This window comes from Actinacidiphila oryziradicis (assembly GCF_005047355.1).
GTDB lineage: Bacteria > Actinomycetota > Actinomycetes > Streptomycetales > Streptomycetaceae > Actinacidiphila > Actinacidiphila oryziradicis.
Map to the genome: position 1 here is coordinate 1 of NZ_SUMC01000016.1, position 112580 is coordinate 112580.

At 69.9% G+C, this 112580-nt stretch carries 107 protein-coding genes, 2 pseudogenes and 1 riboswitch (1 of these 110 running past the window's edge); of the genes and pseudogenes, 57 read left to right on the forward strand and 52 right to left on the reverse strand.

Features of this window, described 5'->3' with window-relative positions:
• Window positions 1–90: 90 nt before the first annotated feature.
• The 10 genes from FCI23_RS18135 to FCI23_RS18180 all read right to left on the reverse strand — a co-directional run bounded on the left by FCI23_RS18135 (window position 91) and on the right by FCI23_RS18180 (window position 9478).
• Window positions 91–1116 carry an acetamidase/formamidase family protein gene (locus FCI23_RS18135; RefSeq protein ID WP_246143807.1) on the reverse strand — a complete coding sequence of 342 codons (1026 nt, stop codon included), beginning with the start codon at window positions 1114–1116 and terminating at the stop codon, window positions 91–93.
• 107 nt (window positions 1117–1223) lie between these two features.
• Window positions 1224–1625, reverse strand: a complete 402-nt coding sequence (locus FCI23_RS18140; protein WP_246143808.1) for a gamma-glutamylcyclotransferase — start codon at window positions 1623–1625, stop codon at window positions 1224–1226.
• A 34-nt stretch (window positions 1626–1659) separates the two neighbouring features.
• The gene (locus tag FCI23_RS18145) at window positions 1660–2310 is read right to left on the reverse strand and encodes a GntR family transcriptional regulator (RefSeq protein WP_136724944.1); all 651 of its coding nucleotides are present in this window, start codon (window positions 2308–2310) and stop codon (window positions 1660–1662) included.
• Complete coding sequence (locus FCI23_RS18150) at window positions 2307–3197, reverse strand: hypothetical protein (RefSeq protein ID WP_136724945.1); 891 nt, start codon at window positions 3195–3197, stop codon at window positions 2307–2309. Before FCI23_RS18150 ends, FCI23_RS18145 begins: the two co-directional genes overlap by 4 nt.
• Window positions 3198–3247: 50 nt before the next feature.
• Window positions 3248–4624: an allantoinase AllB gene (allB, locus tag FCI23_RS18155; protein ID WP_136724946.1), complete on the reverse strand. Its 1377-nt coding sequence runs from the start codon at window positions 4622–4624 to the stop codon at window positions 3248–3250.
• Between the two features lie 341 nt (window positions 4625–4965).
• Window positions 4966–6036 carry an ABC transporter substrate-binding protein gene (locus tag FCI23_RS18160; RefSeq protein WP_136724947.1) on the reverse strand — a complete coding sequence of 357 codons (1071 nt, stop codon included), beginning with the start codon at window positions 6034–6036 and terminating at the stop codon, window positions 4966–4968.
• Window positions 6037–6090: 54 nt separating this feature from the next.
• Window positions 6091–6912 (reverse strand): ABC transporter permease, encoded by an 822-nt coding sequence (locus tag FCI23_RS18165; protein WP_136724948.1) that lies wholly within the window; start codon window positions 6910–6912, stop codon window positions 6091–6093.
• Window positions 6909–7667, reverse strand: coding sequence for an ABC transporter permease (locus tag FCI23_RS18170; RefSeq protein WP_136724949.1), 759 nt, complete (start codon window positions 7665–7667; stop codon window positions 6909–6911). The genes FCI23_RS18165 and FCI23_RS18170 overlap by 4 nt, the downstream gene beginning before the upstream one ends.
• The gene (locus FCI23_RS18175; RefSeq protein ID WP_136724950.1) at window positions 7664–8494 is read right to left on the reverse strand and encodes an ABC transporter ATP-binding protein; all 831 of its coding nucleotides are present in this window, start codon (window positions 8492–8494) and stop codon (window positions 7664–7666) included. The genes FCI23_RS18170 and FCI23_RS18175 overlap by 4 nt, the downstream gene beginning before the upstream one ends.
• 534 nt (window positions 8495–9028) lie before the next feature.
• Window positions 9029–9478, reverse strand: a complete 450-nt coding sequence (locus FCI23_RS18180; RefSeq protein WP_136724951.1) for a hypothetical protein — start codon at window positions 9476–9478, stop codon at window positions 9029–9031.
• Window positions 9479–9787: 309 nt separating this feature from the next.
• Here FCI23_RS18180 and FCI23_RS18185 point away from each other — a divergent pair, with 309 nt between their 5' ends.
• Window positions 9788–10042, forward strand: a complete 255-nt coding sequence (locus FCI23_RS18185) for a hypothetical protein (protein WP_136724952.1) — start codon at window positions 9788–9790, stop codon at window positions 10040–10042.
• A 75-nt stretch (window positions 10043–10117) separates the two neighbouring features.
• Here FCI23_RS18185 and FCI23_RS18190 read toward each other — a convergent pair whose 3' ends face one another.
• Together FCI23_RS18190 and FCI23_RS18195 are read right to left on the reverse strand one after the other, a co-directional pair.
• Window positions 10118–10456 carry a hypothetical protein gene (locus FCI23_RS18190; RefSeq protein ID WP_136724953.1) on the reverse strand — a complete coding sequence of 113 codons (339 nt, stop codon included), beginning with the start codon at window positions 10454–10456 and terminating at the stop codon, window positions 10118–10120.
• Window positions 10457–10459: 3 nt separating this feature from the next.
• Window positions 10460–10870 carry a Fur family transcriptional regulator gene (locus FCI23_RS18195; protein ID WP_136724954.1) on the reverse strand — a complete coding sequence of 137 codons (411 nt, stop codon included), beginning with the start codon at window positions 10868–10870 and terminating at the stop codon, window positions 10460–10462.
• Between FCI23_RS18195 and FCI23_RS63785 the strand changes: the two genes are divergently transcribed.
• The 3 genes from FCI23_RS63785 to FCI23_RS18210 all read left to right on the forward strand — a co-directional run bounded on the left by FCI23_RS63785 (window position 10817) and on the right by FCI23_RS18210 (window position 14749).
• Window positions 10817–11254, forward strand: a complete 438-nt coding sequence (locus FCI23_RS63785) for a transcriptional repressor (RefSeq protein WP_407645988.1) — start codon at window positions 10817–10819, stop codon at window positions 11252–11254. The two genes, FCI23_RS18195 and FCI23_RS63785, sit on opposite strands and share 54 nt — an antisense overlap.
• A 33-nt stretch (window positions 11255–11287) precedes the next feature.
• The gene (gene katG, locus FCI23_RS18205; protein WP_136724955.1) at window positions 11288–13519 is read left to right on the forward strand and encodes a catalase/peroxidase HPI; all 2232 of its coding nucleotides are present in this window, start codon (window positions 11288–11290) and stop codon (window positions 13517–13519) included.
• A 93-nt stretch (window positions 13520–13612) separates the two neighbouring features.
• Window positions 13613–14749, forward strand: a complete 1137-nt coding sequence (locus FCI23_RS18210; protein WP_136724956.1) for a Fic family protein — start codon at window positions 13613–13615, stop codon at window positions 14747–14749.
• A 151-nt stretch (window positions 14750–14900) separates the two neighbouring features.
• Here FCI23_RS18210 and FCI23_RS18215 read toward each other — a convergent pair.
• Window positions 14901–15551, reverse strand: a pseudogene (locus FCI23_RS18215) (response regulator transcription factor); the annotation flags it as partial.
• On the reverse strand, window positions 15548–16789 hold the full coding sequence (locus tag FCI23_RS18220) for a sensor histidine kinase (protein WP_136724957.1): 1242 nt from the start codon (window positions 16787–16789) through the stop codon (window positions 15548–15550). The gene FCI23_RS18220 and the pseudogene FCI23_RS18215, both read right to left, overlap by 4 nt.
• Before the next feature lie 206 nt (window positions 16790–16995).
• On the opposite strand from FCI23_RS18220, the gene FCI23_RS18225 reads away from it, so the two are divergent.
• The 4 genes from FCI23_RS18225 to FCI23_RS18240 all read left to right on the forward strand — a co-directional run bounded on the left by FCI23_RS18225 (window position 16996) and on the right by FCI23_RS18240 (window position 20847).
• A complete protein-coding gene (locus FCI23_RS18225; protein WP_136724958.1) occupies window positions 16996–17973 on the forward strand; it encodes an ABC transporter ATP-binding protein in 978 nt (325 codons plus the stop codon).
• Window positions 17970–19514 (forward strand): ABC transporter permease subunit, encoded by a 1545-nt coding sequence (locus FCI23_RS18230; protein ID WP_136724959.1) that lies wholly within the window; start codon window positions 17970–17972, stop codon window positions 19512–19514. The genes FCI23_RS18225 and FCI23_RS18230 overlap by 4 nt, the downstream gene beginning before the upstream one ends.
• Entirely contained in the window at window positions 19511–20284 is a 774-nt protein-coding gene (locus FCI23_RS18235; protein ID WP_136724960.1) for an ABC-2 transporter permease, read from the forward strand. The genes FCI23_RS18230 and FCI23_RS18235 overlap by 4 nt, the downstream gene beginning before the upstream one ends.
• Before the next feature lie 74 nt (window positions 20285–20358).
• Window positions 20359–20847 carry a DHHA1 domain-containing protein gene (locus FCI23_RS18240; protein WP_169316846.1) on the forward strand — a complete coding sequence of 163 codons (489 nt, stop codon included), beginning with the start codon at window positions 20359–20361 and terminating at the stop codon, window positions 20845–20847.
• A 123-nt stretch (window positions 20848–20970) separates the two neighbouring features.
• On the opposite strand, the gene FCI23_RS18245 is transcribed toward FCI23_RS18240, so the two are convergent.
• Complete coding sequence (locus FCI23_RS18245; RefSeq protein ID WP_136724962.1) at window positions 20971–22140, reverse strand: hypothetical protein; 1170 nt, start codon at window positions 22138–22140, stop codon at window positions 20971–20973.
• Window positions 22141–22311: 171 nt separating this feature from the next.
• On the opposite strand from FCI23_RS18245, the gene FCI23_RS18250 reads away from it, so the two are divergent.
• Window positions 22312–22695 carry a winged helix-turn-helix transcriptional regulator gene (locus FCI23_RS18250; protein ID WP_136724963.1) on the forward strand — a complete coding sequence of 128 codons (384 nt, stop codon included), beginning with the start codon at window positions 22312–22314 and terminating at the stop codon, window positions 22693–22695.
• Here FCI23_RS18250 and FCI23_RS18255 read toward each other — a convergent pair.
• Window positions 22665–23237 carry a GNAT family N-acetyltransferase gene (locus FCI23_RS18255; protein ID WP_136724964.1) on the reverse strand — a complete coding sequence of 191 codons (573 nt, stop codon included), beginning with the start codon at window positions 23235–23237 and terminating at the stop codon, window positions 22665–22667. The two genes, FCI23_RS18250 and FCI23_RS18255, sit on opposite strands and share 31 nt — an antisense overlap.
• A 335-nt stretch (window positions 23238–23572) precedes the next feature.
• On the opposite strand from FCI23_RS18255, the gene FCI23_RS18260 reads away from it, so the two are divergent.
• The gene (locus FCI23_RS18260) at window positions 23573–24469 is read left to right on the forward strand and encodes a putative protein N(5)-glutamine methyltransferase (RefSeq protein ID WP_136724965.1); all 897 of its coding nucleotides are present in this window, start codon (window positions 23573–23575) and stop codon (window positions 24467–24469) included.
• Here the strand turns inward: FCI23_RS18260 and FCI23_RS18265 are convergent.
• The gene (locus FCI23_RS18265) at window positions 24432–25400 is read right to left on the reverse strand and encodes a pyridoxal-phosphate dependent enzyme (protein ID WP_136724966.1); all 969 of its coding nucleotides are present in this window, start codon (window positions 25398–25400) and stop codon (window positions 24432–24434) included. The genes FCI23_RS18260 and FCI23_RS18265 overlap by 38 nt on opposite strands.
• A 406-nt stretch (window positions 25401–25806) precedes the next feature.
• Here FCI23_RS18265 and FCI23_RS18270 point away from each other — a divergent pair, with 406 nt between their 5' ends.
• Window positions 25807–26811 (forward strand): acyltransferase family protein, encoded by a 1005-nt coding sequence (locus tag FCI23_RS18270; protein ID WP_246143809.1) that lies wholly within the window; start codon window positions 25807–25809, stop codon window positions 26809–26811.
• Window positions 26812–27214: 403 nt separating this feature from the next.
• Here FCI23_RS18270 and FCI23_RS18275 read toward each other — a convergent pair whose 3' ends face one another.
• The 4 genes from FCI23_RS18275 to FCI23_RS59780 form a co-directional block, all read right to left on the reverse strand.
• Window positions 27215–28024 carry a hypothetical protein gene (locus FCI23_RS18275; RefSeq protein ID WP_136724968.1) on the reverse strand — a complete coding sequence of 270 codons (810 nt, stop codon included), beginning with the start codon at window positions 28022–28024 and terminating at the stop codon, window positions 27215–27217.
• Window positions 28025–28091: 67 nt separating this feature from the next.
• Window positions 28092–28295 carry a DUF4331 family protein gene (locus tag FCI23_RS63790; RefSeq protein WP_211265391.1) on the reverse strand — a complete coding sequence of 68 codons (204 nt, stop codon included), beginning with the start codon at window positions 28293–28295 and terminating at the stop codon, window positions 28092–28094.
• Entirely contained in the window at window positions 28244–28570 is a 327-nt protein-coding gene (locus FCI23_RS63795; protein ID WP_136724970.1) for a hypothetical protein, read from the reverse strand. Before FCI23_RS63795 ends, FCI23_RS63790 begins: the two co-directional genes overlap by 52 nt.
• A gap of 416 nt (window positions 28571–28986) precedes the next feature.
• Entirely contained in the window at window positions 28987–29268 is a 282-nt protein-coding gene (locus tag FCI23_RS59780) for a hypothetical protein (protein ID WP_246143810.1), read from the reverse strand.
• A gap of 53 nt (window positions 29269–29321) precedes the next feature.
• Here FCI23_RS59780 and FCI23_RS59785 point away from each other — a divergent pair, with 53 nt between their 5' ends.
• Window positions 29322–29468: a cupin domain-containing protein gene (locus FCI23_RS59785; protein WP_246143811.1), complete on the forward strand. Its 147-nt coding sequence runs from the start codon at window positions 29322–29324 to the stop codon at window positions 29466–29468.
• A gap of 87 nt (window positions 29469–29555) precedes the next feature.
• Here the strand turns inward: FCI23_RS59785 and FCI23_RS18295 are convergent, their stop codons facing one another.
• Both FCI23_RS18295 and FCI23_RS18300 read right to left on the reverse strand, forming a co-directional pair.
• Window positions 29556–31439: an APC family permease gene (locus tag FCI23_RS18295; RefSeq protein ID WP_246143812.1), complete on the reverse strand. Its 1884-nt coding sequence runs from the start codon at window positions 31437–31439 to the stop codon at window positions 29556–29558.
• Window positions 31440–31773: 334 nt separating this feature from the next.
• Window positions 31774–32148, reverse strand: a complete 375-nt coding sequence (locus tag FCI23_RS18300) for an SAV_915 family protein (protein WP_136724972.1) — start codon at window positions 32146–32148, stop codon at window positions 31774–31776.
• Window positions 32149–32675: 527 nt separating this feature from the next.
• On the opposite strand from FCI23_RS18300, the gene FCI23_RS18305 reads away from it, so the two are divergent.
• Both FCI23_RS18305 and FCI23_RS18310 read left to right on the forward strand, forming a co-directional pair.
• Complete coding sequence (locus FCI23_RS18305; RefSeq protein ID WP_246143813.1) at window positions 32676–33431, forward strand: PepSY domain-containing protein; 756 nt, start codon at window positions 32676–32678, stop codon at window positions 33429–33431.
• A gap of 71 nt (window positions 33432–33502) precedes the next feature.
• Entirely contained in the window at window positions 33503–34246 is a 744-nt protein-coding gene (locus tag FCI23_RS18310) for a YcnI family copper-binding membrane protein (protein WP_136724973.1), read from the forward strand.
• A 395-nt stretch (window positions 34247–34641) separates the two neighbouring features.
• Here FCI23_RS18310 and FCI23_RS59795 read toward each other — a convergent pair whose 3' ends face one another.
• The 3 genes and pseudogenes from FCI23_RS59795 to FCI23_RS59805 all read right to left on the reverse strand — a co-directional run.
• The gene (locus FCI23_RS59795; RefSeq protein ID WP_246143824.1) at window positions 34642–34956 is read right to left on the reverse strand and encodes a hypothetical protein; all 315 of its coding nucleotides are present in this window, start codon (window positions 34954–34956) and stop codon (window positions 34642–34644) included.
• A gap of 59 nt (window positions 34957–35015) precedes the next feature.
• Window positions 35016–35483 carry a hypothetical protein gene (locus FCI23_RS59800; protein ID WP_246143825.1) on the reverse strand — a complete coding sequence of 156 codons (468 nt, stop codon included), beginning with the start codon at window positions 35481–35483 and terminating at the stop codon, window positions 35016–35018.
• Window positions 35484–35616: 133 nt separating this feature from the next.
• Window positions 35617–36300: pseudogene (locus FCI23_RS59805) on the reverse strand (ice-binding family protein); the annotation flags it as partial.
• Between the two features lie 403 nt (window positions 36301–36703).
• Here FCI23_RS59805 and FCI23_RS18320 point away from each other — a divergent pair.
• Together FCI23_RS18320 and FCI23_RS18325 are read left to right on the forward strand one after the other, a co-directional pair.
• The gene (locus FCI23_RS18320) at window positions 36704–37966 is read left to right on the forward strand and encodes a PP2C family protein-serine/threonine phosphatase (protein WP_246143814.1); all 1263 of its coding nucleotides are present in this window, start codon (window positions 36704–36706) and stop codon (window positions 37964–37966) included.
• A gap of 102 nt (window positions 37967–38068) precedes the next feature.
• Window positions 38069–38329 (forward strand): hypothetical protein, encoded by a 261-nt coding sequence (locus FCI23_RS18325; protein ID WP_136724976.1) that lies wholly within the window; start codon window positions 38069–38071, stop codon window positions 38327–38329.
• 39 nt (window positions 38330–38368) lie between these two features.
• Here the strand turns inward: FCI23_RS18325 and FCI23_RS18330 are convergent, their stop codons facing one another.
• The gene (locus FCI23_RS18330) at window positions 38369–40111 is read right to left on the reverse strand and encodes a purine-cytosine permease family protein (protein WP_211265386.1); all 1743 of its coding nucleotides are present in this window, start codon (window positions 40109–40111) and stop codon (window positions 38369–38371) included.
• Window positions 40112–40533: 422 nt separating this feature from the next.
• Here FCI23_RS18330 and FCI23_RS18335 point away from each other — a divergent pair, with 422 nt between their 5' ends.
• Entirely contained in the window at window positions 40534–40908 is a 375-nt protein-coding gene (locus tag FCI23_RS18335) for a hypothetical protein (RefSeq protein ID WP_136724977.1), read from the forward strand.
• A gap of 71 nt (window positions 40909–40979) precedes the next feature.
• Here FCI23_RS18335 and FCI23_RS18340 read toward each other — a convergent pair whose 3' ends face one another.
• Window positions 40980–43013, reverse strand: coding sequence for a phosphocholine-specific phospholipase C (locus FCI23_RS18340; protein WP_322973861.1), 2034 nt, complete (start codon window positions 43011–43013; stop codon window positions 40980–40982).
• A 107-nt stretch (window positions 43014–43120) separates the two neighbouring features.
• Here FCI23_RS18340 and FCI23_RS18345 point away from each other — a divergent pair, with 107 nt between their 5' ends.
• Window positions 43121–43747, forward strand: coding sequence for a precorrin-8X methylmutase (locus FCI23_RS18345; RefSeq protein ID WP_169316848.1), 627 nt, complete (start codon window positions 43121–43123; stop codon window positions 43745–43747).
• On the opposite strand, the gene FCI23_RS18350 is transcribed toward FCI23_RS18345, so the two are convergent.
• Entirely contained in the window at window positions 43719–44519 is an 801-nt protein-coding gene (locus FCI23_RS18350; RefSeq protein ID WP_136724980.1) for a cobalt-precorrin-6A reductase, read from the reverse strand. The genes FCI23_RS18345 and FCI23_RS18350 overlap by 29 nt on opposite strands.
• Window positions 44520–44548: 29 nt before the next feature.
• Here FCI23_RS18350 and FCI23_RS18355 point away from each other — a divergent pair, with 29 nt between their 5' ends.
• Window positions 44549–45679 carry a cobalt-precorrin-5B (C(1))-methyltransferase gene (locus FCI23_RS18355; protein WP_211265387.1) on the forward strand — a complete coding sequence of 377 codons (1131 nt, stop codon included), beginning with the start codon at window positions 44549–44551 and terminating at the stop codon, window positions 45677–45679.
• 353 nt (window positions 45680–46032) lie between these two features.
• Here FCI23_RS18355 and cbiE read toward each other — a convergent pair whose 3' ends face one another.
• Both cbiE and nicT read right to left on the reverse strand, forming a co-directional pair.
• Window positions 46033–47262, reverse strand: coding sequence for a precorrin-6y C5,15-methyltransferase (decarboxylating) subunit CbiE (gene cbiE / locus FCI23_RS18360; RefSeq protein WP_407645983.1), 1230 nt, complete (start codon window positions 47260–47262; stop codon window positions 46033–46035).
• A 46-nt stretch (window positions 47263–47308) separates the two neighbouring features.
• Entirely contained in the window at window positions 47309–48436 is a 1128-nt protein-coding gene (gene nicT, locus FCI23_RS18365; protein WP_136724983.1) for a Nickel transporter NicT, read from the reverse strand.
• Between the two features lie 28 nt (window positions 48437–48464).
• Window positions 48465–48666, reverse strand: a riboswitch (cobalamin riboswitch).
• Between the two features lie 81 nt (window positions 48667–48747).
• On the opposite strand from nicT, the gene FCI23_RS18370 reads away from it, so the two are divergent.
• The 4 genes from FCI23_RS18370 (at window position 48748) to FCI23_RS18385 (ending at window position 50807) form a co-directional block, all read left to right on the forward strand.
• The gene (locus tag FCI23_RS18370; RefSeq protein WP_136724984.1) at window positions 48748–49107 is read left to right on the forward strand and encodes an ArsR/SmtB family transcription factor; all 360 of its coding nucleotides are present in this window, start codon (window positions 48748–48750) and stop codon (window positions 49105–49107) included.
• A gap of 46 nt (window positions 49108–49153) precedes the next feature.
• Window positions 49154–49399, forward strand: a complete 246-nt coding sequence (locus FCI23_RS18375) for a DUF2277 domain-containing protein (protein WP_136724985.1) — start codon at window positions 49154–49156, stop codon at window positions 49397–49399.
• A gap of 23 nt (window positions 49400–49422) precedes the next feature.
• Window positions 49423–49902, forward strand: coding sequence for an OsmC family protein (locus FCI23_RS18380; RefSeq protein ID WP_136724986.1), 480 nt, complete (start codon window positions 49423–49425; stop codon window positions 49900–49902).
• Between the two features lie 134 nt (window positions 49903–50036).
• Complete coding sequence (locus tag FCI23_RS18385; protein WP_136724987.1) at window positions 50037–50807, forward strand: hypothetical protein; 771 nt, start codon at window positions 50037–50039, stop codon at window positions 50805–50807.
• Window positions 50808–50903: 96 nt separating this feature from the next.
• Here FCI23_RS18385 and FCI23_RS18390 read toward each other — a convergent pair whose 3' ends face one another.
• Complete coding sequence (locus tag FCI23_RS18390; RefSeq protein WP_136724988.1) at window positions 50904–51740, reverse strand: undecaprenyl-diphosphate phosphatase; 837 nt, start codon at window positions 51738–51740, stop codon at window positions 50904–50906.
• A 249-nt stretch (window positions 51741–51989) separates the two neighbouring features.
• Here FCI23_RS18390 and FCI23_RS18395 point away from each other — a divergent pair, with 249 nt between their 5' ends.
• Both FCI23_RS18395 and FCI23_RS18400 read left to right on the forward strand, forming a co-directional pair.
• Window positions 51990–53894, forward strand: a complete 1905-nt coding sequence (locus FCI23_RS18395) for a cellulase family glycosylhydrolase (protein WP_136724989.1) — start codon at window positions 51990–51992, stop codon at window positions 53892–53894.
• 120 nt (window positions 53895–54014) lie between these two features.
• Window positions 54015–54458, forward strand: a complete 444-nt coding sequence (locus FCI23_RS18400; RefSeq protein ID WP_136724990.1) for an SPW repeat protein — start codon at window positions 54015–54017, stop codon at window positions 54456–54458.
• Window positions 54459–54546: 88 nt separating this feature from the next.
• Here FCI23_RS18400 and FCI23_RS18405 read toward each other — a convergent pair whose 3' ends face one another.
• Window positions 54547–55290, reverse strand: coding sequence for a polysaccharide deacetylase family protein (locus FCI23_RS18405; protein ID WP_136724991.1), 744 nt, complete (start codon window positions 55288–55290; stop codon window positions 54547–54549).
• Window positions 55291–55431: 141 nt separating this feature from the next.
• Here FCI23_RS18405 and FCI23_RS18410 point away from each other — a divergent pair, with 141 nt between their 5' ends.
• Entirely contained in the window at window positions 55432–55821 is a 390-nt protein-coding gene (locus tag FCI23_RS18410) for a BlaI/MecI/CopY family transcriptional regulator (protein ID WP_136724992.1), read from the forward strand.
• Between the two features lie 4 nt (window positions 55822–55825).
• The gene (locus tag FCI23_RS18415) at window positions 55826–56839 is read left to right on the forward strand and encodes a M56 family metallopeptidase (protein ID WP_136724993.1); all 1014 of its coding nucleotides are present in this window, start codon (window positions 55826–55828) and stop codon (window positions 56837–56839) included.
• 47 nt (window positions 56840–56886) lie between these two features.
• Here the strand turns inward: FCI23_RS18415 and mmpA are convergent, their stop codons facing one another.
• A complete protein-coding gene (gene mmpA / locus FCI23_RS18420) occupies window positions 56887–57105 on the reverse strand; it encodes a morphogenic membrane protein MmpA (RefSeq protein WP_136724994.1) in 219 nt (72 codons plus the stop codon).
• Window positions 57106–57277: 172 nt separating this feature from the next.
• Here mmpA and FCI23_RS18425 point away from each other — a divergent pair, with 172 nt between their 5' ends.
• Both FCI23_RS18425 and FCI23_RS18430 read left to right on the forward strand, forming a co-directional pair.
• On the forward strand, window positions 57278–57472 hold the full coding sequence (locus FCI23_RS18425; protein ID WP_322973859.1) for a hypothetical protein: 195 nt from the start codon (window positions 57278–57280) through the stop codon (window positions 57470–57472).
• Window positions 57473–57839: 367 nt separating this feature from the next.
• On the forward strand, window positions 57840–58592 hold the full coding sequence (locus FCI23_RS18430; protein ID WP_136724995.1) for a phosphatase PAP2 family protein: 753 nt from the start codon (window positions 57840–57842) through the stop codon (window positions 58590–58592).
• A gap of 73 nt (window positions 58593–58665) precedes the next feature.
• Here the strand turns inward: FCI23_RS18430 and FCI23_RS18435 are convergent, their stop codons facing one another.
• Together FCI23_RS18435 and FCI23_RS18440 are read right to left on the reverse strand one after the other, a co-directional pair.
• A complete protein-coding gene (locus tag FCI23_RS18435; protein WP_136724996.1) occupies window positions 58666–59544 on the reverse strand; it encodes a Gfo/Idh/MocA family protein in 879 nt (292 codons plus the stop codon).
• A 4-nt stretch (window positions 59545–59548) separates the two neighbouring features.
• Entirely contained in the window at window positions 59549–59911 is a 363-nt protein-coding gene (locus FCI23_RS18440) for a 5-carboxymethyl-2-hydroxymuconate Delta-isomerase (RefSeq protein ID WP_136724997.1), read from the reverse strand.
• A 217-nt stretch (window positions 59912–60128) separates the two neighbouring features.
• Here FCI23_RS18440 and glnII point away from each other — a divergent pair, with 217 nt between their 5' ends.
• On the forward strand, window positions 60129–61148 hold the full coding sequence (glnII, locus tag FCI23_RS18445) for a glutamine synthetase (protein ID WP_136724998.1): 1020 nt from the start codon (window positions 60129–60131) through the stop codon (window positions 61146–61148).
• Window positions 61149–61241: 93 nt separating this feature from the next.
• On the opposite strand, the gene FCI23_RS18450 is transcribed toward glnII, so the two are convergent.
• On the reverse strand, window positions 61242–61448 hold the full coding sequence (locus FCI23_RS18450; protein ID WP_136724999.1) for a hypothetical protein: 207 nt from the start codon (window positions 61446–61448) through the stop codon (window positions 61242–61244).
• A 118-nt stretch (window positions 61449–61566) separates the two neighbouring features.
• Between FCI23_RS18450 and FCI23_RS18455 the strand changes: the two genes are divergently transcribed.
• Entirely contained in the window at window positions 61567–63531 is a 1965-nt protein-coding gene (locus FCI23_RS18455; RefSeq protein WP_136725000.1) for a hypothetical protein, read from the forward strand.
• Here the strand turns inward: FCI23_RS18455 and FCI23_RS18460 are convergent.
• The 3 genes from FCI23_RS18460 to FCI23_RS18470 all read right to left on the reverse strand — a co-directional run bounded on the left by FCI23_RS18460 (window position 63515) and on the right by FCI23_RS18470 (window position 65612).
• Window positions 63515–64033 (reverse strand): DUF6114 domain-containing protein, encoded by a 519-nt coding sequence (locus FCI23_RS18460; RefSeq protein WP_246143815.1) that lies wholly within the window; start codon window positions 64031–64033, stop codon window positions 63515–63517. The two genes, FCI23_RS18455 and FCI23_RS18460, sit on opposite strands and share 17 nt — an antisense overlap.
• A 2-nt stretch (window positions 64034–64035) precedes the next feature.
• Complete coding sequence (locus FCI23_RS18465; RefSeq protein ID WP_136725001.1) at window positions 64036–64677, reverse strand: DUF6230 family protein; 642 nt, start codon at window positions 64675–64677, stop codon at window positions 64036–64038.
• 179 nt (window positions 64678–64856) lie between these two features.
• The gene (locus tag FCI23_RS18470) at window positions 64857–65612 is read right to left on the reverse strand and encodes a TetR/AcrR family transcriptional regulator (RefSeq protein ID WP_136725002.1); all 756 of its coding nucleotides are present in this window, start codon (window positions 65610–65612) and stop codon (window positions 64857–64859) included.
• Between the two features lie 304 nt (window positions 65613–65916).
• Here FCI23_RS18470 and FCI23_RS18475 point away from each other — a divergent pair, with 304 nt between their 5' ends.
• The 4 genes from FCI23_RS18475 to FCI23_RS18490 all read left to right on the forward strand — a co-directional run bounded on the left by FCI23_RS18475 (window position 65917) and on the right by FCI23_RS18490 (window position 68965).
• Window positions 65917–66165 carry a hypothetical protein gene (locus tag FCI23_RS18475; protein ID WP_136725003.1) on the forward strand — a complete coding sequence of 83 codons (249 nt, stop codon included), beginning with the start codon at window positions 65917–65919 and terminating at the stop codon, window positions 66163–66165.
• 105 nt (window positions 66166–66270) lie between these two features.
• Entirely contained in the window at window positions 66271–66936 is a 666-nt protein-coding gene (locus FCI23_RS18480) for a Tat pathway signal sequence domain protein (protein ID WP_136725004.1), read from the forward strand.
• Window positions 66937–67096: 160 nt separating this feature from the next.
• Window positions 67097–67924 carry an SAM-dependent methyltransferase gene (locus FCI23_RS18485; protein WP_136725005.1) on the forward strand — a complete coding sequence of 276 codons (828 nt, stop codon included), beginning with the start codon at window positions 67097–67099 and terminating at the stop codon, window positions 67922–67924.
• 102 nt (window positions 67925–68026) lie between these two features.
• Entirely contained in the window at window positions 68027–68965 is a 939-nt protein-coding gene (locus FCI23_RS18490) for a helix-turn-helix domain-containing protein (protein WP_136725006.1), read from the forward strand.
• On the opposite strand, the gene pulA is transcribed toward FCI23_RS18490, so the two are convergent.
• Entirely contained in the window at window positions 68952–71672 is a 2721-nt protein-coding gene (pulA, locus tag FCI23_RS18495; protein ID WP_136725076.1) for a pullulanase-type alpha-1,6-glucosidase, read from the reverse strand. The two genes, FCI23_RS18490 and pulA, sit on opposite strands and share 14 nt — an antisense overlap.
• A gap of 443 nt (window positions 71673–72115) precedes the next feature.
• On the opposite strand from pulA, the gene FCI23_RS18500 reads away from it, so the two are divergent.
• From FCI23_RS18500 to FCI23_RS18525, 6 genes are all read left to right on the forward strand, one after another.
• The gene (locus tag FCI23_RS18500; RefSeq protein WP_136725007.1) at window positions 72116–73408 is read left to right on the forward strand and encodes an extracellular solute-binding protein; all 1293 of its coding nucleotides are present in this window, start codon (window positions 72116–72118) and stop codon (window positions 73406–73408) included.
• A 131-nt stretch (window positions 73409–73539) separates the two neighbouring features.
• Window positions 73540–74514: a carbohydrate ABC transporter permease gene (locus FCI23_RS18505; RefSeq protein ID WP_136725008.1), complete on the forward strand. Its 975-nt coding sequence runs from the start codon at window positions 73540–73542 to the stop codon at window positions 74512–74514.
• 12 nt (window positions 74515–74526) lie between these two features.
• A complete protein-coding gene (locus FCI23_RS18510) occupies window positions 74527–75441 on the forward strand; it encodes a sugar ABC transporter permease (protein ID WP_136725009.1) in 915 nt (304 codons plus the stop codon).
• 71 nt (window positions 75442–75512) lie between these two features.
• Entirely contained in the window at window positions 75513–77195 is a 1683-nt protein-coding gene (locus FCI23_RS18515; protein ID WP_136725010.1) for a glycoside hydrolase family 13 protein, read from the forward strand.
• Window positions 77196–77220: 25 nt separating this feature from the next.
• Window positions 77221–78267: a LacI family DNA-binding transcriptional regulator gene (locus FCI23_RS18520; protein ID WP_265737755.1), complete on the forward strand. Its 1047-nt coding sequence runs from the start codon at window positions 77221–77223 to the stop codon at window positions 78265–78267.
• 37 nt (window positions 78268–78304) lie between these two features.
• Entirely contained in the window at window positions 78305–79180 is an 876-nt protein-coding gene (locus FCI23_RS18525; RefSeq protein WP_136725012.1) for a phosphatase PAP2 family protein, read from the forward strand.
• Window positions 79181–79418: 238 nt separating this feature from the next.
• Here FCI23_RS18525 and FCI23_RS18530 read toward each other — a convergent pair whose 3' ends face one another.
• A complete protein-coding gene (locus FCI23_RS18530) occupies window positions 79419–82595 on the reverse strand; it encodes a bifunctional [glutamine synthetase] adenylyltransferase/[glutamine synthetase]-adenylyl-L-tyrosine phosphorylase (RefSeq protein ID WP_136725077.1) in 3177 nt (1058 codons plus the stop codon).
• Window positions 82596–82856: 261 nt separating this feature from the next.
• On the opposite strand from FCI23_RS18530, the gene FCI23_RS18535 reads away from it, so the two are divergent.
• The 3 genes from FCI23_RS18535 to FCI23_RS18545 all read left to right on the forward strand — a co-directional run bounded on the left by FCI23_RS18535 (window position 82857) and on the right by FCI23_RS18545 (window position 86229).
• Complete coding sequence (locus FCI23_RS18535) at window positions 82857–83744, forward strand: alkaline phosphatase family protein (RefSeq protein ID WP_136725013.1); 888 nt, start codon at window positions 82857–82859, stop codon at window positions 83742–83744.
• Between the two features lie 2 nt (window positions 83745–83746).
• Complete coding sequence (locus FCI23_RS18540; protein ID WP_136725014.1) at window positions 83747–85069, forward strand: MFS transporter; 1323 nt, start codon at window positions 83747–83749, stop codon at window positions 85067–85069.
• Window positions 85070–85197: 128 nt separating this feature from the next.
• A complete protein-coding gene (locus FCI23_RS18545; protein ID WP_136725015.1) occupies window positions 85198–86229 on the forward strand; it encodes a TolB-like translocation protein in 1032 nt (343 codons plus the stop codon).
• 28 nt (window positions 86230–86257) lie between these two features.
• On the opposite strand, the gene glnA is transcribed toward FCI23_RS18545, so the two are convergent.
• Entirely contained in the window at window positions 86258–87619 is a 1362-nt protein-coding gene (glnA, locus tag FCI23_RS18550) for a type I glutamate--ammonia ligase (RefSeq protein WP_136725016.1), read from the reverse strand.
• Between the two features lie 371 nt (window positions 87620–87990).
• Here glnA and FCI23_RS18555 point away from each other — a divergent pair, with 371 nt between their 5' ends.
• Window positions 87991–89472, forward strand: coding sequence for a multicopper oxidase family protein (locus FCI23_RS18555; RefSeq protein ID WP_136725017.1), 1482 nt, complete (start codon window positions 87991–87993; stop codon window positions 89470–89472).
• A gap of 89 nt (window positions 89473–89561) precedes the next feature.
• Window positions 89562–91325, forward strand: a complete 1764-nt coding sequence (locus FCI23_RS18560) for an NAD+ synthase (protein ID WP_136725018.1) — start codon at window positions 89562–89564, stop codon at window positions 91323–91325.
• A 184-nt stretch (window positions 91326–91509) separates the two neighbouring features.
• Here FCI23_RS18560 and FCI23_RS18565 read toward each other — a convergent pair whose 3' ends face one another.
• The 4 genes from FCI23_RS18565 to panB all read right to left on the reverse strand — a co-directional run bounded on the left by FCI23_RS18565 (window position 91510) and on the right by panB (window position 94473).
• On the reverse strand, window positions 91510–92214 hold the full coding sequence (locus FCI23_RS18565; protein ID WP_136725019.1) for an anti-sigma factor family protein: 705 nt from the start codon (window positions 92212–92214) through the stop codon (window positions 91510–91512).
• On the reverse strand, window positions 92211–92801 hold the full coding sequence (locus FCI23_RS18570; RefSeq protein WP_136725020.1) for a sigma-70 family RNA polymerase sigma factor: 591 nt from the start codon (window positions 92799–92801) through the stop codon (window positions 92211–92213). The genes FCI23_RS18565 and FCI23_RS18570 overlap by 4 nt, the downstream gene beginning before the upstream one ends.
• Window positions 92802–92842: 41 nt before the next feature.
• Window positions 92843–93376: a hypothetical protein gene (locus tag FCI23_RS18575; RefSeq protein ID WP_136725021.1), complete on the reverse strand. Its 534-nt coding sequence runs from the start codon at window positions 93374–93376 to the stop codon at window positions 92843–92845.
• A 182-nt stretch (window positions 93377–93558) separates the two neighbouring features.
• A complete protein-coding gene (gene panB / locus FCI23_RS18580; RefSeq protein WP_136725022.1) occupies window positions 93559–94473 on the reverse strand; it encodes a 3-methyl-2-oxobutanoate hydroxymethyltransferase in 915 nt (304 codons plus the stop codon).
• A gap of 159 nt (window positions 94474–94632) precedes the next feature.
• Between panB and FCI23_RS18585 the strand changes: the two genes are divergently transcribed.
• From FCI23_RS18585 to FCI23_RS18615, 7 genes are all read left to right on the forward strand, one after another.
• Window positions 94633–96234 carry an MFS transporter gene (locus FCI23_RS18585; protein ID WP_136725023.1) on the forward strand — a complete coding sequence of 534 codons (1602 nt, stop codon included), beginning with the start codon at window positions 94633–94635 and terminating at the stop codon, window positions 96232–96234.
• Window positions 96231–96866, forward strand: a complete 636-nt coding sequence (locus tag FCI23_RS18590; protein WP_136725024.1) for a TetR/AcrR family transcriptional regulator — start codon at window positions 96231–96233, stop codon at window positions 96864–96866. The genes FCI23_RS18585 and FCI23_RS18590 overlap by 4 nt, the downstream gene beginning before the upstream one ends.
• A gap of 221 nt (window positions 96867–97087) precedes the next feature.
• Window positions 97088–98005, forward strand: a complete 918-nt coding sequence (locus FCI23_RS18595) for an endonuclease/exonuclease/phosphatase family protein (RefSeq protein ID WP_407645990.1) — start codon at window positions 97088–97090, stop codon at window positions 98003–98005.
• Between the two features lie 154 nt (window positions 98006–98159).
• Entirely contained in the window at window positions 98160–99371 is a 1212-nt protein-coding gene (locus FCI23_RS18600) for an MFS transporter (RefSeq protein ID WP_136725026.1), read from the forward strand.
• 296 nt (window positions 99372–99667) lie between these two features.
• On the forward strand, window positions 99668–100654 hold the full coding sequence (locus tag FCI23_RS18605) for an ATP-binding cassette domain-containing protein (RefSeq protein WP_136725027.1): 987 nt from the start codon (window positions 99668–99670) through the stop codon (window positions 100652–100654).
• Window positions 100651–101469: an ABC transporter permease gene (locus FCI23_RS18610; RefSeq protein WP_136725028.1), complete on the forward strand. Its 819-nt coding sequence runs from the start codon at window positions 100651–100653 to the stop codon at window positions 101467–101469. The genes FCI23_RS18605 and FCI23_RS18610 overlap by 4 nt, the downstream gene beginning before the upstream one ends.
• 3 nt (window positions 101470–101472) lie before the next feature.
• On the forward strand, window positions 101473–102510 hold the full coding sequence (locus tag FCI23_RS18615) for a PHP domain-containing protein (protein WP_136725029.1): 1038 nt from the start codon (window positions 101473–101475) through the stop codon (window positions 102508–102510).
• Window positions 102511–102613: 103 nt separating this feature from the next.
• Here the strand turns inward: FCI23_RS18615 and ligD are convergent, their stop codons facing one another.
• Window positions 102614–103516, reverse strand: a complete 903-nt coding sequence (ligD, locus tag FCI23_RS18620) for a non-homologous end-joining DNA ligase (RefSeq protein ID WP_136725030.1) — start codon at window positions 103514–103516, stop codon at window positions 102614–102616.
• 133 nt (window positions 103517–103649) lie between these two features.
• Between ligD and ku the strand changes: the two genes are divergently transcribed.
• Window positions 103650–104561: a non-homologous end joining protein Ku gene (gene ku / locus FCI23_RS18625; protein ID WP_136725031.1), complete on the forward strand. Its 912-nt coding sequence runs from the start codon at window positions 103650–103652 to the stop codon at window positions 104559–104561.
• A 41-nt stretch (window positions 104562–104602) separates the two neighbouring features.
• Here the strand turns inward: ku and FCI23_RS18630 are convergent, their stop codons facing one another.
• Window positions 104603–107962 (reverse strand): AfsR/SARP family transcriptional regulator, encoded by a 3360-nt coding sequence (locus FCI23_RS18630; RefSeq protein WP_136725032.1) that lies wholly within the window; start codon window positions 107960–107962, stop codon window positions 104603–104605.
• A 55-nt stretch (window positions 107963–108017) separates the two neighbouring features.
• Window positions 108018–108953 (reverse strand): dihydrodipicolinate synthase family protein, encoded by a 936-nt coding sequence (locus FCI23_RS18635; RefSeq protein WP_136725033.1) that lies wholly within the window; start codon window positions 108951–108953, stop codon window positions 108018–108020.
• Window positions 108954–109182: 229 nt separating this feature from the next.
• On the opposite strand from FCI23_RS18635, the gene npdG reads away from it, so the two are divergent.
• Together npdG and FCI23_RS56470 are read left to right on the forward strand one after the other, a co-directional pair.
• Entirely contained in the window at window positions 109183–109911 is a 729-nt protein-coding gene (npdG, locus tag FCI23_RS18640; protein WP_136725034.1) for an NADPH-dependent F420 reductase, read from the forward strand.
• Between the two features lie 84 nt (window positions 109912–109995).
• Window positions 109996–110169, forward strand: a complete 174-nt coding sequence (locus FCI23_RS56470; RefSeq protein ID WP_169316849.1) for a hypothetical protein — start codon at window positions 109996–109998, stop codon at window positions 110167–110169.
• Here the strand turns inward: FCI23_RS56470 and FCI23_RS18645 are convergent.
• A complete protein-coding gene (locus FCI23_RS18645) occupies window positions 110133–110942 on the reverse strand; it encodes a site-2 protease family protein (protein WP_136725035.1) in 810 nt (269 codons plus the stop codon). The genes FCI23_RS56470 and FCI23_RS18645 overlap by 37 nt on opposite strands.
• Before the next feature lie 170 nt (window positions 110943–111112).
• Here FCI23_RS18645 and FCI23_RS18650 point away from each other — a divergent pair, with 170 nt between their 5' ends.
• On the forward strand, window positions 111113–112387 hold the full coding sequence (locus FCI23_RS18650) for an MFS transporter (protein WP_136725036.1): 1275 nt from the start codon (window positions 111113–111115) through the stop codon (window positions 112385–112387).
• 12 nt (window positions 112388–112399) lie between these two features.
• Here FCI23_RS18650 and FCI23_RS18655 read toward each other — a convergent pair whose 3' ends face one another.
• Window positions 112400–112580, reverse strand: partial view of a fic family toxin-antitoxin system, toxin component gene (locus tag FCI23_RS18655; protein ID WP_136725037.1) — the final stretch only. Its footprint extends 188 nt past the window's final position; the window shows 181 of its 369 coding nt (coding positions 189–369); the start codon falls outside the window, past its right edge; it ends in the stop codon at window positions 112400–112402.

Genomic DNA, 112580 nt, shown 5'->3' on the forward strand with positions numbered 1-112580 from the left:
GCCAGACCGCGCAATATGGACTCGCGTTCCTGCACGCACAGCGGGTTCCCTTGACTCAACTGCCGCAACCTCCGGTTCAGCGCAAAGTGATCATGATCTCACGATGCACTGACCAGTTGAGAGCGCCCTCTCCAGGCTCCAATCTCCGCGCATCCCGAAATCCCCTTTGCGGATCAGGCAGTGCACGCCTTTGACGATGTCGACGACCTGCGAGACGGAGAAGTCGCCCGCAGCGCTGAGATACAGATACGCCTCGTTCTCGGTCATGCCGGTCTGCTCTGCGAGAAAGCGGACCGAGAGCTCGGCGCATCGGCGCATCGCCTCGTTGAGGTCTTCGTGCATACCGAGGATGATCCAGTGATCTTCGGTTTCCGCTACCGGCCACGCCGCGCGCTGCCCGGACAGCAGGCCCGGACCGGGTTTTGCCACCGACAGCCGGACCGTGGCGCGGAGCGAACCCTCCAGCGCGGTGAGCGCGATTTCGCCATTGCCCTGCGCGAAATGCGGGTCCCCCATGAAGAAGCCGGCTCCCGAAATCTGTATGGGCAGGAACAGGGACGACCCGGCGACGATTTCACGCATGTCCATGTTGCCCCCGAAAGAGCCGGGAGGAATCGTGCTCAACGGGGTTTCGCCCGTCGGTGTCACCCCGCACAGTCCCATGAACGGGGACAGTTCGATCGATGCTCGGCCGGTGCGGTAGTCGAACACCGCGTGGGTCTCGTTGTCGGAGAGGCTGCAAAAACGACTGAAAACAACCGGTGTGGTCCCGTTGTCGTTCCGTGGCAGTCGTTCGGGGAGGCATCCTCGCTGATGCCTGCTCGAGATGATCCCGTACGGTACGCGGGGTCGCAGATCGAGGAAATCGACCCTCAGCCAGTCACCCGCCTCGGCGCCCCGGACCCGCACCGGCCCGTGCACGATGTGCGGGCCCTTGGCCGGAGATTCCCGTTTGAGGCCAGAGGCCGCGATCTCGACGGCTTCGTCGAGAATGGCGTGGCGGGTTATACCGAACCGGCCGAAGTAGGACACGGGGTCCCGCCCCTGATCCTCCATGAGCCCCTCTGAGGAGACGGTGTCGAAGGTGACAATGTCACCGTCGTCCACCTCGAGCACAGGCGGTGTCGCCGGGGTGGGCAGCGTGCCCCAGGAAATCGTGTCCGGAGTCGACGGCAGGTAGTGGTCCGCGATGCCCGGGCCGGTTCCCGCCGTCAGGATTCCCATCAAGGCCGCCCGGTGGCCAGCGAGGCAAGGTGGTCGCGCCAACCGCCCGCGGCGGTGATCTCGTAGACATCGTCGTGATCGCTGGGAATCTCGCGGCAGACCATGCTCAGCGCGCCCCGACCGTCCTCGAGCCTGATGACCGACAATTCGAGCTCCGCCGGCTCGCGCGGAAGGAGCTTCTCCCGGAGTTCGGTGTAGGAGATTTCGTAGATCTCTCCGGGAACGGACCAGCCGCCCCGAGACACCGACGCGAGCCCGGGGAAGGTGTTGTAGAAGGAGAAGAACCGGTACTCCGGCGCGGTGCGGACGGGTCCGAGGAATTGCGCGGAGGCGAGAGCATCGTTGAGTTCACCTCCGCTCATCGCCTGGCCATTGACGAACATAGTGACGGTATCTGGCATGGGGGGCTCCTTGTGCCTGGAATCTTTGCGTCGGTCAGTCGAGTGTGGCGTTGCCGAATCCGCGCAGCGCGTGGATTCGAACAGCGGTCGTCGCGCGCTTGAGGTCTCCGCTGGAGAGCTCGTCGAGCAGGGCGCGGTGTTGGGACGCAGGCTCGTGTCCTGGCTGCTGGACGTAGTCGTCAGTGGGATAGAGAAATGCCTGGCGCTCGAAAAAGGACGAAGTGACCCGGGAGAAGGCGGCACGGTTGATAGCCATGTGCAGATCGAGATGGGCCATCGAGAACTGGGAGCTGCCGATCCCGTGATCCCGCAGGGCCGTCTCCAGTGGCGTCAACAGCTCATACAGCGGCGTCCAGTTCACCCGGTCGGCTCTCTCGGTGAGCATCCTGGCCGCCACCTCGTCGAAGGCGCAGCGCAGCAGGTGCAGTTCGGCGCGGGCTTCCGCGTCGATTTCGACCACGATCAGCTGGCCGCGTCTGACTCGCAGCACCAGCCCTTCGCTGGTCAGAGATTGCAGCGCCTCGCGGATCGGGGTGCGGCTGACGCCCAGCTCTTCGGCGATCTGCTCCTCGACCAGCCGGATGCCTCCGCCGTACTCCCCGGTCGTGATCCGCTGCCGGAGATAGCGGTAGACCCTCTCGCGCGCGTGGGGTTCTCCGCCTGCCGTGGCGGTGAGGTCGGTCATGCTGTCGCCGCCTTGAGGAGAGCCGCCCGGCAGGCGTTGGTGACTCGTTGCATGAACGTGCCCGACATGACATTCATGCCTGCCTGCAGTGCCGTGGCCTGAAGCGATGAGGTCCGGTTGTTGAGGTCGAAAAAACCGTTGCCGGGCGCCGCCAGACCCTCGAAGGGGAATGCGAACTCTCCGGCTTCGGAGGCGTCCGTCTCGCCCCACGTCGTGGTGTTGATGATCAGCGAGGGCGGCGCGGAGCCGAACTCCCCGAGGAGGTCGGCCGGTGCCACACTGTCCGCCGCGAACCGGAAGGCCCATTCGGCCAGCGCAGCGGAGTTCCGGGCGCTGCCGGCCAGGCGAGCGTGCGGCCATGCCCGCCTGGCCGCCAGCGCGACGGAGTTCGAAGACCCACCGGACCCGAGGATGAGCACGCTCTCGGGGCTCCGGCCGCCCATGACAGTCTCCATGGCGGCCTGCGCCGCCCAGCAGTTGGTGTTGACACCCACCGAGCGCCCGCGGTCCCGCACGATCGTGTCGACGACGCCTGTCTCCGTGGCCGAGGCGGTCAGGGAGTCCATCCGCTCGGCGACGGCCTTCTTCCACGGGCTCAGCACCAGCGCGACTTCCCAGCCGGTGTTGTCGATCAACGTTTCGGGGTCGCCGAAGGGGATGGCCTGCCCCAGCTCGACGTGCTCCCTGGCGAGAGCGTCCAGGAGCAGCCGGCCTTTCAGCGCGTGTGCCGCGGTCGTGCCGATGCCCGCGATCACGGCCGGCGGCCGTACGGATCCTTCTTCCGGTGCTCGCAGGCCGGATTCCTCCTGGCACCGGTTCACGGCACGCCGTGTCGTCTGCGCGCCGCCGCTGGCACCGCTCAGCAGGCTCACCTGTGAAGTGGTCACGTTTCCCCTTTGTTCTCTCATCACTGAACAGGCGCTCCGTCGCACGGCTTTCATGCGCCGGCGGTCGCGAGCGGAACCCGTGCGGGACGAACCTGTCGGCCCGCCGGATTCCCGATTATCGCGCCCTTCTCGTAGATCAGTCCGCCGCGCAGATACGTGGCCACGACCGCCCCCGTCAGCGCCCAGCCCTCGTACGGGGTGACGTTGTGCTTGGAGTGCATCGAGGTGCCGTCCACGACCGCCTGGGTCGCGGGGTCGACCAGCACGAGATCGGCATCGAAGCCGGGCGCCACCTGGCCTTTGGCGGCCATCGACCATTTCCGGGCCGGCGTGTATGAGCACAGCCGGACGATGTCCTCAACGGTCAACCTGCCCTGTGCCGCGGCCGTGAGGAGCAGCGGCAGCATGGTCTCGACCCCGATGAACCCCCCGTATGCCTTCCACACGTCCTGTTCGGCCTGCTCGGCGGCGGTATGCGGCGCGTGGTCGGTGGCGATGACGTCGATGTCGCCCAGGCCGAGACCCGCCCAGAGGGCGTTGACGTCCGCCGCCGGCCGGATGGGAGGGTTGAGCTTGATGAGGTTCCCGTAGGTGTCGTAAGCGGTGTCGTCCAGGAGCAGGTGCCCGACGAGGACCTCAACGCTGACCCGATGCCCCTCGGCGCGCAGGTCGCGTACCCGCTGCAGGCCGTCGGCGGTGGACAGATGGTGGATATGCAGTTTGGCCTTCGCCTCGGTGGCCATGGTGATGATGCGGGTGACCGCTTCCACCTCGACGAACGCCGGCCGTCCTTCGAGGTGCGCGCGGGGGTCCGTACGACCGGATGACCGCAGGCGGTCGCCGAACATGCGCAGCAGATGATCGTTTTCGGCGTGTACTCCGACGACGAGACCGGCCGCGGCAGCGGCTTCCAGACCCCGGAAGATCGCGGCGTCGTTCGGGCAGCGGTTGTCCCCGGTGGTCTGCCCCATGAAGAGCTTGAACCCCATGGCGCCGAGCTCGGCCATCCCGGCGATCTCATCGGCGTTGTCGTGGTCGAGCATCCCGTACAGACCGAAGTCGACGTAGGCCTTCTCCTTCACCAGGTCAAGCTTCTGCCGGTAACGCTCAGCCGTGGCGACCGGAGGGGAGGTGTTCGGCATGTCGACCACGGTGGTGACCCCACCCGCGGCCGCGGCGCGGGTGCCGCTGGCGAAGTCCTCCTTCTCGGTCATGCCGGGTTCACGCAGATGCACATGGACGTCGACGAGCCCAGGCAGGACAAGCAGCCCGGTCGCGTCCACTGTCGGCAGGCCCTCGACGGCCAGATCCTCACCGACCGCAATGATTCGGCCGTCACGGATGGCGACGTCGTTCCGGCGGCGCCCGTCGTGCGAGACGACGGTTCCGCCGGTGAAGACGAGATCGGGCGTGGCGTTGTCAGACATGGAAGTACCCTTCGATCAACGGTCTGCGGAACTAGTGCCGCGACCGGCGATGTTTGCCGTCAAGGAGCGGCGTCCGGTGCGTGCGTGCGATCGCAAGGCGGCCGGAGGCCCTCGTAGCGGAGCTACTCGGGCCTTTGGCCAACGCAGCTCGACGTGGCAAACGGTGCCGGAAGGGGCACTAGGAGTGTGCTGAAGATCGATGCCGGCTCAGCGACGGCCACCGGTGCTGCAGCCGCAAGGCGGACGGATCCCCGGATAGCGGTGTCCATCTGCGGATTCGGCCAACGCAGCAGATGCGCGCGCTGGACGCCTGGAGCCCGGTATAGATCTTCAGTGCGCTCCTAGACGGCCAGGCTGGGGTTCTCTTTGTACAGCTCGCGGATGAGACTGAGGTCGAAGAGATTGCCGACGGTGAGTCTCATCCCGCCCGCGGCGATGGACTTGATGTTCTCGGCAGCCGCCTGGTCGGAGATACTCAGGATCTGTTGGTGCTTGGCGCCGTTGCGGATCAGTGCGTTCCCGGCCTTGCAGGAGTCGAGCGTCGCCTTGGGATCGAGCTTGAGGTCCTTCCCGTAATCGTTGACCGTGATGTCGGTGGCCAGTTGCGGGTTCGCCAGCACGTCCTGCCAGCCCCGGATCTCGGCCTTGAGGAATGCCTTGACCTTGTCCCGGTGCTTGTCGATGTTGTCCTGGGTGGTGATGTAGGTCTGACCGACCAGCGGGAACCCGACATCCGCCAGCAGCATGTTGGTGACGTCGAACCCCTTGTGCTGCAGATCGACCGCCTGGGCATTGATGAACCCGAGGTAGCCGTCGATCTCGCCCTTCGTTATGCCGATCGGGTCGCCCTGCACCGGGACGGTCTTGATGCGCGAGGTGTCGAGTTTGAGCGACGCGAGGAAGGACCGCCACACGGGCTCGCTCGACGACGCACATCCGATGGTCTTCCCATAGAGATCGTGCGGCGTCCTGATCGGCTTGGAGGTCATTGAAATGACAGATCCGGCGTAACGCTGGTACACCGCACCGATGATCTTCAAGGGGGCGCCCTGGACGACCGCCGCGCCGACGATCGGCACCTGCGACACCCCGGCGAAGGTCCGGCTGAGCACGTCCGACTCGATCGGCGGCGCGGTCGGCCCGCCCGCTATCAGTTGGTCGCCGCTGAACCCCGCGGCCTTGTAGTAGCCGTTCTTGTCCGCGAAGTAGCTTCCGGCAAACTCGGTGTTCTTGATCCAGGCCAGGCGCTGGGAAGCGATTCCGAAGCCGGTGGAACCCGTAGAGCCAGTGCCGGCGGAGCCGGTGCCGGATCCGCTCGAGCCGCAGGCGGCGAGACCCGGTGCCGCGAGGGCTAGGCCGCCGAGGGCGAGCCCCCGGACCAGGAACTGGCGTCGGTCGACCTGTGAAGTCATGGTTGTGCTCCATGTCTGACGAAAGAAACGGGTAGATGCCGGCCGGCGTGATCGTCAGCGGGCCGAGTACATACGTGATCTGACGACTGCTTCCGCGAGCGAGACAAACTGGTAGATCGCCACGCAGACAATGGTCAGCACGACCACCGACGACCAGAGGCGCCCGAACTGGAACTCGTTGGAGTCGCGCAGCATCTCACCCCCGAGCCCGGCGCTGGAGGCTAGCCACTCGGACAGCAGCGCGCCGACGATGGAAGTGGTCACCGTGATCCGGGCCGCGGTGAACCAGGTCGGAATGGCGTGCGGTAGCGCGACCTTGGTGAACGACGTCCATGTCGAGCCGCCGAACGCGTTGCATACGTCAAGGTCGGTTCTGGGGGCGGACCGGATCCCCTGCAGCATGGTCAGCAGCGCCGGGACGAACACGATCGCGGAGCCGATGACCGCTGTGCCGACCGATCCCCGTCCGAAGACAAGTACGAGGATCGGCGCGACCGTGACCATGGGGATGGCGTGAAGTGCCGTCATCGTTGGGGCGAACATCTGCTCGATGGTGTCCGAGAAGTAGAACAGCACGGATACGGCAGCGGCGAGTGTCAGCCCGAGCGCGAACCCGAGCGAGGCGTCGGTCAGGGTACGGGCGAGAAGGGCCCCGATGGCGGACCGGTTCGCCGCCGCACCCGGCGCCGTCACCAGGTAGTTCCACACGTCCACGGGCGATTTGGCGACGAGCGGGCTCACGTTCACCGTCCGCAGGAACACCGTCCAGACGATGACGATGGCGGCGACCGTGCCGAAGAGAGTGAGAGCGCTCCGCGCGGCGCGGCGGGCGAAGGCGCCGACGGCATTTCCCGGAGGTGTGATCGCGGTGCTCATACTGCCTCGTCCGGTATGCCTGCCGCCCACGGGGTGGCGATTCTCTCCACGGCGCTGACGGCGAGGAATCCGATCCCCGCGAGAAGACTCGACACGAGTGTGATGCCCCACGTGCGGACGACGTTGCTGGACTGCTGGGCGACAACGAGGGCCGCGCCCAGGCCGGTTTGCTGACCCATGAACTCGCCGATGACGGTGCCTAGGATCGCGGCCGGGACCGCGATCTTCATAGCGGTGAGGATGCTGGGCAGGGCAGCGAGCAATTGGACTTTGCGCAGCACCGCATACCGGCCGCCGCCGTACGCGCGGACGAGGTCCTCGCTGCTCCGGTCCGCCTGCCCAAGACCGTTGACGCTGCCGACAAGTGTGGGGAAGAAGACCGACACCGCAGCCATGACCGTGGAGGTCGCCGTCCCATTGAAGCACGCGGCCAGGATGGGCGCGATCGCGATCAGAGGGATACACGCGGACGCGATCCCGATCTGCAGGACCAGTTTCTCCAGCCAGGGGATCAGGACCACTGACGCGGCGCACGTGATGGCGACGAGGTTTCCCCACAGATAGCCGAGGGAGGCCGAGGTCAGCGTCACCGGGACATGGAGTCCGTAAAATGCCGCGCCGTCGGAGACCACACCCGCGACGACCTGCGCTGGCGGCGCTATCGCGGGGCCGAGGACACCCGTTGTTCCGACGATCTGCCACACGAGCAGGACGATGCACGTTCCAGCCACGCGGAGCAGGAGTTTCCGATTCATCGCGGCCCACCCGACTTCGCGTACGGCGAATCGTGCTGCCCGGCGTCTCCCTGGGCGGCGGAGTCGAAGAGAATCGAAGACAGGAGATCCACGTAGTGGTGGAATTCGCTGGAGCGCATCATCTCCGGCGTCCTCGGACGTGGCAGGTCGACGCCGACCACTCTCTCGACCCGTCCGGGCCTCGCGCTCATGACGACCACAGTGTCGGACAGGAAGACCGCCTCAGCGATGCCGTGGGTGACCATCAGCGTCGTAGCCGGCCGCTCGGTCCAGATCCGGAGTAGCTCCACGTTCAGGTTCTGCCGGGTCATGTCATCAAGTGCCCCGAAAGGCTCGTCCAGGAGCAGGATCCGAGGCTTGACCACCAAGGCCCGGGCGATCGCGACTCGCTGGCGCATGCCGCCGGACAGTTGACCCGGTCGCGCGTCTTCGAATCCGGTCAGACCCACGAGATCGATGAGCTCCTGGATCAGGCTCCCATCCCTCCGCAGCCCCGCGATCTCCATCGGCAAACCGATGTTGGAGCGCACCGATCGCCAGGGCAGCAGGGCACTGTCCTGGAAGGCGATGCCGAGATGATGACGCTTGCGCATGTCGGCCGGCGTCTCACCGTGTACCAGGGCCTGCCCGCCGGACTGCCGCTCCAGCCCCGCCAGGATGCGAAGGATGGTGCTCTTCCCGCACCCCGACGGCCCCAGGAGGGAGACGAACTCGCCTTCGGCGGAGTGAATGTCGACGCCGTCGAGGGCGGTCACCTCCCGGCGCCCCACGCGGAACTTCTTTGTCAGATTGCCGATCTGGATGCCCGGTGGTGTCGGTGAGACCATGCTTTCTCCTTGGTTGGATCCGAGCTTGCATCCAACTTTGGATCCAAGTTCGGATCCGACCCTAGGAGCAGTCTGTAACGGCAGGATTAAGTCCTGAGGCGTGTGGAAGTTACGTTCTGCTCACCTTGTTCGCTGCTGCGTTGCGCCGACAGGCCCCGCAGCGTGCTCACCAGCACGTACGCCAGGCCGCCGCCCGGGGCCCTGACCTTTTCTTCTCCGGGATGCTCCCGGGTTCTTCTCCGGGATGCCCCCGGGCGCTGAATGCGCCAGCCTGGGCAGCGATCTCGTGACTACAAGAAGAGAGGGCGAACGCTGGCGCGAAAGCCCGGCATCGGGATCTGTGGGGCTCGTCGAGGTCGTGGACGGTGGCTGGCTGCCCGGAGGCGTGAGGGGGTCGTTGTTCTCGGGCCCGGTGAAGTCGATGCCCGTCGCGGGCCGTACGGCCACAGGCGTCCCGACGGCGTGCCCGCCCGAAAGGTGAGGCGGCGCGCACCGCGCCCTGTACTTCCTGCCGTCGGCTCCGCCCGTGGCCGGTCAGGTTCCCGGCCGCTGCGGTTCGGAGTTCGCCAACGGGGTGTCGATCTCGGCCAGCGAACGGAAGAGGTCGGCGTCCAGGGGATAGTCCCAGGTGGCGAGCTCGATCCGGCGGCCGTCGCGCCAGGCGAAGGCCGTGTGCATGATGCGTGGGTCACCCCAGGCGAAGAGCTCCGTGACGACCGGCACGCCCTCGATGGTGAGGGTTTGCTCGGCCCGGTCGTGCAAGGCATCGAAGGTGGGTGCGTCCGGTCGGCGGCGCAGTATCAGGGACAGTGCGGAGCGCGGCACGGACGCGAGGGTGGACGGCGACGCGGGAAGGGGGCTGTTGCCGATGACCACGCTGGGGCGTGGCTGGCGGGGCAGGAGATACGCGTGGGCGAGGGTGACGACGACTGACGTGCCGAGACGGCCGTACGCAGTCCGCTGCCGAACCGCCTGATGCATCATCAATTTTCGTACTCCTGGCCAGGCGTGTAGCGGGATGCCGAGCACGGGGGTAGGACAATTGCTGTTCGTGGTACGGCGGTTGTGACATGGCGACGCCCTTTGTGATGGATCCGTCCCTGTCGGCGCGGCTGGGCCCCCTTCGGGGGCCGGCCGCTACCAGCTAACTATGAGTGAACCGTTTCACACGGCTTGCCTGCAACTCCGGTCCACGCCACGTCGTGGACGGGATCGTCCGCAACGCACTGATCGGACGGCAGTTGCCTCGTCGAGCCGCGCAGGCCCGGACTCGAGGTGAGCACGGTCCTCCCGATGACTTCCGTCCTGCGCAACGCACGTCATGCCGACGAAGTCCTCGGCCTGCAGCGCAACGCACAGCGCGCCGTGGAGGCCGGCTACATCACGGCTCCATCTGCGCAGAAGTGGCTGGACGAGCTCGCCCGCGGCTCTCCCGCCAAGCCGCCAAGGCGATTTGAGGCCAGCTCGTCCGGGCTGAAGAGCTGGAAGCCGCCCCCCGGTGGCGCGCTGATGGGACGCCACCGCTGGAGCGTTTCGAGATCACCGTGACATCCGACCGGCCGTCAATCACCTGGCCTGGCCGCTGACCCTCTGCGCGGTTCTCAGCGAACTCGGCGCGATCGGTCAGACGGGAAAGACCTTGACCTTGGAGTTGTCGGCGCCGCGCTCCAGGCTCGAGCGGTCCAGACACTTCCCGAGGAGCTTTTCCAGGTCGTCCGGGTCGGATGTGAGAATCCGGGCGGGCTTGTCGGAGGTGGTGATCGCCGTCGCGGTGACCACCGCGTCAATGGCGTATTTGTGACCGTGCAGACCTGCGGATTTGAGCAGGTCCGACGCCCGCCGGGCGAGGTCCTTGGTGAGCGGTTCCACGGTCAGCCGGGACAGCGGCAGGCGCTGGGTGAGTACGGTCGGCTGCTCCTCCCAGACCACACAGCGCGGCCCCTCCTCGGACAGGGCAAACATTGCTCAGGCGCAGGATGGGCACAGCCCGCGGTAGGTGACCTCGACCTCGGACACCGTGAAGCCGAACCGTTCCTCCGCCGGGAGGTCGGCCAGCGGATTGCCGGTCGGGTGGACATCGCGGACGGCGCCGCAGTTGGAGCACACCAAGTGCTGGTGCGGATGGTGTGCGTTGGGGTCGTAGCGCTTGGCGCGGCCGTCGGTGGAGACCTCTATGACCTCACCGAGGGAGACCAGCTCGCCCAGGGCGTTGTAGACGGTCGCCCGGGAGATCTCGGGCAGCCGCTGTGCCGCGCGGGCGTGCACCTCGTCGGCTGTGAGATGCACGTGGTCGCCGTCGAGGACCTCCGCAACGACACGCCGCTGGGAGGTCATCCGCCAGCCACGCCCTCGCAGTCGCTCCAGCAGGTCACTCATATCGGTTCACCTATTCAGGTTCGGTGGGATACCCGAAGTTTACGGGTGGACGTCCGGGTTCCGATTGGATATGGGTCTGGCGCGCTTCTTGACTTGGACTCTGTCCATCGTAGGATCAGTTCCGGCGATAGCCAAGGGACAGGAGGACTCCAGTACGGCAGGGCCCTCCACGCGCTCACCGAGACGGGACTCGTACGCCGCATCGAACTGGCCGGCAGCCAGGCCCGGTTCGAGGGACGCGTCGCGTCTTCGCCTGACGCCGACCGCGCGGTCGGCGAGGCCCCCTGCCTGACCGCGTCCGACGACCGCGGCTTCTCGACCGACGAGGCCGAGGTCATCTACTGGGGCCTGTGCCCCGGCTGTTCCACCGCCCGCAGTTCCTGAGCACCGTGATCCGCCTGGTCCGAAAGGATTCCCATGACTGAGAACCATGACGCAATCGTCGTAGACGCGAAGACGGAGGGCGGAGGTGGCTGCCCGGTCGCGCACGGGCGCGCCTCGCACCCGACTCAGGGCGGCGGAAACCGCCAGTGGTGGCCGGAGCGGCTCAACCTGAAGATCCTCGCCAAGAACCCCGCCGTGGCCAACCCCCTCGGCGAGGAGTTCGACTACGCCGAGGCGTTCAAGACCCTCGACCTCCCGGCCGTGAAGCAGGACATCGCGGAGGTGCTGACGACGTCGCAGGACTGGTGGCCCGCCGACTTCGGCCACTACGGCCCGTTCATGATCCGGATGGCCTGGCACAGCGCGGGCACCTACCGGATCAGCGACGGCCGCGGCGGCGGCGGGGCCGGCCAGCAGCGCTTCGCCCCCCTCAACAGCTGGCCGGACAACGGGAACCTCGACAAGGCCCGCCGCCTGCTGTGGCCGGTCAAGAAGAAGTACGGCCAGAGCCTCTCGTGGGCCGACCTCATGATCCTCACCGGCAACGTCGCTCTGGAGTCGATGGGCTTCGAGACCTTCGGCTTCGGCGGCGGCCGTGCGGACGTCTGGGAGCCCGACGAGGACGTCTACTGGGGTCCCGAGACCACCTGGCTCGGCGACGAGCGCTATACCGGCGACCGGGAGCTGGAGAACCCCCTCGGCGCGGTCCAGATGGGCCTCATCTACGTCAACCCGGAAGGCCCGAACGGCAACCCGGACCCGCTCGGCGCGGCCCGCGACATCCGTGAGACGTTCCGCCGGATGGCGATGAACGACGAGGAGACGGTCGCCCTGATCGCCGGCGGCCACACCTTCGGCAAGACCCACGGCGCGGGCCCGGCGGACAGCGTGGGCGCCGACCCCGAGGCCGCCCCGATCGAGGCGCAGGGCCTCGGCTGGAGCAACTCCTTCGGCACCGGCAAGGGCGGCGACGCGATCACCAGCGGTCTCGAGGGTATCTGGACGAACACCCCGATCACGTGGGACAACAGCTTCTTCGAGATCCTGTTCGGCTACGAGTGGGAGCTGTTCCAGAGCCCCGCCGGTGCGAACCAGTGGAAGCCGAAGGAGGGCGCCGGGGCGGGCACCGTCCCCGACGCCCACGACGCGTCGAAGAGCCACGCCCCGACGATGCTGACGACCGACCTCGCGCTCCGGTTCGACCCGGCCTACGAGCAGATCTCGCGACGCTTCCTGGAGAACCCCGACGAGTTCGCGGACGCCTTCGCCCGGGCGTGGTTCAAGCTGACCCACCGCGACATGGGCCCGGTCGTGCGCTACCTCGGCCCGGAGGTCCCGGCCGAGACGCTGCTGTGGCAGGACCCCCTCCCCGCGGTGACGCACGAGATCGTCGACGCCGAGGACATCGCCTCCCTCAAGGGCCAGATCCTGGCCTCGGGCCTGTCGGTGTCCCAACTCGTGTCTACCGCATGGGCGTCGGCCTCGTCCTTCCGCGGCAGCGACAAGCGCGGCGGCGCCAACGGTGCGCGCATCCGCCTCCAGCCGCAGAGCGGGTGGGAGGTCAACGACCCCGACCAGCTGGCGACGGTGCTGCGCACCCTGGAGGGGATCCAGGAGGCCTTCAACGCCGCCCAGACCGGGGGCAAAGCGGTCTCGCTCGCCGACCTGATCGTGCTCGCCGGTGGTGCCGCCGTCGAGCAGGCCGCCAAGGACGCCGGCTTCCACGTCGAGGTCCCTTTCACGCCGGGCCGCGCGGACGCGTCGCAGGAGCAGACCGACGTGGAGTCGTTCACCGCGCTCGAGCCGACCGCCGACGGGTTCCGCAACTACCTCGGGAAGGGCAACCGGCTGCCGGCCGAGTACCTGCTGACCGACCGGGCGAACCTCCTGACCCTGAGCGCCCCCGAGATGACGGCCCTCGTCGGTGGCCTTCGCGTCCTGGGCGCGAACTACCAGCAGTCCACGCTCGGCGTCTTCACCACGACTCCCGGGTCTCTGACCAACGACTTCTTCGTCAACCTGCTCGACCTGGGCACGACGTGGAAGGCGACGTCCGGGGACGCGAACACGTTCGAGGGTCGCGACGCCGCCACGGGCGAGGTCAAGTGGACCGGCAGCCGTGCCGACCTCGTCTTCGGGTCGAACTCCGAGCTGCGCGCGCTCGCGGAGGTCTACGCGAGCGATGACGCGAAGGAGAAGTTCGTGAACGACTTCGTCGCGGCGTGGGACAAGGTCATGAACCTCGACCGGTTCGACCTCGTCTGATCATGATGTCCAGGTCGGCCCGCGCCGGCCGACCTGGACGTCCTCAGCCCGAAGAAGCTTGACGTGATGATTATGTCATTCTATCGTTGACGCATGCTCTACCCCACCCCCTCCCTGAGTCCCGACGACGGGCGCGTACTCAGCGAGGTCGACCGCATGCGGGAAGCCCTGCGGCACCAGGTGCGCGCCACCCCCTCGAAGTGGACTACAGGCCTGCGGAAGTTCCTGACCGCCGACGCCGTCGCGGCCTCCAACTCCATTGAAGGCTTCAAGGTGGCGACGGTCGACGTCGAGGACCTCCTGGAGGGGGAACGCGACGTAGAAGTCTCCGAGGAGAACCGCGAGGAGACCCTTGCCTACCAGCAGATGATGACGTACATCCAGACACTCCACGACGTCGAGGACTTCAGCTACAGCAAGGGCCTCTTCAACGCACTGCACTGGATGCTCCAGGGGCACCGGCACAGCATCCGCAAACCAGCCGGGCAATGGCGCCGGGGCCCCGTGTATGTCACCGACGCCCGCGACCCCAGCATCGCCGCGTACACCGCGCCTGACGCCAAGGGCGTGCCCGCCCTGATGCAGGAGCTCGCCGACTGGCTCAATGCAGAAGACGGCACTCACCTGCTGGTACGAGCCGCCATGGCACACCTTCACCTCGTGTCCATCCATCCCTGGGCCGACGGCAACGGCAGGATGTCCCGCTCCCTGCAGACGCTCATGATCGCCCGTGAAGGTGTCCTCGCCCCGGAGTTCTCATCCGTCGAGGCATGGCTCGGACGTCCCGGCAACACCTGGGAGTACTACCGCCAACTCACCGACCGCGGCTCTGAGTACCTTCCTGACCAGGACGTCTCCAGCTGGATCCGCTTCAACCTCACCGCCTACCACCAGCAGGCCCAGACCGTCCAAGGCCGTCTCGACCGCTCCGGACGGGTGTGGGGTGCGCTCTCCGAGTTCGCGGACAGCACCGGACTGGACGAGCGGGCAGTGACCGCTCTGCACGACGTGGCCATGGCCGGTCGCGTCCGCCGCTCGCGCTACGAACACGCCGAAGGCCTGAGCCTGCAGCAGGCCCAACGCGACCTCCGCGACCTCGTCACCGCTCAGATCCTCGAACCAGTCGGCCGCACCCGGGCGCGCTACTACACCGCCGGCCCCCGCTTCCCCGAGCAGGCGCTGAACGTCGCACACACGCCCATGACTCTGACCGACCCATATTCCACCTGACCGAGGTCCGGATCGCACGCCCACGGCCGAAAACGAGTTGCCAAGGCCGCCGCTCCCTTCAGGGAGGCGGGGCCGATGGCTTTTTCGACTTGCTGGCCGTCTCGCCGCTGACCAGATCTTGAGATATCGGCGCCGTGGCGGATGGGTCGGCGATGCGGTATCCCACGGTGGGGGTGGTGGTGATGACGGGCGGGGCGCCGAGCTTGCGGCGTAGGCGGCCGATGGTGACGGTTACGGTGTTGGTGAAGGGGTCCGCGTGCTCGTCCCAGGCCTGTTCGAGCAGGTCTTCTGTGCTGACGAAGGCGGGGCTGGCCCGCAGAAGCGCTTCGAGGACGGCGAACTCCTTGACCGACAGGTCGAGGTGGCGGCCGTCGCGGGTGACCGTGCGCCGTAGCGGATCGAGCTCGATTCCTGCGGCACGCAGGGTGCGGGCCCGTGCTGAGGGCTGGCGGCGGGCGAGGGCGCGGATGCGCAGGACGAGTTCGGGGAAGTGGAACGGCTTGGCGAGGTAGTCGTCGGCTCCCAGGCTCAGCCCGCTGACGCGGTCACCCGGCGAGCCGGCCGCGGTCAGCATCAGGACCATGACCCGGTCGTCGCGTTCGGTGATCATCTGGCAGATGGTGTCGCCGTGGATTCCCGGCAGGTCGCGGTCGAGGACGACGACGTCGTACGCGTTGGTGTCGAGCTTGGCCACCGCCTCCAGCCCGTCGTACGCGGCGTCCACGGCCATGCCCTGGTCGCGCAGGCCCTCGACCACCACATCGGCGAGGGACCGCGCGTCCTCGACCACCAGTACTCTCATGCCGGAACCCCCGTCCCTGCGGTGTGGGCCGCCAAGGGCAGCGAGATGCGGACGCGCAGGCCGCCTTCGGCGCGGGCGTGCAGGTCAAGGGTGCCGCCGTGGGCCGCGGTGATGGCTGCGACGATCGAAAGCCCGAGCCCGGACCCGCCGACTGTGCGGGTCCGGTCCGCGCCGAGCCGCCGGAACGGCTGGGCCAGCCGCGCGACCTGCTGCTGGTCGAGAACCTGGCCGCCGGTCTCGACGACCAGCTGTGCTGTTGTGCTGTCGGCCCCGGTGGCTATGCGGATCCAGCCGCCCTCATGATTGTGGCCGATCGCGTTGTCGATGAGGTTGCCGACCACGCGGGACAGGAGCGGCTGGCTTCCCCGGACCCACACAGCGTCGTATTCGCCCACTTCGTGCACGGTCAGGTCCTTGGCTGCGATGTCGACCGTGCGGGCGGACAGAACCGCGGACACCAGCCGGGTGAGCGAGAGCGTGGTGTGGTCGGGGAGGATGCCGTGTTGCGTGCGGGCGAGCACGAGGAGGCCTTCCAGTAGCCGGTCGACCTGGTCGAGTTCGGTGCGTAGACGATCGGCCAGCGCGATCGTTTGGGGTGGTGCGGGCTCCGGCTTGGCCACTGCCACATCGAGTGACGCCCGCATGGTGGCCAGCGGGGTGCGTAGCTCGTGGGAGGCGTTGGCGACGAAGCGGCGCTGGGCGGCGAAGGCGCCCTCAAGCCGTTCCAGCAGTTCGTCGATGGTGTCGGCGAGGTCCTTCACCTCGTCGCGGGGGCCGGACACGGCCAGCCGCTCGTGCAGGTTGTCCGCGGAGATTCGCCGGGTGGCCGCCGTGATCGTCCGCAGCGGGCGCAGCACCCGGCCCGCGACGACCCAGCCCAGTACGACCGACACAGCCGCCATAACGCCAATGGCGACGGCCGATCCCAGCAGGAGCTGATGCGACTGTGCCGCGTCCGCCTGGGAGAGCTGGGCCTCCAACTGGCTTATGTGGGCTTGGGCCTGCTCCGGCGTGGGCTGCTGATGCGCGGCCGGTTGGCCAGGCACGACCCGGGTGACTCGCGTTGCCCCGGAGGCCACGATGCCGGCGATGGCCAGCAGTGCGGCGCCGGACAGCAGGAACAGCCCGCCGTAGAGGGCGGTGAAACGCACCCGCACGTGGTGACGCGCCAAGGCGAAACGGTCGGCGGGATCGGCGGGATCGGCGAGTCGGCGAGGGAGGTCCAGCTGAGTTCCCATCGGTCCTCTCCCTGAGTTCGGTGCCCGTGCGCTGCCTTGGGCCTCTTACAGTCCGGCCGGTGCTGCGGCCACGTACTCCGGCCCGGGTATCAGCATGCCCGGCTGTACCTAACAGCGGTATGACGGCCTTCGTTCGGCCCACGTTATGGCGTTCAGCCCATGGTTCGGGCAAGGCAACGTGCCGGACGAAAGGGCAGAGCTACGACATGAGCGGCGAAATCAGCGGTGGCGGCCTCCACAGCGGCCCCAAGGGGGAAGCGACGATCGAGGTCATCGGCCTGCGCAAGAGCTTCGGGTCGACCCAGGCGTTGGACGGGATGTCCTTCACCGTCAGGCCGGGGCAGGTGACCGGGTTCGTCGGTCCGAACGGCGCGGGGAAGTCCACGACGATGCGAGTGATCCTCGGCTTGGACGCGGTTGAGAAGGGTGAGGCGCTGATCGGTGGCCGGCCGTATCGGAGTTTGCGGTGTCCGCTGAGTCATATCGGGTCGCTGTTGGATGCGGCGGCGTTGCAGCCGACCCGGACCGGCCGTAATCACCTGCTGTGGCTGGCCCATTCGCAGGGCCTGCCGGCCCGGCGGGTGGATGAGGTCATCGAGCAGGTCGGTCTGGCCAAGGCGGCCCGGCGGAAGGCGGGCGGGTACTCCCTGGGCATGCGGCAACGGCTGGGGATCGCGACGGCGTTGCTTGGTGACCCGCCGGTGATCACGCTGGACGAGCCGTTCAACGGTATGGATCCAGAAGGCATCGTGTGGATGCGCGGCTTCCTGGCGTCGCTGGCCCAGCAGGGCCGCGCTGTGCTGGTGTCCAGCCATCTGATGAGCGAGTTGCAGGACACGGCGGACCACTTGGTGGTGGTCGGGCGCGGCAGGGTCATCGCGGACACCAGTGTGCGTGAGCTGCTGGCGGGCGTGTCCCGCGGCCGGGTGACTCTACGGACCTCCGTGCGGACGCAGGCGACGGAGGCGTTGGCGGAGGCAGGTGCCGCCGTGACCGCTACCGGGCCTGAAACGCTCAGCATTTCCGGGCTGGTCACGGAAAGGGTCGTGGAAATCCTCGGCAGGAACGCGTTGCCCTTCTCGGAGGTGTCGGCGCATCGCGCGTCGTTGGAGGAGGCTTACCTGGAACTCACCCGGGACGTGGTCGAGTACCGCGGCGCCGTGGCCGGGGAGGCAGCCCGATGACCTCCACGATCACGCCGTACCGGCCGGGTGCGAGGGTTGGGCGGGACGGCTTCCGGCAGTTGCTGCGGGCGGAGTGGACCAAGTTCAGGACGGTGCGCGGCTGGGTGCTGGGTATGGCCGCCGCTGCGTTGGCGATGGTGGTGTTCGGGCTGCTCGCCATAGCCGGTGGTGCTGCTCATGGTGGTGCTCCTCCGGTTCCGAGGGGGCCGGGCGGCGAGGCCGTGAACGACAGTTTCTTCTTCGTGCACCAGGTGTTGGAGGGAGACGGCAGCATCACCGTTCCCGTGTCCTCGTTGACCGACGTGACCGGGCTGGGGCCACAGGGACATGCGCCTGGCATCTCGCCGTGGGCGAAGGCCGGGCTCATTGTGAAGGAGGGTCTCGCGCAGGGATCGGCCTACGCGGCGGTTATGGTCACCGGTGCTCACGGGGTGCGGATGCAGTACGACTACACCCATGACGTGGCCGGCATCGCCGGCGCCGTCTCCACTCAGTCCCCACGCTGGCTACGCCTGGTCCGGTCCGGCGACATGATCACCGGTTATGACTCCGCCGACGGCATCAGCTGGGTCCGGGTCGGCACCGCCCGACTGGCTGGGCTGGCATCAACCGTGCAGGCCGGGTTGTTTGTCGCCTCCCCGGAGGCCATGTCGGGGAGCGGCGTTGGTGCGGGCACCAGCCCCGCCGTGGCCGCCGCGGGCTTCGGCCCCGTCGGCCTGCGGGGCCAGTGGCCGGGCGGCGGGTGGAAGGGTGAGCAGTTGGGGGGCGGGGGCACCTCCGGCAGTTACACGAACACGACAAATGGCGGGTTCAAGCGGTCCGGCGGCGGGTTCACCGTGACAGGGGCCGGCGACATCGCGCCGGTCGTGGGCGGACTGGCCTTGGGGCCCGGCTTCACGATCGAGAATTTCCTCGTGGGCGCGTTCGCCGGGTTGATCGTGGTGATCGTTGTGGGGACGGTCTTCATCACCGCCGAGTACCGGCGGGGGCTGATCCGTACCACCCTGGCCGCGAGCCCGCGGCGGGCCCGGGTGCTGGCGGCCAAGGCCATCGTGCTGGGATCTCTCGCCTTCGCCGGCGGGCTGATCGCCGCCGCTGCAGCGATCCCGCTCGGCGAGCGAAGAGCGCGCGCCATCGGGTTTCGCGTGATCCCGGTGACGTCGCTGACCGAACTGCGCGTGGTGGCCGGCACCGCGCTGCTGCTCGCCGTCGCCGGCGTCCTGGCCCTCGCCATCGGCGCCATACTGCGGCGCAGCGCGGCGGCGGTCGCCATCGTCGTCGCCGCCACCGTACTGCCCTATATTCTCGCGGTCTCCGGCATCCTGCCCGCGGGCCCGGCGGATTGGGTGCTGCGGGTCACCCCGGCCGCGGGTTTCGCCATCCAGCAGAGCCTGCCGCGCTACACACAGGTGATCAGCACCTACACGCCATCGTCTGGCTATTTTCCGCTGGCGCCATGGGCCGGGTTCGCCGTGTTGTGCGGTTACGCCGCGCTCGCCTTCGGTACGGCCGTCGTCCTGCTACGTCGGAGGGACTCTTGAGGAACACGGTGCACGCGGAGTGGACGAAGCTGCGCACCCTGGGGGGTATTGGCTGGCTGCTGCTGGCCACGATCGGGCTGACTGTGGCGCTGAGCGCCGGGACGGCCAAGGCCGTCATATGCAGGGAAGGCTGTACCCAGGACATCACCAAGCTCAGCCTTACCGGGATCGACATCGGTCAGGCGGTGGTCGCTGTTCTGGCGGTGCTGGTGATCAGTGGCGAGTACAGCACCGGCATGATCCGTACGACCTTCACAGCCATGCCATTGCGGACCACGGTCCTGACCGCCAAGGCGATCGTCCTCAGTGGCGTGGTGCTGATGGCCGGGGCTGTCGCCGTGCTCGGCTCTGTGCTGGCCGGTCGGCTCATTCTGCCCGGCAACGGGTTCACCGCGGCGCAGGGGTTCGCGCCGCTGTCTCTGGCCGATGGGCCGACATTGCGCGCTGCTGTGGGGTCGGTTCTTTACCTGGTCCTGATCGCCCTGCTCAGCCTGGGCGCCGCGACCGCCGTCCGGGACGCCGCGACTGCCATCGGCATCGTGCTCGGCCTGCTCTTCATCTTCCCGATCCTCGCGCACGTGGTCTCCGACCCGGACTGGCAAAAGCACCTGCAGCAGATCGCGCCGATGACCGCCGGACTGGCCGTCCAGTCCACCAACGGTCTGGACAGCCTGCCCATCGGCCCATGGGCCGGTCTCGGCGTCCTCACCGCTTGGGCCGCCGGGGCGCTCCTCGTCGGCTGGCTGCTGCTCCGCCTCCGCGACGCGTAAGTCGCCGCCTGCGCCTTTCCCCGCGATCAGCGTGTAATTGTGCGCGCCTCAGGCGCCGGCTTCGCATCCTCAGCGTGCGCGAGGACGAAGTGGATGCGGTGGATGCTCCGCGCCCGGACCTGGAACTGGAGTCGCTGACCACTGCCCAGCAGGAACTGGACCGCCTGCGGACGGAGGAACTCCGCGCGAAAACCGGGCAACTCAGCACCCATGCCCGTCAAGTCCCCGGCGGCGAAATCGTTGCCGAGCGGGTGACTGACGTCGAGCCGAACGACCTGCGCGCCCTGGCCACCGAAGTGGTCGACAGAATCGGCCCGTCCGGCATCGTCACCCTCGGCATCGAACGAAACGGCAAGGCCTTCCTGGTCGCCGCTGTCTCCCTAGACCTGCTCGACCACGGCATCGAGGCCCGCCAGGCCCTCGGCGCCGCCGCCCGCGCAGTCGGCGGCGGCGCCGGAGGCAGGGGAGCCATCGCCAGCGCCGGCGGACGCCACGGCGAGGCCCTCGATCAAGCTTTGGCTAATGCCGCTGAGGATGCCATCCGCTTGCTCGACCGGCGCTGATCACGGCAGGAGCGTCCGGGGCAGTCAAAGCGCCAGCACCCTGGCTGTCCCGGACGGGGGCCCGGCCCTCATAGGGTCAGACCACCGAACCCCAGGTCGTACGTCTTGCCGACGCGGCGGCACTCAGCCAAGCGTGAGCATGAGCCCACCGACGAGGACCCACAGGAAGACCATCCAGCAGAGAACGGCGCAGACAAGGCCGACCACGACGCGCTGCCAGACGCGCGGTCCGCTGTAGGGGGCGAGCACCCGTCCGGGTGCTCGCTCAGCGGTCATGCCCGGGGTCCAGTCGGCGCCGCGGTGGGTGTGCCAGAAACGGTGCAGCATCCCGACTCTGAGCCCGAAATCGTGATCCCAGAGCAGGAATCCAAGGCGGGGAGCGGCCAGAAACGTGCGCCGCCCGTGCAGATCGGTCACCACGACTCGACGCCCACCGCGGCGCGGTTCCACCGTGATCGTTCGCACCTCTGACCACGCGAGGGTCTGGTGACGCAGCCCGTCGATGCGCAGATGCCCAGGCGTCAGGGTCGCACCGCTGCGCAAACACAACTGGCCTGCGGTGAACAGCAGCAGGATCGCTGCAAGCGATCCCAGGGCACGGCTGGTTGCCGTGGCGTGGTCCGTGCCGGGCCCGCCCGTGAACCCGGCGGCCGTGGCCTCCATGGCCAGGAGGGTGATCAGCATCGCCACCGGCACTGCCTGGAGGGCGGTAGGACGCAGGCGTAGCCGGTCGGGCAGCGGCTCCGGTGCCCTCGTGGATCCCGCGGAATCGAGCGGCTCGTGGTCGACGCCGCCGTAGGTGAGCCACCAATCGCGGATCGCGGCGGCCTTCGCGTCGAACTGCCGGTCCCAGGCCAGGAACGCGGTGCTGGGTATCCGCAGCGGCGTTCGGCGCCCATCCGTCTCGTACAGGACGACACGACGAGCGCCGGCACCAAAACGCTCTGCCTCGACGGCGGCCACACGCGTCCACGGGATGTCGCGTCGCCGCAGGCGGTGCACCGCGGCTACCTGCGGGGTCAACGTGACGCCGGCCCACCAGCCCTGCATCCAGACACTGGGCACGATCAGCACGGGCAACACCCAGAACTCCACCCGCATCCAGAGCGGCGGCCCGGGGAAACCAGGCGAGCGGTTCCACAGGAACAAGTGCAGGTACATGAACGGCATGAAGAAAAGCAGGGGAACGGCCATCGCCAGTCGCTGTGGCCAGGTGGCACGGTAGCGAACCCGTGCCTCCCCCTCGGACGGCTGCCGCTGCTCGCTGGTGGTGGCTATCGGCCCCGCGTCCATGACTGTCCTTCACGATGCGCTCAGTGCGGAGGGCAATATAACTGGTCAGAGCCATCCTGTGCAAGGAACTGCAACGCAATGGCTCGGCTCCGGCTGTGACGTTCGGTTGACCGATGGTCCGGCTTCCGCGAGGAGGCAGTTTCAACTGCCTAAGTTCCCTGGAGGGAACCCATGACGACCTCGCCGAACGCCGACAACGGCGCCCTGCTGAGTGACGTGCTGGCTCGGATCGGCGACAAGTGGTCGGTGATCGTGATCTGCCGTCTCGACGGCCGGCCTCGACGGTTCAACGAGCTCCGCCGCCTGGCCGAGGGCATCACCCAGCGCATGCTCAGCGCCACCCTGCGCCGCCTCGAGCGCGACGGCCTCGTGCGGCGAACCGTCTATGCGACCGTCCCGCCACAGGTGGAGTACGCCCTCACCGAACGTGGCCGCAGCCTCCACATGATCCTCTACCAGCTGGTCGACTGGACCGACGACCACCTCTCCGGCATCCAGGCCTCGCGTGCCGCCTACGACGCGGCTCATGCCGCTCCTCCGGAGCCGCGCGAATAGGTAGGGCGCCGTCGATGGCCTTGCGGGCGAGTACTCGTCAAGTGCCACCTGATCTCTCCATCATGCCATTCGCCGGTGGGCGTGAGCCCGGCGGCGGTGGCTACGGCGGCGGATCCGTGGTGTTCCGGGTGGATGTGGGCGATGACGGTGTGTACGGGCTGCTGCCCGAGCCAGCCGACGAGTCCTCGGGCGGCCTCGGTGGCGATGCCCCGCCCCTGCCACGGGGTCCCGACCACCCAGGCGATCTCGGCGACGGGTCCAGGGGCCGAGGGACCGAAGGTTGCCTGGACGGTGCCCACCAGGCAGGCCTCATCGCGGAGCCGGATCACCCAGTTGCACCAGGAGACGGCGGGGGCGGGCGAACCCGCCACCAGGCGTTGGTAGCGGGAACGCAGGGCCTCTGGGGTCGCCGGGGCGCCGCCGGTGAAGGTGTGCAGGTCCGGGTCGGACAGCACCGCGGCCATCTCCTCGGCGTGTTCGACAAGCAGGGGCAGGAGATCCAGGCGCCCGGTGCCGATGGCCTTGGCGCCGATGATGTTCATACCGCCCCCTGACTACCGCCGGCCGGCGGAGAACAGGCTGACCGAACGGGAGGAACGGCGAGCGAACCCCGGTTGCCGGCCCGGACTTTGGCCGGGTCGCCGGCCGACACGCCAGACCTCCGGCAGGGATCTTTGGCTGCAGGCGTGAGGGCTCCCGTGATGTGTCTGGGCGCGGCGGCCCGGCTCAGGTAGTGTTGTGCGCGCAAGCAGTGAACGTATCAAGGAGGTGAGACCCATTACCGCTGTATCAGGTCGGGTGCTCCCATCCCACGGCCGTGCGGTCCATCCGGCATAGGTGACCGCGGGAGCGCCCATCGGCGTCCCGAAAGGCTCCCATGTCGGCTTCACCTTCGCTTCTCCCTCTCTCCGTCTCCGTCATCGTCACCAGGCTTCGGGCCGTCGGCTGTGTCTTCGCCGAGGACGAGACGCAGTTGCTCATCTCAGCGGCACGGACACCGGCCGAGCTCGCCGCCATGGTGGACCGGCGGGCAGCCGGCCTGCCCCTCGAACATGTCCTCGGCTGGGCAGAGTTCTACGGCCGGCGGATCGCCGTGGACCCCGGGGTATTCGTACCGCGCCGCCGCACCGAGTTCCTCGTCGACGAGGCCACCGCTCTCGCCACTGCCCTCACCCTCGACCGGCCACGATCTGTCGTGGTCGACCTGTGCTGCGGATCGGGCGCGTTGGGTGCGGCGCTGGTCGCGGCCCTGGGCCAGGGCGAGTTGTACGCCACCGACATCGACCCCGCCGCGGTGCGGTGCGCCCGCCGCAACGTCGCCGCCGCCGGTCAGGTGTACGAAGGTGACCTCTACGAGCCGCTGCCCGCCACTCTGCGCGGCCGCGTCGACGTCCTGCTGGCCAATGTGCCCTACGTACCCACCGAGGAGATCGAGCTGCTGCCCCCGGAAGCCCGCGTACACGAGCCCCGGGTCGCGCTCGACGGCGGCGCGGACGGGCTCGACGTCCTGCGGCGGGTGACCGCCGCGGCGCCTGTGTGGCTGGCGCCGGGCGGCCATCTGCTGTTCGAGACGAGCGAGCGCCAGGCCCCGCAGGCCGTCGAGGCGGTCGCCCGCAACGGGCTGATACCGCGGGTGGCCAGTTCCGACGAGATGTACGCCACCGTCGTTGTCGGGACCAGGCCTTCCGTCCGAGGCGGACCGGGACTCCAGGCCCCCCAGCCGGAGGGCCTGCTGCCTACTGGCCGAGGATTTCGTGGAGTCGGCTCAGGCTGACGTTGCCCCCGGAGATGACGACGCCGATCCGGGCCGGCAATGGATCCAGCCTGCCGGAGAGGAGCGCGGCGAGGGCCGCGGCGCCGCTCGGCTCGATGACCACTTTGAGCCGTTCGAACGCCAACGCCATCGCTGCCCGGATCTCGTCATCGCTGACCAGCACGACCTCGTCCACGAGGCGACGGTTGACGGAGAAGGTGAGCCGGCCGGGAGTGTCGGCCATGAGTCCGTCCGCGATCGTCCTGCCGACCGGTATCGAGACCCGGGCCCCCGCGGCCAGCGAGCGTTTGGTGTCGTCGGCGTCCTCCGGCTCGACGCCGACCATGCGGATGTCCGGGACGAGAGCCTTGGCCGCTGTGGAGCAGCCCGCCATCAGGCCGCCGCCGCCGATGGGGACGAGGAGCGCGTCCAGCGGGCCGGTCTCCTCAAGCAGTTCGAGCGCTATGGTGCCCTGTCCGGCGATCACGTGCGGGTGCTCGTAGGGCGGGATCAGGACCAGTCCGCGTTCGGCGGCGAGCTTGTTGCCGAGTGCGACCCGGTCGCCGGTGTAGCGGTCGTAGGTCACGATCTCCGCGCCGTAGTTCCTGGTGGCCGCCAGCTTGCTGTCGGGGGTGTCCTCGGGCATCAGGATGACAGCGGTGGTGCCGGCGATCCGGGCGGCCAGCGCGACTGCTTGGGCGTGGTTGCCCGACGAGTAGGCGGCCACGCCCTGCCGGAGCTGGTCGGGGCTGAGCTGTGAGACCGCGTTGTAGGCGCCCCGGAACTTGAACGCGCCGACGCGTTGGAAGTTCTCGGCCTTGAGAAACACCTCGGCGCCCACCAGGTTGTTGACCGTGGTGGAGGTCAGAACCGGTGTCCGGTGCGCGACACCGTGGATCCGCCGCTGTGCGGCCCGTACGTCGTCGATCGTCAAAACGTCCTCGCCGCTCACTGCCCGTCCCTCCGCTGGTCGTTGCCGACAGCCCGTGCCGGAGCTGATCGCTCCGCCGCGACGACAATATGCGAGCCGGGAGGCCAGGAGGCATGGCGGTCGGAGGATCAGGGGCGAGCGATTTCAGGGCGGGACCGCACCTCCGGTCCCCCGCTCTGCTGCGGCGGATGCTGTGACGTTGCCCACTGACCTGGATGAAACGTAAAAAACCGGTAACGCGCCCTCCCATGCATCATAAGGAAATCCCCCGGAAGGCGCCGCGATGACGGCGGTGACAGGGACAAACCAGACATCACAGATCCCCGCGCCCAGGAACGAGGCCATCGCATCGGTCCCCGTCCCGCCGTCCCCTCGGCCGGGAACCGCTCGGGTGCCCTCACTGCCCTCCCTCACAGGACTGCGATGGATGGCCGCGCTGCTGGTCTTCGGGCTGCATGTGCGCAACATCGGTTATTTCGGGGGCACGAGCGCCCGCATCATGACCTGGGGGTTCGGGGCCGGCGCCACCGGAGTGTCGTTCTTCTTCATACTCTCCGGCTTCGTCCTGATGTGGTCCGCGCGGCCGGGCGACCGCGTACTCGCCTTCTGGCGGCGGCGCATCGCCCGGATATACCCGGTCCACCTGGTCACCGCCGCGATCGCGCTGCTCATGTCATTCACCCTCGCCCATCTGGCGAAACCCACCCTCAACTCGGCACTGGCCAATGTGCTGCTGACGCACTCCTGGTGGCGTCCCTGGTGGCAGACGCTCGACCCCGTCAGCTGGTCGCTGGCCTGCGAGGCCTTCTTCTACGCCGTCTTTCCGCTGCTCGCCCTCCTGCTGCGCCACCTCAACGCCCGGGGCTCGACGGTGCTGGCCGGGGCATCGGTGCTGGCGGTACTGGTCCTGGCCTGGGTGGACGCGCACCATGTGCTGAGCCAACCGGTCGGCGCCCTTCCCCCGGCCCGCCTTCCCGAGTTCGTCCTCGGGGCCGCCGTAGCCCGCCTGGTGCTCCTGGACCGGTGGCGAGGACCCAACCGTGAGACCTCACTCGCCCTGGCGATCATCGGCTACTTCCTGGTCCCCCAGGTCCCCGACGGATACCCGACCACCGCCTGCACCATCATCGGCTTCGGGGCGCTCATCCCCGCGGCAGCCGTCGCCGACATGGGCGGTCTGCCCTCGCTGTGGCGGCACCCGCGGATGGTGCGACTGGGCGAACTCTCCTTCGCCTTCTACATGATCCACCTGCTGGTACTCCGCGCCGGCAACACCGTGCTCGGCAAGTCCCCCCACTTCGGCGTCGCGGGCGCACTGGCCGCCACCGCCGCCGCGTTCACCGTGGCGCTGGGCCTCGCCTGGATCCTGTACGAGCGCGTGGAGTGCCCTGCCCGGCGACTGCTGCTGCGCCGCCGCCTCCGTAAGGAGTGAGCGCCGCTGCCCGCATCGGCTACGAAGGGAAGTACAGGGGCAGCGCGCTGCGGAGTGCCAGCCCCGCTCCGACGAGGACCACGAGCGCGGCGGTGAGTACGGGAGTCCACCGTCTCAGCGGGCGCGCCCAGCGCAGGCGGTCGTAGGCGGTCGTCCAGCCGGGCCTGCGCGCGGTCGCTGAGTTTCGCGACGACGAGTCCGGCGGCGGTCAGTACGGCCGCCATGCCGGCTCCGCAGCCGAGGACGAGGCCGACGCCGAACGCGGCGCGGTGCAGGGCGACCGCGCCGAGCAGGACGACGAGCGCGGACGGGGCCACGCCGGCTGCTGATGGCGCGGCCGGGGTGTCCTGGACGTTTCCAGGACACCCCGGTCCGCCGGCTGGGTGGTGGGGGGACTGTGCGGTCAGTGCGATGCCCGTCCGGGGGCCTTGGAATTGGAATGCGAGGAATGCTTCGCGTTGGCGCCGGCGGGAATTTTGAGCGCTTCCGCGAAGAGGCTCAGGCCCTGCAGATCCGGAGTTTTCATGGAGGGCAGTGCGCGGGTCGGGGCGCCGGACCAGGCGATGTCGAGCGTGGACCACGCCATGTTCGCCTTGAAGTCGGTCCCGAGCGCCTCGTTGAGGTCGCGGGCGAACTCGGCGTCCATGGTGAAGGTGACGCGCTTTGGTCCGACGCCGTTGTTGTGGGCACTGAATTCGCCGGCCGTGAGGGCTTGTGCGGCGGAGAAGTTCGCCATGTTGAGCTCACCGGCGGCCCGCGTTGCGCCATTGACCTTCGGGGTGGTGAAGACCTTGCTGTTGCCGACGGCAGCGAACTTGATCCAGAAGTCGTCGACCGCATAGGTGGTACGGGTGGACGCCTTCGTCCAAATCATTCCGCCGGGGTAACAGACGCGGCCGCTGGGCAGTTCGATGTTGTCGTACTTCTCACCGATCGGGAGTCGGAGCGCGCTTCCGCCGCCGACGACGGTGTTCGGCGCGACGCCTTGCGTGGTTACGCCCTGCTTCCTCAGGCCGTCGAGGAACTGCGGGGAGAACGTCATCGTCGCCTCCCCTGCCTTGGACAGGTAGAGCCCGGTGCTGCCTGCCGCCACGCACGTCGTGGAGGCCGCGAGGCGCGGTGCGGATCCGGCTGCCGACGGTTGGGCCGCGAACAGCAGTGCCGCGCAGGCCGCAACGGCTGCACCTGTGGCAATGAGCCGGTTTGTGCGCATAGGGGATGTACTCCTTCGAGGTGGTGGGTTTTCTTGGGCGCTGCCGCTGTCTGTCCGGGGCGTCCGGCTAGAGGTGGAGCGGAGCGGGAATGTAGGGGAACTGCTTTCCGGGCGGGGTCTGCGGCTCTGCGCCCATGACGTCGTCGCCGACGCCGGGCAGGCCGAAGGTCAGGAGGCCGCCCTGGAGCATCGACAGCATCGCGACGGTGGGGTCGTCCGTCAGCCGCCTGCCGTTGGGGAAGCCCTGCCGGTCGCCGCCGAGGCAGCCCAGCTGTTCGGTTGCGCCGTCACCGGTGTGTTCAGGTTGAGGCGCAGTTCCTCCGCCGGGGCGATGGCCGACGGGTCGGCGTCCTGGTTGAGCGAGTGGGCGTTGAGGTCATCCTTGAGCGGGCCCCCGGTTTTGCTTCCGATCCCGGCGTCGATCTGCGGGTCCGTCACCACCATCGGCGCGTCCCAGTGGCTTGAGGCCCTGGATTCCGCCAACCCGGGACCGAACAGAATCCCGTCCGTCAACGCCCTGACGACGCCGGCGCTTACTCCCAGCATTCGTACGGGTCTGCTGCGCCGCAGAACGGACCGACGCCCTCCTGTACCCGGCCGCACCAACAACATGGACGTTCCTTCCTGACACTTGTTCAAAAGCGGGCGCGCGGCCGGACAACGCTCAGCGAAAACAAGATCGTCGTTAGCTGGACCAGGCCAGCACATATGACAGTGCGATGACCCGCAACACGAGAGCCGCCACTTGGGTCGGCGATTCTCAGGCCGAGAACGCCTCCGGATCGGCTCCCGGCCCGGAACCCGCAAGGCTCCCGCGCCATGGAGCCGATTTCTCGAAATGCACCGGTTGGACGCCGTCCATTCGGGCAACCGCTCGTGACCGCGCGAGTGGCGGGGCGCGAACGTCCGCGACGGCACCGACGAGAGAGGGCTTTACAAGCCGGCAACGGCTCGGACACACTTCACGCGTTCACTGCGAGCACATCTCGGAACTGGCGGGCCTGCTCAACGGCCGGCTCGCGGCCGGTCTCGACGTCCCGGTGACCGCCCTCTTCCGCGGTGTCGACGCCGAGCGGGAGGCCGTCTACGTCCCCGCAGGACACGGCGCCCGGATCGTCCGGCGGGGCAGCCGCGTCGGCCACCTCTACGAACTCCTGGGCGCTCTGCGCGGACCGCACAAGCGCATGGAGGCCGTGCTGGCCACCCTCACCGAATCCAGCGAGGTCTTCCCGCTCTTCCAGCACCCCGGCACCCCGGCACCCCGGCACCCCGGCACCCCGGCACCGAACTGCTCTACATGCTCGAAGGCGTCATGGTCTACGGCCATGGCGGCGCCCGCTACACGATGCGGCCCGGCGATGCCCTGCAGCTCGACGGCGAAGGCGACCACGGCCACCGGCAGCTGGTGGAACTCCCCATCCGCTTCCTGTCCGTCACCGCCTAAGGCGACCACGCCCACGACTGAAAGGCCGCGCGAACAGGTGGGGCTGCGTCGCGTGCCGCTGGGCGGCGCCGGGAAACCCTGACCGGATCAGCCGACGTGGACGTGGGGGCGGCGGGCTCGGTCGGGTTCGGCTTCGCGGAGCACTTCGCGGGTGACGGGGGCGACTTCGCCCTGGCCGAAGAGGAAGAACCGCAGGAACTGGGCGAGGGGGTTGCCTTCGGTCCACTCGAAGTAGATGTGCGGCCGCTGGCCGGTCAGGTCCCTTACGTCCAGGAGCATTGCGGCGAGTGCGTTCGGGATGGTGGAGCTCTCCACGGCGAGCACCCGGTAGCGGCCGTGCAGCACTTCGCCACGCACCCGCAGTTCGCTCTCGAAGTCGGAGGGGTCGCGGACGGTGATCTCGACGAAGACGAAGTCCTCGTCGGCCGGGAGGTCGTGGTCGGCACGGATCTGCTGGAGCTTGTCGCGGTACTCGGCGACATCGCGGCTGTCGGGTTCGTTCGCGATGAACCGGATCTTCCGATGGGCGGTGTCGCGGACAAATCGCATGGCCATGTCGTCGAAGAGCACGCTGGTGACCCGTAGCTCGAAGGCGCGGGCGATCCGGGACAGCAGTGAGACGGCGATGATCCCGGCGATGAAACAGGCACCGATCTTCACGCCGTCGGGCCGCTCGACGACGTTCACAGCCGTGGTGTAGAGGAAGATCACCGCGATGACGGCGAAGCCGATCGTCCAGCCGCGTTGTCCGGCGCGCCGGGCGGCGATGGTGACGGCCACCGCGGCCGAGGTGATGAGGACCAGCACACCCGTCGCATACGCGCCGCTCTGGGCGTCCACGTTGGCGTTGAAGATCCAGGTCACCAGGAAGGCGATGGCGATGAAGACCAGCACCATCGGGCGCACCGCGCGGGCCCAGTGGGGCGCCATGCCGTATCTGGGAAGGTAGCGGGGCATCAGGTTGAGCAGTCCGGCCATGGCCGAGGCACCGGCGAACCACAGGATGGCGATGGTGGAGGCGTCATAGACGCTGCCGAAGGCGGAGCCCAGGTAATGGTGGGCGAGGTAGGCCAGGGCACGTCCGTTGGCCTGGCCGCCGGGTTTGAACTCGGCCTGCGGGATGAGCCAGGTCGTGATGACGCTGGTGACGATCAGGAAGACACTCATGATCACCGCAGCCGTGGTCAGCAGCTTCTTGGCCCCCTTGATGCGCCCGGCGGGATGCTCCTCGGTTTCGCCGGGGGCGCCTTCGATGTGCGGCATGACCGCGACACCGGTCTCGAACCCGGACAGGCCCAGCGCGAGCTTGGGGAAGATCACCAGCGCCACGCCGATCATGGCCAGCGGGTTGCCGTGTTCGGCGGTCAGCGCGTGGGACCAGTCGGTGACCAGGTGCGGCGCGGTGAACACATGCCACAGCCCCACCACCGAGACGACGGCGTTCAACGCCAGATAGAGCCCCACCAGCACCACTGCCACGCCGATGGCCTCGGTGAACCCCTTGAGGAACACCGCGCCGAGCAGACCGACCAGGATCAGGGTGATGGCCATCTGGTGGCCGTGCAGCGCGCCGGTGAAGTGCGGGTTCTCCACAAGGTGGGCGGTGGCGTCGGCCGCCGACAGAGTGATCGTGATCAGGAAGTCGGTCGCAGCGAACCCCAGCAGGGCCAGCACGAACAGCTTGCCCTGCCAGAACGACAGCAGCCGCTCCAGCATCGCGATCGAGCCCTCACCGTGCGGGCTCTCCTCCGCCACCCGCCGGTACACCGGGAGCGCACCCGCGAGGGTCACCACCACCAGTACCAGCGTCGCCAGCGGGGACAGCAACCCCGCCGCCAGGGCCGCGATGCCCGGCTGGTAGCCAAGCGTCGAGAAGTAGTCCAGGCCGGTCAGGCACATGACCCGCCACCACCGCTGCCCGCGGTGCCCGCTCGTCGGCTCGGCGTGCGGCCCCGGCTGCTGCTTGGCCATGTCCGAAAGGCCCACCAGCAACCACGCGCGCAAGCGATGCCGCACGCCCCCAGAACCAGAACCGCTGTGGGCGGAGGTGGCCACCGTGTACTCCCGTCACGTCCCGTCACGCCGAAAACGAGCAAACCGTCGACGAGACGGCCAGCTCAGCGTACGCAACCCGGCCACGGCACACCCGATCCGGTCCCCCCTTCCGCACCCGTGTCACGCGGAAGCCGCCAAACAGGTCGGGTCGCCGGGGCGGTGGGGTTCCGGATGCCGGGATGCCGGGGTGCCGGGTGGACGTCGGCGGCCCCGGATCCGGTGACAGTGAGACCGGCGTTGGGGTCCCCCTTCAGCCGATCAGCGGTTTCAGGCCGGAGACGACGGCCGTGGCACCGGTCACCCGTAGTACGTCGATGCCCCGTGGAACCCTGTCGCGGGCGGCAGGCGCGGTGAGTTGCGGGTCCACGGTGAGGGCGGCGATCCCCAGCGGCGTGGCCAGGGCACGGAGAGCGGGGGCGGAGAGCCTGATGCAGGCCTGGCCGATGCCCAAAGTGGCGATGAGCCGGCGTTCGGTGGTGAAGCCGACGGCCGTGCGGCCGCCGAGCGGCGTCCGGAAAAAGCGGGCCGTACAGCCCATGGGTCCCGGCCGGACAGGGACGAAGAGCAGCCCGGCCGGGACGGGTTCTGAAGGCTCGGGATCCTCCGCGAGGTGGTACTGGGACATGGCGTTCCTCCTGAGCAAGACGGTGCGCCGCACCGGCACGATGGCCGCGGGCGCTCCAACGAGGGTCCCACACGGTCGTCGCCTTGGCCGTCGGCTCCTCGGCGAACAGATTTATCGCGCCCATCCGGTTGGCGCGCCTGGTTCGTTGGCAGTTCATACGTTTGGGCCTGATGTTCCTTGGCGGTGCTGACGCGTGGGTCTGGCGCGGTAGTGTCGCCGCCAGGAGGCCGGGACTGGTTCGGCCTCACCGAGAATGCGCCCCGTGCCCAGGAAGCGACGCGGGGTCCCCGCCCCACCCGGGTAGCGTCCGGCGGGACGGTCACCCCAGCACCGGCGCACCCGCACTCCGCGGGAGCACCAGCCGCAGGTGCCGCACACGATGCGCCCGGCGGCAAGGCCGGTCAGGGATCCGGTGAAGCCGGTCCGCTCCGCCTCGGCCTGATCGGCGACCACTCGCGCGGTGAAGCCGACCTCGCACCCGGCCGCGGTCCTAGCAGTCATCGTGCCCTCCGCCCCGGGAAGACCGAGTGGCGCAGGTCACATCACACCCCCGGAACTCACCCTTTCGGCCGCCCGACTCCTCAGGTGCTGCACGTCCTCCGCAGCCCCGCCTCACCGCACCCCAGGAGAAGCGCCGATGTCGATCGAACCGCCTCAGGTCGCCCCGGCCGACGGCCCGCAGGCCCAGACCACGACGGAGTCCCGCCCGGCGCCCGTGCGGCGGCCGGGCTGGTCGTCCCTGCGCCCGCTGGTGCGCCGCGCGCGCCCAGGGCCTCTCCAACCCGGTGGAGATCGTGCCGCCCACCGACTCCGGCACCGCGTACGTCGTCAGGCAGATCCAGCGCAGCTGGCCGGAGAAACAGGACTCCGTCGCCATCGACCCCGCCACCGGCAAGGTCACCGACACCCTGCGCTTCGCCGACTACCCCGTCCTGGCCAAGCTCACCCGCTGGGGCATCGACGCCCACACCGGCAGCCTCTTCGGCATCGTCAACCAACTCGCCCTGGCCGCGCTCGCCCTCGCCCTGATCCTCATGATCCTCTGGGGCTACCGGATGTGGTGGCAGCGCGGCCGCGCCTCCGCCTTCGGCCGCCCCGTCCCCCGCGGCGCCTGGCAGCACGTCCCGCCGCACATCCTCGTCCCGCTCGCCGCCACCGTCGCCCTCCTCGGCTACTTCGTCCCACTGCTCGGCATCCCGCTCGCCGCCTTCCCCGCCACGGACGCCGTCCTCAGCGAGATCGCCCACCGGCGCGGCAAACGCGCCGGCACCATCGCGAGCTGACGGTGAACGAGCCCACGCACCAGCCCGTACGGCCCACGTATCCATGTGCTTTCTCTCTACGGAGTCCCATCATGTCGTCGACCCACACCGCCATCCGGCGCGGCCTGCGCCGTACCGCCCTGGTCGCCACCCTCGCCGTCGCCGGGGTGCTGACAGCCACCGGCTCGGCCTTCGCCCATGTGACCGTCCACCCCGACAGCTACGCCAAGGGCGCCACCGACGGCTCCCTCACCTTCCGGGTCCCCAATGAGGAGGACAACGCCGGCACCACCCAGGTGCAGGTCTACTTCCCCACCGACCACCCCCTCCTCGGAGTACTGGTCGCCCCCCTGCCCGGCTGGACCGCAACGGTGAAAACCACCAAGCTCAAGAGCCCGGTCAAGACCGACGACGGGAATATCACCGAAGCCGTCTCGCAGATCACCTGGACCAAAGGCAAGATCCAGCCCGGCGAGTACCAGGACTTCACCGTCGCCTTCGGACAACTCCCGGCGGACACAGGAGAGTTGACATTCAAGACACTGCAGACCTACTCCGACGGCAAGGTCGTCCGCTGGATCGAGCAGTCCCAGCCGGGCGCGGCCGAGCCGGCAAGCCCGGCCCCGGTCCTCCAACTCACCACGGCGGGCGCCTCGAACCCGACATCGACCGCGTCACCGAAGGCCTCCGCGGCGGCTGCCCGCCCGGCCACCGCGTCCACCAGCGACTCCACCGCTCGCGGCCTCGGTATCGGCGGGCTGGTCGTGGGCGTCCTGGGGCTGATCGCGGCCGCTTTCGCCCTGAACCGCGGCCGCCGTCAGCCGACGGACTTGTGACTTGTGACTTGTAGAAGAAGATCGCCGGACGCAGGACCCCGGCGGGGTCGGCGGCGTAGGACGAGACGACGCCGGCCCGGGTCCGGCCGGCCGCACGGTAGCGGCATTCGGCGCTGACGGTCCCGGTGAGCCGATCCCCGCTGGCGGGGTCGAGGGCGATGTCGGCGATGGTCCTGGGACATGACGGACCGGTACGAGAGACAGCTCCAGCGGGAGCGCCAGGAACGCGTCGTGACCCCCTCTGCACCGGGCCGGCTCCTCCGCCCGCGCAGTATGTCCCGGGCGGAAAACGCACCTGAGCCCCCGGACGGTGCCCGGAGGCTCAGGTCAATGCGGTGATGACGATCCCACGCGCGCACCTGGCTCAGTGGCCAGGTGCGCGATCAAGGTGTGGCTCAGGACCACCAGGGAGGGCACGTCATCTGAACCGGCGACAGGCTCCTGTGGGAGTGGCAGTCGTGGTGGTCACCCTGGTCGTGGTGGTCACCCTGGTCGTGGTGGTCACCCTGGTCATGGTGGTCACCGCCATAGTGGCCGGGATTGCCATGGTCGTAGTAGTGGTCGTGGTCGTGGTCGTAGTAGTGGTCGTGGTCGTGGTCGTGGTCGTGGAAGTAGTAGTCCGGAACACTGGGACCAGCAGGACCGGGCGGCCCCGGAGGACCGGCAGGACCCGCAGGACCCGCGGGACCCGCGGGACCCGGACCGCCCACAGGACCGGCCGGACCCGGACCGCCCACAGGACCAGGAGCACCCGGCGCGCCAGGGGCACCTACAGGGCCCTGGGCACCAGGCAGACCCGGAGCACCCGGAGCACCCGGCAGACCCGGCGCCCCCGACGCACCCGGAGCACCCGGAGCACCCGGAGCGCCCGAAGCACCCGGCAGACCCGGAGCACCGTTAGCACCCGGCAGACCCGGAGCACCCGAAGCACCCGGCAGACCCGGAGCACCGTTAGCACCCGGCAGACCCGGAGCACCCGGAGCACCCGACGCACCCGGAGCACCCGGAGCGCCCGAAGCACCCGGCAGACCCGGAGCACCGTTAGCACCCGGCAGGCCCGGAGCACCCGGAGCACCCGGCAGACCCGGCGCCCCCGACGCACCCGGAGCACCCGGAGCACCGTTAGCACCCGGCAGACCCGGAGCACCGTTTGCACCCGGCAGACCCGGGGCGCCCGGAGCACCCGGCAGACCCGGGGCGCCAGGAGCACCCGGGGTACCCGGAGTACCAGGAGCACCGGGAGGACCGGACGGACCCGGAGGACCGGACGGACCAGGCGGACCAGGCGGACCGACGGTGCAGGCCGCTCTCGTGATGGTGTTGCTGTCCAGCGTTACCGCGGCATTACGCGCCAGGGCCCGGCCTTCGATCACTGCGTTGGTGTTCACCGTGATCGACGTCAGGGCCATGATGTTGCCCTTGAAGAAAGAGTTGACGTCGATGGTGGCGGAGCTGCCCACCTGCCAGAACACGTTGCAGGCCTGGCCTCCGTTGATGATGTTGACGTTGCTCGACGGAGCCGTGATCAGGGTTGAGCCGATCTGGAAGATCCAGACGGCATTGGGGTCGCCCAGGGCATCGAGTGTGAGGGTCCCGGTGAGGTTGATGGACGACGTGGCCTTGTAGACGCCGGGCGTCAGCGTGAGTCCGCCGAGATTGCCCGGAGATGTCAGCAGGGCGGTGGGCGCCCGGCCGGCCGCATCGTTATAAGCGATCGTCAGGTCGGACTGTGCCTGAGCGGCGGCGGCGTCGGCGACGTGTGTCACTCCGTTGACGACTCCGGGCGGAAAGCCCGTCACCGAGGAGCCCGGGCTGAGCCCCAAGTCGCCGTTGATAACAGTGGGTCCGGTATTGGTCACCGTTGAACCGGCGAGGACCGCGTAGCTGGTGGTGGTCCCCAGGTTCACGGGGGCTGTCGCCGCGTACGCGCTGGTCGAGACCAGGCTGAGCGAAGTCAGCAACGCCACGCCGGGCAGCAGGACGAGCTTTGCCTTGAGCCGGGTGCGTATACGCCGCCTGCCTGGAGGCGCGGACGGGATGTCATCCACTGACATTGGACACAACCTTTCTTGTTGCCGTTGGCAGTCTCAGGTGAGGTGTGAGGACGTGATGCGCCATCACCAACTCACCAAAACCAGGCAATAGGAACATAAGAATCAGATAATGAAAAAGAGCCACAAGAGTGACAGATCCGCCGTCGCCTATGTTTCACTCATTCGCTTCCGGCGTGTCGTCGGGTGACGGACACCCAACCGGCGCAAGAGCCGTAGGCCGGACCGCCGTCGATTGGCCGGTAGTGAGGGCCGTGAGCAGGCGGCGACGCCGCAGAATGGCGATACCGTGTGCGACGTCAAGTGTTTTGACGCCCCACACGGAAGGGCGGTGTCGGCAATGGACGAACCGGCGTTTTCGGCAGGGGCAGGGGCAGGGGTAACAGCCGACAGACTTCCGGCCGCGGTGTCCGACCCGGCGCGGGTGGCGGCGGTGTGGGCGACCGGGCTGCTGGACACCGGACCGGAGGAGGCGTTCGACGACCTGGCGTCGCTGGCAGTGGCGGTGACCGGCGCCGGACGGGCGTTCGTCGCGCTGGTCGATGACCGGCGCTCGTACTGGAAGTCCTGCGTCGGGGTGGACGCCCGGACCATCGCCGACCGGCAGGAACTGGTGGCGGAAAGCCTTTGTTCCCTCCTGATCGGCAGCGGCCAGCGACTGGTGATCGAGGACGCCGCCGTGGACCCGCGCACCCGCCACCGCCTCGCGGTGCGCCATATGAAGATCGGCGCCTGGGCCGGGTATCCGATTCTCGATCCCGGCGGGCAAGTGCTGGGCAGCTTCTACGTCATCGACGAGAATCCGCGCACCTGGTCATCGGAGCACCTGGGCGCCCTGGCCACCCTGGCCCGAGCGGTCACCAGCGAGATCGGCCTGCGCCAGTCCCTGGCCGCCTCTCGGATCGCCACCGAGGCCGCCGCCGCCCTCGCCCGCACCCTTCAGGACAGCCTGCTGCCTCCCGTACTGCGCACGGTGCCCGGGGTGGAGGCAGCCGCCGCCTATCTGCCCGCTTCCGGTGGCACCACGGTGGTCGGTGACTTCTACGACCTCTTCCACGCCAAGGGCGCCTGGTGGTGCACCGTGATGGGCGACGTATGCGGCAAGGGCATCGAGGCTGCCAAGGTCACCGCCCTGGCCCGCTACACCCTGCGCGCCGAGGCCACCCAGCACATCTCACCCGCCAACGTGCTCGAACGGCTGAACTCCGCCCTGCTCGACCAGCGCGGCGGGGAGCGGTTCCTGACCGCGGTCTACGCCACCTTCCGAGCCACCCCCAGCGGAGGCGTGGCCGGGCGATTGTGCACCGCGGGCCATCCGCCGGCCCTGATCCGCCGCGCCGACGGACGGATCCAGAAGACCGGACGGCCCGGCACCCTGCTCGGCGTCCTGCCCGACGTCCGTCTCACCGACGTCCGCTTCCGCCTCCATCCCGGTGACGCCCTTCTGCTCTACACCGACGGCGCCACCGAAGCCCGCGCCCGTCCAGGCACCCCCGGCCCCCGCCCCCTGCTCGGCGAGGAGGGCCTCGCCGCCTCACTGGCCGCCTGCCACGGCCTGGACGCCGCCGGCATCATCGACCGGGTGGGCCGCACCGTGACCCGGTACGCCGGTTCCTGGGCCAGCGATGACACCGCGCTTCTCGCACTGCGCGTTCCGCCACGTCCCTGACGTACAGCCACCGGGCATACGGTGGAGGGAGGTAGACACAGCACAGCCCGCGGACCGGCCCCTCACCAGGCGAGTCCGGTCGCCCCATGGAAGGCCGCCGCAGTGTCCTTGCCCGACTCCGAATGGACGACAGCGATCAACGACATACGCGACCAGGTCGAAGAGCTGTGCAGCTGCCTGCGACAAGCCCCGCTGGAGGACCGGCTGCAGGCCGTCGCCACCCTCAACAACACCTTCGCCGGCCTCAACGACCGTGCCCTGCGCGAAGCCGTCATCGCGGCCCGCGCGGAGGGCTGGGCACTGCGCCGGATAGCCGCCGCCGTCGACTGCTCCCACGAACAGGTCCGCCTCCTCACTACCTGACCGCCGGCGCGGCCAGACCCGGAGGAGGCGGACGGCAAGTCAGCTCTTGTCGGTGCCCGCCCCGATGACGGTCGGCATGGCGAGGTGGACCGGGCCACTGCCGGTGCTCTTGCAGCCGTCGTGGCAGTCCTTCTCCAGACTGCAGCACAGCGAGCAGATCGCACCCTGGTGGAACGGGCAGCCGGCCATGTCGGGACGTTCGAAATCCTCGGCGCAGACGGTGCAGGTGAGGATTGCGGCCGACAGCAGGCCGCCCTCCAGGAAGAGGGGCTCGTCCTGGTCGTCGGTGCGGGCGATGTAGTACTTGCCCTTGGTCAGCAGCGCGAGCAGCGGCGAGAGCGCCATGGCGATGAAGAGAGCGATGAAGGGCGAGAACGCCTTGCCGTAGGAGCCGAAGGCGTTGAAGTAAGCGATGATGCTGATCGCGGAGGCGATGAGCATCGAGCCGAAGCCGACCGGGTTGAAGTTGTACAGGTGGGCGCGCTTGAACTCGATGTACGAGGGGCTGAGCTTGAGCGGCTTGTTGATCACCAGGTCGGCGACGACCGCGCCGATCCAGGCGATGGCCACGTTGGAGTAGAAGCCGAGCACCGTGTTGAGGAAGCCGAAGACGCCGCCCTCCATGAGCGCGAGCGCGATGCCCACGTTGAGGAAGATGTAGACGACGCGGCCGGGGTGACGGTGGGTGAGGCGCGAGAAGAAGTTGGACCAGGACAGCGAGCCGGAGTAGGCGTTCGTTGAGTTGATCTTGACCTGGGAGAGGATGACGAAGAAGGTCGCCAGCCCCAGAGCCACCGGTGCGGCGAAGGTGTGGAAGCCGGAGACGTACTGCTGGATGGGCTCGTTGGCCTTGGACAGTCCGACGCCGCCGGCGATGTAGAAGGCCAGGAAAGCGCCGCCGATCTGCTTGGCCGCGCCGAGGACGACCCAGCCGGGGCCGGCGCTGAGGACGGCGCCCCACCACTTCTTGGCGTTGGCCGGGGTCTTGTCGGGCATGAATCGCAGATAGTCGACCTGCTCGCCGATCTGGGCGATGAGGGACAGTGCCACGCCCGCGCCCGCGCCGACGCCGATCAGGCTGATGCTGGACCCGGTGGGCGAGTTGCCGGCGAAGTGCGTGAACTGCGAGAACTTGTGCGGTTCCTGGATCGCGATGGAGACGAACGGCGCCACCATCAGGACCAGCCAGACGGGCTGGGTCCACACCTGCATCTTCGACAGTGCTGTCATTCCGTAGATCACCAGCGGAAGGATGATCAGCGAGGCGATGAGATAGCCGACGGCCAGGGGTATGCGCAGGCCCACATCCAGGGCCTGGGCCATGATCGAGCCTTCGAGGGCGAAGAAGATGAAGGTGAAGCTTGCATAGATGACCGAGGTCAGGGTCGAGCCGAGGTAGCCGAAGCCCGCGCCCCGGGTCAGCAGATCCATGTCGATCGAGTACTTCGCCGAGTAGTACGAGATCGGGATGCCGGTCAGGAAGATGGTGACCGCGGCCGCCAGAATGGCGACCATCGCGCTGCTGAAGCCGTTGGAGATGGCGATGGAGCCGCCGATGGCGAAGTCCGCCAGATACGCGATACCGCCCAGTGCCGTGGTGGCCACCACATACGGCGTCCAGCGGCGGAAGGACTTCGGCGCGTAGCGAAGCGAATAGTCCTCCAAGGTCGAGTTCTGCGTCCAGGCGTTGTACTGCCGCCCCGTCCCGTCGGAGTCCTGCGGGGTCTGTGGTGCCTGCGGTACCTGGGTGCTGTCCGCTGTTTCCACTGCGTCTGTCGCCAAGGATCCGTCCTCCTGCTAACGCGACTCCCTATCCCGGAAATCAACCGGGGCGAGGGAAGATTCCCGCCCGATTGTTTACGTCGCGTTTCGACTCATTTAAATCGGCGAGGCGCAAAATCTACTCGCGTAGCAGGAGGCCGATTACAGGAAAAGGAAAGGATGATTGGCCGATCATTCGCGATATTCGCGATCAGGAATCGACCCCCGGCCTTCTTTTCGCGCAACCGCAGTGCGCCGCGCGGCCCTTCGTACCCGGCCGCGCTCTCCGCAGGGTGGCCGCCCGCCGGACACTTTCCGCCCGGTATGGACCCGGGCGGGACGGGGACCCCGCGTCGCTACCTGGGCACGGGGCGGATTCTCCATGAGGCCGGACTTCCTCCGACCCCGGACACACCGCGACGCTACCGCCGTAGGCGGAAGACATGGACCTGCTGGGGGTGCCCGGCTGCTCGGCCGCCTTCTCCCCGGCCCCGGACGGGCGGGCGCAGTTGCCGTTCGACCCGGTGACCGGAGTGCTGGTGCCCGATCTGTGGCAGCGCTGGCTGGACTGGGACCCGGTGCGCATGGTGCCGGGCCACGCCGAGGCGCTGCGCTCGCTGCACTCGGTCTGGATCGACGCGGGGAAGCGCGACGACTCCTCCCTCGACCTCGGCGCCCAGGCGTTCCACCGGGCGTTGCTCGGCCACGACGTCCCGGCGGACCGGATCCGGTTCGAGCTCTTCGAGGCGGGGCACGGCGGCATCGACGACCGCTACCCGCTGTCGCTCGCCTGGCTGGCCCGGGGGATGTCCCGCTGAGCGCCGGGTCAGTCCTGAGGCCGTGAGGACTGTGGGTCCCCGGCGCCTGCCCAGGAGAGCCGCCGGCAGGCCTACCCGGTGACGCTGGGGCTGCCGTTCTCGATGTGGCCCATCAGGCGCCGGGTGAAGGTGTCGTCACCGTCAACGGTCACTTCCAGGTCGTACCAGCCGTCGGGGGCCGGCCAGGGGATGCGGGTGCTGCCGCCGGGCGCCAGCCCTTCGCTCCGGGAGCCGGTGCCGTATCCGAGGGCGGTGAGGGTGACGTCGGCCGGTTCCGCGCTGATGTTGGCGAGCGTGAGCGAGATGGTGAGCGAGGCCGGGTCGATCTCGCTGCGTACCTCCACCCGGTCGTCGGGGCTGCCCGCGAACTCGCGCCGGAAGCCGTTCGGCCCGGTCAGGACGAGGTAGTAGGCCGTGTCGGGGAAGTAGACCGCCTCGCGGACGCCGTCGCCGAGGACGTCGTAATGCTGCGGACGGGCGAGCTCGCCCTCGTAGCCGTACAGGGACAGATGCGCGCTGGACGTTCCCCGGTTGGCCATGGTGATCTCCAGGACCCGGGCCCTGGGCCTGGCCCAGGCGTCGAGCTGGTACGGGAGCGCGCGGGCGGGCTTGCGGCCCGGCTCCTGGACGGGCATCCGCTGCTGCGGCGGTACGTCGGGGCGCCAGCGGCGGGCGTCGGCGATGCGGCGCTCGGTCCGCGTCCGGGGGGCCGGCGGCTCGGCCGTCTGCGGGCGGGTGAAGTCGAAGGCGGAGGTGAGATCGCCCGCCACGGTCCGCCGCCAGGGGCCGAGGTCCGGGGCCTTGATGCCGAGCCAGGTCTCCAGGAACCGCACGGTGGAGCTGTGGTCGAAGGTCTCCGAGCAGACATGGCCCCCAACGGTCCAGGGCGACACGACGATCATCGGCACCCGCATGCCCAGGCCCATGGGCCGGCCGTTGACGAACTCCCCCGGCGTGCCGTCCGGTGGCACGGGCGGCGGGACGTGGTCGAAAAGGCCGTCGTTCTCGTCGTAGGTGAGGAACAGCGCGGTGCGTGCCCAGACCTCCGGGTGGGAGGCGAGGGCGTCGAGCACCTGGTGGACGACCCGGCCGCTCTCGACGGGCGAGGACACCTCGGGGTGCTCGGAGTCGGCGGCCGAGGTGACGACGTACGACACCTTCGGCAGCCGCCCGGCCGCGACATCGGCCGCGAACCACTCCCCCAGCCCGCCGGTGCGGGTACGGCGCAGCGCCCGGTCGTACAGCCGGCGGTCGTCGCGGCCGAGCCCGGCGGCCCGTTCCGCCAGTGCCGCGAGCAGCGACGCGGGGTCATCGGCCTCGCGTACCGCTTCGTAGAAGGTGTGCAGGCTGGTGTGGCCCAGCTTGGCCATGACGGCTTTGAAGGGGGCGAAGAACTCCAGGTTGTTGCACTGGTAGTTGTCCCACTCCTGGTAGACCTGCCAGCTGTACCCGGCATGGTCGAGGAGTTCGGGGACGGTGGTCCAGGTGAAGCCGGCGTGCCGGTCCTCCTCGCACGCGTCGTTGTCCACGGCCCGCTGCTCGCTGTCGGGCTCATACCCGGTGTAGCCGGATATGTGGTAGTTGCGATTGGGCGTGGTGGAGGTCAGCAGCGAGCAGTGGTAGGCGTCGCAGATGGTGAAGGCGTCCGCGAGTGCGTAGTGGAACGGCAGGTCCGCCCGCTCGTAGAACCCCAGGCTGGAGGCGCCCTTGTTGGGGACCCAGGCGTCGTTCCAGCCCATCGACCAGGCGTTCTGGGTGGTGAGCCAGCTGTGGTCGTGGGTGTCGAGCAGCATCGGATCGGCGCCCGCCCGCCGGGCGGCCTCCCGGATCGGGAAGGGCAGCACCCCGTCCTGCTCGAAGACGGACTTCAGGGCCCGGTTCGGCACGGTGTTGCGGTCGCCGAAGCCGCGGACTCCGCGCAGGGTGCCGAAGTAGTGGTCAAAGGAACGATTCTCCTGCATCACGAAGACCACGTGCTCGATGCCCGACAGGCTCCCGGGCAGCGCGGGCCGGGCCAGCAGCCGCAGCAGGGAGGCGGGGAGCGGGGATGATTCCGGCGTGCTGATGGGAAGTCCTTCCTGCGCCCGGATAGTGCTGGCATCCAGCCTCGCAGGATGGACCGCCCCCTCGCCAGGTGACTCTGGTAACCAGTGTGAAAATGAATCTTTGCCCGGTCACGACGCTCGGGCGACGGAAAAGAGGCGGGGACCCTGTGATCGAGTACGAGAAGGACGGGGCGGAGATCTACCGCCGGTCCTTCGCCACCATCCGCGCGGAGGCGGAGCTGGGCGGCCTGCCGCCGGACGTGGCGCAGGTCGCGGTCCGGATGATCCACGCCTGCGGGATGACGGACCTCGTACGCGATCTCGCGTTCAGCCCGTCCGTTGTCGCGGACGCGCGCGCGGCGCTCCGCGCCGGGGCGCCGGTCCTGTGCGATGTGTCGATGGTCGCCAGCGGGGTGACGCGCAGGCGGCTGCCCGCGGACAACGAGGTCCTGTGCACCCTGTCCGACCCGTCCGTACCCGGGCTGGCCGCGAAGCTGAAGACCACCCGCAGCGCCGCCGCCATGGAGCTGTGGCGGGAGCGTCTCGACGGCGCCGTCGTCGCCGTCGGCAACGCACCCACAGCGCTCTTCCGGCTGCTGGAGATGATCGAGGCGGGAGCTCCGCGCCCGGCGGCGGTGATCGGGGTGCCGGTCGGCTTCGTGGGAGCGGCGGAGTCCAAGGAGGCGCTGGCCGCGCATCCGTCGGGCCTGGAGTACCTGGTGGTACACGGGCGGCGCGGAGGCAGCGCGATGGCTGCCGCCGCGATCAACGCGATCGCGAGCGAGGAGGAGTAGGGCCTGCCCCCGGCACTGCCGGCGCCACCAGCGCCGTCAGCCAGGCGATCGCGCCCTTTACGTCCGGTACGACGGCCACGCCGCCGGGCACCGGAGGGCGGCGGACGACGACCACCGGCACCCGCAGCTCCCGGGCAGCGGTGAGCTTGGCGGCGGTAGCGGGGCCGCCGCTGTCCTTGGTGACCAGGACGTCGATACGGTGCCGGCGCAGCAGCTCCGTCTCGGCCTCCACCGTGAACGGGCCCCGGTCGAGCAGCACCTGCGTCCGGGGCGGCAGCGGGGGCTCCGGGGGGTCGACCGAGCGGGCCAGGAACCACAGGCCGTCCAGACCGGCGAAGGCCGCGAGCCCGGTACGCCCCGTGGTCAGGAAAACCCTCTCCCCCAGGCCCGGAAGGAGCGCCGCCGCCTCCGGCAGCGACCCCACGCAGTGCCATGTGTCCCCGGGACCGGCGACCCAGCCGGGGCGGCGCAGGGCGAGCAGGGGAACATGGACCCCGGCGGCCGCCACGGCCGCGTTGAAACTGATGGTGCCGGCGAAAGGATGGGTGGCGTCGATGACCGCGTCCGCCTTGTGCTCGCGCAGCCAGTGGGCCAGTCCCTCCGGCCCGCCGAAGCCGCCGACGCGGACCTCTCCGGCGGGAAGCCTGGGCTGCGCGACCCGGCCGGCGAGCGAGCTGGTGACCCTGAGCGCGGGGTCGGCGGCCAGCTGCGCCGCGAGCGCGCGCGCTTCTGCGGTGCCGCCGAGGATGAGGATGTGGTGCGCGCCGCTCACCAGGTGCTCATTCCGTGCGGGGGCAGGCTGTGGCTGAGCCCTCGGCACTCCCCGGGGCCGTCGGGGGCCGGGCGGCGCAGCTGGCGCGGACGGGGCTGCGACATGGCTGGACCACGGGGGCGTGCGCCACTGCGGCGTCCACGGCGGCGTACACCGCGCTGCTGACCGGCGAGTTCCCCGATCCGGTGACGGTCACCCTGCCCAAGGGCCAGCAGCCCGGCTTCGCCCTCGCGGTGGAGGCGCGCGGGGACGGCTGGGCGACGGCCGGGATCGTCAAGGACGCCGGCGACGACCCCGATGTCACCCACGGCGCCCTCGTGCGGGCGACCGTCAGGGCCGCCGCCCCGGGCTCCGGGGTCCTCTTCCGGGCCGGGCCGGGAGTGGGGACCGTCACCCGGGCCGGGCTGCCGCTGCCGGTCGGCGAACCGGCCATCAACCCTGTGCCCCGGAAGATGATGCGCGAGCACATCGCGGCCGTGGCCGCCCTGCACGGCGGCAGCGGCGATGTGGAGATCGAGATCGCCGTCGACAACGGCGAGGAGATCGCCCGCAGCACCTGGAACCCACGGCTCGGCATTCTCGGCGGCCTGTCGATCCTGGGCACGACCGGCATAGTCGTGCCCTACTCCTGCTCCGCGTGGATCGACAGCATCCGGCGCGGCGTCGACGTGGCCCGCGCGGCGGGCCGCACCCACGTCGCCGGTTGCACCGGCTCCACGTCGGAGAAGGTCGTGATGGCCGTCCACGGGCTGCCGGAGGACGCCCTCCTCGACATGGGCGACTTCGCCGGTGCAGTGCTGAAGTATCTGCGGCGCCACCCCGTGGAGCGGCTCACCATCGCCGGTGGCTTCGCGAAGCTCTCCAAGCTCGCGGCAGGCCATCTCGATCTGCACTCCGCCCGCTCCCAGGTCGACAAGGGCTTCCTCGCCCGTCTCGCCCGCACCGGCGGCGCCGACGACGACCTGACCGCCGCCGTGGCCGCCGCCAACACCGGCCTCGAGGCCGTACGACTCTGCTCCGCCCGGGGCGTCCCGCTGGGCGACCTCGTCGCGGCAGCGGCCCGCGACACCGCACGGGGCGTGCTGCGCGAGGCCGCGGTCGCCGTGGACGTCATCTGCATCGACCGCGCCGGCACGATCGTCGGCCGGGTAGGCCCGTAGGGCACCTGACCGGATGTACCCGCGCCCGGCACCCGCGCTCCCCCGGGCCGCGGCCGGTCCAACACCGCCGGACCCCAGCACCGTGCTTCCCGCCCCCGCGGCGGAACGAGACGCCCACGCCGCGCCCTTGTCCCGCGCCCGGCACAGCGCTCTCCCCCCGGGCCGCGGCCGGTCCACCACCGCCGGACCGCGCCACCGCACTTCCCGCCGCCGCGCCGGGCGCATCGACCCGGCAACCGCCAACCCGCCCGCCTCCTGAGTCCGCCGCGGCGGACAGCAACCACAACGGCGCGGCCCGGCGGGTGCAAGCCCACCGCGCCCCACGCAGCCGGGGACCGCCGGGCCGCGCAGGGTCATCGCGCCGGCGGCGGCTTGGTCGCCGCCCATTGGGTGACGGGCATCGCTTGCCGCCAGCCGGTGAAGCCGCCGACGGGGGCGGCGTGGGAGACGGAGATCCTGACGAGTTCGCCGCCGTGCCGTGCGTAGTGCCCGGCGAGCACGGCCTCGGACTCGAGGGTCACCGTGTTGGCGACGATTCGGCCGCCGGGGCGCAGGGCGTTCCAGCAGGCGTCGAGGAGGCCGGGTTCGGTGAGGCCGCCGCCGAGGAACACGGCGTCGGGCCGGGGCAGGCCGTCCAGGGCGGCGGGTGCCGGGCCGGTGATCACACGCAGGGCGGGGACGCCCAGCGTGGCGGCGTTGTGGGCGATGCGGGCGGCGCGGGCCGGGTCGCGTTCGACGGTCAGGGCGCGGCAGGCGCGGTGGGAGCGGAGCCATTCGATGGCGACGGAGCCGGAGCCGCCGCCGATGTCCCAGAGGAGCTCGCCGGGGGCGGGGGCGAGGGCGGCGAGGACGGTGGCGCGGATGTGCCGCTTGGTGAGCTGGCCGTCGTGTTCGTAGGCGTCGTCCGGCAGTCCCGGTACGAGCCCGAGGCGCAGCGTGCCAAGGGCGGCCAGGCAGTCGAGGGCGACGAGGTTGAGGGGGTCGCCGGGCGGGTGGGCCCAGGTATCGGCGGTGCCGTCCAGCACGCGCTCTCGGCCGCCGGAGCCGAGCTGCTCCAGCACCCGGATCCGGCTCGGCCCGAAACCGCGGTCGCGCAGCAGTGCGGCGATGTCGGCGGGGGTGCCGGCGTCGGCGCAGAGGACGAGCAGCCGTCGTCCGTCGTGGAGGGCGGCTGCCAGTGAGGGGAGGGGGCGGCCGACCAGGCTGACGACGTCCGTCTCGTCGAGTGGCCAGCCCAGCCGGGCGCAGGCGTAGGACGCCGAGGAGGGGTGCGGCAGTACGCGCAGTCGTTCGGCGCCCAGGACTTCGGTGAGTGCCCGGCCGATGCCGTAGAACATCGGGTCGCCGCTGGCGAGCACGGCGATCCGGCGCCCGTCGTGCTCGGCGAGGAGCCCGGGGACGGCGGGGCGCAGCGGCGACGGCCAGGCGCAGCGGCGCGCGGTGACGTCGTCGGGCAGCAGGGCGAGCTGGCGGGGGCCGCCGATGACGGTCTCGGCGTCGGTGAGCGCCTTCCGGGCGGGAGCTGCGAGGCCCGGCCAGCCGTCGGCGCCGATGCCGACAACGACCACGGGGGCGGCTGGCACGGGGACTCCTCGCAGGTCAGGGGTGGGTCAGAGACAGGGCAGCAGCCTACCCGGCGCCTTCCGGGGCCTGGCCGGCCCGGAGGGCCCAGCGCTCCTCGACCTTGGCGAACCGCCAGTACGCGAGGGCGGCGGCCCAGACGGCCACGAAGATCCCGACGATGACGAAACCGACGTTGTCCAGATTCAGGCCGGAGATCCAGCCGGTGAGCCCGTCCTTGAGGTCAAGCTTGTCGTGCAGGACGCTGACCAGCTCGATGGTGCCGATGAGGAAGGCGACCGCGATCGACAGGCCGGTGATGGTGAGGTTGTAGTAGACCTTGCGGACCGGGTTGGAGAACGCCCACTGGTACGCGAAGTTCATGAAGGTGCCGTCGAGCGTGTCGAAGAGGCTCATGCCGGCGGCGAACAGCAGCGGCAGGCACAGGATCGCGTACCAGGGCAGCCCGGCGGCGGCGCCGCTGCCGGCCATCACCATCAGCGTGACCTCGGTGGCGGTGTCGAAGCCGAGCCCGAAGAGGAGGCCGAGCGGATACATCTGCCAGGGACGGGTGATGGCTTTGGTGAAGCGGCCGAGGACGCGGTTCATGAAGCCGCGGGAGTCCAGGTGCGCCTCCAGCTCACTCTCGTCGTACCGCCCGGCCCGCATCGCCTTGAACACCCGCAGGATGCCGAGGAGCGCGACGAGGTTGAGCGCGGCGATCAGATAGAGGAAAGATCCGGAGACGATGGTCTGGATGACGCCGAGCACCTGGTGGGTCTCGGAGCCGTCGTTCATCAGCCGCCCGGCGAGCCGGGTGCCCCCGGCGATCAGTGCCGCCATGACCACCACGACGCTGGAGTGGCCGAGCGCGAACCAGAAGCCCACCGACACCGGCCGCTTGCCGTCGGCCATCAGTTTGCGGGTGGTGTTGTCGATGGCGGCGATGTGGTCGGCGTCGAAGGCGTGCCGCATGCCGAGCGTGTACGCCGTCACACCGAGCCCTATGCCGAATGCCTCGGAGCCGACCTTGTACCTCTCCGGCACGACAAGCAGGAACAGGATGCCGAACGCGACGACATGCAGGGCGACGATCACCGCCAGCAGCCCGGCGGTACGGATGGTGTCCTCGCGCCGCCATCGGAAGTCAGTGGCGGCGGGCCGGGCTGGCAGGGGAAGCCGGGTGGGCAGGGTCATGCGGTCACGCTCCAGCACCTCGTGGATCACTTCGTGAGATGCCGTGGCCGGTCTCCTGGCTTACGGGTTCGCTTTCGCTCGCGCCCACCCCTGCCTTCCCGACCGCTCTTCGCGGCCAGTGGCGTTACGGGGCGGGCCCGCCCGACAAATCGTCTGGGCCCCGATCACAGTGGCGAGGGCCGCTCCGGTTCCGCACCGGCTTCCCGAACACCACGGCGACCCAACCTTAGGGGGCGCCGCCCCATGCCTGCAAGACTGCACATCTACGCAGGTATCCAAGATCACCCCGCCCGGCCTGCGAGGATTGGCCCATGCATCTCGTCCCCGCCGAGCGCGCCGGCCACCGCACCATCGACGGACACCGGGTCTGCGACGCCATCGCCGCCATCGGCGATCCCGGTCATGTACGCGCCTGGGCCGACCGCTTCTCCCTGCTCGCCGACCCCGGCCGGCTCGCCCTGCTGCTCGCCCTCCACCGGGCCGGGCCCATCGCCGTCTCCGACCTCGCGGTCGCTACCGGTATGAAGGACACCGCCGTCTCCCAGGCGCTGCGCCTGCTGCGCGCCGCCGGAGTCGTCGAGGGCGAGAAGGACGGCCGCGTGGTGCGCTACCGCGTCGTCGACGACGACACCGCCGCGCTGCTCAAGCACTGCACGGCCGAGGATCTCTGACCGGCCGTCCCCACCGTCAGCGCCGTCCATCCGTCACACTGGGGGCATGTGCCGCAGTATCAAGACCCTCCGGCCGCCCGCCACTCCCGAGGCGACCGACGACGACATCACGGCAGCGGCCTTGCAGTACGTCCGCAAGGTCTCCGGATTCCGGGCGCCCGCCGCCCACAACCGCGACGCCTTCGACGAGGCGGTGGACGCGGTCGCGGAGGCCACCCGCCGCCTCCTGGACAGCATCGAGGTCCGCGGCCGCCCGGCTCCGGCGCAGCCGGCGCAGCGCAGTGGTACCTGACCCAGAATAAGGAGCAACCGCCCGTGCCCGAGAAGCTCCACGCCTATGACACCGAGGTCACCTGGACCGGCGACCTCGGCACCGGGACCAGCACCTACCGCGCCTACGACCGCGCCCATGAGGTGTCAGCCGCCGGTCCGCCGCCCATCCTCGGCAGCGCCGACCCCGGCTTCCGTGGTGACCCGTCCCGCTGGAACCCCGAACAGCTGCTGGTGGTGTCGCTCTCCCAGTGCCACATGCTCTCCTACCTGTCCCTGTGCTCCATGAACGGCGTGGTCGTCACCGGCTACACCGACCGCGCCCACGGCACCATGGCCGAGACGGCCGACGGCGGCGGCCACTTCACCGAGGTCGTGCTGCGCCCCGAGGTGGAGGTCGCCGAGCAGGGCATGACCGACAAGGCCCTCGCGCTGCACGGGGACGCCCACCGCGTCTGCTTCATCGCCGGCTCGGTGAATTTCCCGGTGCGCCACGAGCCCGTCGTGTCGGTACGGGGCGGCTGACACCCGGCGCCGGGATACGGCGGGGACACGGGGACAGGGGGACGGACCGGTATCGGTACGGCCCGGCCGCGGGTATTTCTCATATCGTCGCCGACCCGGGACCCGGCAGGTGACGAACTGGTAACGTCCGCGGAATGACGCCCGAGGATGACACGTCGTCCACTCCCCCGGACTGGGACGAGTGGGTAGACCAGGAGCTGGCCGGTGCCGAGAAGAAGGCCCTGCGGGGTCACGCCTTGGCGAAGTGGAGCAAACGGCTGGGGGTGGTCGCCGCAGCGGTGGTGCTGACGGCCGGGTCCGTGGTCACGTACTTCTTCGTCACCCACAGCGCGGCGGCGGAGCTGAGAAAGCGGGTCGCTTCCGGGGCGGCCACGGCCGGGGCGGACGCCGCCCGGCCGGTGGTCAACGGGCAGAAGGCGTTCCCCGATGCCACGGTGCGGCTGGCCAACGGCGCGGTGTACCGGCGCGTGGACACCACCACGGCCTCCGACTGCGGGCACGGGGTGTCACGGGAGCTGGCGGCGGTCATCAAGCAGGGCAAGGGCTGCCTGCGGCTGTCGGCCGCGCTCTACACGGACGCGGACCGCCAGTCGCAGGTCACGGTCAGTGTGCTCAGTTTCGTCAGGGCGGAGGATGCGGCGATGGTCTTCGGCAGCGCGTCCACGGACCCGGTGACCTATTCGGTGGTCTCCCTCGACCCGTCGGCCGGTTCCGGGCTGCCGAAGGTGCACAACGGTGCCGTCGGGGTCTTGAACCGGTTGATGACGGCCCGCACGGTGGTCTTCTCCAACGCGCAGTGGTCGACCGGCAGGGCGACGGACGGGGCCGTGCTGACGAAGGAGGACACCGACCTGCTCACCTACGTCAACGCCAAGGTCACGGCGTTCGAAAAGGCAACCCGCTAACGGACTGACGGGACGACTGGCACGGGGCCCTGTACGGCGGATCCTGGCGGACCCGGAAAGGATCCGCCGTACAGGCTCTGGGGCCGGGGGCAGCCGTCAGGCGGTGAGCACATTCGTGCCGAGCAGGCCGAAGAGGACCAGGCCGATGATGATGCGGTAGATCACGAACGCGTTGAAGGAGTGCTTGGCGATGAACTTCAGCAGCCAGGCGATCGACGCGTAGGCGACCACGAAGGACACCGCTGTGCCGACGATGAGCGGCGTGGTGTCCACTCCGGCACCGACCGCGTCCTTCAGCTCGTACAGGCCCGCGCCGGTCAGCGCCGGGATGCCGAGGAAGAAGGAGAGCCGGGTGGCGGCGAGCCGGTCCAGATCGCGGATCAGAGCGGTGGACATCGTCGCGCCGGAGCGGGAGAAGCCCGGGAAGAGCAGGGCGAGGATCTGCGAGCAGCCGACGATCATGGAGTCCTTGAGTGTGACGTCGTCCTCGCCGCGCTTGTGCCGGCCCATCTGGTCGGCCGCCCACATGAAGCCACTGCCGACGATCAGCGAAGCGCCGACCACCCACAGTGAGGCGAGCGGGCCGTCGATGAGCGGCTTGGCGGCGAGGCCGACGATCACGATCGGGATGGTGGCGTAGATGACCCACCAGGCGAACTTGTAGTCGTGGTGGTACCGCTCCTCGCGGTTGGTGATCCCGCGTACCCACGCGGAGACGATCCGCACGATGTCCTTGAAGAAGTACAGGAGGACGGCTGCGATGGCGCCGACCTGGATCACCGCGGTGAAGGCGACGACGGCCTTGTCGTCCACCGGGATGTTCATCAGCCCCTCGGTGATCTTGAGGTGGCCGGTGGAAGAGACCGGAAGGAATTCCGTCACCCCCTCCACGACTCCGAGCACAGCGGCTTGGGTGATACTGATCGCGCTCATGAAACCCATCTCTGCGGAATACGTGGCGTGACTGACAGCTTCAAACCCTACGCATTGTAGGGGCGGCAGCCAGACTACCGTCCCGTCCGGCATACCCGACTCCGGGCCGGACTGGGCTGAGCCGGAGAACGTAGACATGGTCTCGCACCGCCCCCACCGCTTCGTACCGGGGTGCACAGGAAGCGGCCGGGCGGCTCCTGACTCCTGAGTAACATCCCCTTGACGCCGCTTCCGCGAGCCCCGATTGTAATGGACATGTCGAGACAGCGAATGGGCCTGATCGGAACCGTGCTCGCGCTCGTCGCGGCGGTCGTCCTGGGCAGTGGCACTCCCGCTGCCACGGCGGCCACCGGCGACCTGCCGGACTCCCTCTGGTTCGACGGGAGTACGTCGGCCCAAGTGTCCGTCCAGGGCACCCGCTTCATCGACGGGCGCGGCCGCGAGGTGGTTTTGCGCGGCTTCAACGTCTCCGGCGAGACCAAGCTGGAGGAGAACAGCGGCCTGCCGTTCGCCACCACCGCCGACGCCAAGAAGTCCGCGACCGCACTCCGCGCCCTCGGCGGGGGCAACAGTGTGCGCTTCCTGCTCTCCTGGGCGCATGCCGAGCCCGTACGCGGCCAGGTCGACACCACCTACCTGGCCGCGGCCACCGACCAGATCAAGGCCTTCCTCGACGCCGGGATCCGGGTCTTCCCCGACTTCCACCAGGACCTGTTCTCCCGCTACCTCTTCAACTCAGGCAGCTGGTACACCGGCGACGGCGCTCCGAAGTGGGTCGTGGACGCGGGCGGCTACCCCCAGGAGTACTGCGGCATCTGTCTCTTCTGGGGCCAGAACATCACCCAGAACGCGGCAGTCGAGGACGCCTCCTACGACTTCTGGCACAACACCGCCGGAATCCAGGACGCCTTCCTGACCACCGCCCAGACGACCATGGCCTATCTCGCCCAGCACCTCACCACCGCCCAGTTCGCGGCCATCGTCGGCTTCGACCCGTACAACGAGCCGTACGCCGGGAAATACGACTCCGGTGAGACCAGCCGCACCTGGGAGCAGAACATCCTCTGGCCCTTCTACCAGAAGTTCCGGGCCCGGATGGACACCGCCGGATGGCAGGACAAGCCGGCCTTCATCGAGCCCAACATGTTCTGGAACGCCAACATCGACAGCCAGAAGCAGGTGGGCGGGCTGCTCGATACCGGCGCCCTCGGCTCGCGCTATGTCTTCAACACCCACTACTACGACCAGAAGGCGATCTCCGGCATCCTGATGCTGGGCAACGCGGCCGACGGCCAGTACTCCACCGACTTCGCCACCATCCGCGACCGCGGCACCGCCGACTCGACCGCCGCGATCGTGAGCGAGTACGGCCATCCGCTCAGCGGCACCGTGTCCGGCAAGGCCCCCACCGTCCTCAAGGCGATGTACCAGGCGCTGGACTCCCGGGTGTCCGGCGCCAACTGGTGGAGCCAGGCCGCCAGCTCCGGCCAGGTGCTCTCCGGCACCCAGTGGCAGTGGGACATTTACAGCGGCCGTCACAACGAGCTGATGAACGGCAACGCCTCCAAGGTGCTCACCTCGGGTGATGCCTGGAACGACGAGGACCTGTCCTCCGTGGCCCTTGACAGCTCCGGCACCGCCGTACTCCGCCAGGACGCCCGGCTGCTCGACCGCCTCTACCCCAGCGCGGTCGCCGGCCGCACCCTCGCCTTCACCTACGAGGACCGCTCCCGCGACGGCTCCACGACCCTCACCTGGAACCCCGTCCCCAGCACCCTCCCCAATGTCTCGGCACTGGTCGGCACCGGGCAGTACGGCCTGGTCGTCTGGCGCTCCAACGGCACCACCGCCCCCACCGAGCTGCATCTCCCCGCCTCCTTCGCCACCTCCGCCACCACCGTCGTCTCCGACCTCGGCACGCTCACCGGGCCTCCTGCCTATTCCGGCACAGCCAGCTCCGCCACCACCCCCCTCGCCGTAGCCGCCGAGCCCGGTGGCTCCGCAACGCGCCGCCTCCTGCTCACCGCACCCGACTCCGGCGTCCTGCACTACGCCCTCGTCGCCAACACCCCCACCGCCCCCTCAGCGTCTGTGCGCGCGGCCGCACAGTCCGAACTCACCGCTTGGGCCGCCGCCGCCGGATTCACTGGGTAACGGAACAACTACAGCACGTCACCCATAAGATTTACATAAGTGGAGATCTACCAGCAAAGCCCCCCGAAGCGCACAATGATGGTGCGGTCAGACTTGCACACGACAAAGGAGGCGAGTCGCATGGCCGACGTCTCTCACCACACCACAAGTGACATCCGGGACCACCCTGACGTCGCGGAAATGCGCGACCGGTACGCCCAGATGGCCGGCGAAGGGGGTGCCGTGGCCGCTGACGGGATGGTGCTTCTGGCCGGCCTCTACTGCGCCATCTCCCCCTGGACCGTCCATTTCTCGGCCACCAGCCGGGACCTCGCGCTCAACAACCTGATCATGGGACTCGCCGTCGCCGCCCTCGCGTTCGGTTTCGCCATGACACAGGGGCGGGCCAACGGCCTGAGTGTGGCTGTGTCCGCCATCGGCATCTGGCTGATCGTCGCCCCGTGGATCGTGGCCCGCAATCCCGACGCCGGGATGGTCCTGAACAACGTCATCGTCGGGGCCGCGATCTGCGTGCTCGGACTGCTGTACGGGGGTACCCGGATGTGGGCCGACCGCGCCAAGTGACGAGTGCCCCCATCGCACCGAGACACCCCACCGGGTGAGGCCGGCCCCTCCCTCCGCCGGTCACCGGCGGAGGGCGGGGCCGCCGCCGTCACAGGGATGAGGGCGTGTGCTCACGGAGCGGACCGACGTGCCAACCGCGGTCCTCGCAGCTGTCCAGGATCAGGGGCAGCGCACCAAGGGTGGAGCGCCAGGAGCCGGGGGCGGAAGTGCAGTCCGAGTCATGGAGCAGGACGGTGCCGCCGCCGCGAAGGTCCGAGGTGACAGTGCGGTGCACAGAGGCCGGGGTGGCACGGCTGGTCCAGTCCTCGCCCCAGGAGGTCCACAGCATGGGGGTGAGGCCGAGACAGCGCGCGGACAGGTGCGCGGAGGTCGTCATCACTCCGTACGGGGGCCGGAAGAGGACCGGCGGCCGTCCGGTGATGTCTGCCACTGTGTCACGGGCGCGGGAGAGATCGTCGTACGTGGCCCGGGGCCCGCGCAGCAGCAGCGGCCGGTGCCGCCAGCCGTGGATGGCGATCTCGTGTCCGGCCGCCGCCATCTCCTGGACAAGGCCGGGCGTCCGGCGGGCCGCGGAGCCGAGAAGGAAGAAGGTCGCGTGGAGACCGCGGGCCTCCAGCAGCCGAAGGAAGAAGGGCGTGGAGAGCGGATCCGGTCCGTCGTCGAAGGTCAGGGCCACATGGTCGGGCCGGCCGGTGCCCGCGAGGCGGGGCATGATCCGGTTGCGCAGCGGCCCGAGTGTGGAGATGACCGGGGCGGCGTGGACGGCGGCGAGGGCGGGCAGCACCACACAGCCGGCCTTCACAGCGGTGCGGGCCAGGCGGCCGGTGGTCATGGGGCGGTCCCTTCGACGATGCGGCGCGATGCGAGGCGGCCACCCTACAACCTGTAGTAGTTAACAGGGACCGCCGGGAGTAGTTTGGGGTGTCTGACGGCGCAGAGGCACGGCTCGGTGGCGAGGAAGGCGTGTGAAGTGATGGACCAGCAGGACCGCGGGGTGCCGGGGGGGCGCAGACGGGCACCCGGGAAGCTGGAGAGCGATGTGCTGACGGCGCTGTGGGCGGCGGACGGCCCGTCGACGGCGGCCCAGGTCAAGGAGCGGCTGCCCGGAGACCTCGCGTACACCACCGTACTGACGATCCTGTCCCGGCTGTTCGACAAGGGCACGCTGGCCAGGCACCGGGCCGGGCGCGGCTTCGCGTACTCACCGGTGCGCGACGAGGCGGCGCACACCGCGGAGCGCATGCGCTCCCTGCTGGAGCACGGTTCGGACCGCGCGGCGGTGCTGTCCCGGTTTGTCTCCGAGCTGTCGGCGGAGGACGAGCGGCTGCTCCAGCGGCTGCTGGGCGAGCACGAGGAGCGGTAACACCGTGCGGATCAGCATCTACATCCCCTTCTTGATCAGCGCGGTGTTGGCGCTGGCGGTCCCCCGGGCAGCGCCCCGGCTCCCGCCCCGCCTGGCCGCCTGGGCCCTGACCTGCGCCGCACTGGTGATGTCCGTCGCATGGGTGGCGGCGTTGGTGCTGCTCGGGGTCAACGGAGCGGGCCAGATACCCGAGGTCGCCGAGCGCGGGCCGTGGTCCGCCCAAGCGCTGCAGGCCGAGGACCCGGTCTCGTCCGTGATGTCGGTGGCGTGCGGACTGGCGCTGGCCGCGACCGCCGTCGCGCTGGCCGTTGTCTCCCGCCGGGGTGTCCGGACGCTGCTACAGGCCCGGCGGGAGTGCCGGCGGCTGCCGGGGGACGGTGAGCTCGCCGTCCTGGACGACGAGGGCCTGGAGGCGTTCGCGCTGCCCGGTGCGCCCGGGAGGATCGTGATCACACGCGGGATGCTGTGCGCTCTGGACGGCGCCGAGCGGAAGGCCCTGCTGGCCCATGAGCGCTCCCATCTGCACCGGCGGCACCATCTGTTCCTGATCGGCTGGCAGCTCGCCGCCGCGGTGAACCCGCTGCTGCGTCCGCTCTTCACCGCCGGGGGCTTCGTTCTGGAGCGCTGGGCGGACGAGGAAGCCGCGGCCTCGGTCGGCGACCGCGCGCTCGTCGCCCGGGCGGTCGCCCGAGCCGCACTGGCCGCATCCGACAAGCAGCGCCACCCGAGTGCGGTGCTGGCCGCCACCGGCGGCCCGGTGCCACGCCGGGTGCAGGCCCTGCTCGCGCCTCCTCCGCCCCGTCGCGGGCTTGGGCTCCCGCTGGTCGCGGGCGCACTGCTGCTGGCGGTTTGCTGCGGCAGTCTCGCCCGAGCCGCAGCCGACACCGACACGATGTTCGACGTCGCGGGGTACGAATCCTGTGCCCGAGCGCAGCCTCATCTGGCCGACCAGCCGTCCGCACTGCCGCCGGTCGGGCCGGCTCAGCCGGGGCCGGACCTACCGGAGCACTGCGAATAGCATCCGCCGCGCCACGCCGGCCACGAGTCGTGAACAGTCGTGACCGGTCAGCCGGACAGCGCCCAGGCGGCTATGACGTAGACCATCGCCACCAGCCACAGCACACCCGCCACCCCGGCCACCGCCAGCCCTGCGGCCAACGCCCGCTCGGTACCCCTGCTGCGCCCGGCCGGATTCCAGCCCTCGTTCATGATCTCGTTCATGCGCCCAGCCTGCCGGGCCCGGACCGCCACCGCATGAGTGGCGGTACTCAGATACGTACTCATGACAAAATCCTGACATTCACCACTGACAACGGACCCATCCGAGACACACGCCCCCGTCCGCAGCGGAAATCCATGGCGCCGGCAGGGCCGCGGCGGCCATCATCGCCGGATGGCAAGCCATTTGACCGTCCCCGGCCTCTTCCCGCCGCCGGGCTAAGCACACGCCGCCGTCGTGGAGGCGGGGGAACAGCTGGTGTTCACCGCGGGCGCGGTGCCGCTGGACCCCGACGGCAGGCTGGTCGGGCCGGGCGACCGCTCCGCACAGGCCGGGAAGGTACCGACGAATCTGGCCGAAGCGCTGCACGCCGCGGCCTTGGGCTACGCCGGGCAGCTCGTCGAGATCACGGCAGTCGCGGTCCTCCCCTGACGCCGCCGGGCCGCTGGGCCGCTGCTTGGGGCTACTGCTTCTCTGCGGGTGGCGGTCATTGCGGTCGAGGCCCTTTCGCGTACCAAGAGGTGACGATGCACATCCTGTTCGACCCATTGAGCCCGTTAACCCTACGAATAGCCCAACTGTGCCGGACCTGCGCCTACGCGCCGTCGGTCCGGTGCGCCGACACCTCGGGGGCGGGATCTGCGGCGCTCATTCCTACAACGTGTAGTAGATTGACGGGAAGGCCGCTGCCCGCGTAGCCGTTCGCCGCATGGCCACTTCACCCCCCGGGTCGTGGGCGCGCATGACGGGCGGCGACTGTTCCGCCGACACCGCCATGTCACCACCAAGGAAGTCGCCCATGCCATACGTGCGCCACTGGTTGCGCAATTCCCTCCTGGTGTTCGCCTTCGCGATCGTGCTGGGTCTGATCGCCGCGCACACACACCTCACCCAGCCGCATGAACTCCTCTGGGACCGCGACCTGCAGACCAGCACCCGCACCGGGTGGCTCAACACGCTGATGCTCGGGGTGAGCGACATCTTCTCGCCGGTCGGCGGACTGGTGATCATCGCGCTGTGGTGCGGCTGGCTGCTGTTCGCACGCCACAAGCCGGTGACGGCCGTCTCCACGTTCCTGGTGATCGCGGTCGGCTGGAACAGCTCGGAGATCGCCAAGATCATCGTGGCCCGCAACCGGCCTCCGGCGGTTTACTCACTGGCCCCGGAGACCGGTTCCAACAGCTTTCCCAGCGGCCATGTCGCCCTGACCGTCTCCTTGGCCGTCGCCGCGTACTTTCTCGCCCGCGGCACCCGCCACCAGCGGACCGTGGCGGTCGGAGGCGCCGCGGTGGTCCTGCTGGTCGCGTTCTCCCGGCTCTACATCGGCGCGCACTACCCGACCGACGTACTGGGCTCACTCCTGGTCAGCGGCGCGGCGATCACCTTCCTGACCGGCGCGTGGGACCGCTGGCTGCTGTCCCGGTTGCACCTGGTGCCGCTGCTCGCCCGCTTCGGCAGCGTCCCCGGCCCGGAAGGGCGCGCTGAGCCCGTCGAGCCCGCTGCCGAGCGGTCCGGGCGGGCCGACGTCCGGACCACGACAACGGCGGAATAGCTGAGCGCCGGACTGAGATTTGCCGGAGGGCCGCCCGCGGGCGGCCCTCCGGCAAATCTCAGTCCGGCAAATCTCAGTCCGGCAGGCTCAGCTCTGCGGTCTCCAGGAGCTCGGTGACGGCGAGGCCGAACCGGGCGTCGCAGGGATGCGGGCGGCCCGTCCCGGCGGAGGTGACGAGGGCGTCGATGGCACGGGCGAAGGCCGCCAGGGAGCCACCGCCTCGAGGAGGGAAGGTAACGGTGCCGGCGGCGCCCCGGAGTTCGACGGCGACGCCCGCGGCCGGCGGCGGGGCGGTGAGACTGAGCGCCAGCGAACTTGAGGCGCCGCTCACATGGCGCAGCACGAGGTGGACGGTGTCACCGGGGCCACGGGCGGCGGTGACGCGGTCCACGTCGCCAAGGACGGGCAGAAGTACCGAAAGGGCGTGCGGGCCGACATCCCACAGGGCGCCTTTCTCGCGGCGCCAGGGGGAGGCGGCGTAGGGGCTGTCGCCGGAGGAGAAGACGGAACCGAGCCAGTCGGCACGGGCGGTGAACCAGCCGTCGACGGAGGCCTGAGCGTCGATCCAGCCGGCGGTTTCGGCGTCGAAGCGGGAAGTGAAGAAGACGACAGAGGCGACGCCCGCCCGGTCGGCGGCTTCGACGACACGGCGGGCGTCCTCGCCCGTGGTCGCCAGCGGCTTGTCGAGTAGCAGGTGGCAGCCGGCAGCGGCGGCACGCGCGGCGAGGGGGGCCTGGACGGCCGGGGGGAGCGCGATGGCGATGGCGTCCGTGTCGGCGAGGAGTGCGTCGACGTCGTCGTAAGCACGGGTACCGAATCGTTTCGCCAGCGCGGCCGCAGCCTCCGGGCGGCGACCCCAGACGCCGGTGAATTCGGCGTCCGGGTGCTCGCTCAGTCCGGGCGCGTGGGTGGATTCGGCCCAGGGGCCGGTGCCGAGGAGTCCGAACCTCATGGCCTCACGGCCCAACGTGCTTGCGGTAGGCGGGGGACAGGTCCGTGACATCGACGGATATATGGACGGTCAGCCCGGGGGCGGCGGCGACGGTGTGCTCGCGGGCCAGGGCGACAACGGCCTCGCTCAGCTCGGCCTTCACCTCGGGAGTACGGCCGGCGAGGATCCCGAACTCGGTGTGGAGCACCGCGTGCTGCGGCTCGCCATCGGCGATGACGATCTCCTCGACCCGGCGGAAGCGCGTCTTGCACGCCTCGACGGTCGTCCCGATGATCTTGGCGGTGAGGGGGTGGAGCGCCAGCGCGAAGCCCCGGCGGTCGAAGACCTCATCCAGTGCGTCGGAGTAGTCCACGGTGATTTGCGGCATGCGCTCAGCCTACCCAACGCCTCCCGCGCGCCCATCGCGTCCCCGGGCGCCTCCCCATCCGCGTCCCAGCCGCATCCCAGTCGTCCATCATTCGGACAAGAGTATGGATTTACACATGGTTCACGTTGCGGCAATGACCGGGAAACCGCAGGTTGTGACGCTGCAGCGGCATAAACCCCCGCACCCGCAAAGCCCGCGTTTTTTAAGGATGAGGCCCGTGCCCTACAAGGCTGAGTACATCTGGATCGACGGCACCGAGCCGACCGCCAAGCTCCGCTCGAAGACCAAGATCCTGGCCGATGGAGACGAGCCCGGCACCTGGGGCTTCGATGGTTCCAGCACCAACCAGGCCGAAGGACACGCCTCGGACCGCGTGCTCAAGCCCGTAGCCAGCTACCCGGACCCGATCCGCGGCGGCGACCACATCCTCGTCATGTGCGAGGTCTTCAACATCGACGGCACCCCGCACGAGTCCAACACCCGTGCGCTGCTCCGCCCGATAGCCGAGAAGTTCGCGGCCCAGGAGTCGCTCTTCGGCATCGAGCAGGAGTACACGTTCTTCAAGGGCAGCCGTCCGCTCGGCTTCCCCGAGGGCGGCTTCCCGGCCCCGCAGGGCGGCTACTACTGCGGCGTCGGCGCCGACGAGATCTTCGGCCGCGATGTCGTGGAGAAGCACCTCGACAACTGCCTCGCCGCGGGGATCGGCATCTCCGGCATCAACGCCGAAGTCATGCCCGGCCAGTGGGAGTTCCAGGTCGGCCCGCTTTCCCCGCTCGACGTCTCCGACCAGCTGTGGGTCGCGCGCTGGCTGCTCTACCGCACCGCCGAGGACTTCGGCGTCTCCGCGACGCTGGACGCCAAGCCGGCCAAGGGCGACTGGAACGGCGCGGGCGCGCACACCAACTTCTCCACAAAGTCGATGCGCGAGGACTACGACGCGATCATCGTCGCGGCCGAGTCGCTCGGCAAGGGCAACAAGCCGCTGGAGCACATCAAGCACTACGGCACCGGCGTCGAGGACCGCCTCACCGGCGCCCACGAGACCGCCCCGTGGAACGAGTACAGCTACGGCGTCTCCAACCGTGGCGCCTCGGTCCGTATCCCGTGGCAGGTCGAGGTCGAGAAGAAGGGCTACATCGAGGACCGGCGTCCGAACGCGAACGTCGACCCGTATGTCGTGACCCGCCTCATCGTCGATACCGCCTGCACCGACCTGGAGTCGGCCGGCCTGGTCTGATCCACCCCGCTTGATACGCCGAGGGCGCCCGTCGTTCGTACGACGGGCGCCCTCGGCCTTGGGGCCACCAACCGTGACCAGCCTTTCCTGCCCTCAGCCGCCGGGTGACGGGCCCGCCAAACGTCTTGCCCGGCGCCGCCGGCCGGCATCCGCCCCGGGGCCGGTCACCGGCCGGACCTCTCGCTCGGCCTGGGTGAACGCCCGGCGCAGCCGGTCCAGTTCGGCGAGGTCGGCACGCGACCAGGCCCTTCCCCCGTGGGCGCGCACAAAGGCACGCAGCCGCTCATTCGCAATATCCACACTTCCCCCACGCACAACACCATGTTAGACGGTCGCTACGACAATCCCCCGCCCGCTCGGGCCACCGAGCGGGGTGACCCTTCGGTGACCATCCCCGGATTCACTCGTTCTACGGAACGTGGACTCACAGCCGACGACAGCCGCCCGCCCGCCGCACAGCGCACCCGCACCCGTCGATGCCGAGGACGCCGAGGCGGCGCTCGTCGAGAACTACCCGCACCTGGTGCGGCTGGCGTATCTGACGCTGCCCGCGGCGCTCGGCCGGCACCGCAGGGTGCTCACGGCGCACACTCTGGTACAGCGGGCGCTGCCGCGTGGGCGCCGCGTGGCGGACCCGGCGGCGGCGCAGGTGCCGGGCCCGCGCGGTGCGGCGGACGCGGCGTACGCGCTGGTGCGGCAGGAAGTCGTGCGCGGGGCGCTGGAGTTCCGGGGACGGGCGGCGGGCTGGCGGGGCCGGGTGCCGGCGGTGACGAACGCGCTGCGGCCGCCGTATGTGTGGGGGCTGCGGCTGCACCCGGAGGCGGGCGACACCGATGAGCCGGCGCTGGACCGGGCGCTGGCGGCTCTGGCCCCGGCGGCGCGGGCGGCTTACGCGCTGGGCGAGTTGGAGGAGCTGGCCGACCGGGATGTGCGGAGGGTGCTGGCGGCGGCCGGGGTCGCCGACCCGCGCTCGGCGGTGAACGAGGCGGCGGCCGAAGGGCCGCCGCCCGGCCCCTCCTTCGACGGGGCCGACCCGTGCACGGTGCAGGCCAGGCCGACGGATCTGCTGCGCAGGCGCCAGCACGTACGGGTCGGGCTGGCGGCGGCGGCCGCCGTGGCGGTCGCCGCCGCGCTGATCGGGCTGCTGGGCGACAGCCCCGAGCCGTATGCCGCCGCGGGGTCGCCGGGGGCGTACGCGCAGGGCTACCTCGCCCCGGGGAAGCTGGTCCGGGCGGGCCGCACCGCGTGGACCGACACCTCACGGATGGACTTCACCGCCTGGCCCCCGCGCGGCGGCCGGGCCGGGGACCAGGAGTTGCTGGGCCGGGCGTTGAAGGTGTGGGAGCAGCCGGGCAGCCGGGTGCGGGTGTCGGCGACCCTGGGGACCTCGAGGGGGGGGCCCGCACAGGAACCGCAGCTGTTGTACGCGGCGGATGTGGACTCGGCGTCGGTGGTGGTCTTCTACGACGGCCTGCGGATCGTACGGTACGCCGAGCCGCGTGACGGCAAGGGCCGGGCGGCACTGGACTTCGCCCGGGTGGACGGCGCGGATATCACCACGGCGGCGGTCGTGGTGAGCCGCACGGACGGCAACACCCGTTTCCTGACCGCGCCCTGGGTCAGCTCGGTCACCAGCCACGATCTCCTCAAGCCGGATGGCGCCGGCCAAGCCCTGCACCGCTCGGCGGACGGCGTGAGCGACCCGGTCCGGATGCCGGGCGCCGACGCGGCGGCCGGCGCGTGCGGCACTTCATGGCCGGTGCTGCGGTTCGAGGCCTCGTCCGGGCTCGGGGAGCACCGGGCGTTCCTGCTGAGCGACCTCGGCGATGTCGTCCCCGCACATCTGACGTATTCGCTGTCCACGCCCGCCGCTCCGCTGGAGGCCACCGGGCCGAAGGCGCTGGCGAGCTGGGCGCGCACCGCGTGCCATCTGGGATCGATGCGGGGCGAGGGCGTACGGAGCGTCAACAACTGGCAGTACGCCACTCAGGCGCTGCCGGAGAGCGGCGGCAGGGCCACATGGGTGTGCACCCATACCGACACCTGGCGGGGCGAGGGGCGGGCGCTGGTGCTGTTCATGCCGCCCGGCGTGACGACGGGCGCGGCGGGGCAGGGCACTGCGGTGGGGCAGAGCAGCGGGGACACCGGAGCGTGCAGCGGTTTCGTACCGCATGTGCTGGCGGGCGCGCTGTGGAAGTCGACGGCCGGGCACTGGTACATGGTGGCGGCCGGCAGCGCCGATGTCACCCGGATCAGCGCGACGGACGGGCTACAGGCGTCCGCCAAGGGCAGCACCATGGCGGTAAGGGCCGCACAGGGCACCCGGGCGCAGCTGAGCGCGGTGCTCCGCGGCTCCGGCGCGACGCTCACGACTCTGCACTGACCGGCTGCTCCTCATGGGACTTGGACTTCCGCAGGACACGGCGCCGGGGCTCCTGGTCGGGCACCCAGCCGAAGGTGATGCAGCTGCCGATGATCCCGAGGAGCAGCCCGATGAAGAAGCCGCCCAGATTGGATGTGATCCAGGTGCCAAGGGTGAGCAGGACGCCCACGATGGCGTAGAAGAGGCGCTGCGCGGGGTTGAAGAGGGTCAGCAACCCGACGATGACGAGCATGAGCGGGATCAGATACCCGGCCAGGCCCTGCATGCCGATGTGCAGGATGACCGGCAGCGCCGCCTTCTCGGTCAAGAGGATCTCGCCGCCGCCGAGGGTGACCAGCAGGCCGCCCCAGAAAGGTCGGCGTCCCCGCCAGGCGCGCCAGCGTTCCCGCTTTGTGGGCCGTGCGACGGGCGCGGCGGGCTCGTACTCGCCGGCCTCGGCGGGCTCGTGCGCGGCGGGCGGGGTGAAGGCCCCGCCCGCCTCTTCTTCGTGGGGCGGTGTCATGGTCAGCAGGCCGAGTCGCTGAAGTTCAGGTGCAGATTGGGGAGCGTGAACTTGACGGCAGTCGTGGCGTAGTTGTTCTGCCGCAGATTGTTGATGAGGACCGTGTCGGCCTGCTGGCCGAAGACACCGCTCCGTCCTGCGACGCCGGCCTTGGTGAAGGTGCTGGCGTCGCCACCGATCTCGATGTTGTCGAACGAGGCATTGCCGGTGATATCGCTGGAGTCGGTGGTCAGGTTATTGGCCTCGACCGGGTGGCCGGCCTTGGTGCCCGCCGTGATGTGAAGGTTTATACCGCCCAGGTCAACACTCTGGCAGAGGTTGGTCAGGGTGGCATGCTTGATCGCGGAGACGACGACCAGCTCCGTGCCGCCGGTGTTCCCAGCGTTGGGGCTGCCGTCGGGCATGTGGTCGAGTTGGCCGAACTGCTCGAAGCCCTGGCCGTCGAGCTTGTCCGCGGTGACGACGAAGGGCATTCCGGAGATCGTGATCTGCGCCCCGAGGACGCCCTGGGCGGTGAGCACCATGAGCGTGGCGCCGACAGCGGCGGCGGGGACCGCCATCACAGCGGTCCGGCGCCAGCGGACCCGGCCCCGTCTGGCTGGGGTCGCGGCGCCTTCGGAAGGTGTGCTGGAGGACGATGCCATGACTGCTCCCTGACGAGTTACGAGTGCGTGTTCGCGTGCGTGGAACGAGCTTCATTGGCACGTTGTCCTGGCGCGGACATCGCTTGCGGGCGCCCCCTCGCGTCCCGGCGAGGCGAAAGGGTTTGTCATGGCGCGAACGCAGTAGCCGCCGAGGAAGTTACCCCGGGGTACAGGTCGGGTCAAGGGACTTGTGCACAAAGGGTGTTGATCTTGCGTCGAATCTGCGGCGAAGCGTCGGTGCTGTGCCCGGCCGCCTCGGCCGTCCCCAGGAACGGGGCCAGGACGTAGAACGTGAGGGTGGGCAGCAGATCAGGCAGTTCAGCGGTGCGCCCGGCGGCGATCCGGCGGTAGATGGCGGCGTAGACCCCGCCCACCACGATGTCGACCAGCTCCTCGACCGGCACGGCCTGGTGCGGTTCGGGAAGTCCGCCGAAGAACCGCCGGAAGCGGGCGAGCAGCGCCTCCCGCTCAGCACGCCCTGCGGGCCCGACGGCGTCGGTCTCGACCACCGCCATCGCGGCGAAGGCGGGCGCCTCGGCGAGGATGCCGAGCAGCGCGCCGAGGCCGTCCCGGATTCCGGCCGGCCAGTCCGCCGCCCGGTTGAAGGCTGTCTCCATGGCCTGGATGACCAGCGATGTCCCGTGCCGGTGCGCGGCCAGGAAGGCGTCCTCCTTGCCCTTGAACTGCTCGTAGAACACCGGCCGGGTCACCCCGGCGGCCTGACAGATGTCGCTGATCCTGGCCCGGGTGTACCCGTTGAGCGCGACAGTGCGGACAATCCCGTCGAGCAGCCGGTCGCGCTGGGTCGCGGCCACGACTTCGGGTGGGGCGCGGCGCGGGCCGCGCGGGATGGAACGCTCGGGATCGCGGCCGGTCCGGGTACCGGGGAGCACGATGGGAAGCGGCGGTGAAGACAGTGAAGGAGCTGCACTCATCTTCGAACTTCCTTCCGAGTACTTGACGTTGAATCCCTGTCAGGTTTAGAACTCTCGCAGGTTTCCATCTCGTTCGGACCCGTGGCGCCGGGTCCGCCCGAGCCGCGATGGGAACCCCACAGCACCAATCCTCCCGGCCCTACCCCGTAGCGAGGAGCACGTGCACATGCCGATTTCCAGCCCGTTACCGGGCTTATCGGGCCATTTAGGACGTAATACGGGAAGCACTAGAACCGTCCTGGGCGCACTTCGCGCCACCGTCGCCCCCACCGGCACCGCCGACCCTCTTCCCAGCGTCACCCGCGTGCATACGCAAGCCGAGCCGGCCGGGCCGGACAAGATCCGCCTGGCCAACGCCCTGTTCAGGGCCAGCCGCTGCCTCCGCTCGGCCGCCTCCCCCATCATGCTTCGCCCCGTCCTCACCGACCCGGGCGCCATCGATGCCGCGGCCGGTCCGGACGGCCCCCAGGCGATCATCGCCTCCTTCCCCGGCGCCACCCACACCGGCTCCACCTTCCCGGTGTCCGCCGCCAAGGGCTACGGCGGCCGGTAACCAGACTGCCGCTGCCGGCCCGTGACGTAGGAGAAGCGCCACCGGTCGGCAGCGGCCGCACCACCACACCCTCACCCCCCGAAGAACCCGAAAGAGGAATCCCCCATGCGCACCCGCCTGCCCATCGCCATTGCCGCCGCCCTCTCGGCGTTCGCCCTGCTCCCTGTCGCCTCCGCCTCCGCGTCCGCACAGGACACCAACGTCCTGACGTACGGCAGCGCCGGCGGCACCGCTGTCGCGGTGGGCGATGTACTCACCGCTTCGCTGGCCACCGGCACCGCCGCCACCTTCTACTCCAGCAGCACCGGCACCAGCGGCATCAGCTGCTCCACCTCGCAGTTCACCGCCACTGTGACCGGCAACCCGGCCTCCTCCGGCACCGCCACGGAGTCCGCCACCGCCCACACCTTCGCCAACTGCACCAGCAATGTCCTCGGGGTCCTGGGAGTCACCAGCATCACCGTCAACAACCTGCCCTTCACCACCACCGTCACCTCCGGGGGCGTGCTCACCGTCACCCCGGCCACCGGCTCGACCATCCAGACCACGGTCGTCCTGAGCACCCTTCTCGGCAGCATCAACTGCGTCTACCAGTCCGCCAGCCTCGCCGGCACCGCCAGCAACACCGACACCTCCATCGGCTTCGCCGCCCAGGCGTTCCCGAAGACCTCCGGCTCCTCGCTCTGCTTCAGCACCGGCTACTTCACCGCGAAGTACGCCCCGGTCAGCGACACCAGCGTCTCCGGCAGCCCCGCCGTCTACGTCAACTGATCCCGGGCTCGCGCCGGTACGAGGACGGGCTCATCCGTCCCCGTACCGGCGCCGGCGTGCGCCGCCCAGCGGCCAAAGGTCCCAATTCCCGTTTCCCGCAGGGCAGTTGGGACTAGGTTGTGTGGTGATAGCGAACCACGCACCCAGGAGATGTCCCCGCGTGACCGACGATTTATCGCCCGAGATCGACGCCGGCGTGCCGCACTCGGCCCGTATCTGGAACTACTGGCTGGGTGGCAGGGACAACTCCCCCGTCGACCGCGAGGCCGGCGACCAGTACCGCGAGACCTTCCCGGACATCGTCACGGTCGCCCGGGCGTCCCGGCACTTCCTGACCCGGTCGGTCCGGTATCTCGCGGGAGAGGCGGGAATCCGCCAGTTCCTGGACGTCGGCTCCGGCCTGCCGACGGCCGACAACACGCACGAGGTCGCACAGCGGGTGGCACCGCAGTCGCGGATCGTCTACGTGGATCAAGATCCGCTGGTGCTGACGCACGCCCGCGCGCTGCTCACCAGCGCCCCTGAGGGGATCACCGACTACATCGACTCGGATCTGCGCCGGCCCGACGAGATCCTGGAAGCCGCCGCGAAGACGCCGGACTTCGGCCGGCCCATCGCACTGATCCTGAGCGGAATCATGGGCCATGTCCCGGACGCCGAAGAGGCGCGGTCGATCGTGCGGCGGCTGCTGGCGGCCCTGCCGCCGGGCAGCAGTCTGTCGCTCAACGACGGCATCACCGTCGCGGAGGACACGCCCTATGAGGAAGCCCAGGAGGAGTACAACGACAGCGGAGCGATGCCGTATGTCCTGCGTATGCGTACGCCCGAGGAGATCGCCCGTTTCTTCGACGGCCTGGAGCTGATCGAACCCGGCCTGGTCCACGCTCAGCTGTGGCGGCCCGAGACCACGCTCCCCGACGGCTCGGCTCCGGTCGGGCAGATCGCCGGGGTCGGGTACAAGCGCCGGGGCAGCACATCGCCGCAGTGAACGGGGGCAGTTTCACGAATCCGACCGAATTTTTGAGCGCGCCTCAGACCGGGTGAGAGGCTGTTACGGTCGCGGCCGTTGGCTACTGGACAGGGAGCGCGGATGAGCAGCACGGAGGGCAGCAGCGTTCCGCCCGACAGCTGCGGCCTTGATTACGGGCAGGCGGGGCCGACGGCGCTCCGGTTGGCGCTGGGCGCGCAGTTGCGCCGGCTGCGGGAGGCCCGCGGCATCACGCGCGGGGCCGCGGGTGAGGTGTTGGAGGTGTCGGACTCCCGCATCAAGGGCCTGGAGTCGGGCCGGACGGCTTGCCGGCCGTGCGAGGTGACCGCTCTGCTCGCCTTCTACGGGGTGGACGACGATTCCGAACGCGGCACACTGCTTGCCCTGGCCGAACAGTCCAACGCACCCGGCTGGTGGCAGCCGTACAGCGACGTGGTGCCCGCCGGCCTGCAGGCCTACCTCGATCTGGAACACTCCGCCGACGTCATCCGCAGCTACGAGGCCCAGGGCATACCCGACCTGCTGCAGACCCCCGACTACGCCCGCGCTGTCGTCCGGTTCGGGCACCGGGGCATCGCGGCGAACGCCTCCGAGGCGGAGGTCGAGCGCCGCGTCGGCCTGCGGATGAAACGCCAGCAGATCCTGCGCCGGCCAAACCCCCCTCATTTGTGGGCCGTCATCGACGAGTCCGCTCTGCGCCGCACGGTCGGCAGCACCGACACCACACTGACCCAGCTCGAGCACCTCATCGACGCGTCCGAACATCCGCACATCACCATCCAGATGGTGCCGTTCCGCGCCGACGCGGTCGTCGGGGAGGACGGTCCGGTCACCATCCTGCGGCTGCCGGGAGGCGAGCTCCCGGATGTGGTGTGCCTCGAACCCCCCACCGGAGCCCGCTACCCATGCGAACCCGCCGACATCGAGCACTACCGGCACATCATGAACCAACTGGTGATCGAGGCCGATTCACCGGCCGTGACCCGGACGGCGCTCCACCAGATGCTCGAAGACATTCTGAGTGGGGCTAGTTCGCCCTGAAGACGGCGACCGTGCGGCCGGGGACGGTGAAGGTACCCGAACCCGGATCGTACGAGGACCGCCTGACCGTGCCGTCCGAGCCGTGCGCCTGGACCGGGTGCAGGGCGTAGGACGTGCCGGCCAGAGCTGTGATCCGCTGGTCCTGGGTACCGGGGGTGGCGTTGAAGACGATGACGAGCCTGCCGAGCTCCATCGTGATGACACCGGGGGTCTCGTCCTTGCCCGAGAGCGGGAAGGAGAGCACCGACTGGACCGCGTCCGCCGTGGCCAGCCCGAAGACCGGTTCCATGGAGCGGATCTTGAGCAGGTCCTGGTAGGCGGAGGTGGCCGCCTGGATCTGCGCGCAGCCGGGCTGCAGGGCGGTGAGCCCGAGCAGGGGCTTGGCATAGGGCCACTTGGACTCGTTGTCCGCCGCCGGGGGCAGGCCGCGGCCGAATCCGTTGCCGTCTGCGCAGTCCCAGTGGATGGCGTTGAACCAGTCGCCGGAGTCGAAGGAGTTGCGGTCCAGGGACTTGGATCGGAGCAGGTCGCTGCCTGCCTGGTAGAGCGCCGGGCCCTGGGAGAGGGCGGCGGTGGCCTCGGCCAGGACCTGCATACGGGCGCGGTCGGAGGATGAGGTGGCGGACGGGAGCTTGTAGGCGAGGGCGTCGTAGAGGGACTCGTTGTCGTGGGCGTCCACATACGCCACCGCATCGCCCGGGGCTGCCGCGTATCCGGCGGGGGCGCCGCCGTAGTCGACCTCGGAGCCCTTGACCTGTTTGCCGTCGCTGTCGGTGAAGACGTAACGGCTCAGATTGCCGGTCAGCCCGACTTTGATGAGGTCCTGGTAGTGCAGGAGGCGGGCCTTCTGCTCGGCGGCCGTGCCGTTGGCGGCGGAGCCGTTGGGGTCGGTGTAGAGGCCGGAGGCGAAGCCCTGGACGCCCGGGTCGGAGTCGAAGGGGCTGCCGCCCCGGACGGCGTCGCGGGCACGGTCGGAGAAGGTGGCGATGCCGGTGCCGGCCATGTTGGCCTGGGTGGCCTGGACGAAGCGGGCGTCGTTGGCGACTTCGCCGAAGTTCCAGCCCTCACCATAGAGGATGATCTTCTTGCCGTCGACGCCGTCCTTGGCGGGGGTGAGGGCGTCCAGGGCCTTTCGGACGGCAAGGATGTTCGCCTTGGGGTGGTGTCCCATGAGGTCGAAGCGGAAGCCGTCGACCTTGTACTCCTTGGCCCAGGTGACGACGGAGTCGACGACGAGCTTGCCCATCATGGCGTTCTCGGGGGCGGTGTTGGCACAGCAGGTGGAGTTGGCGACCGAGCCGTCGGCCAGCAGCCGCTGGTAGTAGCCGGGCACGATCTGGTCCAGGACGGAGTTGCCGTCCTCACCGGAGGCGGCGGTGTGGTTGTAGACGACGTCCATGACCACGCGCAGACCGGAGTTGTTGAGGCTCTGCACCATTCTGCGGAATTCGACGGTACGCCTGGTGCCGTCCGGATCGGTCGAGTACGAACCCTCCGGGACGGTGTAGTGAAGTGGGTCGTAGCCCCAGTTGTACGCGTCCTTGGCGGCGGACGCGGTCACGCAGGCCTGCTGCTGATCGGAGTCTGCGGCGTAGGAGGAGAGGTCGCAGCCAGGCGTGGCCTGGTCGGCGGTCTTCTCGGGGACGGTGGCGAAGTCGAAGGCCGGGAGGAGGTGGACGTAGCTGATCCCGGCCTTGGCCAGGGCCCGCAGGTGCTTCGAACCGGCGGAGGCGGTGTCGGTGAAGGCGGTGTACTTGCCTCGGTCGGCGGCGGGGACGGTGGTGTCCTCGGCGGAGAAGTCCCGTATGTGGAGCTCTTGTATCTGGGCCCTGTTGAGGGCGACGGCCTTGGGCTTGGGCTGGGTCTGCCAGTCCTTCGGGGCGAGCTTCGGATCGTCGAGGTCGACGATCAGGCTGCGGGCCGAGTCCGCCGTCAGGGCGACCGAGTACGGATCGGTGACTTTGTTGGTGACCACCTTCTGGACGCTGGGGGCCCAGACCTTGACGACGTAACGGTAGGGCTTGCCCGTCCAGCTCTTCTCGCCGGTCACGCTCCAGACGCCGCTGGCGGCGTCGCGGGTGAGCGGGACGGTGGTGCCGTCCAGGTCCAGGGCGACGGACTGGGCAGTGGGTGCCCAGAGCGAGAGGGTGGGCGTGCCGTGTGTGAAGACCGCGCCGAGCCGCGCCTTGCCGGCCCTGGCCGCGTACAGGTCGTCCAGGACGCCCTGGGTCTGTACGCCGGTGGCGGCGAGGAGGGTGCCGTCCGCGAGCCGCTGGGTGGCGATGATCTGGCCGGTGAGGGCAGCGCGGACCCGGTCGCGGTCGCGGGGGTCGACGGTGAAGGCCGGGTAGTCCTTGAGCTGCGGGTACTTGGCCTTCTGGGCGTCGGTGAGCCGGGTCCGCTCCAGCCGCAGCCAGTGATCTTCGCGGCTGAGGGCACCGTCCTTGACTGTGATGCCGCCGTCGGGAGCGTAGACGAGCCGGTAGCCGGCGGCAGCGGTCGCGCTGGTGTCCCAGGCGACGGTGTCCTTGTCGATCCACTGGGCCGTCGAGGCCGAGAGGTCCAAGTCGGCGGAGGAGCCGGAGGCTTGCGTGGCGTCCGACTGCGGCGCCGGCCTTGCTACCCCCGAGGCGGCGACGGGCTGCACAAAGGCGGCGGCCAGCACGAAAACGACGGCCGCGGCGGCACGTCTGCCGCTGCCGCGCACACGCGCCGCTGAGGCGGGATGTCTGAACTCCAGGGCCACGGGCGGTTCTCCTTGAAAGAAAGAAGGCCTCGCGCCCGGTACCCACGCGCATGAGCCGGGAGCCGCCCGGCGACGGTGCCGGGCGTGAGCCGGACCGTACCGCTCGCTGGACGCCGACTGCAAGAGTCTTGCAACCAGCAGCAAGAACTTCCAGGATGTGTCTCTGCCCGGGCGGCCGGACCGGCCGGAAGTCGTCCTCTGCGCAAGCCAAACACCCGCACGACAGATCCCGGTAACGAGAATGTCACACTGGGCGGTTCTTCGAGAAAGTTCATTGCAACATCTTTCGCAAGGTCTTGCGTCACTGTTACGTTCCTGCCCAGCCCGGCGGCCGTCAACAGGGACAGGCGGCACCCGAGGTCCTCCCAAGGGGGGTCCGGGCACCCACCACCCAAGGAGTTCATATGCGACGAGGCATATCGATCGCCGCCGCGGTCACCGCTATCGCCCTCGGCGCCACCGCCTGCGGCGGCAGCCACAGCGGCAGCGGCACCAGCAGCAAGCCGAAGAGCGCCGGCGACATCTCCGGGACCATCACGTACTGGGACACCTCCGACGCCAGCACCGAGGCTCCCACCTACAAGGCCCTGATCAAGAAGTTCGAGGCCAAGTACCCGAAGATCAAGGTCAACTACCAGAACGTCGACTTCGGCAGCGTCGAGCAGAAGTTCAAGTCGGCGGCGAAGACGGGCAAGGGCGCTCCCGACGTCATCCGGACCGACGTGGGCCTGATCCCCGAGTACGCGTCACTGCACTACATCGCCCCGCTGGACGGCACCGCCGCTCTGCAGGACACATCGGACTTCACCCAGGGTCCGCTCAACACGACCAAGTACGAGGGCAAGACCTACGGCGTCCCGTCGGTCACCGACACCCTGGGTCTGCTCTACAACAAGGCGCTCTTCAAGAAGGCCGGCATCACCGCCCCGCCCACCACCTGGGACGAGTTCATCGCCGACTCGAAGAAGATCAAGGCGAAGACCGGCGTCCCGGGCACCTATGTCAACCCGGACACCTACTTCCTGATGCCGCTGCTCTTCGGTGAGGGCGCCGATTTGGCCGACCCCGCCACCAAGAAGATCACCATCAATGACGCGGCCGCGGTCAAGGCGGTCACCACCGCCAAGAAGATCTACGACACCTCCTCGGCGAAGGTGGACTTCGCCAGCAGTTACGACAACATGCAGACGACCTTCAAGGACGGCAAGGTCGCCATGCTGATCCAGGGCCCCTGGTCGGTCAGCGACGACATCACCGGCTCCGCCTTCAAGGGCAACGAGGCCAACCTCGGCTACGCGGCCGTCCCGGCCGGCAGCACCGGAAAGGCCCAGTCCCCCACCGGCGGCCATGACCTCACCGTCTACCAGGGCTCGGCCAATCTCCCCGCCAGCTACCTGCTCGCCGCCTTCATGACCAACTCCGCGAGCCAGCAGACCATCGCCAAGGAGACCGGCACCCTGCCGACCCGTACCTCCGCCTACACCCCCGAGGTCACCACGGACAACAAGATCGCGGGCTTTAAATCGATCATGGACACCGCGCGCCCCCGGGTGGCCCTGCCCCAGGTCGGCAGCCTCTTCGTGCCGCTCCAGCAGCAGTACGTGAAGATCCTCCAGGGCGATGTCTCGGTCCAGGCCGGACTGGACGCAGCCGCCAAGCAGTTCGCGCAACTGCTCCCCGGCTACTCCATCGGGTAAGGGCCGCGCGCCAACCACCGACCCCCGGTCCGGGCGGCCGGGACTCGAGATGGTTCGAGTCCACGCGCCCGGCTGCCCGGACCGGGCACCACATGACCGCCGACAGCCGCTTCCGAGAGAGCCGATGAGCGATGACCACCGCAGCCATAGACAAGCAACCGCGACCGCGGCCCCGTCTCCTGACGTCGGTCAAGCGGTCCTGGGACAAGCACTGGTACGCCTGGGCCATGGTCGCCCCGGTGGTCATCGTGCTCGCAGTGCTCGTGCTCTACCCGTTGGGCTACGGCTTCTACCTGTCGCTCACCAACGCCAACGAGGCAAATGTCGCCCGTGACATCGGCGCCTTCCACGCCCCGGCCACCTACCACCTCGTCGGCCTGGACAACTACTGGAACGTCGTCTCCGGCGCCGACGGCGACTTCTACCCCCGTCTCACCTGGACCGTCGTCTGGACCTTCTGCTGCGTGGCCTTCCAGGTCGGCATAGGCATGGGGCTGGCGCTGCTGCTCAACCGCGAGGTGCGCTTCCGGCTGCTCTACCGCACTTTGCTGATCCTCCCCTGGGCGGTCCCGGCCTTCGTCGGCGTCTTCGCCTGGCGGCTGATGCTCAACTCCCAGTTCGGCGTCTTCAACGACATCATCACCAGCGTCGGCCTCCCCGCCCAGAACTGGCTCGCCACCCCGCTCGCCCAGAAAGTCGCCGTCATCATGGTGAATGTCTGGATCGGCGTACCCTTCAATATGGTCGCGCTGCTCGGTGGACTCCAGTCCATTCCCAAGGAGCTGTACGAGGCTGCCGAGATGGACGGCGCGTCCCCCTGGCAGCGGTTCGTGAACGTAACCCTCCCGGGGCTGCGCCCGGTCACCAACACGGTGATCCTGCTCGGCTGCATCTGGACCTTCAACATGTTCGCGGTCATCTATCTGCTGCTCGGCAACAACACCACCGGCGAGACCGACATCCTGGTGACCTATGCCTTCCGCAAGGCCTTTACCGGGATATCCGACTACGCCGGCGCGTCGACCTACGGCATCGTCATCCTGGCCCTCTTGCTGGCCTTCTCGACCTTCTACCGCCGTCGCACCCTGAAGACCGAGCAGGCGTAAGGAGCCCGCGTCATGACCGCAGCGACCCACTCCGGCGCCCCCACGACCAGCGCCCTCGCCCGCGACACCGCCCTCACCTCCGCCGCCGTACGCCCCCACCGCCGCGGCGGGCGCAGCCGGGGCGCCTCCGTCGCCCTGCATGCCACGCTCATAGCCGCCAGCGTCATAGCGGCCTTCCCGGTACTGTGGATCCTGTTCATCTCGCTTGGCCCGAGGACCGCCTGGCAGGACCCGGGCGCGGTCCTGCGGAGCCTGAGCCTGGACAACTACGTCAAGGTCGTCACCGACACCGACTTCCCCAAGTGGTTCGGCAACACGGTGATCGTCGCGGCCGGCACCACCCTGCTCGGTGTGTTCCTCGCCTCGACCGCCGGCTACGCCGTCTCGCGGATGAAGTTCCCCGGCTCCAAGCAGCTGATGTGGAGCTTCCTGGTCACCCAGATGTTCCCGATGGCCGTACTGATCGTGCCGCTGTACGAGCTGCTCGCCCGCTTCGGCCTGATCGACAACTACCTGGGCCTGATCCTCACCTACGCCACCACCGCCGTCCCCTTCTGCGCCTGGATGCTCAAGGGATACTTCGACACCATCCCGCACGAGATCGACGAGGCGGGCCGGGTCGACGGCCTCACCCCCTTCGGCACCTTCTGGCGGCTGGTCATCCCGCTCGCCCGGCCGGGCCTGGCCGTGACCGCCTTCTACAGCTTTCTCACCGCCTGGGGCGAAGTCGCCTACGCGTCCCAGTTCATGGGCGCCGACCATTACACCCTGGCGGTGGGTATCCGTACCTTCGCCTCCGACCAGCGCGCAGACTGGGCCATGATGACCGCCGCCTCAGTGATCATCCTGATCCCGGCGACCCTGGTCTTCCTGCTGGTCCAACGCCATCTCGTCTCCGGCCTCACCGCCGGCGGAACGAAGTCCTGACACTCGTTTCGTACTTCCACAGTTCCGCCAAGAACGCCAACCGTCGTTCCCCCGCACACCAAAGGGAATCCATGAGCCAGCACCTCGCCGATGCGCCCGGCAGCACCCTTTCTTCTGCTGCATCCTCCGCAGTCGCCGCCGGCCGCAAAGGGTGGTGGCGCGACGCGGTGATCTACCAGGTCTATCCGCGCAGCTTCGCCGACGGCAACGGCGACGGCATGGGCGACCTCCCCGGCATCCGCGCCCGGCTGCCGTACCTCAAGCAACTGGGCGTCGACGCCGTCTGGCTCTCCCCCTTCTACGCGTCCCCGCAGGCCGACGCCGGCTACGACGTTACCGACTACTGCGCCGTCGACCCGATGTTCGGCACCCTCACGGACGCCGACGACCTGGTGCGCGACGCACACGCCCTCAATCTGCGGGTCATCGTCGACCTCGTTCCGAACCACTGCTCCGACCAGCACGAATGGTTCAAGCAGGCGCTCCGCGAGGGCCCCGGCTCGCCGCTGCGGGAACGCTTCCACTTCCGGCCGGGCAAGGGCGAGCACGGCGAACTGCCGCCCAACGACTGGGAGTCGATCTTCGGCGGCCCGGCCTGGACCCGTACCACCAATGCCGACGGCACCCCCGGCGACTGGTACCTGCACCTCTTCGCCGCCGAGCAGCCCGACTTCAACTGGGACCATCCCGCCGTCCACGACGAGTTCCGGTCGATTCTCCGCTTCTGGCTCGACCTCGGCATCGACGGCTTCCGTATCGATGTCGCCCATGGCCTGGTGAAGGCCGCGGGCCTGCCCGACATCGGCTACTCCGGCCAGGTCAAGCTGCTCGGCACCGAGGCGATGCCGTACTTCGACCAGGACGGCGTGCACGAGATCTACCGCAGCTGGCGCAAGATCCTCGACGAGTACGAGGGCGAACGCATCGCCGTCGCCGAGGCCTGGACCCCGACCGTCGAGCGCAGCGCCCTGTATCTGCGCCCCGACGAGCTGCACCAGGCCTTCAACTTCGAGTACCTGACCACCGGTTGGGACGCCACCGAGCTGCGTGCCGTCATCGACCGGTCGCTGACGGCCATGGACGCGGTGGGCGCCCCGGCGACCTGGGTGCTGTCCAACCACGATGTCGTACGGCACACCACCCGCCTGGCGGCCGGGGCCGAGGAGCGCGGACTGCGCCGTGGCCGGGCCGCGACGCTGCTGATGCTGGCGCTGCCGGGGTCCGCTTACCTGTACCAGGGCGAGGAGCTGGGCCTGCCGGAGGTGGTGGACCTGCCGGCCGAGGTGCGCCAGGATCCGGCGTTCTTCCGCAACTCCGGCCAGGACGGCACCCGGGACGGCTGCCGGGTGCCGATTCCATGGGCCGGCGACAGCGCCCCGTACGGTTTCGGCCCGGTGGAAGGCGGCCCCAGCTGGCTGCCGCAGCCGGCGGAGTGGGCGGGGCTGAGCATCGAGGCGCAGGACGGGGATCCCACCTCGACGCTGGAGTTCTACCGCAGCGCGCTGGCCGTGCGCCATGAGCACCCCGCCCTCGGCGCGGGCCGCACGGTGACCTGGCTGGAGGCGCCCGAAGGGGTGCTGGCGTTCCGCCGCGACAGCGAACACGGCACCTTTGTCTGCACCGTGAACCTCACCGCCCTGCCGGTCTCCGTGCCGGCCCCGGGCCGTCCGCTGCTCGCCAGCGCCGACTTCGAAGCCGGCGAGGGCGAGAGCGTTGTACTCCCCGGCGACACCACCGTCTGGTGGGCAGTCTGACATGCGACCGGTAGGGTCCAGTCCTGTGACCGCAAGGCTTGCCGATATCGCGGGGCAGGCGGGGGTCAGCGAGGCGACCGTCAGCCGGGTGCTCAACGGCAAGCCCGGGGTCTCCGCGACCACTCGCCAGTCCGTACTGGCCGCGCTCGATCTGCTCGGCTACGAACGGCCGGTACGGCTGCGGCAGCGCAGCGCGGGTCTCGTGGGACTGATCACGCCGGAGCTGGAAAACCCGATCTTCCCCGCGTTCGCGCAGGTCATAGGGCAGGCGCTGACCCGGCAGGGATACACCCCGGTGCTGGCCACCCAGACTCCGGGGGGCTCGACGGAGGACGAGCTGGTCGAGATGCTCGTCGAGCGCGGCGTCGCGGGGATCATTTTCGTCTCCGGCCTGCACGCCGATTCCACCGCCGACATGGAGCGGTACGAGCGGCTGCACGGGCAGGGCGTGCCATTCGCCCTCATCAATGGATTTTCGGACAAGATCAAAGCACCGTTCATATCTCCGGACGACCGGGGCGCGATGCGGCTCGCCGTCACCCATCTGGCGGCGCTCGGACACGAGAAGATCGGGCTTGCCGTCGGCCCGAAGCGGTATGTGCCCGTACTGCGGAAGATAGAAGGTTTCCTCCGCAGCATGGAGGACGTGCTCCACCTGCCGCCCGAACGGGGCGAGGAGCTGATCCGGCACTCCCTCTATACCCTGGAGGGCGGCCAGGCCGCCGCCACCGGGCTCATCGAGGACGGCTGCACGGCCATAGTCACCGCCTCCGACATGATGGCGCTCGGCGCCATCCGGGCCGCCCGGGAGCAGGGACTGTCGGTGCCCGGCGATGTCTCGGTGGTCGGCTTCGACGACTCCCCGCTGATCGCCTTCACCGATCCGCCGCTGACCACGATCCGGCAGCCGGTACCGGCCATGGGCCAGGCCGCCGTGCGGGCCCTGCTGGAGGAGATCGGCGGCACGCCCGCTCCGCACAGCGAATTCGTCTTCCTGCCGGAGCTCGTCGTGCGTGGTTCGACCGCCGCGGCGGTCTCTGTCCGGGATGGCCAGAATCCGTCAGGGGGCTGATCGGACGAGCGGCCCCCATCTGGCAGACTGTCGCCCCATGGGGGAATCGACCGCGAAGTTCATGGACGGCCGGACGGCTGTACCGCCTCGCTCCTCCATCGGTTCCCAAGCTTCTGATACCGATGGAGAACAGCGGACTCGATGGCGGCAGCGCACGCCCTTCTCACCGCGTGCACGTCGCGGACCCCGGGTGTGGTTCGAGATCCTGCTGATCGCCATCGGTTATTGGGTCTACTCGCTGGTCCGCAACTCCGTGCCCGAACGGGACGAGGCGGGCATGCGCCACGCGCACCAGGTCTGGGACCTGGAGCAGTCGCTCGGACTCGGTATCGAGTACACCGTCAATCATGCCGTGAACTCCATAACGTGGCTCATCATCGGGATGAACTACTACTACGCGACCTTTCACTTCATCGTCACACTGGGCGTTCTGGTGTGGCTCTTCCGCAAGCACCCGGCGCAGTACGCGTCGATCCGGCTGGTCCTGTTCGTGACTACCGGGATCGCACTCGTCGGCTACTACTCCTACCCGCTGGCGCCGCCGCGGTTCATACGCGGTGAGGGTCATGACTTCGTCGACACCGTGAAGGTGCATCACACCTGGGGCTCGATGGCCTCCGGCGACCTCGCGCATGTCTCGAACCAGTACGCCGCCATGCCGTCCATGCACATCGGGTGGTCCCTGTGGTGCGGCATCACGATCGCCGTGCTGGCCAAGCCGGTGTGGGTGAAGGTGCTCGGGCTTCTCTACCCGGTGACGACCCTGTTCGTGATCATCTCCACCGCCAACCACTTCTGGCTCGACGCCGTCGGCGGTACGACCTGCCTCGCCTTCGGCTTCGCCGTGGCCTGGGCGGTGGCGTATCTGCCCGCCGGGGCCCGCATTGGCGCCTGCGGCGGGCTTCTCCCCTGACCCTCCCCTTCCCGGCTGCGGCTCATATACGGCTGACGCCGCGTGGGGAGCTCCGCCCCCGGACCCGCCCCCTGCGGGCGTAGGGGGACCCCTAGGCCCTCAAACGCCGGACGGGCTGGAATGTCACCCTGGGCGGAGCCACCCCACGCGGCGCCAGCCGCATATTGGACGGAGCCGGGAAGGGGCGGGGAGGGGAAAGCGCCGCAGGCACCACCGCCCCGGCCACCGGCGCGCGGCGTCACCCTTCGTAGAAGAGCCGCTCCACAACCGCCCGCGCCCGCCTCGTAACCCGACGGTAGTCGTCCAGCATCTCCCCGACCCGCCCAGGCCCGTACCCCAGGTACCGCCCGACCGCCGCCAGCTCCCGCCCGTCGGACGGAAAGGTGTCACCGGGCCGCCCGCGCACCAGCATGACCGCGTTGCGGACCCGGCTCGCCAGCACCCACGCGGTGTCCAGCACCTCCGCGTCCTCCTCCCCCACCAGGCCGACGGCCGCGGCGTGCGCGAGCGCGGCACGGGTGCGGGTGGTACGGAGTCCGGGCTGCTCCCAGCCGTGCCGGAGTTGGAAGAGTTGCACGGTCCATTCGACGTCGCTCAGCCCGCCGCGCCCGAGCTTGGCGTGCGTGGTCGGGTCGGCGCCGCGCGGCAGACGCTCGGCTTCCATCCGGGCCTTCAGCCGCCGGATCTCGCGTACGGCGTCATCGCCGAGGCCCCCGGAGGGATAGCGGAGGGGGTCGATGAGCTCGATGAAGCGGGCGCCGAGTGCTTCGTCGCCCGCCACGGGGGCAGCGCGGAGCAGGGCCTGGCTCTCCCAGGCCAGGGACCAGCGCCGGTAATAGGCGCCATATGAGGCGAGGGTCCTTACCAGGGGGCCGCTTTTGCCTTCGGGGCGGAGGTCGGCGTCGATGAGCAGGGGTGGGTCGGCGGTGGGGATCTGGAGCAGCCGACGCAGTTCGTTGGCGGCTTTCAGGGCGGCGCGCGAGGCCTTGTTCTCATCGGCGCCTTCGTGCGGCTCGTGGACGAAAAGCACATCCGCGTCCGAACCGTAGCCGAGCTCACAGCCGCCGAAGCGGCCCATGCCGATGACCGCGATGCGGGTGGGAAGCGGCTCGCCGTCGATGGCCTCGACGGAGTCGATGGCGGCCTGGAGGGCGCCGGTGACGGCGGCGGCATTGATGTCAGTGAGGGCGGCGCCCAGTAGGTCCAGGGAGTGCCCGGCTTCGGCGCCGGGCCGCTGCTCGGGCTCGGGCGGCAGCGGCCGGGCGGGGGCCGCCGCCGGGTGCCGGGGCCGGCCGGCGGGCGGCGGGCCGTGGGGAGAGGCCGGGGCGAAGCCGGAGGCGGCGCTGCTGAGGTCCGCCGCGGCCGTACGGAACAACTCGCGGCGGCGCACCCCGCGCACCGCGGCCACGGCCTGCTCCGGCGAGGTGGCGCGGTGGACGGCGGCGAGCACTTCCTGCTCAAGCGCGGCGCGGGCGCGCGGCAGCAGCCCTTCCTCGTCACCGAGCAGGGCCACGGCCTCCGGAGCGCGCATCAGCAGGTCGGGCGGGAGCCGCCCGGAGGACAGCACCCGGGCGAGGTTCTCCGCCGCCGCGCCCTCGTCGCGAAGCAGCCGCAGGTACCAGGGGGTACGCCCCAGGGCGTCCGAGACCCTGCGGAAGTTGAGCAGCCCGGCGTCGGGATCGGCGGAGTCGGCGAACCATCCCAGGAGCACCGGCAGCAGGGTCCGCTGGATTGCCGCCTTGCGGCTGACTCCGGAGGCCAGCGCCTCCAGGTGGCGCAGTGCGGCGGCCGGGTCGGCGTAGCCGAGTGCCTCCATGCGCTGCTTGGCGGCGCCGGCGGACAGCACGGCCTGGCCGACCTCGCCGGGGGCGAGCTGGGCGACGGCGTCGAGCAGCGGGCGGTAGAAGAGCTTCTCGTGCAGCCGCCGCACCTCGAAGGCGTGCCGCTTCCACTCCCGGTTGAGCCCGGCGACCGGGTCGACCCCGCTGTCCCATTTGTACATACGGGCGAGCGAGCGGCCGAGCCGTCGGAGGTCGGCCTCGCCGTCCGGCACCAGGTGCGTGCGCCGCAGCTTGTGGAGCTGTATCCGGTGCTCCATGGAACGCAGGAAACGGTACGCCTCGTCCAGTTGCGATGCGTCCGCCCGGCCGACATAGCCGCCGGCGGCGAGCTGGCCGAGGGCGGTCAGGGTGGTGCCGCTGCGCAGCGACGGATCGGTGCGGCCGTGCACCAGTTGCAGCAGTTGTACGGCGAATTCGACGTCCCGCAGGCCGCCGGGGCCGAGCTTCAGCTCGCGTTCGACGTGCGCGACCGGGATGTTGTCGACGACCCGGCGGCGCATTTGCTGCACGTCCGGTACGAAGTGCTCACGATCGGCGGCCTGCCAGACCATGGGCGCCAGGGCGTCCATGTACTCCTGGCCGAGTTCCAGGTCGCCTGCGACCGGCCGGGCCTTGAGCAGCGCCTGGAACTCCCAGGTCTTCGCCCACCTCTTGTAGTACGCCAGGTGGCTGGAGAGGGTCCGCACCAGGGGGCCGTTCTTGCCCTCGGGCCGCAGATTGGCGTCGACCTGCCAGATCGTGCCCTCGGCGGTGGAGTCCGAGCAGATCCGCATCATCCGGGCGGCGATCCGGGTCGCCGCCCGCAGCGCCTCGGTTTCCTCGTCTTCCCGGCTGTGGGCCTCCTCCGCTGCCGCCGGTTCCTGCGGTGCGTCCGGCGCCCCTGGCGCCCCCGGCGCCTCCACTGCCTCCGCCACGAAGATCACGTCCACGTCGGAGACGTAGTTCAGCTCGTGGCCGCCGCACTTGCCCATCCCGATCACCGCGAGCCGGCACACCGCCGCGTCCTCCGGCGACTCCGCCATCGCGATCCCCAGCGCCGCGCGCAGTGTGGCGGTGGCAAGGTCCGCCAGTTCGGCGGCGGTCTGGGCGAGGTCGCTGGTGCCGCATACGTCACGGGCGGCGATGCCCAGCAGGCAGCGGCGGTAGGCGGAGCGCAGCGCGTCGGGGTCGGTGGCCGTCCGCAGCGCACGTTCGAAGTCCGAGACGCCCGGATGCAGATCGGCCGCCTCATATGTGACCAGCGCGTGCCAGTCACGGGGGTGTCGCTCCAGATGGTCACCGAGTGCGACAGAGGCCCCCAGCACACCCAGGAGCCGGTCCCGCAGTGGCTTGGCGGTGGTCACGGTGTCCAGCAGTGTGTGCCGCTCGCCCTCGTCCAGGGCCTCCACGAGCCGTACCAGCCCCAGCAGCGCCTGATCCGGGTCGGCCGTCGCTCCCAGCGCGTCCAGCAGCACCGGATCTGTCCGTACGGCGGAGAGCTCCGGCGCGTTCAGCAGCCGTTCGGCCGTCGCCGCGTCCGTGAACCCGTGGCGCAACAGCCGTGAGAACGCACTGCTCCGCCGTCCTGGCTGCATGGTCACGCCCCTCTCTTGATCCACCGTTGAGAGCCTAACCGTCCTGCCCCGGACCGGATACGCCACGGCTCCGTCGGCTCGCAAAAGTGACGAAGGGAGCAGGGAGGAAGCACAGAGGCGGCACGGAGGCAGTCGTATACACACGTTTCCCAGAAGTTTACGCGCGTAGCACTTACCACCGGAAGCAACCCGCTTCTACGCTTGCGGCGCGCCACCTTCCCCGCCCCCCACACCCGGAGGAACGTCGTGCACCACTGGATCATGCCCAAATCCGGCCGTTCCGGCCGAACCGTCACCGCTCTCACCACCGTCATGGGCCTCGCCGCCGCATCGATCGGCCTGTGGGCCGGCTTAGGCGGCGCCACGACAGCCCACGCGGCGAGCACCGTCCCCACCCCCGACCACGTGATCGTGGTGGTCTTCGAGAACCACGCCTACAGCCAGGTCATCGGCAGCTCCAGCGCCCCGTACATCAACTCGCTCAAGACCGGCGGGGCCAGCCTCACCGCCTCGTACGCCGAGACTCACCCGAGCCAGCCCAACTACTACGCGCTCTTCTCGGGCGGCACCCAGGGCATAACCGACGACAGCTGCATAACCCCCGGCTTCAGCTCCGCGGCCAACCTCGGCTCCGAACTGATCGCCGCCGGCAAGACCTGGGGCAGCTACAACGAGACGCTGCCCAGCCAGGGCTCGACCACCTGCAGCAGCGGCAACTACGCGCAGAAGCACAATCCCTGGTTCGGCTTCAGCAACGTCCCGACCTCCTCGGCCCAAACCTTCGCGCAGTTCCCGACGGACTACACGACGCTGCCCCAGGTGTCCTTCGTCGTACCGAACCTCTGCAGCGACATGCACGACTGCTCCGTCGCGACCGGTGACACCTGGCTCCAGACCAATCTCAGCGCCTACGCCACCTGGGCCAAGACCCACAACAGCCTCCTCGTCGTCACCTTCGACGAGGACAACCGGCTCAACAGCAACCGGATCCCGACCGTCCTGTACGGGCAGCCGGTGACGGCGGGCAGCACCTCATCGACCACGTACAGCCACTACAACCTGCTGCGCACCCTGGAGGACATGTACGGCACCACGCATGCCGGGAACGCCGCCTCCGCGTCCGACATCACGGGCATCTGGGCGAGCTGACCGTGTACGTAGCGGACAGTCGCGGCACGCCCGCACCGCCCGCGCCGGCCGCCCGGGGCACTCGCCCCGGGCGGCCGTCCGGCCGGCCCGCCGCCGTCGCCCCCGTCGTCCTGGCCCTGGGCAGCGTCAGCCTGATCACGGACATATCGTCCGAGATGGTCACCGCCGTGCTGCCGCTCTACCTCGTCACCGGCCTCGGCCTGTCCCCGCTCGGCTTCGGACTGCTCGACGGCGTCTACAACGGCTTCAGCGCACTGGTCCGGCTCGTCGGCGGCCACCTCGCCGACCGAGGCGGCCGCCACAAGGCGGTCGCGGCCTTCGGCTACGGCCTCTCGGCGCTGTGCAAACCCTTGCTGCTGGCCGTCCACACCCTGCCGCTGATCGGGGCCGTGCTCGCCGCCGACCGCACCGGCAAGGGACTGCGCACCGCCCCGCGAGACGCGCTGATCTCACTGTCGGCGACCCCGGAATCGCGCGGCCGCGCCTTCGGTGTGCACCGGGCGATGGACACCGCCGGCGCCCTACTGGGCCCGCTGGCCGCGTTCCTGATCCTGCGTCAGGCAGCCGACGGCTACGACGCCGTGTTCACGGTGAGCTTCTGTGTCGCCATGGCGGGGGTGCTGGTGCTGCTGCTCTTCGTTCCGGGCCGCTCGCGCCCGGAGGCCGCGAAGTCCGCCGCCGCCGGACCCGGGCTCCCCGCCGCGCAGCGGCCCACGCTGCGCGCCGCGCTTGCTCTGCTGCGGCAGCGGGACCTGCGCAGGCTCACCGTCTGCGCGGTGCTGCTGGGCTTGGCCACGGTCAGCGACGCGTTCGTCTACCTGCTGCTCCAGCACCGCCTGGGCGTTCCCGACCGGTGGTTCGCACTGCTCCCGCTGGGCACCGCCGCCGCGTTCCTGGCGCTCGCGGTGCCGCTGGGACGGCTCGCCGACCGGCTCGGCCGCTGGCGGGTCTTCCTGGCCGGGCATCTCACGCTGCTCATCGCATACGGACTGCTGCTCTCCTCCGTGCACAGCGGGGCGCTGCCGTACGCCGTCCTCGCTCTCCTCGGCGCGTTCTACGCCGCCACCGACGGCGTCCTCATGGCCGCTGCCGCTGGCGCGGTCCCGCCCGAGCTGCGCTCCAGCGGCCTGGCCCTCGTCCAGACCGGCCAGGCAGCGGCCCGCTTCGCCTGTTCCATCGCCTTCGGCGCCGCCTGGACCGCCTGGGGCGACCGCACCGCCCTTGCCACCGCCGCGACGGTCCTCGCGGTCTGCGCGGCGGGATCGGCGTGGCTGCGCCCCGCCGAAACCGGCACCGACGCCGAGTCCGGAAGGGCCCTCGCATGACCCCCGCGCCGCCCGGCGCCCCGGAGCCGGAGAGCCCCACCGCCGGACCCACCGAACGCGACCGGCCCGGCACGAAGCCCGCACCGGACTCCGTACCACCGCCACCGCCCGCCAGGGAGGGCCCCCGCATGACCACACGTAACCGGCTGCTCGTCCTCCTGGCGGCCCTCGCTGTCCTCGCCACCGTCGCCGCCGCGTCCGTGCTGCACGCCGCCGACCGTGCCGCCCGCAAGGACCAGACGCAGGCCGGCGGACCGGCCGTCAGCACCGGATCCGTATCGCTCGCCGCAGGCACAGGCACAGGCACCCGCCGTATGGTCTTCCGCAACATGGCCTGGGGCCCGCACCGCGACGAGCTCGCGACCGTCCCCGCCGACAACCCCACGGGCCCGCGCACCGCCTCCGGCCTGAGGTGCCTGCGCTTCTACGCCGCCGCCGGCACCGGGATCTGCCTGCAGTCCGTCAGCAGTGCCCTCCAGGACCACTACCGGGCCGTCGTCCTCGACTCCCGGCTCCGCGAACTGCACCGCTACTCCCTGGCCGGCATCCCCACCCGCGCCCGGGTCTCGCCCAGCGGCCGCATGGTCTCCTGGACCGTCTTCGTCAGCGGCGACTCCTACGCCGGCACCAACTTCTCCACCCGTACATCCGTCCTCGACACCCGCACCTGGCGGCTCCAGAGCAGCCTGGAGTCCTACCGCATCACCAAGGACGGCCACTCCTACCGCGCCGCCGACACCAACTTCTGGGGCGTCACCTTCGCCGACGACACCCGCTTCTACGCGACCCTCGCCACCGGCGGCAAGACCTACCTCGTACGCGGCGACGCCGCCGCCCAGACCGTCCGCACCCTCCGTACCAACGTCGAGTGCCCCTCCCTCTCCCCCGACGGCACCCGCATCGTGTTCAAAAAGCGCGTCAAGGGCCTCTCACCCGACGCTCCCTGGCGCCTGTTCGCCCTCGACCTGCGCACCATGCGCGAAACCCCGGTCGCCGAGCACCGCAGCGTCGACGACCAGGTCGTCTGGGCCGACAACCACACCCTCGTGTACGCCCTGGCCGGCGACTACGGCGCCGACCTGTGGACCGTCCCCGCCGACGGCAAAGGGGCGGCGCGACGGCTGATGAACGCCGCGCTCGCCCCTGCGTACATCGGCTGACGCACTGCCCGCGCCCGCCCCCGCGCGCCTACAGCACCGGCAGGAGGTTCCGCAGCTCGAAAGCGGTGACCTCGGAGCGGTACTCCTCCCACTCCCGCTTCTTGTTGCGCAGGAAAAAGTCGAAGACATGCTCGCCGAGCGTCTCCGCGACCAGCTCGCTGCGCTCCATCAGAGTGATCGCCTCGCCCAGGTTCTGCGGCAGCGGCTCGATGCCCAGTGCCCGGCGCTCGGCGTCGGTGAGCGCCCAGACGTCGTCGTCGGCGCCCGGCGGGAGCTCGTAGCCCTGCTCGATGCCCTTGAGGCCGGCGGCGAGCAGCACCGCGTATGCCAGGTAGGGGTTGGAGCCGGAGTCGATGGAGCGGACCTCGACGCGGGTGGAGCCGGTCTTGCCGGGCTTGTACATGGGGACGCGAATGAGGGCGGAGCGGTTGTTGTGGCCCCAGCAGATGTACGACGGGGCCTCGCCACCGGCGCCGGCGGTGCGCTGGGAGCCGCCCCAGATGCGCTTGTAGGAGTTGACCCACTGGTTGGTGATCGCGGAGATCTCCCCGGCGTGCCTGAGGAGGCCCGCGATGAAGGAGCGGCCGACCTTGGAGAGCTGGAACTCGGAGCCCGACTCGTAGAAGGCGTTCCGGTCGCCCTCGAAGAGGGACAGGTGGGTGTGCATGCCGGAGCCGGGGTGCTCGGAGAAGGGCTTCGGCATGAAGGTGGCGTGCACGCCCTGCTCCAGTGCGACCTGCTTCATGACCAGCCGGAAGGTCATGATGTTGTCGGCGGTGGAGAGCGCGTCGGCGTACCGGAGGTCGATCTCCTGCTGGCCGGGGGCGCCCTCGTGGTGGGAGAACTCCACTGAGATGCCCATCGACTCCAGCATGGTGATCGCCTGGCGGCGGAAGTCCTGGCCGATGTGGGTGGGGGTGTGGTCGAAGTAGCCGGAGGAGTCGGCGGGGATGGGGACCGTGCCGTCCGTCGGCTTGTCCTTGAGCAGGAAGAACTCGATCTCGGGGTGGGTGTAGAAGGTGAAGCCGAGATCGGAGGTCCTGGCCAGGGCACGCTTCAGGACGTAGCGGGGGTCCGCGTACGAGGGCGAGCCGTCCGGCATGAGGATGTCGCAGAACATCCGGGCCGTGCCGGGGGCCTCGGCGCGCCACGGCAGGATCTGGAAGGTGCCCGGGTCGGGCTTGGCGATCATGTCCGATTCGTACACACGGGCGAAGCCCTCGATCGCCGAGCCGTCGAAACCGATGCCCTCGTCGAAGGCGCCCTCCAACTCGGCCGGCGCAACGGCCACCGACTTCAGATAGCCGAGCACATCGGTGAACCAGAGCCGCACGAAGCGGATGTCGCGTTCCTCCAGCGTCCGGAGCACGAATTCCTGCTGCTTGTCCATAGTTTCCTAACCTCGCAGCTCCACGGCCCGTCGTGAAGTGTGGGCGCTGATCCGATGACACGTTCAGTGTCGCTCCATGCTATTTCGCTCGGGTTACGAAGTGGTGCTCGGGGGCCTGCGGGCTGCGGCTGTGTATGGTCATTCCGACACCCGGATACCGGAGAGGGGTATGCGCGATGATGCGCAGGCTGCCGTTGCCCGCCGTTCTGCTCCCCGGGACCGTCACGGTGCACCGGGTGGGCCATCCGGGTGGCCTCTCGGCGCCACCCCCTCAGATACCCCTCGCGTCGCTCTCGGTCATGCGCATATAGACGGCACTCTCACTCGCCGCCTCCGCCCGCACATCCACCGACGACACGAGGGATCTCTGCATGCCTACGCACACCCGGCGAGCCGTGCTCGCTTTCACCGGCGCCGCCACCCTCGCTGCTTGCGGTACCAAGCAGCGCACCGACGCCGCGGTAGCACCCTCACCCGGCCACTATGTCTCCCCCCACGGCCCCGAGGTCGCCACCACTGAGCGCAAACGCTTCACGAACGGCGACGTCTACAAGACCCGGCTGACCGCCACTGTGGGCCCTGTCGAGCTCGGCGGCGGTCGCACCGTCGACACCTGGACCTACAACGGCGATCTGCCCGGCCCCCTGATCCGCCTCAAGGCCGGCGACACCTTTGCCGCCCGCTTCGCCAACCACCTCCCCGAGACCACCTCCGCCCACTGGCACGGCATCAACAACCGCAATGACATGGACGGCGTGCCCGGTCTCACCCAGCCCCCGATCGAGTCCGGCGACGGTTTCGACTTCCGCTTCGCGGTCAGCCGTCCGGGCACGTACTGGTTCCATCCGCATACGGGGGTGCAGCTGGACCGCGGCCTGTACGGACCGCTGATCGTCGACGACCCGAGGGAGCCGCTCAGCTATGACAGGGAGTGGATCGTCATGCTCGACGACTGGGTCGACGGCGTGGGCGGCAGCACCGCCGAAACGGTGATGGGCGAGCTGATGGGCAAGCCGGCCCACCCGAGCCGGCTGCTCCACAAGGGCCACACGCCTTCGCTCCGCGGCGTCCCCGGCCACGTCAAGTACCCGCTGTACCTCGTCAACGGCCGCGCCTCGGACGATCCCTCGGTCTTCCGGGCCCAGCCCGGTGACCGCATCCGCATCCGCATCATCAACGCCGGCAGCGACACCGCCTTCCGGGTCGCGCTCGGCGGCCACAAGATGACGGTCACCCACACGGACGGCGCTCCGGTGCGGCACGCCCGGACCGACTGCCTCCTGATCGGCATGGCCGAGCGCTACGACGTGCTGGTCACCGCAGGCGACGGAGTCTTCCCCCTCACGGCCGTGGCCGAGGGCAAGGGCGCCTCCGGTCTCGCCATCCTCCGCACCTCCTCCGGAGAAAGGCCCACCGCCGCCGCCCGCCCCGCCGAGCTCAGCCGCACCCTGATGCTCCCGGCCCGGCTCCGGGCCGACGACAGCGTCCGCCTCCCGGGGGCGGCCCGGCCCGACCGTACGCTCCGGTTCGACCTCACCGGCAACATGCGCCGATTCGACTGGGCCTTCAACAACCAGCCCTACGAACCCGGCCGCCGTCACGCCATCCGGGCCGGCGAGCGGGTCCGCCTCACCTTCCGCAACCACACCCACATGTGGCACCCCATCCACCTGCACGGCCACACCTTCGAGCTCACGGGCGGCGGGCCCCGCAAGGACACCATGATCATCCTGCCTGGCCAGAACATCTCCGTCGACTTCAAGGCCAACAATCCGGGCCTTTGGATGCTCCATTGCCACAACGTCTACCACTCGGAGGCGGGCATGATGACCGTCCTCGGTTACCTGCGGTAGCAGGGGCCCTGAGCGTCCGGCTCCGCCGCCCGGCGGAGCCGGACGGTCCCACCCGGCTATCGTGTCGGACTGACGAATACACTGGGTCCGTGCCTCAACTTCGCCTTGCTTTGAATCAGATCGATTCCACCGTCGGCGATCTCGCCGCGAACTCCGATTCGATCATGCGCTGGACCCGGCACGCGGCCGAGCAGGGAGCCCACCTGGTGGCGTTCCCCGAGATGGCGCTGACCGGGTACCCCGTCGAGGACCTCGCGCTCCGCTCCTCCTTCGTCGCAGCCAGCCGCGCCGCGCTCGACGCGCTCGCGGTCCGGCTCGCCGCCGAGGGTTTCGGGGAGCTGCCGGTGGTCGTCGGCTACCTCGACCGCAGTGAGAAGGCCCAGCCCCGGTACGGCCAGCCCGCGGGGGCACCGCGCAACGCGGCGGCGGTGCTGCACGGCGGCAAGGTGGTGCTGCGGTTCGCCAAGCACCACCTCCCCAATTACGGGGTCTTCGACGAGTTCCGGTACTTCGTGCCGGGCGACACGCTGCCCGTGGTTCGGGTACACGGCATCGACGTCGCCCTCGCGATCTGCGAGGACCTCTGGCAGGACGGCGGACGGGTCCCCGCGGCCCGTACCGCCGGCGCCGGGCTGCTGCTGTCGATCAACGCCTCGCCGTACGAGCGCGCCAAGGACGACACCCGGCTGGAGCTCGTGCGCAAGCGCGCCCAGGAGGCCGGCTGCACCCTCGCCTACCTCGCGATGATCGGCGGGCAGGACGAGCTGGTCTTCGACGGCGACTCGATCGTCGTATCGGCCGAGGGCGAGGTGATCGCCCGCGCCCCGCAGTTCGAGGAGGGATGCGTGCTCGTCGACCTCGACCTCCCCGCCGCCGCCCCCGAGGCCCCGAGCGGCACCGCCGACGACGGTCTGGAGATCGAGCACGTCACCCTCTCCGCCGAGCCGCTGCCCGCGTACGAGGTGGAAGTGCCCGGCGGACAGGCTCCGCGCCTGGAGGACGACGAGGAGGTCTACACCGCCCTGGTCGTCGGCCTGCGCGCCTACGCCGCCAAGAACGGCTTCCGCAGCGTGCTCATCGGGCTCTCCGGCGGGATCGACTCCGCGCTCGTCGCCGCCATCGCCTGCGACGCGGTCGGCCCGCGGAACGTCTACGGCGTCTCCATGCCCTCCCACTACTCCTCGGACCACTCCAGGGCCGACGCCGCCGAGCTCGCCCGGCGCACCGGGCTCAACTTCCGGACCGTGCCCATCGGCCCGATGTTCGACGCCTACATGGCATCCCTGCACCTCACCGGGCTGGCCGAGGAGAACCTCCAGTCCCGGCTGCGGGGCACGACGCTCATGGCCATCTCCAACCAGGAGGGCCACATCGTGCTCGCCCCGGGCAACAAGAGCGAGATCGCCGTCGGCTACTCCACCTTGTACGGGGACTCGGTCGGCGCCTACGGGCCCATCAAGGACGTCTACAAAACCGGCGTCTTCCGGCTGGCGAAATGGCGCAACCGCGCCGCGCTGGAGCGGGGCCAGACCCCGCCCATCCCCGACAACTCCATCACCAAGCCGCCGAGCGCCGAGCTGCGGCCCGGCCAGGTCGACACCGATTCCCTGCCGGACTACGACATCCTCGACCGCATCCTGGAGCTCTACGTCGACCAGGACCAGGGGAGCGGCGCGATTGTCGCCGCCGGCTACGACGCCGAGCTTGTCGCGCATGTGCTGCGGCTTGTCGATACCGCCGAGTACAAGCGGCGGCAGTACCCGCCGGGCACGAAGATTTCCGCGAAAGGCTTCGGGAAGGACCGGCGGCTGCCCATCACCAACCGCTGGCGCGAAGCACCTGCCGCGGGCTGAGCACGGGTCCGCTGCGCCTGCGGCGCGCCTTCCCCGCCCACCCGCCCCGATTGCCTGCCCCGCACCGCAGCCGTGTGCCTGTGGCCGCGCGCCATCGCCCAGCGCACGTCGGGGCGGCAGTCTCGTAGACAAGGAGCACGCGGCGCCCCGCGCCCGGGAGGGGGCGGGGCGCGGTGGGGGGCGGCTAGACGTGGACGCTGACCAGCTTCTTGCCGGTGGAGGTGACGACGTCAAATCGGTCGATGTTGCTGGCGGACAGCCCGGCGCCGCCTTCGACCGAGAGGGGTTTCGGCTGGGACTTGGTGCCGTACCCGTCGGAGGAAACGTTCCAGGTGGAGACGGTCTGCTGAGTGCCGTCCTTACCTACGGCGACAAGCTGGCAGGTGAGCGGTCCATTGACTTTGGAGAGCTGAAGGGCGACCTGGGTGCCCCAGGCCTTCTGCACCATACCCAGCTTGGCCTGGACACCACTGGTGGCGTCGGTGGCCGTGTACGTCATGGCCATCGGGGACGACGACGAGCTGCCGCTGCTCTGGGTGGCGATGACGGCGACGGTCGGGCCGCCGACGACGAGGACGGCTGCCGCCGCGAGGGCGAGCCAGCGCCGGCGGCGCCGACGGCCGCGTTCGACGGAGACCGAGTCAAGGAGCCGCCCGAGCATGGCCTCGCCATTGGGCAGTACTGGAGCACCGGCGCCGGCCGGGGCGAGCTCGGCGAGGACGGGCACCAGGCCGCTGAGCTCATCGAGCTGCTGGCCGCACTGGTGGCAGATGGCGAGGTGCTGCTCGAAGCGGAACATGTCCGCGTCGTCGAGGACGCCGAGGACGTAGGCTCCGACGTCGGTGTGTGGGTCGTGGGGGGCCTCGGCCCCGTATCCGTAGACGGTCATGAGGTCGTCACACCCCTCTCCTCCAGTGCGATTTTGAGCGATCGCAGGGCGTAGAACACCCGCGAGCGCACGGTGCCCGGCGGAACGCCGAGTTCAGCAGCCGCTTCATTAACGGTACGGCCCTTGAAATAAGTTTCGATCAGCACCTGCCGGTGCGCGTCGGTAAGGTCTTCGAGCGCGTCGGAGATCGTCATCAGCCTCAAGGAACGGTCGAGTTCGTCCTCGGCGGGCAGCTGGTCCAAGGCTGCGGGCGAGGCCTCCGGCGGACGGGCCAGCCGGCTGCGGTGCCCGTCTATGACGAGGCGCCGGGCGACCGTTACCAACCAGGGTCGCAGCGAGCGAGCGGCGGGGTCGAGCCGGGACGCGCTCTTCCATGCCCGGAGCAGCGTCTCCTGCACGATGTCCTCGGCAAGGTAGCGGTCGCCGCCGACCAGCCTCAGTACGTACGCGAAGAGCGCGCCCGAGTGCTCGCGGTAGAGCGCCCGCATGAGGTCCTCTTCCGGGACCCGCCCGGCGTGCTCGGCCACGGCGGCATCCTGCCGCACCGCACCGCCCGAGTCGAGTCGGTGGAGGGCTTCCCGTCCCATCGGCTTCCGCTTCCGATCAGTAGTTGGTGCTGTTAGAACCGTCACTGCGTCGGGCTGGCCGAGGCCGTCACACCGGCCTTCGTGCCGTCGGGGGCCGACACGAACCACACTCCGCCGACCGTCTGTCCGTTGGTGTCGCCGGCCGTCTTGTCGCCGGAGTAGCGGTAGAGCGGCCAGCCGCCCAGGGTCGCCTGGAGGGTGCCGTCGGCCCGCTTGACGCTGCCGACCAGATTCGCGTCCACGCCCTTGATCTGGGTGTCGGAAGCGGCCGGTTCAGGCGGCCACGTGGTGGCGCAGGTATCGATGCAGTTGCTGGCGGGCGGGGCGGAGGTGTCCTTGTCGAAGCGGTAGAGCACCCATCCGTTGGCGTCGGTCACGACCGAGGTGGCGAGCTTGGCGTTCTGGGCGACGGCGAGGCCGCCGGCGGGGTTGGTCGGCGAGGCGACGGGCACCTGCGGGGCCACCGTCGCCGCGGATTCGGTGCTGCCGGTGGAACTGCACGCGGTGACGGCGAGCAGCATCGCGGCCGCCAGGGCGCCAGTGGCAGCGGAGCGCCGGATCGAGGAAGAGCGCATTTCATGGCCCCCGATGGACTCGTGAAGACGGGTTGTGCACCGCCCGGGTGGCGGTCACCATGAAGTACGCAAGGGGCGCCCGTACGACTCAACGCGCCCGGAAAAAACTTCGGCCCCGGGCGCGTCACGCCCGGGGCCGAAAAAATCCCACGTCAGCGGGGGTCGAGGTGCCGTCGGCGGGGTCAGTGGAAGCTGTGCTCCGCCGCCGGGTACGCACCGCCGACGACGTCCTCGGCGAATGCCTGGGCCGCGCCGCCCAGCACCTCGCGCAGCTGCGCGTACTGCTTGACGAAGCGCGGCATACGACCGCCGGCCATCCCGCCTGCCATTCCTGCCATGTCTGTCCACACCAGCACCTGCGCGTCGCACTCCGGACCGGCGCCTATGCCAACGGTCGGGATGTTCAGGCTGAGGGTGACCTCGGCGGCCAGCTCGGCCGGGACGAGTTCGAGGACGACGGCGAAGGCGCCGGCGTCCTGCACGGCCTTGGCGTCCCGCAGCAGCTGGTGGGCGGCCTCCTCGCCGCGGCCCTGCACCGGGTAGCCGCCGAAGGCGTTGACGGACTGCGGGGTGAGGCCGACGTGGGCCATGACGGGGATGCCGGCCTGGACGAGGAGCTCGATCTGGTGGGCGGAGCGCTCGCCGCCCTCCAGCTTGACGGCGCCGACCCCGGCGTCCTTGACGAGGCGGGTGGCGTTGCGCAGCGCCTGGGTGGGGCTCTCCTGGTAGGAACCGAAAGGCAGGTCACCGATGACCATGGCGCGGCTGGTGCCGCGGACCACGGCGGCCGACAGCATCGTCATCTGGTCCATGGTGACCGGGACGGTGCTGTCGTAGCCGAGGTGACAGTTGCCCATCGAGTCGCCGACCAGCAGCACCGGGATGCCGGACTCGTCGAAGACGGAGGCCGTCATGGCGTCGTAGGCGGTGAGCATGGGCCACTTCTCGCCGCGCTCCTTGGCGGCGGCGATGTCGCGGACGGTGATGCGGCGGGTCCCCTTGCCGCCGTACAGCGACCTGCTGCTGTCGGCGGAGGCGGGGCCAGGCGCGGGCGCGGGGGTCACAGGCTTCTGGGCAGCCGGAACGGCGTGCGTCATTGCAACGGCTCCTTCGTCATCTCGAGGCGCCCTGACGGCGTCCCCGGACCAATCCCATGGTGGCACTCGCCGCCGGAAGAGCAAAGGGGGGGCCGCCTTTTGCGTAAGCTTTATGATACGAGACGGTCCCGTATCGTAAAGCGGATCTAGCGTGGAACCATGGCCTCTCCGCTGTCCGCGCCCCTGTCCCCGCCGGTCCCGGAGGCGGTCCACCGCCGCCGGTGGGTGATCCTCACCGTGCTGCTGCTCAGTCTGCTGGTCGTCGTTCTCGACAACTCGATCCTCAATGTGGCGATGAAGACCATCGCCACCCCCGCCCCCACCGGCCTGGGCGCCACCCAGAGCCAGCTGGAGTGGGCGATCAACGCCTACACCCTGGTCTTCGCCGGGCTGCTCTTCACCGCCGGACTGCTCGGCGACCGCCTCGGCCGCAAGAAGGTGCTGCTCTTCGGCATGCTGCTGTTCGGGGTCGGCTCGGTGCTCTCCGCCTTCTCCGGCTCCTCCGGCCAACTCATCGTGTTCCGCGCGGTGATGGGCTTCGGCGGCGCCTTTGTGCTGCCCGCCACCCTCGCGATCATCATGAATGTCTTCGAGCGCGAGGAGCAGCCCAAGGCCATAGGCATCTGGACCGGCGCCGTCGGCCTGGCCATCGCCATAGGGCCGATCACCGGCGGACTGCTGCTCCAGCACTTCTGGTGGGGCTCGGTCTTTCTGGTCAATGTGCCGATCGTCGTTGCCGCACTCATAGCGATGGTCTTCATCGTCCCCGACTCCAGGGACCCGAACCCCGGGCGGCTCGACCCGGTCGGGGTGCTGCTGTCCATCGTCGGGCTGACGCTGCTGATCTATGGGATCATCAAGGGCGGCCAGCTCGCTGACTTCACCGCGCCCCAGGTGTGGTTGACCGTCCTGGCCGGGCTCGTCGTGCTGGCCGGTTTCGTGGTGCACGAGCGGCGCAGCGACCACCCGGCGTTGGACGTCGGCTACTTCCGCGATCCACGGTTCTCCGCCGCCGTCGGCGCCATCGCGCTGGTCTTCTTCGCACTGATGGGCGTGACCTTCTTCATGGTCTTCTACACCCAGAGCGTGCGCGGCTACTCCGCCCTCCAGTCCGGCGAACTGCTCCTGCCGCTCGCCGCCGCCCAGATGATCTTCGCGCCGCGTGCCCGGCTGGTCGTCGACCGCTTCGGGGCGCGCGCGGTGTGCGGGGCGGGCATGGCGCTGGTCACCGCGACTTTCCTGGGTTTTCTGCTGCTCGGCCAGGACACCCCGGTGTGGGTGCTGGAAGTGCTCTTCTTCTTGCAGGGCACAGGGATGGCGCATGTCATGACCCCGGCGACCGTTTCCATCATGACCGCGCTGCCCCGTGAGAAGGCGGGCTCGGGCTCCGCTGTGAACAACACCTTCCGGCAGGTCGGCGGAGCGCTCGGGATCGCCATCCTCGGCTCGCTGCTCTCCGCCACGTACCGCGACCGCATCAGCGGCAGCCTCAGCACGCTGCCGCCCGGCCTGCGGCACACCGCCGGCGAGTCCATCGAGGCCACCCTCGGCGTCGCGGCACGGCTCGGGCCGCCCGGAAAGGCCCTGGTCCAGCCCGCCAACGACGCCTTCCTGCACGCGATGCACATCACCGCCGCCACCTCGGCCGGTGTCACACTGGCCGGCATGGCTGTCGTACTGCTCTTCCTGCCCGGCAAGGAGGCCACCGGGCGCCCCTCCGGCGACGAGGTCAAGGCCGCGGCCGCCGAGGCCCGGCAATGAGCCCGGGCTCCGGCCCGCACACGGCGGAGCGGCGCGGGCGGCCACGCGACTCCGGTACCGATTCCGCGATCATCGAGACCGTACTGCGGCTCATGGAGGAGGGTGCCACGATCGGCGCCCTGTCGATCGAACGGATCGCCCGCGAGACCGGCGTCGGCAAGGCCACCGTCTACCGCCGCTGGTCGGGCAAGGACGCACTGCTGGTCGACGTCATGAAGTCGCTTGAGGAGACCGCCCCTCCGTTGAAAGGCGAATCCGTCCGTAACGACCTCGTCAGCTGCCTGGAGTTCGCCCGGCGGCGGGGGCTCGCGAAGCGGTCATCAGCGGTGCTGCGCAACGTCCTCGGCCAGATCCACAGCAATCCCGGGCTCTGGGGCCAGTACCAAGAAACGGTCATCGCCACCCGGCGCGAGGCGATGCACGAGGTGCTGCGCCGGGGTGTACACACCGGTGAAATCCGCCCCGGCGTGGACCTGGACCTGCTCAGCGACCTCTTCACCGGCCCCCTACTGGCCCGTGCGGTGCTACGACCGGACGGATCCCTGGAAGAGGGACTCCAAGAGGGACTCTCGGAACAGATTGTCGACACCGTCCTCGCCGGAGTGGCCCCGCCACCGGTCGCTGGTGGCTGACAGACAGCATGTCTGGGTTTTGTCACATTGGAGCCCGTCTCCCGCCGGGGACCGTCCGCACCCTGTCAATCCCCTAAGGTCGACAGGGCACTCGGCAATGCAGTAAGGACTCCCCCATGGCTCAGGCGTATGGCTCGGATGTGACGATGGACGACGGGCCGGGGCCGCACCGGCCCTCGGACCCGTCCCGGCGGCCACGACTGCGATGGCGGCGGGAGGGAATGTGGCGGCGCGGCATCATCACCGCCGCGCTGGCCGTGGTCCTGACGCTGCTTCTGTTCCTGCACTCCGATGTGCCCAACCGGATCGGCAACCTCGGCAGCCTGTTGGAGACTTTCCTGCCCTGGCTGGGCCTGGCCGTGCCGCTGCTGCTCGTGGTGGCGCTGCTGCGCCGCTCGGCGACGGCGCTCATCGCCCTGCTGCTGCCGGCCGTGGTCTGGCTGAATCTCTTCGGCGGCCTGATCACCGGCAAGGGCTCCGCCGGCGGCGACGTCACTGTCCTCACGCACAATGTCAACGCCCAGAACATCGACCCGGTCGGCACCGCCAAGGACGTCATCGCCAGCAACGCGGACATCGTCGCCCTGGAGGAGCTGCCCGAGGTCCAGGTCTCCACGTACGAGCGACAGCTCAAGACCGCCTACCGGTACCACTCCGTACAGGGCACCGTCGGGTTGTGGAGCAAGTACCCGCTCAGCGGTGTGCAGCCGGTCGACATCCGGCTCGGCTGGGTCCGTGCCATGCGCGCCGACGTGGCCACCCCGCACGGGAACCTCGCGGTGTACGTCGCCCATCTGCCATCCGTACGGGTCAAGTTCGACGCCGGCTTCACCGCTACCCAGCGTGACCGCAGCGCCGACGCACTCGGCGAGGCCATCGCCGGGGAGAAGCTCAAACGCGTCGTCCTCCTCGGCGACCTCAACGGCACCATGAACGACCGGGCGCTCGCCAGTATCACCTCCCAGATGCGCTCCACCCAGGGCGCCGCCGGGGACGGCTTCGGCTTCAGCTGGCCGGCGAGCTTCCCGATGGCCCGGATCGATCAGATCCTGGTCCGGGGCGTCGAACCGACCAAGTCGTGGGTGCTGGCCCCGACCGGCAGCGATCACCGTCCGGTGGCGGCGCAGATCAAGCTGTAGACCGTACCGACGACGGCTCAAACATTAGCCTCGCCGTAACGTCGCGTACGCACGGGGGAATACTGGGCCTGGGACACTTTGTTCCGTAGTTAAACTTAACGACGGAACCCGCACCGCCTCGTCCCCAGCCTGGCACGTCCCTGAAAGGTCTCTCATGCCCCTGGCCCTGCTCGCACTGGCGATCAGCGCATTCGGCATCGGTACAACAGAGTTCGTGATGATGGGCCTGCTGCCCAATGTCGCAAACGACCTGCACACCTCGATCCCCACCACCGGCTACCTCGTCTCCGCCTACGCCCTCGGCGTCGTCATCGGCGCCCCGCTGCTGGCCGCCCTCACCACCCGTATGCCGCGCAAGACCGTGCTGATCTCCCTCATGGGGCTCTTCACGATCGGCAACACCTTCTCCGCCCTCGCGCCCAGCTACGGCTGGCTCTTCGCGGGCCGGGTGCTCGCCGGACTGCCGCACGGTGCCTTCTTCGGCGTCGGCGCGGTCGTCGCGGCCGGCATGGTCGACCGCGAGCGGCGCGCCCGGGCTGTCTCGATGATGATGGTCGGCCTCACCGTCGCCAACATCATCGGCGTCCCGATCGGCACCCTCGTCGGGCAGTCCCTCGGCTGGCGCGCGACGTTCCTGGCCGTGGGCGCCATCGGGCTCGCCGCCATGGCCGGCATCGCGGTGCTGGTACCCCGGCTCCCCGCCACCCAAAGCGCCGGGCTGAGGCACGAGCTCTCCGCCTTCCGCAGCGGTCAGGTCTGGCTGGCGCTCTCCACCACGGTCTTCGGCTTCGCCGCCGTCTTCGCCGTCTACAGCTACATCACCCCGCTGCTCACGGATGTCGCCGGCTTCGGCGACAGCAGCGTCACCCTTGTGCTCGCCCTGTTCGGTGTCGGCGCGACCATCGGCAACCTGCTCGGCGGCCGGCTCGCGGACCGCGCCCTGCGTACCGCCCTGATCGGCGGGCTCGCCGCCCTCACGGCCGTGCTCGGGCTCTTCACCGTCGCCGCGCACGCGGAGTGGAGCGCGGCCGTGATGGTCGTACTGCTCGGCGTCGTCGCCTTCACCACGGCCTCGCCGCTCATGATGATGGTCATGGAAAAGGCCCCCCACGCCCCCAGCCTGGCCTCCTCCGCCAACCAGGCCGCCTTCAACCTCGCCAACGCGGGCGGCGCCTGGCTCGGCGGTCTCGTCATCGCCCGCGGCTTCGGCTACACCGCTCCCGCTGTGGCCGGTGCGCTGCTCGCGGTCAGCGGGCTCGCCATCGCCGTCACGGCCGGCCTGCTGGAACGGCGGGCACCGGAGTCCTCCCGCATCGTCGCTGCGGGCGTGGCTCACGCCGAGCAGGACTCTGTGGGCGTCGCCTGACCGCTTGGCTTTCCCGCCCACCCACCTCCGGCCGGGGGACCCCATGGTCGGCCGCTGGGTGGCCCTCACGGGCTGTGTGCGGGTGAGTCTGAACCTTACGGTCCCGGGTAACGGGCGAGCGAAGCGAGATGGGGGTCCCCCCGGCCGAAGGCTGGGGGGAGGGCGGGAAACCCCCGCGCCGCAGGCGCGGGCACCGCCCACCGGCCCGCAGACCGTAACCGCACCCCCGCCCAGCGCAGCGCAGCGTGTCGGCGGCATGTCGGTGCCCTGTCGGTGGGGCACGCGATCGTAGACGCATGACTGAACGGAATGGCACAGAAACAGCCGTCACCGTACGGGGGTTGGTCAAGCACTACGGCGAGACCAAAGCCCTGGACGGAGTGGACCTCGACGTACGCCAGGGCACCGTGCTCGGCGTGCTGGGACCGAACGGCGCCGGGAAGACCACCCTCGTACGAGTGCTGTCCACCCTGATCCGGCCGGATGCCGGGACGGCGTGGGTGGCCGGGTACGACGTGCTGACCCAGCCGCGGCAGCTGCGCCGGGTGATCGGGCTGACGGGGCAGTACGCGTCGGTGGACGAGTCGCTGTCCGGCCGGGAGAACCTGTACATGATCGGGCGGCTGCTCGATCTGTCCCGGAAGGACGCCCGGGCCCGCGCCGACGAGCTGCTGGAGCGGTTCTCGCTGACGGAGGCGGCCAAACGGCCCGCCAAGGGTTATTCGGGCGGCATGCGTCGGCGCCTCGACCTCGCCGCGAGCATGATCGGACGCCCCGCCGTCCTCTACCTGGACGAGCCGACGACAGGCCTCGACCCGAGGACCCGTAAAGAGGTGTGGGCCGAGGTGAGGAGCATGGTCGCCGAGGGCGCGACCGTGCTGCTGACCACCCAGTACATGGAAGAGGCCGAGCAGCTCGCTGACGAACTCGCGGTGATCGACCGGGGCCGCGTGATCGCAGGCGGCCGGGTCGACGAGCTCAAGGCCAAGGTCGGCGGGCGCACCCTGCAGATCCGGCCCGCCGATCCGTCCGTCCTGACCGCCATGGCGGCGGTGCTGGGCGCCGGGGCGGTGCCGGACCAAGAGGCCGGGGTGCTGAATGTGCCGATCCTCAGCGACGAGCAACTGACGGAAGTGGTCGGCGCACTGGGTGCGCGCGGCTTCGCCATCGCCGGGATCGGCACGCATCTGCCCAGCCTTGACGAGGTGTTCATGGCCGTCACCGGCCAGAAGACGTCCCTTGGGAACCCTGCGGAACCTGCGGAAAAGGAGCTCGCGGCATGAGCGCGGTAGCGGTAAGCACGGCACCGGCAGTCATCGCGGCGGAGGGCCGGATCAGCCCGCGCGCAGGCCTCCGGCACATCGGCGCCCTCGCCCGGCGCAATCTGCTGCAGATGAAGGCGGACCCGGAGTCGATGTTCGACGTCCTGCTGATGCCGGTCATCTTCACCCTGCTGTTCGTGTACGTCTTCGGCGGCGCGGTCTCCGGCAGCCAGGACGCCTACGTCAACTACGTGGTGCCCGGCCTGATGGCGATGATGGGCCTGAACATCGCCATGTCGGTCGGCTCCGGCATCAACTCCGACTTCAAGACCGGGGTGATGGACCGGTTCCGTACGATGCCGATCGCCCGCTCGTCGGTGCTGATCGCCAAGGTGATCGTGGAGATCGGCCGGATGATGGTGGCCATGGCCATCCTGCTGGCCATGGGCTTCGCCCTTGGCCTGAGCATCAAGACGGATGTCCTGCACCTGCTGGGCGCGGTCGCGCTGGCAGTGCTCTTCGGCGCCGCGCTGACCTGGATATCGATCCTGCTGGGTCTCTCCGTCAACAGCCCCCAGGCCGTCCAGGGGATTGGAATGCTGGTGCTGATGCCGCTGCAGTTCGGAAGCTCCATCTTCGCCAAGCCGACCACCATGCCCGACTGGCTGCAGTCCTTCACCAAGGTCAACCCGCTGTCGAACCTCGCCGACGCCAGCCGCGCCCTGATCAACGGCGGCGCCTATGCCCACTCCGTCTGGATCACCCTCGCCTGGGCGGCCGGCATCACCCTGGTCACCGCACCGCTGGCGGTGACCCGTTTCCGCAAGAAGACTTGAGAGGTGAATCCCGTCGACGCGCTGACCCGGATCGCGTTCCTGCTGGAGCGCGACCGGGCTTCGGCGTACCGGGCACAGGCCTTCCGTACCGCCGCGGAGGTCATCGCCTCCATGCCGGCCGCCGAGGTACGGCGCAAGGCCGCCACCCCCGGCGGCCTGGAGTCCCTCCCGGGGCTGGGGCCGAAGACCGCCGCCGTCGTACGGGAGGCCCTGTCGGGCCAGGTGCCGTCCTACCTGGCCCGCCTCGAAACGGGCGAGGAGCCCACCGGGGGGCCGATGCCGCCCGTCGAGGGCGGCGAGGAGCTGCGGGCGGCGCTGCGCGGCGACTGCCACCTGCATTCCGACTGGTCCGACGGCGGGACCCCCATCGAGGACATGGCACGCACCGCGATCGCCCTCGGACACGAATGGGCCGCGCTCACCGACCACTCGCCGCGGCTCACCGTTGCCCGCGGCCTCTCCGCGGAGCGGCTGCGCGAGCAGCTGAAGGTCGTCGCCGCCCTCAACAAGCGGCTGGCCCCTTTCCGGCTCCTCACCGGCATCGAATGCGACATCCTCGCCGACGGCTCGCTCGACCAGAATCCCGACCTGCTCGACCAGCTCGACGTCGTCGTAGCCTCCGTGCACTCCAAGCTCCGCATGGACCGCGGCGAGATGACCCAGCGACTCGTCGCCGCCGTCACCAGCCCCCTCGTCGACGTCCTCGGCCACTGCACCGGCCGCCTCCTCACGGGCCGGGGCCGCCCCGAATCCGAATTCGACGCCGACATGGTCTTCGCCGCCTGCGCCGCCTATGACACCGCCGTCGAGATCAACAGCCGCCCCGAACGCCTCGACCCGCCCCGGCGGCTGCTGCGCGAGGCCGTCGCGGCGGGCGTGTACTTCTCCATCGACAGCGACGCCCACGCCCCCGGCCAGCTCGACTGGCAGATCTACGGTTGCGCCCGGGCCGCCCAGTGCGGCGTGCCCGCCGGGCGGGTCATCAACACCTGGTCCGCCGAGCAGCTTCTGCACTGGACCCGCACACGCGAAGCACCGTAGGCGGCACGGCCGGCCGCCTCCTTCCCCTCGCCCACGCCCACCGAACCGGCTGACCCCGGCCCCGCCAGGCGGCTCCGGAAAAGCCCGCCGCAGGCGCAGGCGCTCAGGGGAGCCGGCCCCGGCCGGTGCCGGAGGCCAGCGCGGCCAGCGGGTCGCCGTGGGCGGCGACCCGCGCAAGGACGTCTTCGGGAGCGAAGAAGAGTTCCGCGGGGTCGCGGCAGGCGGCGATCTCGTCCCAGGTGACGGGGGAGGCGACGGTGGGACGGTCGCGCAGGCGCAGGGTGTAAGGGCAGGCGGTGGTTTTGGCGGAGGCGTTCTGGGACCAGTCGATGAAAACCTTGCCCGGGCGGGCACTGCGGTTCATGGTGGCGACGACAAGGCCGGGGTGTTCGCCCTGGAGCCGGACGGCGAGGGCCTTGGCGTAGCCGACCGCGGCGGCCTCGGGCGTGTCCGGCTCCAGGGGGGCGTAGAGATGGAGGCCTTTGCTGCCGGAGGTGACGGGGTAGGCGGCGAGGTCGTCGTCGTCGAGGAGCTGGCGGAGCCGTTCGGCGACCCGGCAGCAGAGCACGAGGTCGGCGCCGTCGCCCGGGTCGAGGTCGAGGACGAGGCGGTCGTGGGCGTCGGGGCCGGAGGCGACAGTCCACTGGGGGACGTGGATCTCGTAGGCGCCGAGGTTTGCCATGGCGACCACCGTCGCGGTCGAGTCGACGACGACGTAGGTCTCCGGTTCGTGGACGCCGGCCTCGGTGGTGGTGGCCCATTCCGGGGTGCCGTTCGGGGGGCGTTTGGCGAACCAGCGCTGTCCGCCGGGCCCGTCGGGGGCGCGTACGAAGGAGGCGGGCCGGCCGGCGGCGTGCGGGACCAGGGCGGGGGCGATCTGCGCGTAGTAGTGCAGAAGCTGGGCCTTGGTATGGCCGGTGGCAGGGAAGACGACACGGTCCAGGTGGGTCAGGACGAGGCGGTGGCCGTCGATGTCCACGGTCTGCCGCTCGGGCGTGGCGGGCATAACCGGAAAGTCCCCACAGCGGAACAAAAGTATGCGATCCGCACAGAAAGGGGTGACAAGGGGGAACCGGCTCCCGGCTGTCGCGGCGACGTGGCCCGGCCTAGTCTGGAAAGCCCCAGGAAGGAACAAATAGATGCGAAGCACATGGAAGGGGTCCATATCTTTCGGGCTGGTCACCGTACCGGTCCAGCTCTTCTCTGCCACGGAGGAGCACGACATCCCCCTCCATCAGGTCCACGCCAAAGACGGCTCCCGGGTGCGCATGCGGCGATTCTGCGAAGCCGAGGACAAGGAGATCCCCTACCAGGAGATCGCCAAGGCCTACGAATCCCCTGACGGCCGCACCGTCACGCTGACCGATGAGGATCTCGCGGACCTGCCGCTGCCCAGCAAGAAGGTGATCGACGTCCTCGCCTTCGTGGACGCCGACAGCATCGACCCGCTGATGTTCTCCAAGCCCTACTACGTCGGCGTGGCGGACCGAGCGGCGGCCAAGCCCTACGTCCTGCTGCGGGACGCTCTGGCGGAGTCGGGCCAGATCGCCATCACCAAGATCGCAATGCGGTCCCGTGAATCGCTTGCCGTCCTGCGAGTGCACGACAAAACACTCGTTCTGCAGACCTGCATCTGGCCCGACGAGGTCCGGCCGGCCTCGGAAGTCGCCCCCAAAGACGACGTGACGGTGCGACCGCAGGAACTGAAGATGGCCCGTTCCCTGATGGAGACGCTGTCGGAGGATTTCGACCTGTCCGAGCTCCACGACGAGTACCAGAAGGCCCTCCAGCAGGTCGTCGAAGCCCGCCTGCAAGGCGTGGAACCCCCGCACGGCGACGTGACACCCGCCGCCGGGGCCGATGTCATCGACCTGATGGCCGCGCTGCAGGCCAGCATCGACGCCCGGGGCGGCGAGAAGGGCGAGAAGAGGGCCCCGGCGAAGAAGGCGGCCAGCCGCTCTGCCGCCAAGAAGTCAACGGCTGAGAAGAAGACCACCGCCGCCAAGAAGGCTCCGGCGAAGAAGGCCACCCGCCGCCGCACCGCCTCCTGAGGCTCGGACGGACACGCGCGCTCGCTGAACGACCGGGCCGGTCACGGCGCCTCACGCATCAGCGCGACGGTCTCCTCCAGCCCCAGGCGCTCGCCCTCCGCGTAGAGGGCGTTGTACGCGGCAGGGCCGAGCCGTTCACGCAGCACCGCCGCCGACTCGTCCAGCGACTGCTTTTCCATGGGCCCGACGGCCGTGGGGCGCAGCCGGTCATGCGCGCCGATGAGCAGCGCCGCACGGCGGTCGGCTTCCGGCCTGGCGAGCCGTTCCAGCAGGGTGACCGCGGGCGGGATCAGCATGATGCCGACGCGCGGGATGAAGATGCTGGTCATCGGATGATCATCGAGGTGGACGATGGTCCCCCTGTGCAGTCGCAACCCTCCCTCCGGGTCACCGCCCAGGCCGAGCAGCCAGCCCTTGAGCGCGTCCAACAGCCCGGCGACGAAGGACGGCATCCCGGTCGGCAATTGCTTGCGCATGCCGTCGACCAGGGCGTGCGCCTCGTCGAGGTCTCCGCGCCGGCCGAGCACCGTGGTGAGCAGCACCCTGCCGTAGTAGGCCGCGCCACCCGCGACCACGCCGAAGCGCTCGGCGTCCTGGATGCCGGCCCGGATGAGCCGTTCGCCCTCGGCCGGGTCCCCCGCGTTGTAGAGCACGTCGCCGAGCCGCACCATCAGCAAAGGCACGTGCTGGTGTGCGCCCAGCTTGCCGGCGAGCGCGATCGCCTGCCGTGAGCAGTCGGCCGCCCGCGCCCACTCGCCGCCGTTCGCCGCGGCTTCGGCCTCCGCCGACAGTGCCTCTGCCAGGCCCCAGTCGTCACCGACCCGTGCGAACAGCTCTCGCGCCTCGCGGACGTCCATCATCGATGAATCGAGCCGGTCGGTGACATCATTCAGCACCTTCGCCCGGAACTGCAGCGCGTAGGCCAGCTCCCACACCCGCCCGTGCCTGCGGCAGCTCTCCACCGTCTCGTCGAGCAGCTCGGCGAGACCGTCGAAGTCCCCGGCCAGCAGCCCCCCGACCATCCGCATCAGGCCGGGCCGGGTGCTGGACTGCGGCAGATGCGGCGGATACGCCGCCACGATCGCCGGCCCCAGCTCCCGCGCGGCCGGGTCCGCCCACACGTCCTGGTCCTCCATATGAGCGGTCACGTCCGCGATCCGGATCCACCGCCGGGCCTCCTCCAGCTGCTCCGGCGGCATCGGCGGCGGCGCGTCCAGCGGGCCCCGGTCCAGCGGCACGTGGGCGGGCGGGACGGCGAACGGGTCCGGCCCCATGGCCATAACCGCCGCCGGCCAGGCGTTCATCTCCGTACGGTAGTTCCGCATCTCCCAGAACCATCCGGCCGCCAGCGTCAGGACCAGCGCCTCCTGCTCGTCCCCCGCCTCCACCGCGCGGCGTATGGCGGCCCGCAGATTGTCGTGCTCGCGCTCCAGACGGTCCAGCCACACCAGTTGTTCCGGGCCGCGCAGCTTGGGGTCGACGGTGCGGATGTACTCCCGGAAGTAGGTGATGTGGCGGCGCTCCACCGCCGGCCGGTCGCCCGCTTCGTCGAGCCGCTCGGCGGCGTACTCGCCGATCGTCTCCAGCATGCGGTAGCGGGCGCCGTCGTCGGTGAGATCGGTGAGGACCAGGGACTTGTCGACGAGGGAGGCGAGCGCGGCGACGATGTCGCGGGGGTCGACAGTCTCCGCGCCACCGCTCGCGTCCGGGTCGCCGCACACCGCCTCGGCCGCCGACAGGTCCCAGCCGCCGGCGAAGACCGCCAGCCGGCGCAGTACGACTCGTTCCAGGACGGTGAGCAGCTCCCAGCTCCAGTCGACGACCGCGCGCAGCGTCTGCTGACGCGGCAGTACGGTGCGGCTGCCGCCGGTGAGGATACGGAACCGGTCGTCCAGCCGGTCGGCGAGCTGGCGCGGGGTGAGGCCGCGCAGGCGGGCGGCGGCGAGCTCGATGGCGAGGGGCAGGCCGTCCAGGCGGCGGCAGATCTCAGCGGCGGCCTCCGGATCGTCGGCGGGGGTGAAGCCGGGGCGGGCGGCGGCCCCTCGGTCGGCCAGCAGTCGCAGAGCGGGCGGCTGCGGCAGCGGATCCAGCGGGCGGACCAGCTCGCCGGGCACGCCGAGGGGTTCGCGGCTGGTGGCGAGCACGGCGACGCCGGGACAGTGTGTGAGCAGCTGCTCCGCGAGGGCCGCGGCGGCGCCGACGACATGCTCGCAGTTGTCCAGTACGAGGAGGAGCTCGCGCCCGGCGCAGTACTCGGCGAGCTGCCGCCCCGGGTCCTTCGGTCTGCTCTCCGCCGCCAGGGCCTGCTCGGCCGCCGTACCGGAGTGCAGCAGTGTCTCGCGCAGGCCGAGCGCGGTGAGTACCGCCTCCGGCACGGTACGGGAGTCCTCCACGGGGGCGAGTTCGGCGAACCAGACCCCGTCCGGCCACTGCCCGGCCACCAAGTCGCCGACCTCCTGCGACAGCCGGGTCTTCCCCGTGCCGCCCGGGCCGGTGACCGTGACCAGGCGGGCGGCGGCCAGGTCGGTCCGGATCATGTCGAGGTCCGTCTCCCGGCCGACGAAGCTGGTGAGGCGGGGCCGCCGGTTGCCGGGGGCGGCAGCTGCTTGCGGCAGCCGGCGCGGCTGTTGGCGCGGCGGCTCGTTTTGCGGTCGGCTCGGGGGCTCGTTTTGCGGTTCTCTTCGCGGGTTCAGCAATTCGGCGTGAAGCGCCTTCAGCTCCGGGCCCGGGTCCGCTCCGAGGCGGTCGGCGAGCTCCCGGCGTACCTCCTCGTACGCCATCAGCGCGTCGGCGGTACGCCCCGCCTCCCGCAGGGCCCGTATCCGCAGCGCCTGCACCGGCTCATTGACCGGATGCGCCGCCGCCAGCTCTGCCAGCTCCGGCAGGATCTGCTCCGCCCTGCCGAGCGCCACCTCCACACCGGCCCGCAGCTTCCTCGCGTCCAGCCGCAGCGCCTCGTAGCGCGGCGCGACCGCCGCCCGGCCCGGCAGGTCGGCCATCACCGGTCCCCGCCACAACTCCAGCGCGGTGTCCAGCGCCTCCGCCGCCTTCGCCGTGTCACCATCGGCCAGCGCCCGGCCGCCCTCCTCCACCAGCCGCTGAAAACGGTACGCGTCCACCGCGTCCGGCCCGGCGATCAGACGGTATCCGCCGTCCACCGACCCGACCGCCGCATGTCCCACCGCCCGTCGCAGCCGCCCCACCAGCGCCTGCAACGCCGCCGGCCCGTCCGCCGGCGGGTCCCCGTCCCACACGTCGTCGATCAGCGCCCCCACGCTCCGCCCCCGGCCGGGGCTCAGCGCCAGCGCCGCCAACAGCGCGCGCAACCGCACCCCGGCGAGCGGCACAACTGTGCCGTCATCGCGATAAGCCGTCGTTGTCCCCAAGATGCCGTAGCGCACTCCCCCATTCTTGCGGAGTCGCACGCCACCCCGCGCCGGGGTTAACGGCCTTGCGTCACAGCAGCCGGGCATCCACCAGCAGATTCCGTACGGTCTTGACGGCAGCGGCGTCCAGGGGCACCTGGGGCGCGGCGGTCGCCGGGCAGTCGATGACGCCCAGCAGGTGCAGCGCGGCCTTGAAGGCGCCGAGCGCGGACGAGCTGCGGCCCATCGCCGCCTCATCGCCGGTGTCGGTGATCGCGAAGAGCGCGGCCAGCCGGTCCTGCTCGGCCGCCGCCTCGCGCCAGCGCCCCGCGCGGGCGTGCTCGTAGAGGCGTACGAAGCCGTGCGGGTCCACGTTGCCGAGCCCGGGGACGACACCGTGTGCCCCGGCCAGCAGCGCGCCGTCGACGGCGAGTTCGGAGCCGGTCAGGACGGAGAACGACTCCACGAGGCCCCGCCCGCGCAGCTCCACCAGCAGCCGGCGCAGCGGCCCGTCGGCGCCGCTGGAGTCCTTGAGCCCGGCGAGCGTGCCGTCCTCGGCCAGGGCCAGGACGGTCGCGGCGGAGAGCTTGGTGTGGACGGCGGAGGGGATGTCGTACGCGAAGAGCGGAAGCCCGGCCGCCTCCCGGATACGGCGGAAGTGGACGGCGATCTCTACGGGGTGGGTGGCGGTGTAGAACGGCGCGGTGGCCACGAGCGCGTCCGCCCCGGCTTCGGCCGCCGTCCGCGCGTGGTCCGTGACCCGGGCGGTCGTCATGTCGATCACACCGGCCAGCACCGGGACCCGCCCGTCCGCCGCCTCCACCACCGCCGCGAGGGCGGTGCGGCGCTGGGCGTCGGAGAGATACGCGGCCTCGCCGCTGGACCCGAGCGCGAACACCCCGCTCACGCCCGCGTCGACCACCCGCTCGACGAGGGCGCGGAGCGAGCGGCGGTCCACATCACCGTCGGGCGTCAGGGGGGTGCACAGCGGCGGTACGACGCCACACAGCGGGGTGGGAAACGGCATTTTACGGCTCCAAAAGGGACATAGAACGTCGGAGATCACCGTATCCCGCGCACAGGGGAGTGGCGTACCGTCGCCCCCTGATCAGCGGTCGGCCACCGCGCCGACGCCTATTCCGCCGGCGGCGGCCAGACCCTGGAACTGCCCTTCCGCCCCCAGGCCGGTCTCGTCTCCCCGAGCGTCACAACGTGACCGTGCGACGGCGCGCCCGGCGGCTGGCAGGATCGCACGTATGACTACTTCCTCCGGTTCCTCCGGCTCTGACGATGTGAAGACGCCCGCCCCCGCCGCCAAGGACCCCTGGGACCTGCCCGACGTATCCGGTCTGGTCGTCGGGGTCCTCGGCGGCACCGGCCCGCAGGGCAAAGGACTCGCCTACCGGCTCGCCAAGGCCGGCCAGCAGGTGATCATCGGCTCCCGGGCCGCCGACCGGGCCCAGGCTGCCGCTGCCGAGCTCGGCCTCGATGTCCAGGGCTTCGACAACTCCGACACCGCACGCCGCAGCGACATCGTCATCGTCGCCGTGCCCTGGGACGGTCACGCCAAGACCCTGGAATCGCTCCGCGAAGAGCTCGCCGGCAAGCTCGTGATCGACTGCGTCAATCCGCTCGGCTTCGACAAGAAGGGCGCCTACGCCCTCAAGCCCGAGGAGGGCAGCGCCGCCGAACAGGCCGCCACGCTCCTCCCCGACTCCCGGGTGACCGCCGCCTTCCACCATCTGTCCGCGGTGACCCTCATGGACCAGGACGTCGACGAGATCGACACCGACGTCCTGGTCCTCGGCGAGGTGCGCGCCGACACCGACCTCGTCCAGGCCCTCGCCGGCCGCATTCCCGGGATGCGCGGCGTCTTCGGCGGCCGGCTGCGCAACGCCCACCAGGTCGAGTCGCTGGTCGCCAACCTCATCTCGGTGAACCGCCGCTACAAGGCCCACGCCGGCCTCCGCGTCACCGACATTTAGCCAGCGCCGGGGCGTGGGGGACAATGGCCGGGCCGTACGGTTACGTAACCGGTTGCCAGGACAGCCCGACAGGAGCCGACCCCCATGCCCCGCCTCGCCCTCTACGCACTCGCCGCCTGCCTCCTCGCGGTGGCCGCCGCCGTCCTGTCCTTCGCGCGGGGCAGCTGGCTCGGCATCCTCTGGGTCCTGGTGGCAGGCCTGACCAGCAACATGTGCTGGTACTACATGCGCAAGGCGAGGGCGGCACGGCAGACCTGAGGGTCACCCTGCCAGAAGCGGAACCACGCCTGGCCGCAGTCGGTGAGGATGTTGTCCGCGCCGAACGCCCGCATGATCGCGTAGATCGCCTCGAAGAACACGTTGTTCACCTCCGGGATCCACAGGCACCCGAACACCGCGAGCAGCCCGAACGGCGCGAACGGCTCCACCTGGCGGCGGATCTTGTGCGACAGCCAGGGCTCCACCACCCCGTAGCCGTCCAGCCCCGGCACGGGCAGAAGGTTCAAGATCGCCGCGGTGACCTGCAGCATTGCCAGGAACGCGAGAGCGGCCAGGAACGGACCCGGTACGGTGCCCGGACCGCCGAACGGGAACGGCAGGAGCAGGACGAGGGCGAACGCGATGTTCGTCAGCGGTCCCGCCGCCGAGATCACGCTGTGCTTCCACCGGCCATTGATCCGTCCGCGCTCAATGAACACCGCGCCGCCCGGCAGGCCGATCCCGCCCATGATCACGAAGAGCACCGGCAGCACGATACTCAGCAGCGCATGCGTGTACTTCAGCGGGTTGAGGGTCAGATAGCCCTTCGCGCCGATCGAGATGTCCCCGCCGTGCAGCGCCGTGCGCGCGTGCGCGTATTCGTGCAGGCACAGGGACACGATCCAGCCCGACACCACGAACAGGAACACCGCGAAACCCGTGCTCGCCGAGAAGCCGGTCCACACCGCCCACCCGGATATCCCCATGATCGCGACCAGCCCCAGGAAGATGGGGCTGACCCGCCGGTCGCGTGTCGTCGCTGCGGTGGTCATGGGGTGGGGCTCCTGTACGTGGGGCGGGTACTCCGCCAGTTGTCTGCCGACGGCAAAACGTATCGCGTCCGCCCGGTAGTTCCGGGTTTTTTCCCCGCCCGGGGGCAACCGGCCGGGCGGCCCGAAAACCTGTTGCCCCGAACCGGGCACTTAGCGCAGCATGCCACCCCGTGTCCCGACTCCTGCCCGATCTCGCCCCGTGGCGCTCCTCGCGCGACTTCCGCCTGCTGTGGTGCGCGGGGGTGGTGACGATTTTCGGCAGCTTTCTGACGATCGTCGCGCTGCCGGTGCAGCTCAAGGAGCTGACCGGCTCGACCCTCGCGGTCGGGGCCATCGGCGCGGTCGAACTCGTACCGCTGATCGTCTTCGGGCTCTACGGTGGCGCCCTCGCGGACGCGCTCGACCGCCGCAAGCTCATCCTCTACACGGAGGCCGCTCTCGCCCTGCTGTCCGTGGGGCTGCTGGCCAACACCCTGCTGCCGCACCCCATGGTGTGGCCGCTGTACGCCGTCGCCGCGCTGAGCAGCGCCCTGATCGGGCTCCAGCGCCCGGCACTGGACGCGATCGTGCCGCGTATCGTCCCGCACGACCAGCTCACCGCAGCCGCCGCCCTCAACGCCCTGCGCTGGCAGATCGGCGCCATCGCGGGCCCGTCACTGGCGGGCGTCCTCATCGCCTTCGCGGGACTGCCCTGGGCGTACGGCATCGACATCGCGACGTACGCGGTGTCCGTCGTCCTCACCCTGGGACTGCGCCCCTCCCCGGCCGCCCACGACGCCGACAAACCGTCCCTGCGATCCATCGCGGAGGGCGCCCAGTACGCCTGGAGCCGGAAGGAACTGCTGGGCACGTACGCCATCGACCTCGCCGCGATGTTCTTCGCCTTCCCCACGGCGATCTTCCCCTTCCTCGCCGACGACCTGCACGCGCCCTGGTCCCTGGGCCTGATGTACGCGGCCGGGACTGTCGGCGCGCTGGCCGTCAGCCTCACCAGTGGCTGGTCCTCACGTGTCCACCACCACGGCCGGATGGTGGCCCTCGCGGCGGCGGCGTGGGGCGTGGCGATGTCGGTCGCCGGCTGGATGCACAACGTCTGGCTCGTGCTGCTCTTCCTCGCCGTGGCGGGCGGCTGCGACATGGTGAGCGGCATCTTCCGCGGCACCATGTGGAACCAGACCATCCCGGACGAGCTCCGGGGCCGCCTCGCCGGCATCGAACTGCTGTCCTTCTCCGTCGGCCCCCAGCTGGGTCAGGTCCGCGTCGGCGGCATGGCCGCCCTGACCTCGGTCCGCACCTCCATCTGGTCCGGCGGCCTGGCGTGCGTCGCGGCGGTGGGGCTGCTGGCGGCGGCGCTGCCGAAGCTGATGTCGTACGACGCCCGGACGAACGAGCACGCAGCGCGGATGCGCGACGGGAAGGCGACCGAGGCCGAGCCCGTCGCCTGACGGGGCAGCGCGTCACCGCCGCCAGCGGCGGAGCACGTCAGCGATGCTGCTCACAGTGCAGTCGGGGCGGCCGAGTTCAGCGACGAACTCCGCAATTCCGTCCTTGTCAGGGGCAACAGGCGCGCCCGCCTCGATCATGAATCGCAGGGCGCAGGATATGGCCACGGTCGTGTTGGAGCGTTCAAGCCATCGC

What these genes read in the sequence shown, in the direction of transcription:
- FCI23_RS18140 (WP_246143808.1), bottom strand. Translation starts at nt 1,625, where the DNA reads ATGCCAGATACCGTCACTATGTTCGTCAATGGCCAGGCGATGAGCGGA.
- FCI23_RS18145 (WP_136724944.1), bottom strand. Translation starts at nt 2,310, where the DNA reads ATGACCGACCTCACCGCCACGGCAGGCGGAGAACCCCACGCGCGCGAG.
- allB (WP_136724946.1), bottom strand. Translation starts at nt 4,624, where the DNA reads ATGTCTGACAACGCCACGCCCGATCTCGTCTTCACCGGCGGAACCGTC.
- FCI23_RS18160 (WP_136724947.1), bottom strand. Translation starts at nt 6,036, where the DNA reads ATGACTTCACAGGTCGACCGACGCCAGTTCCTGGTCCGGGGGCTCGCC.
- FCI23_RS18165 (WP_136724948.1), bottom strand. Translation starts at nt 6,912, where the DNA reads ATGAGCACCGCGATCACACCTCCGGGAAATGCCGTCGGCGCCTTCGCC.
- FCI23_RS18170 (WP_136724949.1), bottom strand. Translation starts at nt 7,667, where the DNA reads ATGAATCGGAAACTCCTGCTCCGCGTGGCTGGAACGTGCATCGTCCTG.
- FCI23_RS18175 (WP_136724950.1), bottom strand. Translation starts at nt 8,494, where the DNA reads ATGGTCTCACCGACACCACCGGGCATCCAGATCGGCAATCTGACAAAG.
- FCI23_RS18180 (WP_136724951.1), bottom strand. Translation starts at nt 9,478, where the DNA reads ATGATGCATCAGGCGGTTCGGCAGCGGACTGCGTACGGCCGTCTCGGC.
- FCI23_RS18185 (WP_136724952.1), top strand. Translation starts at nt 9,788, where the DNA reads ATGACTTCCGTCCTGCGCAACGCACGTCATGCCGACGAAGTCCTCGGC.
- FCI23_RS18190 (WP_136724953.1), bottom strand. Translation starts at nt 10,456, where the DNA reads ATGTTTGCCCTGTCCGAGGAGGGGCCGCGCTGTGTGGTCTGGGAGGAG.
- FCI23_RS18195 (WP_136724954.1), bottom strand. Translation starts at nt 10,870, where the DNA reads ATGAGTGACCTGCTGGAGCGACTGCGAGGGCGTGGCTGGCGGATGACC.
- katG (WP_136724955.1), top strand. Translation starts at nt 11,288, where the DNA reads ATGACTGAGAACCATGACGCAATCGTCGTAGACGCGAAGACGGAGGGC.
- FCI23_RS18210 (WP_136724956.1), top strand. Translation starts at nt 13,613, where the DNA reads ATGCTCTACCCCACCCCCTCCCTGAGTCCCGACGACGGGCGCGTACTC.
- FCI23_RS18220 (WP_136724957.1), bottom strand. Translation starts at nt 16,789, where the DNA reads ATGGGAACTCAGCTGGACCTCCCTCGCCGACTCGCCGATCCCGCCGAT.
- FCI23_RS18225 (WP_136724958.1), top strand. Translation starts at nt 16,996, where the DNA reads ATGAGCGGCGAAATCAGCGGTGGCGGCCTCCACAGCGGCCCCAAGGGG.
- FCI23_RS18230 (WP_136724959.1), top strand. Translation starts at nt 17,970, where the DNA reads ATGACCTCCACGATCACGCCGTACCGGCCGGGTGCGAGGGTTGGGCGG.
- FCI23_RS18245 (WP_136724962.1), bottom strand. Translation starts at nt 22,140, where the DNA reads ATGGACGCGGGGCCGATAGCCACCACCAGCGAGCAGCGGCAGCCGTCC.
- FCI23_RS18250 (WP_136724963.1), top strand. Translation starts at nt 22,312, where the DNA reads ATGACGACCTCGCCGAACGCCGACAACGGCGCCCTGCTGAGTGACGTG.
- FCI23_RS18255 (WP_136724964.1), bottom strand. Translation starts at nt 23,237, where the DNA reads ATGAACATCATCGGCGCCAAGGCCATCGGCACCGGGCGCCTGGATCTC.
- FCI23_RS18260 (WP_136724965.1), top strand. Translation starts at nt 23,573, where the DNA reads ATGTCGGCTTCACCTTCGCTTCTCCCTCTCTCCGTCTCCGTCATCGTC.
- FCI23_RS18270 (WP_246143809.1), top strand. Translation starts at nt 25,807, where the DNA reads ATGGCCGCGCTGCTGGTCTTCGGGCTGCATGTGCGCAACATCGGTTAT.
- FCI23_RS18275 (WP_136724968.1), bottom strand. Translation starts at nt 28,024, where the DNA reads ATGCGCACAAACCGGCTCATTGCCACAGGTGCAGCCGTTGCGGCCTGC.
- FCI23_RS63795 (WP_136724970.1), bottom strand. Translation starts at nt 28,570, where the DNA reads ATGCTGGGAGTAAGCGCCGGCGTCGTCAGGGCGTTGACGGACGGGATT.
- FCI23_RS59785 (WP_246143811.1), top strand. Translation starts at nt 29,322, where the DNA reads ATGCTCGAAGGCGTCATGGTCTACGGCCATGGCGGCGCCCGCTACACG.
- FCI23_RS18295 (WP_246143812.1), bottom strand. Translation starts at nt 31,439, where the DNA reads ATGGCCAAGCAGCAGCCGGGGCCGCACGCCGAGCCGACGAGCGGGCAC.
- FCI23_RS18300 (WP_136724972.1), bottom strand. Translation starts at nt 32,148, where the DNA reads ATGTCCCAGTACCACCTCGCGGAGGATCCCGAGCCTTCAGAACCCGTC.
- FCI23_RS18310 (WP_136724973.1), top strand. Translation starts at nt 33,503, where the DNA reads ATGTCGTCGACCCACACCGCCATCCGGCGCGGCCTGCGCCGTACCGCC.
- FCI23_RS18335 (WP_136724977.1), top strand. Translation starts at nt 40,534, where the DNA reads ATGGACCTGCTGGGGGTGCCCGGCTGCTCGGCCGCCTTCTCCCCGGCC.
- nicT (WP_136724983.1), bottom strand. Translation starts at nt 48,436, where the DNA reads ATGACCCTGCCCACCCGGCTTCCCCTGCCAGCCCGGCCCGCCGCCACT.
- FCI23_RS18370 (WP_136724984.1), top strand. Translation starts at nt 48,748, where the DNA reads ATGCATCTCGTCCCCGCCGAGCGCGCCGGCCACCGCACCATCGACGGA.
- FCI23_RS18375 (WP_136724985.1), top strand. Translation starts at nt 49,154, where the DNA reads ATGTGCCGCAGTATCAAGACCCTCCGGCCGCCCGCCACTCCCGAGGCG.
- FCI23_RS18385 (WP_136724987.1), top strand. Translation starts at nt 50,037, where the DNA reads ATGACGCCCGAGGATGACACGTCGTCCACTCCCCCGGACTGGGACGAG.
- FCI23_RS18390 (WP_136724988.1), bottom strand. Translation starts at nt 51,740, where the DNA reads ATGAGCGCGATCAGTATCACCCAAGCCGCTGTGCTCGGAGTCGTGGAG.
- FCI23_RS18395 (WP_136724989.1), top strand. Translation starts at nt 51,990, where the DNA reads ATGGACATGTCGAGACAGCGAATGGGCCTGATCGGAACCGTGCTCGCG.
- FCI23_RS18400 (WP_136724990.1), top strand. Translation starts at nt 54,015, where the DNA reads ATGGCCGACGTCTCTCACCACACCACAAGTGACATCCGGGACCACCCT.
- FCI23_RS18405 (WP_136724991.1), bottom strand. Translation starts at nt 55,290, where the DNA reads ATGACCACCGGCCGCCTGGCCCGCACCGCTGTGAAGGCCGGCTGTGTG.
- FCI23_RS18410 (WP_136724992.1), top strand. Translation starts at nt 55,432, where the DNA reads ATGGACCAGCAGGACCGCGGGGTGCCGGGGGGGCGCAGACGGGCACCC.
- mmpA (WP_136724994.1), bottom strand. Translation starts at nt 57,105, where the DNA reads ATGAGTACGTATCTGAGTACCGCCACTCATGCGGTGGCGGTCCGGGCC.
- FCI23_RS18430 (WP_136724995.1), top strand. Translation starts at nt 57,840, where the DNA reads ATGCCATACGTGCGCCACTGGTTGCGCAATTCCCTCCTGGTGTTCGCC.
- FCI23_RS18435 (WP_136724996.1), bottom strand. Translation starts at nt 59,544, where the DNA reads ATGAGGTTCGGACTCCTCGGCACCGGCCCCTGGGCCGAATCCACCCAC.
- FCI23_RS18440 (WP_136724997.1), bottom strand. Translation starts at nt 59,911, where the DNA reads ATGCCGCAAATCACCGTGGACTACTCCGACGCACTGGATGAGGTCTTC.
- FCI23_RS18460 (WP_246143815.1), bottom strand. Translation starts at nt 64,033, where the DNA reads ATGACACCGCCCCACGAAGAAGAGGCGGGCGGGGCCTTCACCCCGCCC.
- FCI23_RS18465 (WP_136725001.1), bottom strand. Translation starts at nt 64,677, where the DNA reads ATGGCATCGTCCTCCAGCACACCTTCCGAAGGCGCCGCGACCCCAGCC.
- FCI23_RS18470 (WP_136725002.1), bottom strand. Translation starts at nt 65,612, where the DNA reads ATGAGTGCAGCTCCTTCACTGTCTTCACCGCCGCTTCCCATCGTGCTC.
- FCI23_RS18480 (WP_136725004.1), top strand. Translation starts at nt 66,271, where the DNA reads ATGCGCACCCGCCTGCCCATCGCCATTGCCGCCGCCCTCTCGGCGTTC.
- FCI23_RS18490 (WP_136725006.1), top strand. Translation starts at nt 68,027, where the DNA reads ATGAGCAGCACGGAGGGCAGCAGCGTTCCGCCCGACAGCTGCGGCCTT.
- FCI23_RS18500 (WP_136725007.1), top strand. Translation starts at nt 72,116, where the DNA reads ATGCGACGAGGCATATCGATCGCCGCCGCGGTCACCGCTATCGCCCTC.
- FCI23_RS18505 (WP_136725008.1), top strand. Translation starts at nt 73,540, where the DNA reads ATGACCACCGCAGCCATAGACAAGCAACCGCGACCGCGGCCCCGTCTC.
- FCI23_RS18510 (WP_136725009.1), top strand. Translation starts at nt 74,527, where the DNA reads ATGACCGCAGCGACCCACTCCGGCGCCCCCACGACCAGCGCCCTCGCC.
- FCI23_RS18515 (WP_136725010.1), top strand. Translation starts at nt 75,513, where the DNA reads ATGAGCCAGCACCTCGCCGATGCGCCCGGCAGCACCCTTTCTTCTGCT.
- FCI23_RS18525 (WP_136725012.1), top strand. Translation starts at nt 78,305, where the DNA reads ATGGGGGAATCGACCGCGAAGTTCATGGACGGCCGGACGGCTGTACCG.
- FCI23_RS18530 (WP_136725077.1), bottom strand. Translation starts at nt 82,595, where the DNA reads ATGCAGCCAGGACGGCGGAGCAGTGCGTTCTCACGGCTGTTGCGCCAC.
- FCI23_RS18535 (WP_136725013.1), top strand. Translation starts at nt 82,857, where the DNA reads ATGCCCAAATCCGGCCGTTCCGGCCGAACCGTCACCGCTCTCACCACC.
- FCI23_RS18545 (WP_136725015.1), top strand. Translation starts at nt 85,198, where the DNA reads ATGACCACACGTAACCGGCTGCTCGTCCTCCTGGCGGCCCTCGCTGTC.
- glnA (WP_136725016.1), bottom strand. Translation starts at nt 87,619, where the DNA reads ATGGACAAGCAGCAGGAATTCGTGCTCCGGACGCTGGAGGAACGCGAC.
- FCI23_RS18555 (WP_136725017.1), top strand. Translation starts at nt 87,991, where the DNA reads ATGCCTACGCACACCCGGCGAGCCGTGCTCGCTTTCACCGGCGCCGCC.
- FCI23_RS18565 (WP_136725019.1), bottom strand. Translation starts at nt 92,214, where the DNA reads ATGACCGTCTACGGATACGGGGCCGAGGCCCCCCACGACCCACACACC.
- FCI23_RS18570 (WP_136725020.1), bottom strand. Translation starts at nt 92,801, where the DNA reads ATGGGACGGGAAGCCCTCCACCGACTCGACTCGGGCGGTGCGGTGCGG.
- FCI23_RS18575 (WP_136725021.1), bottom strand. Translation starts at nt 93,376, where the DNA reads ATGCGCTCTTCCTCGATCCGGCGCTCCGCTGCCACTGGCGCCCTGGCG.
- panB (WP_136725022.1), bottom strand. Translation starts at nt 94,473, where the DNA reads ATGACGCACGCCGTTCCGGCTGCCCAGAAGCCTGTGACCCCCGCGCCC.
- FCI23_RS18585 (WP_136725023.1), top strand. Translation starts at nt 94,633, where the DNA reads ATGGCCTCTCCGCTGTCCGCGCCCCTGTCCCCGCCGGTCCCGGAGGCG.
- FCI23_RS18590 (WP_136725024.1), top strand. Translation starts at nt 96,231, where the DNA reads ATGAGCCCGGGCTCCGGCCCGCACACGGCGGAGCGGCGCGGGCGGCCA.
- FCI23_RS18595 (WP_407645990.1), top strand. Translation starts at nt 97,088, where the DNA reads ATGTGGCGGCGCGGCATCATCACCGCCGCGCTGGCCGTGGTCCTGACG.
- FCI23_RS18600 (WP_136725026.1), top strand. Translation starts at nt 98,160, where the DNA reads ATGCCCCTGGCCCTGCTCGCACTGGCGATCAGCGCATTCGGCATCGGT.
- FCI23_RS18605 (WP_136725027.1), top strand. Translation starts at nt 99,668, where the DNA reads ATGACTGAACGGAATGGCACAGAAACAGCCGTCACCGTACGGGGGTTG.
- FCI23_RS18610 (WP_136725028.1), top strand. Translation starts at nt 100,651, where the DNA reads ATGAGCGCGGTAGCGGTAAGCACGGCACCGGCAGTCATCGCGGCGGAG.
- ligD (WP_136725030.1), bottom strand. Translation starts at nt 103,516, where the DNA reads ATGCCCGCCACGCCCGAGCGGCAGACCGTGGACATCGACGGCCACCGC.
- ku (WP_136725031.1), top strand. Translation starts at nt 103,650, where the DNA reads ATGCGAAGCACATGGAAGGGGTCCATATCTTTCGGGCTGGTCACCGTA.
- FCI23_RS18635 (WP_136725033.1), bottom strand. Translation starts at nt 108,953, where the DNA reads ATGCCGTTTCCCACCCCGCTGTGTGGCGTCGTACCGCCGCTGTGCACC.
- npdG (WP_136725034.1), top strand. Translation starts at nt 109,183, where the DNA reads ATGACTACTTCCTCCGGTTCCTCCGGCTCTGACGATGTGAAGACGCCC.
- FCI23_RS56470 (WP_169316849.1), top strand. Translation starts at nt 109,996, where the DNA reads ATGCCCCGCCTCGCCCTCTACGCACTCGCCGCCTGCCTCCTCGCGGTG.
- FCI23_RS18645 (WP_136725035.1), bottom strand. Translation starts at nt 110,942, where the DNA reads ATGACCACCGCAGCGACGACACGCGACCGGCGGGTCAGCCCCATCTTC.